Annotated in this window: 105 protein-coding genes, 1 tRNA gene, 2 pseudogenes and 1 riboswitch (2 of these 109 only partly in view); of the genes and pseudogenes, 48 read left to right on the top strand and 60 right to left on the bottom strand. The window is 62.2% G+C overall.

Translation table 11 applies throughout. The features are described 5' to 3' along the window. The 5 genes from JQ553_RS05025 to JQ553_RS05005 all read right to left on the bottom strand — a co-directional run. On the bottom strand, positions 1-942 hold the 5' portion of the coding sequence (locus tag JQ553_RS05025) for a hypothetical protein (RefSeq protein ID WP_212498739.1). The gene continues 153 nt to the left of window position 1, outside the view; only the first 942 of its 1,095 coding nucleotides appear in the window; the start codon lies at positions 940-942; its stop codon lies beyond the left edge, outside the window. After that, on the bottom strand, positions 939-3,056 hold the full coding sequence (locus tag JQ553_RS05020; protein WP_212498738.1) for an ABC transporter permease subunit: 2,118 nt from the start codon (positions 3,054-3,056) through the stop codon (positions 939-941). Before JQ553_RS05020 ends, JQ553_RS05025 begins: the two co-directional genes overlap by 4 nt. 87 nt (positions 3,057-3,143) lie before the next feature. Next, positions 3,144-4,160: a sugar ABC transporter substrate-binding protein gene (locus tag JQ553_RS05015; RefSeq protein ID WP_212498737.1), complete on the bottom strand. Its 1,017-nt coding sequence runs from the start codon at positions 4,158-4,160 to the stop codon at positions 3,144-3,146. Positions 4,161-4,199: 39 nt separating this feature from the next. Continuing rightward, complete coding sequence (locus tag JQ553_RS05010) at positions 4,200-5,171, bottom strand: ABC transporter permease (RefSeq protein WP_212498736.1); 972 nt, start codon at positions 5,169-5,171, stop codon at positions 4,200-4,202. Positions 5,172-5,190: 19 nt separating this feature from the next. After that, the gene (locus JQ553_RS05005) at positions 5,191-7,080 is read right to left on the bottom strand and encodes an AMP-binding protein (protein ID WP_249143919.1); all 1,890 of its coding nucleotides are present in this window, start codon (positions 7,078-7,080) and stop codon (positions 5,191-5,193) included. A 243-nt stretch (positions 7,081-7,323) separates the two neighbouring features. On the opposite strand from JQ553_RS05005, the gene JQ553_RS05000 reads away from it, so the two are divergent. Next, positions 7,324-7,677, top strand: coding sequence for a hypothetical protein (locus tag JQ553_RS05000; RefSeq protein WP_249143918.1), 354 nt, complete (start codon positions 7,324-7,326; stop codon positions 7,675-7,677). Between the two features lie 112 nt (positions 7,678-7,789). Here the strand turns inward: JQ553_RS05000 and JQ553_RS35050 are convergent, their stop codons facing one another. The 4 genes and pseudogenes from JQ553_RS35050 to JQ553_RS04985 all read right to left on the bottom strand — a co-directional run bounded on the left by JQ553_RS35050 (position 7,790) and on the right by JQ553_RS04985 (position 11,672). Then, a complete protein-coding gene (locus JQ553_RS35050; protein WP_312015087.1) occupies positions 7,790-8,317 on the bottom strand; it encodes a recombinase family protein in 528 nt (175 codons plus the stop codon). Next, positions 8,272-8,442, bottom strand: a pseudogene (locus tag JQ553_RS35045) (hypothetical protein); the annotation flags it as partial. The pseudogene JQ553_RS35045 and the gene JQ553_RS35050, both read right to left, overlap by 46 nt. A 458-nt stretch (positions 8,443-8,900) precedes the next feature. Beyond that, complete coding sequence (locus JQ553_RS04990; protein WP_212498735.1) at positions 8,901-9,833, bottom strand: LysR family transcriptional regulator; 933 nt, start codon at positions 9,831-9,833, stop codon at positions 8,901-8,903. A 288-nt stretch (positions 9,834-10,121) separates the two neighbouring features. Beyond that, complete coding sequence (locus JQ553_RS04985) at positions 10,122-11,672, bottom strand: GMC family oxidoreductase (RefSeq protein WP_212498734.1); 1,551 nt, start codon at positions 11,670-11,672, stop codon at positions 10,122-10,124. Positions 11,673-12,184: 512 nt separating this feature from the next. Here JQ553_RS04985 and JQ553_RS04980 point away from each other — a divergent pair. Beyond that, on the top strand, positions 12,185-13,243 hold the full coding sequence (locus tag JQ553_RS04980; protein ID WP_212498733.1) for an HAD family phosphatase: 1,059 nt from the start codon (positions 12,185-12,187) through the stop codon (positions 13,241-13,243). Positions 13,244-13,392: 149 nt separating this feature from the next. Here JQ553_RS04980 and JQ553_RS35205 read toward each other — a convergent pair whose 3' ends face one another. Then, positions 13,393-13,809: a MarR family transcriptional regulator gene (locus JQ553_RS35205; protein WP_212498732.1), complete on the bottom strand. Its 417-nt coding sequence runs from the start codon at positions 13,807-13,809 to the stop codon at positions 13,393-13,395. 236 nt (positions 13,810-14,045) lie between these two features. Between JQ553_RS35205 and JQ553_RS04970 the strand changes: the two genes are divergently transcribed. From JQ553_RS04970 to JQ553_RS04960, 3 genes are all read left to right on the top strand, one after another. Continuing rightward, positions 14,046-14,924, top strand: coding sequence for an NmrA family NAD(P)-binding protein (locus JQ553_RS04970; RefSeq protein WP_212498731.1), 879 nt, complete (start codon positions 14,046-14,048; stop codon positions 14,922-14,924). A gap of 428 nt (positions 14,925-15,352) precedes the next feature. Further along, a complete protein-coding gene (locus tag JQ553_RS04965) occupies positions 15,353-15,988 on the top strand; it encodes an adenylate/guanylate cyclase domain-containing protein (RefSeq protein ID WP_212498730.1) in 636 nt (211 codons plus the stop codon). A 958-nt stretch (positions 15,989-16,946) separates the two neighbouring features. Beyond that, positions 16,947-17,732, top strand: a complete 786-nt coding sequence (locus JQ553_RS04960) for a class I SAM-dependent methyltransferase (RefSeq protein ID WP_212498729.1) — start codon at positions 16,947-16,949, stop codon at positions 17,730-17,732. 12 nt (positions 17,733-17,744) lie between these two features. On the opposite strand, the gene JQ553_RS04955 is transcribed toward JQ553_RS04960, so the two are convergent. Together JQ553_RS04955 and JQ553_RS04950 are read right to left on the bottom strand one after the other, a co-directional pair. Then, entirely contained in the window at positions 17,745-18,464 is a 720-nt protein-coding gene (locus tag JQ553_RS04955) for a hypothetical protein (protein ID WP_212498728.1), read from the bottom strand. A 64-nt stretch (positions 18,465-18,528) separates the two neighbouring features. Further along, positions 18,529-19,869 (bottom strand): DUF927 domain-containing protein, encoded by a 1,341-nt coding sequence (locus JQ553_RS04950; RefSeq protein WP_409363027.1) that lies wholly within the window; start codon positions 19,867-19,869, stop codon positions 18,529-18,531. Between JQ553_RS04950 and JQ553_RS04945 the strand changes: the two are divergent. From JQ553_RS04945 to JQ553_RS04935, 3 genes and pseudogenes are all read left to right on the top strand, one after another. After that, positions 19,830-19,955, top strand: a pseudogene (locus tag JQ553_RS04945) (DUF1127 domain-containing protein); the annotation flags it as partial. The gene JQ553_RS04950 and the pseudogene JQ553_RS04945 sit on opposite strands and share 40 nt — an antisense overlap. A 1,951-nt stretch (positions 19,956-21,906) precedes the next feature. Next, positions 21,907-23,472: a GMC family oxidoreductase gene (locus JQ553_RS04940; RefSeq protein ID WP_212498726.1), complete on the top strand. Its 1,566-nt coding sequence runs from the start codon at positions 21,907-21,909 to the stop codon at positions 23,470-23,472. A gap of 655 nt (positions 23,473-24,127) precedes the next feature. After that, complete coding sequence (locus tag JQ553_RS04935) at positions 24,128-24,949, top strand: SDR family NAD(P)-dependent oxidoreductase (protein ID WP_212498725.1); 822 nt, start codon at positions 24,128-24,130, stop codon at positions 24,947-24,949. 225 nt (positions 24,950-25,174) lie between these two features. Here JQ553_RS04935 and JQ553_RS04930 read toward each other — a convergent pair whose 3' ends face one another. The 3 genes from JQ553_RS04930 to JQ553_RS04920 form a co-directional block, all read right to left on the bottom strand. After that, the gene (locus JQ553_RS04930) at positions 25,175-26,431 is read right to left on the bottom strand and encodes an RNA polymerase sigma factor (RefSeq protein WP_212498724.1); all 1,257 of its coding nucleotides are present in this window, start codon (positions 26,429-26,431) and stop codon (positions 25,175-25,177) included. Then, positions 26,428-26,832, bottom strand: coding sequence for a YciI family protein (locus tag JQ553_RS04925; RefSeq protein ID WP_212498723.1), 405 nt, complete (start codon positions 26,830-26,832; stop codon positions 26,428-26,430). The genes JQ553_RS04930 and JQ553_RS04925 overlap by 4 nt, the downstream gene beginning before the upstream one ends. Positions 26,833-27,421: 589 nt before the next feature. Next, positions 27,422-29,509, bottom strand: a complete 2,088-nt coding sequence (locus JQ553_RS04920; RefSeq protein ID WP_212498722.1) for an AAA family ATPase — start codon at positions 29,507-29,509, stop codon at positions 27,422-27,424. A gap of 272 nt (positions 29,510-29,781) precedes the next feature. Here JQ553_RS04920 and JQ553_RS04915 point away from each other — a divergent pair, with 272 nt between their 5' ends. From JQ553_RS04915 to JQ553_RS04905, 3 genes are all read left to right on the top strand, one after another. Continuing rightward, positions 29,782-30,045 carry a DUF262 domain-containing protein gene (locus JQ553_RS04915; RefSeq protein ID WP_212498721.1) on the top strand — a complete coding sequence of 88 codons (264 nt, stop codon included), beginning with the start codon at positions 29,782-29,784 and terminating at the stop codon, positions 30,043-30,045. Positions 30,046-30,054: 9 nt separating this feature from the next. Further along, positions 30,055-30,579, top strand: a complete 525-nt coding sequence (locus JQ553_RS04910; protein WP_212498720.1) for a restriction endonuclease — start codon at positions 30,055-30,057, stop codon at positions 30,577-30,579. A 189-nt stretch (positions 30,580-30,768) separates the two neighbouring features. Next, positions 30,769-31,299, top strand: a complete 531-nt coding sequence (locus tag JQ553_RS04905) for a hypothetical protein (protein ID WP_212498719.1) — start codon at positions 30,769-30,771, stop codon at positions 31,297-31,299. An 893-nt stretch (positions 31,300-32,192) separates the two neighbouring features. Here JQ553_RS04905 and JQ553_RS04900 read toward each other — a convergent pair. The 4 genes from JQ553_RS04900 to JQ553_RS04885 form a co-directional block, all read right to left on the bottom strand. Then, a tRNA-Thr gene (locus JQ553_RS04900) sits at positions 32,193-32,268 on the bottom strand. A gap of 203 nt (positions 32,269-32,471) precedes the next feature. After that, entirely contained in the window at positions 32,472-34,232 is a 1,761-nt protein-coding gene (locus JQ553_RS04895) for a heme biosynthesis HemY N-terminal domain-containing protein (protein ID WP_212498718.1), read from the bottom strand. A 7-nt stretch (positions 34,233-34,239) separates the two neighbouring features. Beyond that, on the bottom strand, positions 34,240-35,454 hold the full coding sequence (locus JQ553_RS04890; RefSeq protein ID WP_212498717.1) for a COG4223 family protein: 1,215 nt from the start codon (positions 35,452-35,454) through the stop codon (positions 34,240-34,242). Between the two features lie 128 nt (positions 35,455-35,582). Beyond that, entirely contained in the window at positions 35,583-36,314 is a 732-nt protein-coding gene (locus JQ553_RS04885) for a uroporphyrinogen-III synthase (RefSeq protein WP_212498716.1), read from the bottom strand. A 126-nt stretch (positions 36,315-36,440) separates the two neighbouring features. Between JQ553_RS04885 and tsaD the strand changes: the two genes are divergently transcribed. The 3 genes from tsaD to JQ553_RS04870 all read left to right on the top strand — a co-directional run bounded on the left by tsaD (position 36,441) and on the right by JQ553_RS04870 (position 38,994). Further along, positions 36,441-37,514: a tRNA (adenosine(37)-N6)-threonylcarbamoyltransferase complex transferase subunit TsaD gene (gene tsaD, locus JQ553_RS04880; protein WP_212498715.1), complete on the top strand. Its 1,074-nt coding sequence runs from the start codon at positions 36,441-36,443 to the stop codon at positions 37,512-37,514. 83 nt (positions 37,515-37,597) lie between these two features. Continuing rightward, positions 37,598-38,578: an NAD(P)H-dependent glycerol-3-phosphate dehydrogenase gene (locus tag JQ553_RS04875; RefSeq protein WP_212498714.1), complete on the top strand. Its 981-nt coding sequence runs from the start codon at positions 37,598-37,600 to the stop codon at positions 38,576-38,578. Positions 38,579-38,580: 2 nt separating this feature from the next. Next, positions 38,581-38,994, top strand: a complete 414-nt coding sequence (locus tag JQ553_RS04870; RefSeq protein WP_212498713.1) for an EVE domain-containing protein — start codon at positions 38,581-38,583, stop codon at positions 38,992-38,994. A gap of 115 nt (positions 38,995-39,109) precedes the next feature. On the opposite strand, the gene JQ553_RS04865 is transcribed toward JQ553_RS04870, so the two are convergent. Both JQ553_RS04865 and JQ553_RS04860 read right to left on the bottom strand, forming a co-directional pair. Next, positions 39,110-40,012, bottom strand: coding sequence for a transglutaminase family protein (locus tag JQ553_RS04865; RefSeq protein ID WP_212498712.1), 903 nt, complete (start codon positions 40,010-40,012; stop codon positions 39,110-39,112). 210 nt (positions 40,013-40,222) lie between these two features. Continuing rightward, a complete protein-coding gene (locus JQ553_RS04860; protein ID WP_212498711.1) occupies positions 40,223-40,408 on the bottom strand; it encodes a hypothetical protein in 186 nt (61 codons plus the stop codon). Between the two features lie 167 nt (positions 40,409-40,575). Here JQ553_RS04860 and JQ553_RS34840 point away from each other — a divergent pair, with 167 nt between their 5' ends. Beyond that, positions 40,576-40,710 carry a hypothetical protein gene (locus tag JQ553_RS34840; RefSeq protein ID WP_283817213.1) on the top strand — a complete coding sequence of 45 codons (135 nt, stop codon included), beginning with the start codon at positions 40,576-40,578 and terminating at the stop codon, positions 40,708-40,710. Positions 40,711-40,807: 97 nt separating this feature from the next. Here the strand turns inward: JQ553_RS34840 and JQ553_RS04855 are convergent, their stop codons facing one another. Together JQ553_RS04855 and JQ553_RS04850 are read right to left on the bottom strand one after the other, a co-directional pair. Continuing rightward, the gene (locus JQ553_RS04855; RefSeq protein WP_212498710.1) at positions 40,808-41,962 is read right to left on the bottom strand and encodes a DNA topoisomerase IB; all 1,155 of its coding nucleotides are present in this window, start codon (positions 41,960-41,962) and stop codon (positions 40,808-40,810) included. Between the two features lie 276 nt (positions 41,963-42,238). Beyond that, positions 42,239-42,745, bottom strand: coding sequence for a DUF2059 domain-containing protein (locus tag JQ553_RS04850; protein WP_212498709.1), 507 nt, complete (start codon positions 42,743-42,745; stop codon positions 42,239-42,241). Between the two features lie 187 nt (positions 42,746-42,932). Between JQ553_RS04850 and acs the strand changes: the two genes are divergently transcribed. Together acs and JQ553_RS04840 are read left to right on the top strand one after the other, a co-directional pair. Beyond that, positions 42,933-44,885, top strand: coding sequence for an acetate--CoA ligase (gene acs / locus JQ553_RS04845; RefSeq protein WP_212498708.1), 1,953 nt, complete (start codon positions 42,933-42,935; stop codon positions 44,883-44,885). 422 nt (positions 44,886-45,307) lie between these two features. Next, positions 45,308-45,823: a L,D-transpeptidase gene (locus tag JQ553_RS04840; protein WP_212498707.1), complete on the top strand. Its 516-nt coding sequence runs from the start codon at positions 45,308-45,310 to the stop codon at positions 45,821-45,823. 58 nt (positions 45,824-45,881) lie between these two features. On the opposite strand, the gene JQ553_RS04835 is transcribed toward JQ553_RS04840, so the two are convergent. Further along, on the bottom strand, positions 45,882-46,472 hold the full coding sequence (locus JQ553_RS04835; RefSeq protein WP_312015086.1) for a thermonuclease family protein: 591 nt from the start codon (positions 46,470-46,472) through the stop codon (positions 45,882-45,884). Between the two features lie 41 nt (positions 46,473-46,513). Continuing rightward, positions 46,514-46,723, bottom strand: coding sequence for a DUF1674 domain-containing protein (locus tag JQ553_RS04830; RefSeq protein WP_212498705.1), 210 nt, complete (start codon positions 46,721-46,723; stop codon positions 46,514-46,516). A gap of 174 nt (positions 46,724-46,897) precedes the next feature. Between JQ553_RS04830 and JQ553_RS04825 the strand changes: the two genes are divergently transcribed. The 3 genes from JQ553_RS04825 to purH all read left to right on the top strand — a co-directional run bounded on the left by JQ553_RS04825 (position 46,898) and on the right by purH (position 51,874). Then, entirely contained in the window at positions 46,898-48,244 is a 1,347-nt protein-coding gene (locus JQ553_RS04825; RefSeq protein WP_212498704.1) for an RsmB/NOP family class I SAM-dependent RNA methyltransferase, read from the top strand. Between the two features lie 175 nt (positions 48,245-48,419). After that, a complete protein-coding gene (locus tag JQ553_RS04820) occupies positions 48,420-50,114 on the top strand; it encodes a heparinase II/III family protein (protein WP_212498819.1) in 1,695 nt (564 codons plus the stop codon). A 60-nt stretch (positions 50,115-50,174) separates the two neighbouring features. Then, positions 50,175-50,256: riboswitch (ZMP/ZTP riboswitch) on the top strand. Positions 50,257-50,281: 25 nt separating this feature from the next. After that, positions 50,282-51,874 (top strand): bifunctional phosphoribosylaminoimidazolecarboxamide formyltransferase/IMP cyclohydrolase, encoded by a 1,593-nt coding sequence (gene purH / locus JQ553_RS04815; protein WP_212498703.1) that lies wholly within the window; start codon positions 50,282-50,284, stop codon positions 51,872-51,874. Between the two features lie 132 nt (positions 51,875-52,006). Here purH and JQ553_RS04810 read toward each other — a convergent pair whose 3' ends face one another. Continuing rightward, on the bottom strand, positions 52,007-54,199 hold the full coding sequence (locus JQ553_RS04810) for a TonB-dependent receptor domain-containing protein (protein ID WP_249143916.1): 2,193 nt from the start codon (positions 54,197-54,199) through the stop codon (positions 52,007-52,009). A gap of 138 nt (positions 54,200-54,337) precedes the next feature. On the opposite strand from JQ553_RS04810, the gene nikR reads away from it, so the two are divergent. After that, positions 54,338-54,775 (top strand): nickel-responsive transcriptional regulator NikR, encoded by a 438-nt coding sequence (nikR, locus tag JQ553_RS04805; RefSeq protein WP_212498702.1) that lies wholly within the window; start codon positions 54,338-54,340, stop codon positions 54,773-54,775. Positions 54,776-54,811: 36 nt separating this feature from the next. Here nikR and JQ553_RS04800 read toward each other — a convergent pair whose 3' ends face one another. After that, complete coding sequence (locus tag JQ553_RS04800) at positions 54,812-55,759, bottom strand: hydroxymethylglutaryl-CoA lyase (protein ID WP_212498701.1); 948 nt, start codon at positions 55,757-55,759, stop codon at positions 54,812-54,814. 7 nt (positions 55,760-55,766) lie between these two features. After that, positions 55,767-56,936 (bottom strand): CaiB/BaiF CoA-transferase family protein, encoded by a 1,170-nt coding sequence (locus JQ553_RS04795; protein WP_212498700.1) that lies wholly within the window; start codon positions 56,934-56,936, stop codon positions 55,767-55,769. Between the two features lie 193 nt (positions 56,937-57,129). Here JQ553_RS04795 and JQ553_RS04790 point away from each other — a divergent pair, with 193 nt between their 5' ends. Beyond that, entirely contained in the window at positions 57,130-57,882 is a 753-nt protein-coding gene (locus JQ553_RS04790) for a sulfate transporter family protein (protein WP_212498699.1), read from the top strand. A 121-nt stretch (positions 57,883-58,003) separates the two neighbouring features. On the opposite strand, the gene JQ553_RS04785 is transcribed toward JQ553_RS04790, so the two are convergent. The 6 genes from JQ553_RS04785 to nth all read right to left on the bottom strand — a co-directional run bounded on the left by JQ553_RS04785 (position 58,004) and on the right by nth (position 64,950). After that, entirely contained in the window at positions 58,004-59,569 is a 1,566-nt protein-coding gene (locus JQ553_RS04785) for a DHA2 family efflux MFS transporter permease subunit (RefSeq protein ID WP_409363026.1), read from the bottom strand. Next, the gene (locus tag JQ553_RS04780) at positions 59,566-60,072 is read right to left on the bottom strand and encodes an isoprenylcysteine carboxyl methyltransferase family protein (RefSeq protein WP_212498698.1); all 507 of its coding nucleotides are present in this window, start codon (positions 60,070-60,072) and stop codon (positions 59,566-59,568) included. The genes JQ553_RS04785 and JQ553_RS04780 overlap by 4 nt, the downstream gene beginning before the upstream one ends. Then, complete coding sequence (locus tag JQ553_RS04775) at positions 60,069-61,121, bottom strand: type III polyketide synthase (RefSeq protein ID WP_212498697.1); 1,053 nt, start codon at positions 61,119-61,121, stop codon at positions 60,069-60,071. Before JQ553_RS04775 ends, JQ553_RS04780 begins: the two co-directional genes overlap by 4 nt. Before the next feature lie 225 nt (positions 61,122-61,346). Next, positions 61,347-62,987 carry an MFS transporter gene (locus JQ553_RS04770; protein WP_212498696.1) on the bottom strand — a complete coding sequence of 547 codons (1,641 nt, stop codon included), beginning with the start codon at positions 62,985-62,987 and terminating at the stop codon, positions 61,347-61,349. Beyond that, a complete protein-coding gene (locus JQ553_RS04765) occupies positions 62,974-64,125 on the bottom strand; it encodes an HlyD family secretion protein (RefSeq protein WP_312015085.1) in 1,152 nt (383 codons plus the stop codon). Before JQ553_RS04765 ends, JQ553_RS04770 begins: the two co-directional genes overlap by 14 nt. Positions 64,126-64,188: 63 nt before the next feature. Further along, positions 64,189-64,950 (bottom strand): endonuclease III, encoded by a 762-nt coding sequence (gene nth / locus JQ553_RS04760; RefSeq protein WP_212498695.1) that lies wholly within the window; start codon positions 64,948-64,950, stop codon positions 64,189-64,191. A 22-nt stretch (positions 64,951-64,972) separates the two neighbouring features. Between nth and JQ553_RS04755 the strand changes: the two genes are divergently transcribed. Beyond that, positions 64,973-65,503, top strand: coding sequence for a DUF2244 domain-containing protein (locus JQ553_RS04755; RefSeq protein ID WP_212498694.1), 531 nt, complete (start codon positions 64,973-64,975; stop codon positions 65,501-65,503). A 55-nt stretch (positions 65,504-65,558) separates the two neighbouring features. Beyond that, the gene (locus JQ553_RS04750; RefSeq protein ID WP_212498815.1) at positions 65,559-66,455 is read left to right on the top strand and encodes a bifunctional helix-turn-helix domain-containing protein/methylated-DNA--[protein]-cysteine S-methyltransferase; all 897 of its coding nucleotides are present in this window, start codon (positions 65,559-65,561) and stop codon (positions 66,453-66,455) included. 109 nt (positions 66,456-66,564) lie between these two features. Here the strand turns inward: JQ553_RS04750 and JQ553_RS04745 are convergent, their stop codons facing one another. The 9 genes from JQ553_RS04745 to dnaK form a co-directional block, all read right to left on the bottom strand. Beyond that, a complete protein-coding gene (locus JQ553_RS04745) occupies positions 66,565-67,095 on the bottom strand; it encodes a GNAT family N-acetyltransferase (protein ID WP_212498693.1) in 531 nt (176 codons plus the stop codon). Then, positions 67,092-67,715 (bottom strand): 2,3-bisphosphoglycerate-dependent phosphoglycerate mutase, encoded by a 624-nt coding sequence (locus JQ553_RS04740; RefSeq protein ID WP_212498692.1) that lies wholly within the window; start codon positions 67,713-67,715, stop codon positions 67,092-67,094. The genes JQ553_RS04745 and JQ553_RS04740 overlap by 4 nt, the downstream gene beginning before the upstream one ends. Before the next feature lie 30 nt (positions 67,716-67,745). Continuing rightward, a complete protein-coding gene (gene dapB, locus JQ553_RS04735; RefSeq protein ID WP_212498691.1) occupies positions 67,746-68,558 on the bottom strand; it encodes a 4-hydroxy-tetrahydrodipicolinate reductase in 813 nt (270 codons plus the stop codon). Positions 68,559-68,674: 116 nt separating this feature from the next. Next, positions 68,675-68,977, bottom strand: coding sequence for a DUF1330 domain-containing protein (locus JQ553_RS04730; protein ID WP_212498690.1), 303 nt, complete (start codon positions 68,975-68,977; stop codon positions 68,675-68,677). Positions 68,978-69,000: 23 nt separating this feature from the next. After that, positions 69,001-69,711 carry an orotidine-5'-phosphate decarboxylase gene (pyrF, locus tag JQ553_RS04725; RefSeq protein WP_212498689.1) on the bottom strand — a complete coding sequence of 237 codons (711 nt, stop codon included), beginning with the start codon at positions 69,709-69,711 and terminating at the stop codon, positions 69,001-69,003. 6 nt (positions 69,712-69,717) lie between these two features. Then, a complete protein-coding gene (locus tag JQ553_RS04720; protein WP_212498688.1) occupies positions 69,718-70,296 on the bottom strand; it encodes an NADPH-dependent FMN reductase in 579 nt (192 codons plus the stop codon). 45 nt (positions 70,297-70,341) lie between these two features. After that, complete coding sequence (locus tag JQ553_RS04715) at positions 70,342-70,944, bottom strand: class I SAM-dependent methyltransferase (RefSeq protein WP_212498687.1); 603 nt, start codon at positions 70,942-70,944, stop codon at positions 70,342-70,344. Between the two features lie 92 nt (positions 70,945-71,036). Next, positions 71,037-72,170: a molecular chaperone DnaJ gene (dnaJ, locus tag JQ553_RS04710; RefSeq protein ID WP_212498686.1), complete on the bottom strand. Its 1,134-nt coding sequence runs from the start codon at positions 72,168-72,170 to the stop codon at positions 71,037-71,039. A gap of 149 nt (positions 72,171-72,319) precedes the next feature. Continuing rightward, positions 72,320-74,221 (bottom strand): molecular chaperone DnaK, encoded by a 1,902-nt coding sequence (gene dnaK / locus JQ553_RS04705; protein ID WP_212498685.1) that lies wholly within the window; start codon positions 74,219-74,221, stop codon positions 72,320-72,322. 485 nt (positions 74,222-74,706) lie between these two features. Here dnaK and JQ553_RS04700 point away from each other — a divergent pair, with 485 nt between their 5' ends. Together JQ553_RS04700 and pncA are read left to right on the top strand one after the other, a co-directional pair. Then, positions 74,707-75,645 (top strand): hypothetical protein, encoded by a 939-nt coding sequence (locus tag JQ553_RS04700; protein ID WP_212498684.1) that lies wholly within the window; start codon positions 74,707-74,709, stop codon positions 75,643-75,645. A 98-nt stretch (positions 75,646-75,743) separates the two neighbouring features. Then, a complete protein-coding gene (pncA, locus tag JQ553_RS04695; protein WP_212498683.1) occupies positions 75,744-76,460 on the top strand; it encodes a bifunctional nicotinamidase/pyrazinamidase in 717 nt (238 codons plus the stop codon). A gap of 64 nt (positions 76,461-76,524) precedes the next feature. Here pncA and grpE read toward each other — a convergent pair whose 3' ends face one another. Continuing rightward, positions 76,525-77,130 carry a nucleotide exchange factor GrpE gene (grpE, locus tag JQ553_RS04690; RefSeq protein WP_212498682.1) on the bottom strand — a complete coding sequence of 202 codons (606 nt, stop codon included), beginning with the start codon at positions 77,128-77,130 and terminating at the stop codon, positions 76,525-76,527. Here grpE and JQ553_RS04685 point away from each other — a divergent pair. After that, a complete protein-coding gene (locus JQ553_RS04685; RefSeq protein WP_212498681.1) occupies positions 77,129-77,272 on the top strand; it encodes a hypothetical protein in 144 nt (47 codons plus the stop codon). The genes grpE and JQ553_RS04685 overlap by 2 nt on opposite strands. Positions 77,273-77,293: 21 nt before the next feature. Here the strand turns inward: JQ553_RS04685 and hrcA are convergent, their stop codons facing one another. Further along, on the bottom strand, positions 77,294-78,394 hold the full coding sequence (gene hrcA, locus JQ553_RS04680; RefSeq protein ID WP_212498680.1) for a heat-inducible transcriptional repressor HrcA: 1,101 nt from the start codon (positions 78,392-78,394) through the stop codon (positions 77,294-77,296). A 162-nt stretch (positions 78,395-78,556) separates the two neighbouring features. Here hrcA and rph point away from each other — a divergent pair, with 162 nt between their 5' ends. From rph to hemW, 3 genes are all read left to right on the top strand, one after another. After that, positions 78,557-79,270 (top strand): ribonuclease PH, encoded by a 714-nt coding sequence (rph, locus tag JQ553_RS04675; RefSeq protein ID WP_212498679.1) that lies wholly within the window; start codon positions 78,557-78,559, stop codon positions 79,268-79,270. A gap of 11 nt (positions 79,271-79,281) precedes the next feature. Further along, complete coding sequence (gene rdgB, locus JQ553_RS04670) at positions 79,282-79,917, top strand: RdgB/HAM1 family non-canonical purine NTP pyrophosphatase (RefSeq protein ID WP_212498678.1); 636 nt, start codon at positions 79,282-79,284, stop codon at positions 79,915-79,917. Between the two features lie 85 nt (positions 79,918-80,002). Next, positions 80,003-81,124 carry a radical SAM family heme chaperone HemW gene (gene hemW / locus JQ553_RS04665; RefSeq protein ID WP_212498814.1) on the top strand — a complete coding sequence of 374 codons (1,122 nt, stop codon included), beginning with the start codon at positions 80,003-80,005 and terminating at the stop codon, positions 81,122-81,124. 121 nt (positions 81,125-81,245) lie between these two features. Here hemW and JQ553_RS04660 read toward each other — a convergent pair whose 3' ends face one another. Then, positions 81,246-82,448, bottom strand: a complete 1,203-nt coding sequence (locus tag JQ553_RS04660; protein WP_212498677.1) for a penicillin-binding protein activator — start codon at positions 82,446-82,448, stop codon at positions 81,246-81,248. A 221-nt stretch (positions 82,449-82,669) separates the two neighbouring features. On the opposite strand from JQ553_RS04660, the gene rsmI reads away from it, so the two are divergent. The 7 genes from rsmI to JQ553_RS04625 all read left to right on the top strand — a co-directional run bounded on the left by rsmI (position 82,670) and on the right by JQ553_RS04625 (position 90,805). Continuing rightward, entirely contained in the window at positions 82,670-83,623 is a 954-nt protein-coding gene (rsmI, locus tag JQ553_RS04655) for a 16S rRNA (cytidine(1402)-2'-O)-methyltransferase (protein ID WP_212498676.1), read from the top strand. Beyond that, positions 83,610-84,023 carry a YraN family protein gene (locus tag JQ553_RS04650; RefSeq protein WP_212498675.1) on the top strand — a complete coding sequence of 138 codons (414 nt, stop codon included), beginning with the start codon at positions 83,610-83,612 and terminating at the stop codon, positions 84,021-84,023. Before rsmI ends, JQ553_RS04650 begins: the two co-directional genes overlap by 14 nt. A 26-nt stretch (positions 84,024-84,049) precedes the next feature. Then, on the top strand, positions 84,050-84,997 hold the full coding sequence (gene gshB, locus JQ553_RS04645; protein WP_212498674.1) for a glutathione synthase: 948 nt from the start codon (positions 84,050-84,052) through the stop codon (positions 84,995-84,997). Positions 84,998-85,172: 175 nt separating this feature from the next. Next, positions 85,173-86,144 carry an MBL fold metallo-hydrolase gene (locus JQ553_RS04640; RefSeq protein WP_212498673.1) on the top strand — a complete coding sequence of 324 codons (972 nt, stop codon included), beginning with the start codon at positions 85,173-85,175 and terminating at the stop codon, positions 86,142-86,144. Positions 86,145-86,247: 103 nt separating this feature from the next. Next, entirely contained in the window at positions 86,248-87,786 is a 1,539-nt protein-coding gene (locus JQ553_RS04635) for a YifB family Mg chelatase-like AAA ATPase (RefSeq protein ID WP_212498672.1), read from the top strand. Between the two features lie 117 nt (positions 87,787-87,903). Further along, positions 87,904-88,407, top strand: a complete 504-nt coding sequence (locus tag JQ553_RS04630; protein WP_212498671.1) for a hypothetical protein — start codon at positions 87,904-87,906, stop codon at positions 88,405-88,407. A gap of 154 nt (positions 88,408-88,561) precedes the next feature. After that, on the top strand, positions 88,562-90,805 hold the full coding sequence (locus JQ553_RS04625; protein ID WP_212498670.1) for a PAS domain-containing hybrid sensor histidine kinase/response regulator: 2,244 nt from the start codon (positions 88,562-88,564) through the stop codon (positions 90,803-90,805). 53 nt (positions 90,806-90,858) lie between these two features. Here the strand turns inward: JQ553_RS04625 and coaA are convergent, their stop codons facing one another. The 7 genes from coaA to hisB form a co-directional block, all read right to left on the bottom strand. After that, the gene (gene coaA / locus JQ553_RS04620) at positions 90,859-91,815 is read right to left on the bottom strand and encodes a type I pantothenate kinase (RefSeq protein WP_212498669.1); all 957 of its coding nucleotides are present in this window, start codon (positions 91,813-91,815) and stop codon (positions 90,859-90,861) included. Between the two features lie 101 nt (positions 91,816-91,916). Further along, positions 91,917-92,240 carry a phosphoribosyl-ATP diphosphatase gene (locus tag JQ553_RS04615; RefSeq protein ID WP_212498668.1) on the bottom strand — a complete coding sequence of 108 codons (324 nt, stop codon included), beginning with the start codon at positions 92,238-92,240 and terminating at the stop codon, positions 91,917-91,919. Positions 92,241-92,386: 146 nt separating this feature from the next. Further along, positions 92,387-93,163 (bottom strand): imidazole glycerol phosphate synthase subunit HisF, encoded by a 777-nt coding sequence (gene hisF, locus JQ553_RS04610; RefSeq protein WP_212498667.1) that lies wholly within the window; start codon positions 93,161-93,163, stop codon positions 92,387-92,389. A gap of 109 nt (positions 93,164-93,272) precedes the next feature. Then, positions 93,273-94,004 carry a 1-(5-phosphoribosyl)-5-[(5-phosphoribosylamino)methylideneamino]imidazole-4-carboxamide isomerase gene (gene hisA / locus JQ553_RS04605; protein ID WP_212498666.1) on the bottom strand — a complete coding sequence of 244 codons (732 nt, stop codon included), beginning with the start codon at positions 94,002-94,004 and terminating at the stop codon, positions 93,273-93,275. After that, positions 94,001-94,651 (bottom strand): imidazole glycerol phosphate synthase subunit HisH, encoded by a 651-nt coding sequence (hisH, locus tag JQ553_RS04600; RefSeq protein ID WP_212498665.1) that lies wholly within the window; start codon positions 94,649-94,651, stop codon positions 94,001-94,003. The genes hisA and hisH overlap by 4 nt, the downstream gene beginning before the upstream one ends. Further along, complete coding sequence (locus JQ553_RS04595; RefSeq protein WP_212498664.1) at positions 94,648-95,181, bottom strand: DUF2628 domain-containing protein; 534 nt, start codon at positions 95,179-95,181, stop codon at positions 94,648-94,650. Before JQ553_RS04595 ends, hisH begins: the two co-directional genes overlap by 4 nt. Positions 95,182-95,265: 84 nt before the next feature. Continuing rightward, complete coding sequence (gene hisB, locus JQ553_RS04590; RefSeq protein ID WP_212498663.1) at positions 95,266-95,859, bottom strand: imidazoleglycerol-phosphate dehydratase HisB; 594 nt, start codon at positions 95,857-95,859, stop codon at positions 95,266-95,268. Between the two features lie 170 nt (positions 95,860-96,029). Between hisB and hslV the strand changes: the two genes are divergently transcribed. From hslV to JQ553_RS04570, 4 genes are all read left to right on the top strand, one after another. Further along, positions 96,030-96,587, top strand: a complete 558-nt coding sequence (hslV, locus tag JQ553_RS04585; protein ID WP_212498662.1) for an ATP-dependent protease subunit HslV — start codon at positions 96,030-96,032, stop codon at positions 96,585-96,587. 2 nt (positions 96,588-96,589) lie between these two features. Next, entirely contained in the window at positions 96,590-97,075 is a 486-nt protein-coding gene (locus JQ553_RS04580; RefSeq protein WP_212498661.1) for a GNAT family N-acetyltransferase, read from the top strand. Positions 97,076-97,138: 63 nt separating this feature from the next. After that, positions 97,139-98,440 carry an ATP-dependent protease ATPase subunit HslU gene (gene hslU, locus JQ553_RS04575; RefSeq protein WP_212498660.1) on the top strand — a complete coding sequence of 434 codons (1,302 nt, stop codon included), beginning with the start codon at positions 97,139-97,141 and terminating at the stop codon, positions 98,438-98,440. A gap of 149 nt (positions 98,441-98,589) precedes the next feature. Next, positions 98,590-99,720 carry a hypothetical protein gene (locus tag JQ553_RS04570; protein WP_409363025.1) on the top strand — a complete coding sequence of 377 codons (1,131 nt, stop codon included), beginning with the start codon at positions 98,590-98,592 and terminating at the stop codon, positions 99,718-99,720. Positions 99,721-99,722: 2 nt separating this feature from the next. Here JQ553_RS04570 and JQ553_RS04565 read toward each other — a convergent pair whose 3' ends face one another. The 3 genes from JQ553_RS04565 to JQ553_RS04555 are packed head-to-tail and all read right to left on the bottom strand — an operon-like array spanning position 99,723 to position 102,491. Continuing rightward, the gene (locus JQ553_RS04565) at positions 99,723-100,304 is read right to left on the bottom strand and encodes a Smr/MutS family protein (RefSeq protein WP_212498659.1); all 582 of its coding nucleotides are present in this window, start codon (positions 100,302-100,304) and stop codon (positions 99,723-99,725) included. Further along, positions 100,301-101,734 carry a murein transglycosylase A gene (locus JQ553_RS04560; RefSeq protein ID WP_249143981.1) on the bottom strand — a complete coding sequence of 478 codons (1,434 nt, stop codon included), beginning with the start codon at positions 101,732-101,734 and terminating at the stop codon, positions 100,301-100,303. The genes JQ553_RS04565 and JQ553_RS04560 overlap by 4 nt, the downstream gene beginning before the upstream one ends. Before the next feature lie 49 nt (positions 101,735-101,783). Further along, on the bottom strand, positions 101,784-102,491 hold the full coding sequence (locus JQ553_RS04555) for a Tim44/TimA family putative adaptor protein (RefSeq protein WP_212498657.1): 708 nt from the start codon (positions 102,489-102,491) through the stop codon (positions 101,784-101,786). Between the two features lie 418 nt (positions 102,492-102,909). Between JQ553_RS04555 and secB the strand changes: the two genes are divergently transcribed. Next, on the top strand, positions 102,910-103,398 hold the full coding sequence (gene secB / locus JQ553_RS04550; RefSeq protein ID WP_212498656.1) for a protein-export chaperone SecB: 489 nt from the start codon (positions 102,910-102,912) through the stop codon (positions 103,396-103,398). Positions 103,399-103,401: 3 nt separating this feature from the next. Here secB and dnaQ read toward each other — a convergent pair whose 3' ends face one another. From dnaQ to JQ553_RS04530, 4 genes are read right to left on the bottom strand one after another with little or no spacing between them, the layout of a single operon-like run. Next, positions 103,402-104,121 (bottom strand): DNA polymerase III subunit epsilon, encoded by a 720-nt coding sequence (gene dnaQ / locus JQ553_RS04545; RefSeq protein WP_212498655.1) that lies wholly within the window; start codon positions 104,119-104,121, stop codon positions 103,402-103,404. Positions 104,122-104,148: 27 nt separating this feature from the next. Continuing rightward, positions 104,149-104,748 (bottom strand): dephospho-CoA kinase, encoded by a 600-nt coding sequence (gene coaE / locus JQ553_RS04540; RefSeq protein ID WP_212498654.1) that lies wholly within the window; start codon positions 104,746-104,748, stop codon positions 104,149-104,151. A 29-nt stretch (positions 104,749-104,777) separates the two neighbouring features. Continuing rightward, on the bottom strand, positions 104,778-105,386 hold the full coding sequence (locus JQ553_RS04535; RefSeq protein WP_212498653.1) for a Maf family protein: 609 nt from the start codon (positions 105,384-105,386) through the stop codon (positions 104,778-104,780). A 10-nt stretch (positions 105,387-105,396) separates the two neighbouring features. After that, the gene (locus JQ553_RS04530; RefSeq protein WP_212498652.1) at positions 105,397-106,233 is read right to left on the bottom strand and encodes a pyruvate, water dikinase regulatory protein; all 837 of its coding nucleotides are present in this window, start codon (positions 106,231-106,233) and stop codon (positions 105,397-105,399) included. A 442-nt stretch (positions 106,234-106,675) separates the two neighbouring features. Between JQ553_RS04530 and hemJ the strand changes: the two genes are divergently transcribed. From hemJ to JQ553_RS04500, 6 genes are all read left to right on the top strand, one after another. Then, on the top strand, positions 106,676-107,098 hold the full coding sequence (gene hemJ, locus JQ553_RS04525) for a protoporphyrinogen oxidase HemJ (protein ID WP_212498651.1): 423 nt from the start codon (positions 106,676-106,678) through the stop codon (positions 107,096-107,098). 252 nt (positions 107,099-107,350) lie between these two features. Further along, positions 107,351-108,616: a transcription termination factor Rho gene (rho, locus tag JQ553_RS04520; RefSeq protein ID WP_212498650.1), complete on the top strand. Its 1,266-nt coding sequence runs from the start codon at positions 107,351-107,353 to the stop codon at positions 108,614-108,616. A gap of 304 nt (positions 108,617-108,920) precedes the next feature. After that, positions 108,921-110,255 carry a tRNA uridine-5-carboxymethylaminomethyl(34) synthesis GTPase MnmE gene (gene mnmE / locus JQ553_RS04515; RefSeq protein WP_212498649.1) on the top strand — a complete coding sequence of 445 codons (1,335 nt, stop codon included), beginning with the start codon at positions 108,921-108,923 and terminating at the stop codon, positions 110,253-110,255. A gap of 212 nt (positions 110,256-110,467) precedes the next feature. Continuing rightward, positions 110,468-112,351 (top strand): tRNA uridine-5-carboxymethylaminomethyl(34) synthesis enzyme MnmG, encoded by a 1,884-nt coding sequence (gene mnmG, locus JQ553_RS04510; RefSeq protein ID WP_212498648.1) that lies wholly within the window; start codon positions 110,468-110,470, stop codon positions 112,349-112,351. Positions 112,352-112,435: 84 nt separating this feature from the next. Next, complete coding sequence (rsmG, locus tag JQ553_RS04505) at positions 112,436-113,080, top strand: 16S rRNA (guanine(527)-N(7))-methyltransferase RsmG (RefSeq protein WP_212498647.1); 645 nt, start codon at positions 112,436-112,438, stop codon at positions 113,078-113,080. Positions 113,081-113,111: 31 nt separating this feature from the next. Beyond that, positions 113,112-113,600 carry the 5' portion of a ParA family protein gene (locus JQ553_RS04500; RefSeq protein WP_212498646.1) on the top strand. The gene runs 363 nt beyond the window's last position, so the window shows 489 of its 852 coding nt (coding positions 1-489); its start codon is at positions 113,112-113,114; the stop codon falls past the right edge of the window.

Below are 113,600 nucleotides of genomic sequence, written 5' to 3'. Positions count from 1 at the left end.
CAGTCCATCCGCTCCGAGCCGAATGATGAGACCGTAAGAACGGGGAGGAGCCCATGGCTTCATGACCCCCATGGTCTTGATGTGCGCCCCCTGGAGCGGCTCCTTGAAGGAGTTGCCGGACCTGAGCCGCGGAACAACCCAGTATTCTGGATCGATCTCGGCGATCATCCGGCGACGGTAGGCCGGTTCGCGAAGCACAAACTCCACCAACTGCGTGCGAGCGGTGAACGCGGTGAGCCAGAAGCCGCCGTCGGCAGCAGGTACGAGCCTCGAGGGATAGACAGGCAGATGCCGCAGAATGACGCTGCGCGAACCGTCGGGTGCGATCGAAATCAAACGATGCCGCCAACTCTCGCTGACGAGCACGTCGCCGCCACTTGCAACGGCGCCGAACGCGTAGCCTAACCCGCCCGCAACCTGCTTCGTCGTGCGTGTCTTCGGATCGAGCCGAAAGACTCGACCGGTCTCGCCGAGTTCCATCAGATCCCGGGCCCAATCGCCGACGTTACGTAGGGACGAACCGTCGGTGGCGATCAGCGTCCCGTCGGGCATCGGAGCGATAGCATTGACGGCATGCAGCTCGCCAGAGAACTCCCACCCCGGAGTCTTGGCTTTGATGTCATCGTAAATGTGGACCTCAGTCCCGCCCAACGCCACAGCAAGTGCGTCGGATGGCAAGACCGCGAGGGCGGAGATCGGTCGTTCGAAAGTTCGAACGACCGTCGGCGATGATCCAGTCAGACCCAGGAGCCGTGCTCCGTCGGCAACGAGGAGTGAATTGCCGTCTGTGGCGAGATCTTCCGGCGCCTCGCACTCAAACAGCGTTTGGGCCGACTCGAGCAGTTGGTTCGGCTTCAACGCCCCGTCGAACGACGGGACGGTGATGGTCGCGTCTCCGCGGCCGAGAACGCGGTTGGCGAAGTCACGAACGGCGGCAATCACGACGGCATCCTCCAACGCTTGTCATACTGCACGAAATCCGGATCGGCGTTCTCCAGCTTGAACCGGCCGATCCGGTTGTTAGCGATGCCTCCGAGATAGAGGTAGCCGCGGTGCTCTCGCATCGACGTGATCATCGGATGGTTAAGGCCCTTGAGGTCCCAGAAGGACTCGAGGATCTTGCCTTGTTCGTTGAACTTGACGACACAGCCTGTGTTTATGTTCGGGAACAGCCATTCGTCGACGGGAACCCGCTTGGCCATGCGCCGCCGGAAACCGGGCATTTTCCAGGCCAGATCGAGTGACGGACTGCGCATACCGACCAGCGCCAACCAGTAGCTGCCGTCCGAGGCAAGGTTGATGTTGTCCGGATACCCCGGCAGGTTGTCCATCACGACCTCGACGGCTCCCTTCTTCGGCCCGGCGAACCAGTACCGCTTGACCGAGCAGCCAAACGTCTCCGCAAACAATATCGATTGCCCATCGCTCGCTACGGCGACGCCATTCGGGAATTTGAGCCCGCGCAACGCAGTATGCGTTGCGCGGGTTTTGGTATCGTAGCAAATGATACGACCGTTGCCGCGGGCTTCCAGTCCATCGACCGGCCATTCGTCCATCTCGTAACGGACCGTGGCTTCGGAGAAGAAAATCAACCCATCATCCGTGATGTCGAGATCGTCAGCAAGCCGGAGGCGGCTGTCGTCGTTGATGGAGTGCATGCTGCGGTTGGTCTCGTCCGTGGCCTTTTCTACGGTCCCGTCGGGCTTGACGCGATAGAGTCCCATGCCGCCGATGCAGACATACAGGTTGTCCTGCCGGTCGAACGCCATGCCGAGCGGTTGACCGCCAATGTGCGCGAACACCTCCATGGTCTCGTAATCGGGCGGGAAGAACCGGATGATGTCGCCGTGGCGTGATCCGGCATAGAGCACGTCGTTTCGGTCGAGGATGACGTCCTCGGGCGCTTCGATCCGGCCGAGCCCGATCAGCGAGACGTCGCGCAGCTTGTCATTCTGCTCGAACGGTCCCCCTTGACCGATCTCGGTCGGGGGAGGGGGTGGCAAGGCATGGTAGGTCGGTGCGACGTAAACCTTGCTGATGATGCGGGTGCGATTCTTCTGCCAGCGGATGTCGATCATCGCGGCGGCCAGCAGAATTGTGGCGAGCGCCATGCGGTTGACGCCGCCGCGTGCGTTCATCGCCGTCAGTCCGTTGGTGATGAGAAGAACGACCAGTACGCCCACGAGCGATTTGACAACTGATCCCTTTCCACCGCCCAAGGTGATGCCGCCAAGAACGGTAGCCGTCAGCACGATGACCTCAAGGCCGACGCCTATGTCGCCACCAACTGTGCCGAGGCGGGCCGCAAAGAAAAGGGCACCGATGCTCGTCAGCACCCCGCTTGCGACGTAGCAACGCGCGATCGTTCGCCGCACCGGGATGCCAGAATTGTAAGCCGAGCGGCGCGATCCGCCGATCGCCGTGATGTGCCAGCCCGGCCGCAAGCGCGTCAGGAAGATGTGACCAAAGATGGCGATGGCGATATAGACGAGGGCGACGCTCGGAATGCCAAAGACGTCTCCGCCACCGATGAAATTCCAGGATGGAATGTCGGGAAATGCCGACGCGATGGCGTTCGAATAGCGCTGGATCAAAAGATCGAATGCCGAACGATAGATGATCAGCGTGATCAGCGTGGTGATGAAGGCACGAAGCCGCAGATATCCGATCAGGACTCCGTTCACAGCACCGAGCAATCCACCAAAGACCATGGTGGCAATGATCACGGCCGGAACCGGCCAGCCCATAACGTCCAGCAGATAGAGCGCGCAGAAGTCCGTCAGCGCGAACATCGATCCCACCGATAGATCGATGCCGCCGACGATGACGACGAGCCCCATTCCGAGACCGATGAAGCCGATCTCTCCGGCCTGGCGGGCGGTATCAGCGAGGCTTGATGGGGACAGGAAATGTTCGAGCGAACGACTGAGTGCGAAGCCGACAGTCAAAAGCAGAATCACCGGAATGGCAGTTTCGGTCCACCTCTTGGACAGGATCTCGCCGAGGAGATGGTCCGGCCAGTAGCGATATCGTAACCGAGTCAGTATCTCGTGCATCTGCCTTCCGTCGAATTCTTCTTCTTGCAGGGAACGATTCAAAGCGCGTCCCAGACCATCAGCCCGGAACGCGCGTCCATGTGGCGACTACTTCTTGAGATCGGAGAGATTCCAGCACGCCGTCTGGCTGTCGGCGTTTTCCTTGGTAATCGGAATGAGCGTCGTGTATTCCGAACCTTTGACCGAGCCCGGCTTGGCCCCGGAAGACAGCAGCCACTTGATCGTTCCAGCCATTTGCGCCGCCTGTGTCGGCACGTCATAACTCATATTGAGATCGAATGAGCCGTTCTTCACGAGCTCGCAGGCGCCCTTGCGCTCTCCACCACCCGAGGTCGCCAAAAATACCTTGCCGGTGAGCCCGGCTTCCTTGATGGCGGCCGCAGTGCCGATGTCCATGCCATCCCAGAAGCCCACGATGCCGCAAAGATCGGGATTCTGCTTCAGAACCGTCTGCGTGATCGCCTTGGCCTTTGCTGCGTCCCAGTCGGCCGCCTGGCTGGAGACGACCTTGATATCGGGATGTTTGGCGAGCACGTTTTCGACGCCCTTCAGCGTATAGGCGCTCGCCGCCGCTGAGAGCGCGCCCTGGATGATCGCGATCTTGTTCGACTTACCTTGGCAGGCCTTCACCACGCCCTCGGTTTGACGTTCGCCGATCTCGATCCAGTTTGCGCCGACGAAGGCCGAGCTGCGGTAGGCCGAGCCCATGTTGATCTGGATAACATAGATCCCCTCGTTTTCAGCGCGCTGCAGCAGCTTGGCGTAAGTCTGAACGTCGGGGTTATGTATCACCATCACCGCCGGCTTCTCGGAAATCAGCGAGGTGACGGCCTGGGCGCCGGCATTTGTGTTCCAGTTAGGATCGCGAATCTCGAACTTGACGCCGTAAGGCTCGAGCTCTTTCTTCAGGCCCGCGTACCAACCTTCCGTGAGATCGAAGTTCATCGCGACCGGCACATAGGCGACCGTCTTGCCGGCAAGCGCTTCCCGGAAGGGTTTTTGGAACGGTTCGTCCAACCCCTGTTGGGCGAACGCCGGGACCGCGGCAGTTGCCAACGTCAACGCAGCGATACTTCCGAGCGCAAATTTATGATCGCACACCATTGTTTCCTCCTTGGTTGATGTTTTTGATGTCTCGGCGAATCAGATGTCGCCTTGCTGGGCCGTTTCTTCATTGCGTGGATTCAAGAACGTGTCAGTGATGACAGCGATCAAGAGGACCACGCCCTTGATCAGGTTCTGCCCAGCATAGGGAATATCCAGGATGGTCATTCCGTTCAGCATGGTCCCGATCAGCAGCGTGCCAATGATGACGTTGACAACGCCACCGCGTCCTCCAGAGAGTCCGATGCCGCCGAGCACCACGACGAGTATAACGTCGTAGATCAGCGTCGAATTGAAGATCCGGGTCGGCATGGAGTTAACGGAAGCCGCCATCACCAGCCCGGCAAAGCAGCCGATCAGCGCCGCCAGGACATATTGGAGCACGACGATCGGCCTGGACGGAATGCCGGTGACGCGCGCGGCAAACGGATTATCGCCGACAGCATAGATGTAAGCTCCCCAACGGGTACGGCGCAGGACCACGAACACCACGATACAGGCAATTGCAAACATGACGATCGAAGTCGGGATGCCCAGGATGCTACCTTGTCCGAGCCGCTCAAACCCCGCCATGCCGTCACTCCACTGGACGACGTCGAGCTGGAAGAGCGCCGCTTGGCCAAGTCCGGCGACAAAGAGGCCGGTGGCGAGAGTAGCAAACAGCGGCGGAACTTCGGCATAGGCGATGAGCCATCCGTTGACGACGCCAATCGCGATCGATAGAAGGAATGCGGCCAACACGGATGCTGGCAGCGAGTGTCCGTTCTGCACCATTTGCAACACGAGGCCGCCAGGAACCGCGAGCGCGGCAATCAGCGAGAGATCGATGCCGCGACCGATCACGACGATCGCCATGGCCAGGCCGAGAATACCGAGCACGGCCACGTTCTGCAGCAGCGTCAGCATATTGTCGGCGGTGAGAAAGCCTTGGAGAAAGATCGAAAATACGAGAAACAGTACCGTGAAAACCGCGAACACGATTTCCTGCTGACTGAACCGAACGCGTTTCATTGCTTGCTCTCATCAAAGCTCAAGGCGAAATACTCTCTATTCGATACGCTTGGGGCAGCGCCGACAGGCTCACGGCGAGCTTGCTTAGCAACGCCTTATCGCTGGAGCCGACCGAGACACGGACGATCGTATTCAGCTTGTCGTCCTTCTCCACCTGGATATCCGCGCTAGTGGCTGAACCAAAGAGCTCGTCGATTTCCGCCCGCACCTTCTCCTTAACGGCGAGATCACGGAGCATCGGTTTGAAGATCTTGCCGACGGCAGTGACCGGAAGTGTATCCAGCAACACGACACGCTTCGGTCGCGCCGGGGGCTCATGGACGTTGAGTTCAAGATGGTCGCGCAATTGTGCCAGATCGATCGTCTGGTTCGGCGATGGCACCACGAAGAGGATAGGGACTTCGCCGGCATAAGCATCCGGCATGCCGACCGCGGAGCTCATCTGCACCCCGGGAAATGCGTTCGCGACGTCTTCGATCGCGGCAGGGTCGATGTTGTGGCCACTCCGGACGATCAAGTCCTTTTCGCGGCCCGTGAGAACTAACCGTTCGTCCTTGGTAAGATAGCCGACGTCGCCCGTGACGATCCAGTGATCATCCGTCAGGACGCCCCGGTTGTGCCTGGGATCGACATATCCCGGAAAGACCTGCGGGCCTCTGACCAGCACCAGGCCGCTCGAAAGCGGCGGACATTCTTTTTTCACGTCCGTGTCGCCGAGCGCGACGATCTTCGTTTTTGAGAACGGTGCTCTGAACCCGACGCTGCCTTGCAGCGGCTCTCCACGCCCCGGATTAAAGGCGATCGCTGCCGCCGTTTCGGTCATCCCGTAAGTTTCGAATAATTTGATTCCCGTCCGGACCTGGAAGCGGTCGCTGACCGCCTTCGGGAGCACCGCGCCTCCGGTCAGCGCCATCCTGACCGTCCTCACATCGCAAGTCCCGATAGGGACCTCGGCCAGTGCAGCGATCGACGTCGGTACACCGCTTACAATCGTGACACCAAAGCGCGCAACGGTATACCAGTAGTCGCGAATGACCTGCGGGCCTCGGAGGCTGTAGGGCGAGGGGATGATGACGTGTCCACCGGCGGCAAGAATCGACAAACCTACGGTTATGGTGCCACCGACGTGAAACAGCGGAAAGCCGTTCAAAGCGACATCCAGTTCGATCAGCCCATGAACCTGCGCGAATCCCCAAGCGGCATGAATCTGATTGCCATGTGTCAGCCGAACGAGTTTAGGGCGACCGGTCGTTCCACCGGTGTGAAAAAGTGCGCACACCGTCTGCCGATCATCCGAGGGCTTGAAATCAAGCGAACCCCCGTGATCTGAAGTCGCTTCGTCGAAACTTATGAAGCGACCCGAGGGACTTCGACTCTCTCCTACGACTAGAATCTTCTGCAGAGATTCCACGCGCGCAATTACGTTGATGGCCTTCTGCCAGATCACCGGATCGGCCGATTCTGATGGTATCACCAGAACTGTCGCGTTCTGGCCTTTAAGTAGGTGGACGATCGTATCTTCATTCAGCAGATAGTTGATCGAACTGGCGACGCCCGCGACCTGTGCACCGAGCAGGGCCGGAAATATCTGCGGCAGAATTGGGCACAGCACTGCAATGGTGGGACCACCCGGCGCAATTCCGCACGACCTGAATAAATTCGCCGCGCGGGATATCGCCACGAGCAATTGACGATGCGTGAGGCTGACTTGGCCGGATTGGTCGGGCATCAGAACTGTCAGCGCTTGCCTGTCGGGGTGTAATCGCGCTGTGGCCTCGAAGAGGTGATAGAGATTGCACGCAGGCACGAGAGAGTCATATGGCAATCGCTCCAACGCCTCGACGTCGGCAATGGACGTGACAAGTCTCGTAAACCTCGTTGTTATTGGCGAGGGCAAGGCAACATCCATTGCTGCATCCCTGGAAAAGCAGATCGCGCCCACCTACGTCGTGTCGGTGCGCGCGAGAATGCATCCTCCCGTTTTTGTTCTCAATAGCCCACCGGACCAAGCGGACGCTTGTCCCGGAGCGCACAGCTTTTGCGTTTGCGCGCAAAGTTGGCTTGCGCGCAGCCGCTGCACATCTAGGCTCCGGTCCTCCAACCTCTTGTGCGACGCACAAAGGCCCTGAGCTCTCGGCCGGATGGATCACTGATGGATCTCGTGTTCACGACGGAGGACCTGGAGCCGTCCAAGCGTTATGCGGCTTGGCAAGGAGCTATTTTCGACGTCTATGTCCATGTCGATGTCAGCGCCGATAAACTATCCGACTATCAGGGCTTTATCCGAGAAGCGCGGTTCGGCGCTGTTACGGTGACGGACGTCTTGCTATCGGAGCAGCGGATCGCGCGACGCGAGCGGCACATCGCGAAGCTCGACAAGGATTGCTACTACGTCGAATTCGTACAACAGGGAAAGATCAACGTCCTTCAAGCAGGCCAGACGCTGCTGTCCAATCCGCGCGTCGGCGCCATTTTCTCAGCGTCAGAGGCCTATGACCTCGAGTGAACGAGCCTCCCTGCTGTCGCCAGTCCCGCGTTTAGCCGCGATCTGGCATTCTCGCCCCGCGAACGCGTTAATTGAGAAGATGCGCAGCCTCACGGCCGCTAACGTCGTCCGACTATGCGCGATGCTGCACGCTGCGGCGGAGGGCCGAAAGGGGTAATGCCTGTCCGCCCCTTTCGGACGAAGCCGATGACTTTGCTAATAGTTCTGACAAGGCTTGCTCCGGACCGAGACGGGTTAAGCCTGCGAGCCTAGGATTGGGGCACTCGCATTTCTTCCCGTCTATAAAAGGCGACTGGGCTGACGCTAGCCTGGCGTCCGGCCAAGCACGTTCGCGACCGAGGACACGTGCCACTTGGCGCCCCGGGCTGACTTGACGCCGCGCGCGTTGAGAACGCTGGCGATTGATGCGAAGCTTGCGGTGCCTGCCGCCTGGATCGCCCGGATTACCGGCAGCACGGTTTGGGCGAATTCGTCCGCTGCCGCGACCTGGATTGCACGTCCGCGGGAGCCGGCCAGACCCCAGATTGTGGGGGTTGCCGAGCCTTATCCCGCTCGCCTTCTTCGCTGACAGAGCCGCCTTCGTCCGTTCCGAGATCAGCCGCCGTTCCTTCTCAGCCAAAGCAGCGTAAAGATGCAGCATGAAGGATCAGCATCCCGTCCCAGCTCAGCAACAATGAAGAGGACGCGTTGGGCCATCAGGCCAGCGACAAAGGCCACATCGCGGGAAAGCCGATCGAGTTTTGCGAGAACTACGCTGCACTTCGAAGCCTTGGCTGCAGCTAAGGCCGCTGCAAGCTGCGGCCGCCTGTCGAGCGCGTCGGCCCCCTTGCGCTTTCGAACTCGACGAACTCTGCACTGATCGCAAGTGACTCATTGGCCGCAAATTGCTGGATTGCGGCGCGCTGAGCTTCAATGCCGAGCCCGGAACGTTGCTGTCGCTGGGTAGAGACTCGTAAGGATTGCTGCGGAAATGACCGGGCGTTCCTGTCTCGCCATCGACATCGATCCACCGTAACTTCGTGGCTGGCAGCGAGATTCTGGTCGACGGCGGTATGTGCTCTGTCTGACGGCGTCCGGCGCAGCTGGTGATCCGTACCGGATCGACTCCTCTCCGAGTCCATCAACTTTGATTCGCGCTTTGCCAACGATGGCGGCATGACAGCACTCCGAAGATTTCGGCAGCATTGCCGAGGCCGGCCTGCGCAGCCGAGGCGCCGCATCCGTCAGGTGTTGCCGATGCCATTCGCTGCTCCCTCGTCTTCGGACCCTTTTGCTCTGCTTAAACGGCTTTCAATGAAATCGATAAAGCTCCGTGCCTTGGCACCTGCCTGCCGGCCTGTTGGGAAAACCGCCCATAGATCAATCGACGGAAGGCACCAGTCCTGGAGTACTGGCTTTACGCGCCCTGACGATAGCTCTGGCGCAAACATCCACTCCGACGCCACCGCCAAACCGAGATCGGCGAACACCGCCTCCCGGACGCCCTCCGCCGCCGTGACGTGGATCCGGCCTTTAAGATGCACCGCCGCTTGGGCCGCCCCCCGCACAAATGTCCAATCCGAGCCGCCGCCTCGCACATCGTAGATCACGGCCTCATGGCTATTCAACTCGGCTGGTAGCTTCGGTTCGCCCGCTCTTTCGAAGTAGGCCGGGGTACCGAGCAGCAGACGACGTGCCTGCCCGATCTTTCGCGCAGTCAGAGCAGAGTCGGTGAGCTCGGCCATTCGCAACGCAACGTCAATGCCGGCGTCGATCAGGTCGACATTGCGATCGTCCAATACGACGTCCATATCGAGTGCTGGATGCGCTGCAAGAAATTCGCCCAGAAACGGGATAACGTGGAGACGAGCGAATGTCACGGCCGCACTGACCCGCAGCCGCCCAGAAAGGGCGGCAGCGGCACCACGCGCCGCCAGGTCGGCCTCGTCTGCTTCTTCGATAGACCGCTTGGCATGTTCGTAGAAATTCTGCCCTGCCTCGGTCGCAGCAAGGCCATGCGTCGAGCGCGATAAGAGCCGCGCTCCCAAACGCGCTTCAAGTTGCGCAATTGCTCGGGAGACCGCTGGTTGCCCGATACGAAGCTGCCGCGCGGCGACCGAAAATGATCCGGTATCGACGACGCGGACAAAGGCTTCCATGGCGGCCAAACGGTCCATCAGTATCCTTTTGAAATAACCCACTCTTAAGGACGGTTTGTCCAAATCTCCGGCCAGGCCAGAACACGAGCTGCGCTGCGCAAATAGCGCGTACGAACAGGCTGCTTTGGACGCGAGAAATCTGCCACGACCAAAACGTCATTGCGAGATGCGATGTTACCCACCAACGCTGCCCACCGATCACACGCTCGTCAATCACGCTATCCTGAAGCTTCCAGACCGAATGCCGACTCCCGAGTAGCTGGGTCCGGTTCGCGTCAACCGCAAGTCCTGCGTGGGCGTCGCTTACTAGCCTGCAATCAGTTTGGCGGCTTTCTCGGCGATGGCAACCACAGTGGCGTTCGTATTGCCCCGAACAATCGTTGGCATGATGGAGGCATCAACAACACGTACGCCCTCAATGCCGTAAACGTGCAGCGTTGGATCAACCACCGCGCCGATACTGCAAGTACTAGTCGGGTGATAGATCGTGCCAGCGTACCTTTCGATAAATGACCAGATATCGGCACGGCTGCCCGACGCGGGGGTCCGATAGTCGGCGCGAATAACCTCGGCGAGGTTCGGTTGCCGAACAATGTCGCGGATCATCTCAACACCGATAACCATGGCGCTCCGATCTTCGGGCGTGTTCAGAAAGTTACAGAATATTCGTGGCTTCGCATCTGGCCGGCTCGATCGAAGTCTAACGGAGCCGCGACTAGTCGGCTTCAGCACACCAGAGGCGATCGTGACGGCGTGGTCGTGAGGCGGCGTCAATCCTTCGTCGGCGAACATAATAGGCGCCATGTGCAGCTGAATGTCGGGCGCCTCTAGATCAGGACGACTCACGGCGAACCCGCCGGCTTCGGCAATGTTCGAGGTTAAGGGTCCGCGCCGTTCATTGTGAAAAAGTGAGAGGTCAGCCTCCGACCCCGAGCCAAGCAAACTCGCTTCGCTGGTCAAATAACTGAGGTAAACGACTGGATGATCTTGCAGGTTCTCACCGACTGGGAGATCGATCAACGGAGATATCCCAAGAGACTTGAGGTGGTCGGCGGGACCGACTCCAGACAGCATAAGCATCTGCGGCGAACCATAGGCCCCAGCGCAAAGGATGACTTCACGCTCTGCTCGGAGCGCCACCTCCGTCCCATTAACGAGCATCGATATTCCTGTTGCGCGAGTACCTTCAAACAACAGACGCGTCACGAGAGCCTCCGTGATTACGCTGAGATTCCTTCTTCCCTGGACCGAGTCAAGGTACGCCGCCGCGACACTGCAGCGCTCGCCATCTCGTTGCGTAAGCTGAAAGCGACCAATGCCGAGCTGCGACTCTCCGTTAAAATCATCATTGTGGCGATGACCCGCCTCGATCCCAGCATCGACGAACCGGTCCACCAGTGGATGGAGCGATCTGCCATCACTCACAGTAAGCGGGCCCACCCTGCCGTGGGAGTCGCTACGAGCCCGCTCGTTGCCTTCCGCCTCGATGAAATGGGGCAGCATTTCCCGATAGGACCAACCGACAGCCCCCTGCTCCGCCCATTCATCGAAATCAGCGGGATTCCCGCGGATATAAATCATCGCGTTCATGGAAGAGCTGCCGCCCAGCACCTTTCCGCGCGGAATGTAAAGACGGCGCTCGTCAAGCGCAGGCTCCGGCTCGGAGGCGAAATCCCAGTCAAACTTCGTTTTGAACAGTTGCGGAAATAAGATCGGGATCTGAATCTCCGGGGCAGAGCCCGATCCCCCAGCCTCAACAAGTGCTACGCGCGCATCAGGCTTTTCACTCAGTCGTGCCGCCAGCACACAACCAGCCGAACCTGCACCAACGATCACGTAATCATAGCTCGAAGTCATGGATACCGCTCCTCACACACAGGAGGTGCTTGAAGCGCTTCGCTGCTCAAGAGCGAGAAGGCAGATCCATGCAGACCCTGTTGAAAATAACGCGCCTCTCTTACGCCCGCTCGAGAGCGACCAACGGAAGACGCGTCTTGGTTCAGCGTGCTTCCAACCTTTCCGCAGCCGAGGCAAATGCCCCGGTGTAATAACGATTATTCCCAAAGTTGATAAAACGAACCGCATTGCTGCGCTAAGGTGACAGGCAACAGAACTGCTCATCTAAGAAGTGTCGCCATGTCCAGCGTCTCGATCCTGAAGGGCTCAATCCGAACCGCGTGCCCGGCCCTAGTCCTCAGTCTGTCTTCGCGGGCTAATGCAACCCATCAACACGACGCCGTGAACGCGTTCCCCGATTTGCCAAACTTGGACCCTAAGTTGATTATCTGTCGGGGATGTTGACGCCGTGCGGAGCGATCATTCCCGCGCGGAATACTCTCAAGTCCAGCGAGCAACCCCACCCAGCAGGCTTGGACGGACGCATCAAGACCAAATCTCTAGAGACCCAAAAACAAAAGGAGCTCAAAACAATGTCGCATCTAACGCGCCGGCAGCTCTCCGCACTGCCGCTGTTCCTCATGTCCGCCGCGAATGCGACATCACAGCAAAATTCCGACCCCCTACCCTCGTGGCGCGAGGGGCCAAGCAAACGCGCGATATTGGATTTCGTCCGCGACACTACCACGACGGGAACGGCCAGCTACGTAGATCCAGCCGATCGACTGGCAGTATTCGACAACGATGGAACGCTCTGGCCGGAGCAGCCGATCTATGCAGAAGTCGCCTTTGCGATGGAACGCCTCCGTTCCTTAGCGCATGATCGTCCCGAGTGGGGCAACCACGAGTCCTTTCATGCGGCCTTTGCTGGCGATTTTTCGGCAGTCGCCCACAGTGGCCTTCGCGGCATGGGGGCGATCGTTATGGCTGCGGAAGGTAACACGACTCCCGAGATCCTCCATCAGAGCGTCGCCGAATGGCTAAAGACCGCGCGCCATCCACGCTTTGGGCGGCACTACACGGAATGCGTTTATCAACCGATGGAGGAGGTCCTTGCGTTGTTTCGTACCGCCGGTTTTGCTACCTGCATCGTGTCCGGCGGAACGCAGGAATTCCTGCGTTCATGGGCCAAAGCAGCCTACGGCATGATGGCCAATCAGGTAATTGGCAGCACATTCAAACTTCATTACCAAGAGAACAATGGCCGGAGCGAATTGATCCAACTCGCTCAATTCGATCGGTTGAACGAAGGTGCCGCAAAACCGGCCGCAGTACTTGAAAGGTTAGGTCGCCGGCCCGTCGCCGCATTCGGTAACTCAGATGGCGACTACGAACTACTTCAATACACGACTACAGGGCCAGGCCGACGTCTTGGTGTCCTGATCCACCATGACGATGGAAACCGCGAATACTCGTATGATCGGCAATCTGAACTGGGCCGGCTCGATCGTGCGCTTACCGATGCTCAGGCTAACGGCTGGGTAATCGCTTCCATGAAGAACGACTGGTCGCAGATTTTTCCCCAGGCCTAGCCCAAGCACCGATCCCGCGGCTGCATTGTAGTGGTGTTCTCGAACATGTCTTGACACCCACGGAGTCATGGTTGAGATACGTAACGCGTCACGCGCTCTAGCTTCCTACAAGGCCGGGACGCACGGCACGCTTGTGAGTACCCAAGCGATCATGACAGCTGCTCGAGCATGATGCGAAGCTTTCGCAAAAACTCGCTGCCGTGAGTTCTCTGCAAGGAATCTTGCGCACACTTCCATAACGGATATGCCTCATTCAATACAGCGCGCCCCTTCTTGGTCAAGCGTAACCTGCGGCCGCGCCGATCCGCCTCGCATACTGCAACAGACACAAGCCCGTCCCTTGTGAGCGGACGGATATTCTTCCCCATTGTCGTACGATCCATCATCATAATGTTCGCCAGTTCTTGTACCAAGAGGTCGGTTTGTTCGTCGATCGCCGCTAGGACCATAAATTGGGTCGCGCGGATACCAGCGGGAGCCAAAGCGGCATCGTAGGCTTGAGTGAGCGCCCTCGCCGCCTTCCGAACTGTAAAACAGTTACATCTACCAAATAGCGCTCGATCCACGTCAAGACTCCTCGAAATTCGCCGCCGCCCCCCACACACGGATAAGCGTTGGTTTTAAAGTGGCGAAAGACGGTACATCGGCGTGCTTCGCTCTGTGTATCCCAAATTACGCTGCGCGGGTCTCGAAATCGTGATGAGTTAGTTCAAGTCTCTCGATCATCATTTATGGTTCGCGGATTGATATGGGAGCATATGCTCCTATTTGCTAGATACATGCCCGTAACGCGGAGAGTAGAATGGCGGAGCGTCTTTTTCTCATTGCCGGCGCAGCAGGAACGACAGGCCGGGTCGCGGCCTCCGAATTGACCAAAAGGGGCCACCGCGTTCGCGCTTTGGTGCATCAGGAGGACGCTCGCGCCGATCGCCTTCGGTCCCTTGGCGCAGAAACGGTAGTCGGCGATCTTCTTGATCTCGATCAGGTTAGAGCTGCGATGGAGGGGGTCGAGGGCGGATACTTCGTCTATCCGTTCAGAGATGGCCTGATCGATGCGGCGGCCTTTTTCGCACAAGCCGCCAGGGAAGCTGGAGTAAAATCGATTGTTAACATGTCCCAGCGCTCGGCCCGGCGGGAAGCCAGAAGCCACGCCGCGCGGGATCACTTTATAACCGAACAGCTTTTCGACTGGTCCGAAATCTCGTCGACCCATATCCGCCCCACCTTCTTCGCTGAATGGCTTATCTACAACCTGCCGGGCTGGAACGTGAAGGAAGGCTCCATCAGGTTTCCCTTTGCAAACGGTAGGCATGCTCCGATCGCTGGTGAGGACCAAGGTCGTGTAATTGCCGGAATATTAGAGAACCCGCGCGGGCACGAAGGCAAGGTTTATCCCCTGTTCGGTCCGACCGAACTAAATCATTATCAGATAGCGGAGAAGCTCACAGGGATTCTCGGTAGACAGTTCATCTATCAGCCGATGACGATTCCGGAGTTTCGTTCGCAATTGCAAGCCGCGAAAATGAATCCCCGTTTCGTTCAGCACATTGAGGCAGTTGCGCAAGACTATCAGGATGGCGTCTTTGCGGGGACGAACGACATCGTTGAAAGAATCACCGGACGAAAGCCGCTTAGTGTTGAGCAATTTGTCGATATCAACCGCGCAAAGTTCATGTTGTAGACGGGACTTCCGGAGGAGCTTCCCGACTGGTTCGGTGCCTAATTTCAACACTGCTGCTCTATCGAAATTATATCCGACGATAACGGGCCCATCGCGCAGCCCAATCACACGCTCTTCATTCAATCGTGGCCACCTGGCCACTCAACTATGTTCAATTCGACGCGCCGCAGATCTCTTGGCATTGCTATCGTGTTGGCAGCCTGCATCTTCCTTGTAGACACGCTGTCGTCCCTTCACTTTGCTGTGGCTTCTTTGTACGTTATTGTTATTCTTATCAGCGCATACGATAGTCAACGCCGCGGAATCATTTTTACTTGGATTTTGTGCGTGGTGATGACTGTACTCAGCTATTTGCTTACGCATGGCTTCTCGATTGATGGCGCAGCGCCCCTGAGACCTTTAGTAAGCTTCTATCGATTACGATCACAGTGATCTTGGTGATTAGAAACCGTTCCGCAAACGAACGCCTGGCGGAAATCAAACGAGAGAGAAGGAACTTAGCGCGTCTCTTTTCTCCAGAAGTTGTTGAGCATCTCGTTGAGATTGACAAGCCCATTTCCGTGGCCCGCCGTCAGAGAGCAGCGGTGCTATTCGTCGACGTGATCGGATTTACCGCATATGCATCCGGCAAGGCGCCTGACGAAGTAATTGAGTTCTTGCGCGATTTACTGGGCCTGCTCAGCGAGGCTGTCTTCTTGCACGCGGCTCGATCGACAAGTTTCTTGGACGGTCTCATGGCGGTGTTCGGCACGCCATTTGCCGGCGCGCAAGATGCAACCAGCGCAGCGCTTTGTGCGCTACAGATCCGCAAGCGTCTCTGCCGTTGGAACGAACAACATGCTCACAGCCCTGATAAGACCATTCGCCTTGCTATCGGTATTCACTGCGGCGAGGTCGTCCGGGGCGATGTTGGCAGCGACAAACGGCTTGAATTCACGGTGGTCGGCGACGCTGTGAACATAGCGAGCCGTGTCGAAGCTTACCCGGGTACTCGACGCTACAGTGCTCGTCACAGGCGATTTTGTGCAGTCGCTTCTTGTAGAGGGCAGCTTCGACGTTGCTAAAGCGTTCACCAACGAAGGCAAGCATCTGCTTCGTGGCTACACTGAGCCCATTCAACTTTACAGCTTGAGAACGTGGACTTTCCTACGTCAGAGCATAGAGCTGGGGCGTTAGCCATCGCACCCGATTGAAGCCGGTCAAATTCCTTGCCCCGCGCCGCTCACGGAACAGGCGCAGCGTCAGCGGCTTCGCGATGACGTCGGGACTCTCGCCGACCTGAAGCTTGGGTAATCCTCTCGCCGCCGCACGACTTGGCCAATACCGGCGTCATGTGAGCAAGCCACCCTCGAGATACAGTAACCAATCGTAACCAAGCGATACTTCGGCATAGTCTCCTCTATTCGGAGTTACCCTTCAGAACGTTGCCTGACTCCGGTAGGCTCTCGCTAGCGATAACAGGTCTTCCGAAGCCTCAGCGTCTGACACCGCTCGCGCGGTGCGTTCGGCCTTGTCAGCTTGCTTGCGCAGCAACTTCGTTTCCTTGATCATCGTCGATCCTAATGCGGCACATATTCGTAGGCCACGAATGCTCCGAGTCCGATCATGGCGATCAGCACGGTGATTGCGAGAAGAGACTGCAGGCGCATCGCGTCCTCCAGCTCCCAAAGAACGTTCACCAGCCTACCTTGGTAGCCCTACTGAGAACACCGGCCAAGCCTTCGTTTCTGGTCGCTTAAGCGTTGGGACACGAGGGCTTAAATACGGACAGCAGCGCCGCGGCTATGGGAAGGTATCGTGATCTCGGACCAACGCCGGAACATTGGCAGCCGTTGGTCGAAGGTCCGCTCCGGGTCAATCTCTAGAAAACTCTAAGTGAGCATAGCGAGTCCGCTATGCCTCTGAAACTTGCCGTCAACGCCCACGTGATAGGCAAGCCGGACATTAGGATGCATCCGTGATTTGCCCATCCCTGTGCAAAATGGCATGAGCCCAGGATCGTCATTGGGACGGGATATCGAAATGGCAGAACTGCAAATTCGCTTCGACGACGGTGCCGACTACGAGCAGATGATGGGAATTTGGAGCCGGTTCGCTGGCGAGATGTTTCTTGATTGGTTGGCACTTCCCTCGGATTTGCGGTGGATCGACATCGGCTGCGGCAACGGGGCCTTCACCGAACTATTGGTCGAGCGATGCCGCCCCATGGAGGTCCAAGGCATTGATCCATCCGAAGGGCAGCTTGCCTTTGCACGTACACGACCTGCGTCGCGCCTAGCAAAGTTTCACCAAGGCAATGCCATGGCCCTTCCTTTCGCCGACAGCAGCTTCGATGCGGCTGTGATGGCATTGGTTCTTGTGTTCGTTCGGGACCCCGCGAAGGGCGTCAGCGAAATGGTTCGAGTGGTTGTCCCCGGCGGTGCAGTCATGACCTACATGTGGGACATGTTGGGCGGCGGTTTTCCGCTTGATGCAATTTATTCCGAGATACAGGCGATGGGCATTGTGCCAGCTCTCCCACCGATGGATGCGTCTCGAATGGAAGCGTTACGGGACTTGTGGATCGCGGCAGGCCTTGAGGAGGTGCAAACGGAAGAGATTACAGTGCACAGGACTTTTGCAAATTTCGACGATTTCTGGATGACAAATCTGAAGTTTCCTGGGCTTCGGCCCACAGTTGAAGCGATGAAAGCCGGAGACGTTGAGACGCTCATCTCACGGGTACGTGCGCGCCTGCCGGCGGATGCCGATGGTCGCATCACCTGTAGTGCGCGCGCGCATGCGGTAAGGGGGCGCCGGCCCAAGTAGCTTGAAGTCCGCTCAGGTCAATCGCGTCATTTTGCTCGTCGGCAGACTACTTCCGGTCTTCCCCCCGGAAGCGGAATTGTCACAGCCCACTAGACTAGCCGTTAAGGTCCAAATGGGTATTGCATCAGCGTGTCGGGGTTTCTGACAGGTTAGCTTGGATCGGCCAATTGTACTGATCCGGGCGAAGCCCTCCTCGAGCTCGACCACCTCGCCGCCCCTCACGAGCAGGACAAGGCCCATTGCGCCGAAGCAAGCGGCAGGTGCGCGCGGATGGACGCCGAAGAGCGCTTGGTCGTCCCAGTCCGGCAGCTCTGCTCTATGCTGCCGACGCTGCATGAAGCGATCCGCATCGATCAACAATTGATGCCACCTGGCGGCATCAAAAGCCTCCGGCGGTGTCATTGATCTCAAGTGATCGACGGCGAGTCCTCCAGGGAGGTCAACATCGGTGGTGACAGTGGTGACGCTGGTGACAGGACGCCTATGTGGTTGGAAGCCCGCAAGAATTGGATTTGGGCCTTTGTCACCACCCTCTTTGGAAGCAGTGGTGACAGCCGCAGGACGTGTCACCACTGTCACCACCTGCGAGTTTTCATTGGTGACAATCCCTGCTTGACGATTTGCTATCCCTTCCAGCGCCTTGGGGAACTTGTCACCGCTGTCACCACCGTCACCACCAGTTTCAAGCCGCTTGTCGAACGCGCGAGCCAGGATCGCGGACCAGTCGGTCATTGGGCATCCTCCACAAACCTAGATGATAAATGGTAGAGCCGCAGCCTTCCCTGCCCGGGCACTCTCACCAGACACGTGCGGTGGCGCCCACTTCCGGCGACACCAGCCACTGCCGTTCGCTGAGCGCTGCCACTATCGTGCAGCCAGCAAAACCCTTGCAGCCCTCATCCTTCCACGCCGAGGGCGTCACGTAACAGTCCCAAGCATCGCCCACACGTTTGCGGTAGCCGGCGACATCTCTCACGATCTGTTGTGGACCGCCCTCGTCCCACGCCGGCACGAACCGCGACATGCCGTGAGCAGCAATGAAAGACCGGACCTGTTCGATGCCGTCCTTAATTTCGGCAGGCTCACATCCTCCGCGTGCCTCCATCCAATCGCGGAAACAACGAGCTGCAGCCTGAACCGCCTCGCCAGGCTCCCAGGGTAGCACGCCGACACCGACCGCGATCTCCCCGGCGGTCCCGATGAGTGCAAAGCGCTGTGCCACCCGGACGACCTGGCCGTCGGCGGCTTCAGGCGCATGATCGGCTACGAATTGGCGACTGTATCCGTTCACCGCTCCCCGGACGTCCTCAAGCTCACCAGCGATCCGGCGCAGGAAGGCTCGCGCGGCGACACCGTAGCTCGACGCAGATGCCGTCTTGACGTGCCGCGAGAACGCATCAGCCGATTCAAACCCGTGCAATTCCTCGAACAATCCCTTTCCAACGCCTGCGTCCGCCGGCAGATCGATCAGACGGACGCCTTGGCCAGCGGCCGCGCGGCGTCCGCGTCCGTCTTCAACAATTTTGTCGGCGAGCAACAGCTCACCGGACGAAAGGAACAAGACGCGCCAGTGGGCTGCGGGCCTGATGCCCCCTTCACGCGTGCTCCTGGATTTGCCCGATCCGTTTCCCAGCATATAGGCGACCTCACCCGCCTCACGGGCTGGAACCTGGGATAGCTCGTCAAGACACAGCAGGGCGTCGCAATGAGCGAGTGCTACGCCTTCGAGGCCATTGGCCGTGGCGCGCCATGAACGCACATAGCCGCCGCGCGCTCCTCCTCCCCACACAGATCCAGCCATGATAAGCGCTGTGCTCTTTCCGGTCGAAGAAGCGCCCCGCAAGTGGATGCCCCCACTTTCGGCATTGGCCGGTTCTATGAGGGCGGCGGCAAAGGCCGCACTCAACGCCAGCACAAGTCGGCTATTGCCTACCGCAAGTCTGGCAACATTGTACCTCCACTCAGCGAGGCTTCCTCTCTGTCCGAACGCGTGCCAACACGCCTGATCTCCGCTGACATCAAGGCTCTCGTCAGCCTCTACGAGGTTTGGCCAGCCTGGCCGCGGGAGTCTGGGCCAACGTCGGCGAGACCCTACATCTCTGGCGGCAGCGTTATCGCGATCGCCGGGAGTTCGCACGTTGGACCGAGCGCGACCTGCACGATATCGGCGTCCCCCGGAGCGACATCGCGCACGAACTCGAAAAGCCGTTTTGGCGGGCCTAGCGGCGGCGGCTGGGCCGGATTGCAGCCCGCCGCTCAGATAGCTCCAGAAGGGTGGCAGAGCGGTGATGCAGCGGTAAGGTCATCGTCGCTCGGTGCCGTCTGCGCTTGAGTTTAGCCGCCGCCATACGGTGCGGCCCACACGTTACCGAACCCGTCGAAGTTGTTCTTCGGATCATACCCGGAGTCGCGCAGATTTTTGATGTACATGGTGCGGTCGTTGGAATTAGCCGGGCCCACAGCATATGCATTCGGCCTCCCCAACCCCTCGCTCGACAACAGCGCAGGCGACGCGTGGCGATGATGGGTCCTCTGTGCGGCCAAGGCGCCAGAAGTAGAGAGTGCGAGAATAGTAGCGATGGCAAGAATGCATTTGGCCATAGATCAGTTCTTCGATAATCCACCCCGTGACTGGCATGACCGGCACTCCTCGGCGATGGTCGAGGGATGATTGCTGGGCCGTACTAGGGTCTCGCCCCCGCGCGTTCGATCCGCGCCCCTTCCGCCAAAGGACGGTGACGCCCAAGGTGGAGAAACAGACTCGAAAACTGCGCCCCGGAAACGGTGAACGTTCGATGTCGGATAAGTTACCTATTGAGGACGCTTATCGGATACATTTTCGATGCCGTCATTGATGGTGCGTCTTTTGCGTCGTTGAAATTTGGTGCTTCTTTGCTTCGGCAGCGAATGAGGCGCAGGGGCGGCAATCGCCAGAAGTCTGGTCTTCATCGTGGTTGGTCCTTTCTCATCAGTATACGATGGGGACGACCACACCGTCTGGCAACACGAGGTCCTTTCAAACTAGCGCGAGTACCGAATCGCTGCATGACGCAGATGAATTAGCCGACTACTCAGAGGCAGAATGTGGCAGCCGCTTTTCGACTGTGAACACAAACACGTTTTTCGAAGCTCGCTCGATAAGGCTACCCGTCTATTATGCATTCGCCGGAGTCGGTGAGTGATTAGCGCTACGCGATACAAAGGCTACCCAACAGGCCGCTTTCCCGTTGGTTCCCCGGCAAAATCGATCTGCCCGTCTCGGCAGGGAAAGATTCCGATTCCCTCGTGCTGCAGGACGAGCGCGGACGAAGCCGGCTGCTTCCGTCATTCATCACGGGTCGCGCCGTGATACTTCGCCGCACGTCTTGATCCTGAAGCCCACACGCGTGGCTTCAGCTGTTCAGACAAGCAGTGCGCCGAGACTCTCAAGGTTCACGCCGCAGTGGAGCGCAGCCCCGATCTGCTTATTCCACCACGGAATAAGCATTATTTCCCTGCGGACACCTACTAACACCCACTACCGCCGCTTAACTGCATCGGACAATCGGCAGGAGCGGCGCTCCGTCCCACTGAGATCACAGAGTAAGCCCCATGTATGATTCCGACATCCGAGCCATCCCGACCGACGATGCTGTGAATGAACCCACTCTCCTGCCCCCTATTCATCAATTGGAGATCGATATTGCGCTTCGCGAGGCGGTCAGAAGGTCTGGCGGCAGCAATGGCCATGTCGAAACCAGAACTGTTGCTCGACTTTACCCGAACGCGCCCTCGTGGAGCGATATTGACGCCCTATCGACGAGCACGCCGTACGAGCAAGGTGCAACACCCCTGGCTGAGCGAACTTCACTTGCGCCGCAACACTCTTTGCTTCTTCGCTATGCGCCAAGCCTTCGGTCCGACCGCTTCAGAGAAAGTAAGATTGATCACCTGCACTTGAGGCTTGGTTTGCTGACGCTCGGATCAGATCTCCGCCCGACCGTTGAGCGTGCATTGTCGGTTAGGCGGACGAGGCCGGGTTAGTTCACAGACGCCAATCGCGACACGTATCCGACGCTTGCTGGCGTTGTTGGTCAGACCTTCCCGAACTCTAGCAACGCAGCGCAATCCATTCGAGCGCTCACCAGAGACCGCGCCCGAATATCACGAAACCTCAAATCCATAGGAAGGCATGATGTCCCTGGAAACAATCTACGACTACGTCGTCGTTGGGGCTGGCTCAGCAGGCTGTGTCCTTGCGGCCCGCCTTACGGAAGACCCTGGCGTGAGTGTGGCTCTCGTCGAAGTGGGCGGCCAGGATGACGCACCGGAAATCCATATACCGGCTGCTTTCCCTACGCTGTTCAAGACCCAATACGACTGGGACTACGCTAGTGAGCCGGAGCCTGCCCTCGGAACCAGATCTATCTATCTGCCCCGAGGGAAGGCGTTGGGGGGCAGTTCCTCTATCAATGCGATGGTATACACGCGGGGAAATCGTAAAGACTATGATGGATGGGCAGAGGGGGGAGCCGATGGTTGGTCTTATGATGAAATGCTCCCATACTTCTTGAAGGCCGAGAACAACGAGCGAGGTGCCAACCGCTTCCATGGCGCCAACGGGCCACTGGCGGTGCAAAATCTCAAGTTCAGGCATCCGTTGATGGAACGATTCGTTGAAGCCTCCTCGCAAGCCGGTCATTCACCGACAGACGACTTCAATGGAGAAAAGCAAGAGGGTGTCGGGTTCTTTCAAGTTACCCAGCGGGATGGCAAGAGATCAAGCACTGCTACCGCTTACCTACACCCGGCCATGCATCGTCCCAACTTGGACGTACTTACGGGTACGCTGACTACACGTGTCATAGTGAATGGACGTCGCGCCACAGGCATCGAGGTCTTCCGTGACGGTCAGCTAAGTACTCTCATCGTCGATCGTGAGGTGATACTGTGCGCTGGAGCCTACAATTCCCCGCAGCTTCTAATGTTATCAGGAATTGGTATCCCATCAGAACTGCGGCGGCACGCGATACAAGCCAAGCACGATCTACCGGTCGGTGATGGCTTGCAGGACCACCCCTGGGTTATTCTGACTTACTTTACCGATGTCGCAACACTCTTCGGTTCGGGGTCACCGGAGGACGTCGCTCTTCTGGAGAGTGGTCGTGGGCCCCTTACTTCCAATCTGAGTGAAGCCGGCGGTTTCTTCCGTACGGTTCCTAGTCTCGATGCTCCCGATATACAGCTGCATGCAGGCGCGATCATGTATCACAATCAAGGGCTATCGGCCCCGTTCGATCACGCCTACAGTTTCGGACCAAACGTTCTGAAGCCGACGAGCCGCGGCAAGCTCAGTCTGCGCAGCGCTCGACCTGATGCAAAGCCTCGCATTTTTAGCAATCTCCTGGCAACGCAAGAGGATCGAGATTGCATGGTCCGCGGCGTGCGGCTGGCGATGAAAATTGCCGAAATGCCGGCTCTGGCGACGGTACGTCGTGCACCACACATCGTACCGAGATCAACAAGCGAGAGCGATATCCTGAATTTCATCGAAAGGCACACGCAAGTCGCCTATCATCCCACCAGCACATGCCAGATTGGCAGAGTGGTGGACTCTCACCTGCGCGTGATCGGCCTCGATGGGTTGCGGGTTGCGGATGCGTCGGTCATGCCGAGCATCATCAGGGGGAATACCAACGCCCCTGTCATAGCGATCGCTGAAAAGGCGGCAGATCTAATAGTCGGGAAGACGCGGAGATGACCTTTCGCACACGAACTCCCCACCTCATGAATATTGTGATCCCAGCACCCCGCGGTTCCACTGCCGCCACAACCATCGACCAACCATGGTCCGCGATCCGCGCGCGATCTCGTTGATCTCCGGGCCAAGGCCGTCACAATGCCGAGATGACAAGCAGTACTCAATGCGATGAGATCGTTCCGCCGACGGTTCTCACTTCGCACCCCGTGCAGTGTGTCCGCGGAGTGCCGTTTCGCGTGCACTCGATGGCTCAAAAGAGCGCTGGAGCATTCCCAACCTACAGGAGACCCATATCCGTGCCACGCCTAACGCGCCGACAGTTCTCCGCGTTGCTGCTGTTCTTCATGCCGGCCCGGAATGTGTTCGCACAGCACACTTCCGACCCACTACCCTCGTGGCACGACGGAGCGACAAGCACGCTACCTTGGATTTCGTCCGCGACGCGACCACGGCGGGAACAAGCGACGATATCGATCCCGCAGATCTCAAAAGAGCCCTCGCCCTCGTCAAGGCGCTTCCGCCTTTGGCGCAGCGCGCGGTCGAGCTCCGAAATCGGATCATGCGGGACGCGTGGTGGTCCGCTTGACGGCGGCTACCGCACGACGGTGGAATCAATCGTCCCCGAGGTTGTGTACTAGCAAGGCGGGAAGAAGTTATGATCGGAAATCTCAATGGAAAAGTAGCCTTCGTGACGGGCGCCGCAAGTGGAATTGGTCTCGCCCTAGCGCGTGTCTTTGCGGAAGCAAAGCTAAAGGTAATGCTAGCTGACATCGATGAAAACGCGCTGAATACAGCCGTGGAAGACCTAAGGGCTTCCGGTTTTGAAGCACAGGGGGTCGTATGCGATGTGTCAGACCGCACGTCGGTGCAGTGCGCCGCAGACGAAACACTCGCAGTCTTCGGCAATGTTCATGTCGTATGTAACAATGCAGGCGTCGGCGGAGGGGGGCCAATCGAGTCGATTGTCCCAGCGGACTGGGATTGGATTATCGGCGTCAATCTTATGGGTGCACTCTACGGCATTCAGGCGTTCCTGCCACACATCAAGGCGCATGGGGAGGGTGGCCACATCGTCAATACCGCGTCCATGGCCGGTCTACTTGGTCCGCCCGGAATAGCGCCGTACAATGCCTCAAAGTCCGCAGTGATTAGCTTGACCGAGACGCTGGCTGCCGAGTTGGCCGGCACTGAAATCGGGGTGAGCGTGCTGTGTACCGCATTCGTGCGTACGCGAATTGCAACGAGCGCTCGAAACCGTCCGCCACGCTTCGGTATTCGCGTCGACGAACCAGCCAATCCGCAAATGGCCGCCTTAGTCGACGCTGGGATAGATCCAATAGTTGTGGCCCGCCGCGTTTTAGCGGCGATCCGAGAAAACGATCTCTACGTCATTACCCATCCGGAGCTGCGCAGCGTAATTGCGGGACGTTTTGACCAGATACTTGCTGCCTTCGACAAGTCTTCAATACAACAATGAAACCGATACGACGGCCGTAAAGATCGGCAGCCACTCCTCCAACCAGCGACGCATCTTTGTTCTTGGCATTACGATTTCACCATGGCCCCATTATGTGCCGCGTTCCTAGCCTTATTGCGAAGGCTTTTCTTGTTGGTGGTCGCTCTGAGCTGATCTAAGCGCGGCTTTTGCCGTGGCGTTACTTTCGACTTTTTCAACCGTATCGGCCGAGGGGACATTACGCGCCTACGCTGTGGCGGTGGGAGAATTGGCGCGGGCGAGCAACATAGCGCGCTCCCTGTCATTGCCCGTCAACCTGGCGGCGTGGCGGAATTCGGCGCGCGCTTCCGCGACTTGTCCCAACTTCTCCAGAAGACCACCACGCACCGTGGGCAGCAGATGTGAATTCTTCAAGAGCGGCTCGTCTCTCAGCGCGTCGGCGATGGCGAGGCCCTGGGCCGGTCCGAATGCCATGCCGACCGCCACCGCCCGGTTGATTTCGACGATGGGCGAAGGCGCGGCCAGGGTGAGTGCCTGGTAATAGGCAGCGATGGCGATCCAGTCGGTGTCGGCGGCGGCCACCGCGCGGGCGTGGCAGGCGGCGATCATTGCCTGTAGCAGATAGGGGCCGGGCGCCGGCGTAAGGACCATCGCGTGGTTCAAACCGTCGAGGCCGCGCCGAACCAGCGACCAGTCCCATCGGGTACGGTCCTGGTCGAGCAGCAAGATCGGGTCGCCGGCCGTGCTCGTGCGTGCGGCGAAGCGCGAGGCATGGAACTCCATCAGAACCACCAGCCCCTGCACCTCAGGCTCGTCCGGCATCAATGCCGCGAGCGAGCGGCCCAGGCGCAGGGCCTCGCCGCAAAGATCGGCGCGGATCCAGTCGAACCCCGCCGCCGGCACATAGCCCTCGTTGAAGATCAGATAGACCACCTCAAGCACTGCGGCGAGGCGTTCTCGCCGCTCTTCGAAGCGAGGGATCTCGAAAGGTATGGCGGCATCGCGCAGGGTTCGTTTGGCGCGCACGATGCGCTGGGCGACGGTGGCTTCTGGCACAAGGAAGGCACGGGCAACCTCGCGCGTCGACAGGCCCCCCAGGAGCCGTAAAGCGAGGGCGGCGCGTTGCTCGCCCGGCAGAACCGGATGGCAGGCGGCGAAGATCAGCCGCAGCAGGTCGTCGTCGATGTCCTCGTCGAGCAGCGCCTCGATGTCCGGCCTCTCGCGCTCCAACTCGGCGAGGTTAATGGCCAATTCGCGGTGCTTGCCGTCAATCAGGGTCGTACGACGCAGCCGGTCCAGCGCCCGGTTCTTGGCGACGTGAGTGAGCCAGGCGGCCGGATTGCCCGGGATGCCGTCCTGCGGCCAGCGCTCCAGCGCCAGCGTGAACGCATCCTGCACGATCTCCTCGGCCAGCCCGATGTCGCGCAAATAGCGAGCGAGCCTGGCGGCGAGCTTCGGCTGCTCGATCCGCCAGACCGCTTCGATGGCCGCGGCGGCCTTCAACCCTTCAACTCTTTGAAGCCCTCCGCCGCCTTCTGGACCTCCTCGGGGAACTCGCTCATCTCATGGACGCGCCGGACTTCGATCACATCATCGTTCGAGGCGGGACAGCGGCGAGCCCATTCGATGGCCTCCTCGCGCGAGCGCACGTCGATCAGCCAGTAGCCGCCCAGCACTTCCTTCACTTCCGCGAAGGGGCCGTCGGTCACCACAGGCTTTCCACCCTTGAAGCTGACCCGAGCGCCTGAGGACGGCGGATGAAGCCCTTCCAGGGACAGCAGCACGCCGGCCTTCTTCAGCTCCTCATTGTATTTCATCATCGCCTGCACCGCCTCAGCGCTGGGCATGACGTCGGGCTTCGCGGATTGGTAGCCGCCGGGGATCATCAGCATCATGAAACGCATGGGTATCTTTCGTTTGTTGGTTTGATCACACGACGACGAACGAGGGTTGGCAAAATCGACAGGAGCACAAAAAAATTCATGCCCAAAATGCCTCTTACATGAGGCCGTCGAGCGAGGCGAGGTTGAAGACGCATCGGCGCACGTCTGGTCAGCCAGAAGAACGCGCCGATCACCCTGTAGACTGATCCGTCGATTCCACCCGAAGGGCATTAGCCCAGTTAACCATTCCATTATGATCAATAGTTCGCATGCTGCACCCGAAGCGAATGTCAGAGATGAGTCAAAATACGACTTGCACGCCAGTCGAGGGTGGGCAGCCGGAGTGTCCTAGACTGAGCGGACTTGCTATTGGCTCAAATCAACTCGTTTGAACTTTTAGGGGTCCACTCGCCCTGATGCGTCTGCTATCGGTCCTGATTCGCCCAGCATTATGGAATTTGTTCGCTGATAAGCTTTGGTCAAAGCTTATCAGTGAGCGAACTGTTTCCATTTTCGGCGAAGACTCTTTTTGCGACAATCTTTCTCCAATCCGCACCTTGTTGCACGGACGCACTTCTCGTCCGAAAAAACGAGCTGGCACCGCTGTCGATCAGGTCAGGAGACGCGAGCACTCTTCGACGACATACTCCGGAATGCTCTCGAATTTATGCGGATTAAGCTGCATTACATACTCATTCTCGATGTGATAAGACTCGTTGATGAATTTTCGGATTACATTGTCCTCGTGATCACCGCCTAGAATCCGGAATATTTGAATTTTTTCGTAACCAACGTCGGTGGCGTGGAATTTAGCTTTGATAGCTTCCTCGTTTCTTGCTTCGGTCACGAGCACATCGTATTCAAATCCTGGAAAATCGACCTGTATTTTTGCTTCGGCCTGCATCTTCTCCTGTGGCGTCATATCTCGGCTACCGGTCGCGGACTTTACGGTCGGCATCTCTCTCCCCTTAAAGAGACTGGCTAACAGGTTGTACTCCAGCCCCATATCGTCTCGCAGCTCGAACTCACGCCGCAGATAGATGGACTTGATAAGGGGATCAGCCAGAGACGCGACGTTGTCTTTGCAGATCTTTGCGAAGGTCTGAATATCCTGCCGTTCGACCGGAACTTCTTTGACGATTCCAGCCCGGGACGACAGGAAAGTCGCCGAAGGTTGCGCCCCCTGAAAGATGGCGTTCGTGCTCTTGATCACATCAATCGCCGGCTCGATGTCATGAGTCAGCATAAGAGTGGTCTTGTCCCGGAGACTCGCCCTTCCGCGGAACAACTCGTGCAGGATAGCGAACTTCTTGTTCTTGTCGAAAGAGGAGATAGGGTCGTCGAGGATGATAAGATCCGGCTTTTCGCTAAGGACCTGATGCATAAACAGAACGAGCGCGAAGGCATTTTTCTCGCCATAACTCAGGTGTTGCGATGCCATTTCGATGTGGCCGCCCAGATCCTGATGAACCAGCTTCATTTTATAGGTATCCGGTTCGGCAACGATCTCCACTGCGTATCTATAACCTGCCGACCGAAGAAAGCCGTTTATGCTGCTCTGGTTCTCATCAATCGCTTTCTTTATCTTCGCCTTATGCCGATTAATCCTGCCTTTCAGGCTTCCGACCTTGGCTATAAGACCGTCGAGCTGCTCATTGATTGGATCTACCGTTACCCTTGTCTCTTGAGAATCCAGCTTGTCGATAAGGCTAAGGTCTATCTTCAAGGGAGTCAGTCGATCGCTGATTTCCGCAACGTCTCGGAGAGAAAAGAAGGATATGGTCCGCAGCGCTTCCAGCTTCTCAATCAGTCCATCAATATCCGCCTTCAGGCCGGTTAGAAAACTGTTCTCCTGGGCCGTCAGCTCAATTTTAGCCTTTGTCACCTTGTCGAGATTATCCCGGCATTTCTCGCTGAAGTACTTTCCCAGCCGGTCGATGACGGCCTTTAAGGCATTCAGGTGGCCTACAGCCGTTGCGTCATACTCCCTCTCGACGGCCAAGGCAGTTTCTTTTTGTCCTGTCTCCGTCAGCGTTGTCGAGCAATAAGGACAACGGTCCTCGAGTTGAAGAAATTCATTTCCTTTGATCTGCCAGGCGATCCACTTGGCAGGCTCTTGACTCTTGATGAAAGTCTCGAACGGTTTCAGCGCATCGGGAATGTTCGCGATCTTATTTCCGGAACCGAATGCCTTGTGTATCTTGCTGCTTTTTGGAATGCTGCCTGTCTTGGAAGATTTACCGAACGCTTCGCGCAGCTCTTTCAAATCGCTGATGACCTGTCCAATGTCGGCGTTAGCGGCGAAAGCTTTCTTTATCCCGGCCAGCAAAGCATCGATTTCAGCTATTTCCGTCAAATACTCCGGTGTCCGGATGAAGATTTCGAAGCTATTTTTGACGACCTCATCCTTTTGAAAGGCGAATTGCTGTACAAATTCCTCATCGAAAACCAGCGCGGACTTCAGACTGTCAACACCTTCAACGGTCGGCGCGCCCACACCCGCCTTTCCGCGATTCTTGAAAGGGACAAGATTCTGAAGCGTGCCATCGGCCCGTATTTGGCCTACAATTGCCTTCGCCAACGTGCTTTTGCCGAGCCCATTTGGACCGTACTTAATATTCAGCGCGCCTTCGGTGATCCTGATCGTTGCGTCGTCGATGCTGTTGCAATTCGATATCTTGATGCTCAATACAGCCACGATAGCCCCCCTATGAAACCTCGCGCATATTTAGCGGAGGCATCACTTGTGGCGCAATGAAATACAATCTACCCCGATAGTCATCCGGATAGAACAGGAAGAGCAAGCTGCTCCGCTGAGCAATGACCGCTGGAAATCCGCGTCGACGCGGGAATCGCGCCTCGGCAACCCCTAGTCCTAATGCAATCCTTCTTACACTTGGGGAGGAAACGATTTGGCATCGCCACTGCCAGCGCACGAGCAGCCGATCTCGAAAACCTTCGGCGGCGAATATGTATTCGAGATTTCTAGGATTTCAGCGGCCTTACACGTGGACCTCCGAGCAGGCCCGGGATCTTTTCTACAATCTGTGGGATGCTGCCAGGGCGCAAGAATCAGACGAGGACGTTTTCCCCTGTTTCCTCGGAGACATCGTTCTGATCAAACCGGAAGGCCAGGTCGTGGATGGCCAGCAAAGGCTGGCAACGATCGCGCTCCTTTTGGCAGGGATCCGGGCCAACCTCTCCGCCGGCAAGGGCGGCAATGGAATCCGTTAAGCATTGCGCATGCCCGCCTATGACTTCACCCGCTTATCGGCCTTCGACTTCGAAGAGCTTATCCTCGACCTCTTGCAAGCTGATTGGAAGGCGAGCTTCGAAATCTTCACGCCCGGGCGCGACGGCGGGGTCGATCTCCGTGCCTTTTCCGATTCCAAAGAGGAAACGATCGTCCAATGCAAGCACATGCCCAACACGATGTTCGCCAAGCTGCTTGCTCATCTCAAAAAGGAGGAGCTGCCGAAAGTCCGCGCGCTTGCGCCTAAGCGCTACGTTTTGGCCACATCGCTCGGCCTAAGCCCGGCGAATACCAAGGCGCTCGCTAAGCTTTTCAAGCCCTACCTCAAACGACAATCCGACGTATACGGCCGAGATAGAATAAATGCTCTTCTCTGTCGCCACAAAAAGGTTGAGACGGCCAACTTCAAGCTTTGGCTGACAAGCACCGCTGTCTTGCAACGCGTTCGGCAAACCGCTTCTCGCAGATCCGTAGCTTTCGCGATCTGCGGCAAGCCAGCAATAGAAGCGCTCTGACCGAGGCGTTGGCACCTACTCCACCTGTTATCCAAGCACTCAAACGGGTCATCGGAGCGCCGCACGTTCGCTGGCACCAGGACGCGAACGGCCGACTTACGGGGCACGTATCTCGACGATGCACCTGACAGTCGCTTACGAACCATCATCAAGTGGCCGGAAGAAACGAAGTCTCACGACTTGCTCTCGATGTTGACGCTCGACCACGAGCATCTGCAAAAAGGTTTAAGTGTCTTTGTCCCTAGCATCCTCGACGTGCTGCGCGCGCTCGAAACCTCCCCATGGGTCTATGAACACGGCGGTGCAAAGCTTCATCGCGCCTTGATGGATAGGATCCTCGATAAACTCTCGAATGCACGGAACTACGACTGGCGATCGCTCTTCGACTACCGTGCGGCTTCACCGCCCTGGCCAACCGATGACGAAGCGCGGTTCGATCTTGAATATCAAGCCTATCGCCGGCGAGGCGTCTATGACGAGGTCGCTGACTGCCAGGAGCTCGCCGACCTTGAGAGCATGCGAGACAGCCTCCGCGACATACAGAAGTCTCACCGTCAAGTTTTCAAGACAGTCATTAAAAAACTGAACGTCCCGATCGAGCGGACGCGAAAGTCAATGGATTCGGACAGCGACGACGATTACCAACCGATTTCCGAGAGCAAGCGCTCCACACCCGAAAGCATGGACGACGTGCGTCGACTGTTTGGGAGCCTCGTCTGAGAGCTGGAGTGCCCTAATCCAAACTGCGCCAGAACCAGACACAAGTCTGCTTGGCACGAAATTGCGGCCGAAAGCTTGGGGAGCGGCGACAATGGCGGCTTGCGACCCCAGCTTGGTTTCCATCATTCGCGGTCTCTGGAACGAGACCGTAGCAGAAGCCACGGGCTTCTCGGTTGAGCGAGAGAGATTCAAAACCGGCCCGCTAGGAGGGCTTTGTTTTTAGCGAAATGCCGTACCGTACCAATCTCCGGGACGAAAAAATGCACGAAAACGGCCGGGTTTTCGGGCCTGTCTCCCCTTCGAGGTACGAGCTTTCGGGACAAAGTGGCGGAGCCAGAAGGATTCGAACCCGCGGTACGACTCCAACCATCGACTGACAAGCCTAAGCGACGCCTCAACCTTCCTTGCAAATTCCGTAAAACGCCGTACCGTCTTGCACGGAAGATACCAGCTAAGTGCTGGCGCGCCAGGAACGATTCGAACGTCCGACCCTCAGATTCGTAGTCTGATGTGTTGATGCCAGAACAGCAGGTCAGTGGCTCCGCGTTACCGGGTTTTGGTTCTAGTGGCTTCCCGAAAGTCCCGGATAGTCGCTAAGATTCTGGGTTTCGACTACAGCGACGGCCGCGAGTCCAACGAGAAGCGCTGGGTCGAGCCGTGCGAAAGGAGTGCGCGCCGGGAATGGAAAGCTGATTGCTTCATCGTGTCCATACGGATAAAGCGGAACGCTTGGTGCATGCAAACGCGGGCACATCGCCACGGTGCCAAGGGGCTTCTGCGGCTCGAAACGATGAACCGGCGCCAGCGTGACCAGATCATCCGGGACTGTTACCCGCCGCGTTACCCCGAGCGAGGGAGAGGCGCGCGCAAATTTGCTAAGCTATTGAAAACGTTGGTGCCGCAAGAGGGATTCGAACCCCCGACCCCGTCATTACGAATGACGTGCTCTACCGACTGAGCTATTGCGGCGGACCGTCGGCAACGGCCTCGAAACGCGTGGCACCTGATATCGGGCACAGCCCCGATTGGCAAGGACAAGCCCGCCCATATTAGCGCAAGATCGCGCTCCCTCGAACCTGATCCCACGCTATCGTTCTGTTTACGCGTGATCTTTTCGAAAACCGGCCTCCGCGTTTCATTCACGCGGCCAAGCCGGTCCAGATCATGCGCACTCAGCTCCCCCAGCGGGACAAAAATCCGCGCCAGCCGCCGGCCTGGGCCTTGGGCGGGCCGATTTGTTCCGCGAACTCGTCGCGGGCGCCCTCCTCGTCGACCCCGGGGTCGTCGGGGGCGCGGACAATCGGAATGACCGCCGGAATCGGTGCCGCTGCCGCCTTGGCGAGGTCGGCGCGGTCGCGGAACAAGGGCGTGGGCGCTGGGGGCGCTGATTCGACGGGCGGCGGCGAGGGAATGGCGGATGTAGCCGGAACCGGCTCGGGCTCCGCGCCTGCCGGGGGGGTATTGTCCTGCACGGTGGGCGGGGTAGCCGCGTCGGGTTCAACCGCTTGCACCTCGAGGGCGTTCGTTTCGACCGAATTCGTCTCGGGGGGGTCGTTCACGGCAACCTCCTCCTTTGGCGGCTCGACCCGGCGGGGGGCGAGCATCGCTTCCTCGAAGGGCGAGGATTCGATTGCGCTGCCCCTGTCCGACGGGAGCGCTGCGACCGGCGTCTGCCACTGGAACGCATCGAGCCGGCCGGTAACGGGCGAGACCGGGCGCCAGCGGTCAGAGACGTAGCCGTCCGCGGTCCAGACCGGGTCGTGCAGCGCGCGCACGGCGCGCGTGGTCCAGGCCCGGGCGCGACCTGTGTCGCCATGCTCGGTGCGCTCGATGTCCGCCATCAGCATCGCGACGCGTTGCGTCGGCGCCGATATGAACGGCTCCAGCGCCGCGCGCGCCTTGGCGAACTCGGACGCGTCGATCGCGGCGCGGGCGATCGCCAGCGCGCCTTCGATGTGGCCCGGCGTCTTCGCCGCCAGCGTCTCGACGCGCACCAGGCGCTGGCGCGCGGAATCGCCGAGCCGTACATGCGCATAGGCATCGGCGAGATCGGGATGCGGCTGCGCCAGCCAGGCGGTCTCGACGATACGCAGTGCGCGGCGCACCTGGTGCGCTTCGCTTTCGAATCTGCCCGCGAGCACCGCCGCAGGGATCAGAGTCGGCGCCAGCTTGACCGCTTCCATCGCGCTTTCGCGCGAAAGATCGCGATCGACGTTCTCGAGCTCCAGCGCCCGCGCGGTCAGCAGCACGCCACGCTGACGCCGATAGGTCGCCTTGTCGATCAATCCGGCGCTCTGGTTGTTGTCGATGATCGACAGCGCGCCGGCCCAATCGCCCTTGGCGCAGCAGAAACCGAGCAGGGCATGGGACGCCCATGACGACGACGGCGACAGTTTCAGAGCCTCCTCCGCGACCATTACCGCAGCCACCGGATCGTCCGCTCGCTGCGCCTCGATGAACAGGCCGCGCAGGCCGAGTAGCCGCGTGTCCTCGCGCTCCGCCATCGCGCGGAAGGCGCGCTGCGCGCCGGCGTGATCGCCATCGAGCTGCGCCGACTGCGCGTGCAGGAGAAGCGCGAGCGGATCGTGCCCGGCATGGCGCCGCGCGACTTCGGCATGGGCGCGGGCGGCTGCCGCATCACCGTGGCCGATCGCGAGCAGGCCTTGCGTGATGGCGTTGCGGCCGCGGGCGTGGCGACGCTCGCGCCCGTTGCGGCGGACGCGCTCCGGCAGCCTCCACAGCGCGCGCAGGATCGACCACGCGATCAGCGCGGCGACCACGACGACGCCAAGCGCGAGCAGGAACACCGGCAGCGCGGTTTGGGCACGCCAGCCGCCCCACGACAGTACGACATCGCCGGGCTGGTCGGCGACCCAGGCCGCGCCCGCCGCAGCAAGCGCGATCACCGCCAGGAACAGAATGATCCGGATCATCAAGAACCTATTGATTGACCGAGACGAGCGCCGCCATGGCGTTGTCGGCGAATTTGCGCGAGGCCGCAAGTGCGGCCCCGCGCGCGTCTACCTTGTCGAGCCAGGCCTGCGCAGCCGTGCGATCGCCCGGCGGCAGTGATTTCAGCTCACGTTCGGCCAGCGCAAGGTCATTATGGAGGGCGGCCGAGGTGACGCGCGCAACGATGCTGCCGCGATCGGTGCCGGTGGCATCGGTTCGCTCGATACGGACGAGTTTGGACGCGCCGGCCTGCAGGCGATCGACCAACCCTGTACCCGTTGTCGCGGTGTCAGGCGCCCTCGGCGCAAGCTTCGGCACGATCTCTAGCAACTCACGGCAGAGCATGTTCGCGTTGGGTACGCCGGAGGCAGCGAAGGCATCGAGCGGCTTGAGCGCATCGGCATCCTCAGCGAGTGCTTTTGCCGCGGCGAGCGTGGAAACGAAGGGATCGCCATGGCGCACCGCGACGTCGAGCAGCGAGGCTGCCACGACACGACGCAGTAGCGCATCGTCGGCCGGCTTGGCGTCGGCCGCCTTGGTCTCCGCAATCCTGCTGTCCTGCCGGGCGATCTCGACGTTCTGCGCCTTCACGATGCCTTCGATCCCGTCGATGCGCGCGATGATCCCGGACAGATCCGGCGCTGTTGCGCCATCGCGTGGCGCGGCCTTCACGTCGTTGATCGCGGCGGCAAGCTTGTCCGACTGCGATCGCGTGGCGACGAGTTCACCGCGGAGCGTTGCAATCGATTTGTCCAGCGTTTCGATCCGCGCGGCCGCCGCGGGATCGTTCGGCGGCACCGCGGGCTTGCTGAGCTTCGACTCGAGACCGGCGATACGTGTGGTCAGATCATCGATCGCAGCGGCGTTGAGCCGGGGAGCGGGCGCGGAAGCCGGCTGTATCGCGGGCCAGCCGAGGAGCCAGCCGACGCCGATCACCAGCGCCGCGGCCACCGCGCCGGATATTGGTGCAATCACCCAAGGCGAGACCGGCCGCGGAGGCTCGGGTGGCGGAGCCGCCGCCGCGGTGCCCTCGGGTTGCGGCTCGGCCGGAGCTTCCTCTTCGGGCGCAGCATCCGTGGATGCGTTCGGCGTCTCGCTCGATACCTCCGTCGCTTCGAGATCGATGGTCGGCGGTGCGCGCTTGGGTCGGGCGGAGTCCGGATCCGGCGCCGGTCCTGCGTCCTCGGGCCTATCGTCAGCCATCGCGGGGTTCCTCAAACTACTTGGCGGGGAATTCTAGCAGAATCGGCCCGGCTCCTTAGAGCACGATCCGGAAAACGAGGCATCGATTTTCGGTTCGGATCACGTTCAAAACAAAGAATAGTGCGCAGTCAGACCATCAAAGTACGCCCAAGGGCATCGAACAAGGCATTTTCGTCGGGTGAAACAGCCACCACCACCCGGGTGGCGCCGGCGTCGCGGAGGACGGAAGCGACCGATGCTGAAATGCAGCATTGCGGCAGCGCCAAGGCGGAAATCTCTACGCCCTCGGCCCGTGCCGCATCGAGGAAGGCCTGGGCGCTGCGGCGGGAATAATGCAGCACCGCCGTAATTCTGTTGGCCATGAAGGCGTCGCAGACCTCGCGCGGGAAGCTCGAGACCGGCGCCATCCGATATGTGGTGTGCGTGACCACGGTAAATCCCTTCGCGCCCAGTTCGCCCGCGAGGTCGTGCGCAAGGTCGGCGCCGGCAAGATAGAGCAGCGTCGCCGCCTTCTGCAATTGCCTGACCTTGGCGCGCGCGATGACGAGATCGCGGAGCGCGCCGGCGCCGCCCTTGGCCGTGATCACCTCGGCGAAGCCGGCCGCCCGCGCGGCCTCGGCGGTATGGGTCCCGACCGCAAACAGCGGCAGGCGCAAGAGCCGGCTGCCGGCAAGGTCGATCGTGCGCAGCGCATTGGCACTGGTCGCGATCACGGCGTCGTATCCCGTATTGGTATCGTCGCTGAACGGCAGCGGCTCAAGGCGCAGCATCGGGGCCGGCAGCGCGGCAATGCCCCGGTCGCGCAGACTGGCGACGGTAGCCTCATCGTCCGGATGCGGGCGAGTGACGAGAACGGCCACGATCAGGGCTCCAACAGCACGAAATGCGGCTTCGCTACCGATTGCACCTTGAGACCTCGCAATGCTACCCGTCAGGACACGTTCCAAGCGATAACATAAGGGCCGAATTTGGGTAACGAACCACCGATGCTGGTACTGGGGATCGAGACGACCTGCGATGAAACCGCGGCCGCCGTGGTCAAGCGCCAGGCTGACGGCTCGGGGCGGATCCTCTCCAACATCGTACGCTCGCAGACCGACGAGCACGCCCGCTTCGGCGGCGTGGTGCCGGAGATCGCGGCGCGCGCCCATGTCGACCTGCTCGACGGCATCGTCGCGAACGCGATGAAGGAGGCCGGTGTCGGCTATGCGCAATTGTCGGCGGTCGCCGCGGCCGCAGGCCCCGGCCTGATCGGCGGCGTCATCGTCGGTCTCACCACCGCGAAAGCGATCGCGATGGTGCATAACACGCCGCTGGTTGCGGTGAACCACCTTGAGGCGCATGCACTGACGCCGCGGCTCACCTGCGCGTTGGCGTTTCCCTATTGCCTGTTCCTGGCCTCGGGAGGCCACACCCAGATCGTCGCCGTGGTCGGCGTCGGGCAATATGTGCGCCTCGGCACAACAGTCGACGATGCGATGGGCGAAGCGTTCGACAAGGTCGCAAAGATGCTGTCGCTGCCCTATCCCGGCGGGCCTCAGGTCGAGCGAGCGGCCGCGGGTGGCGACGCCACTCGTTTCACATTTCCGCGTCCGATGCTTGGCCGCCCTGACGCGAACTTCTCACTGTCGGGATTGAAGACGGCGGTACGCAACGAGGCGTCTCGGCTGGCGCCGTTGGAGCCGCAGGACATCAGCGATCTCTGCGCGAGCTTTCAGGCGGCGGTGCTGGAATCGACCACGGATCGCCTGAGCGTCGGATTGAAATTGTTTCAGGAGCAGTTCGGCCCGCCGCGGGCGCTGGTCGCAGCCGGCGGAGTCGCGGCCAATCATGCCATCCGCGGCGCGCTGCAGGATGTCGCGGCGAGGGCGGAGACCACACTGATCATCCCGCCGCCGGCGCTCTGCACCGACAATGGCGCAATGATCGCCTGGGCCGGCGCTGAACGGATGGCGATCGGCCTGACCGACACGATGGACGCGCCGCCGCGCGCGCGCTGGCTGCTCGACGCCAACGCGAAGGCGCCGGCCGGCTTTGCGAATAGCCGCGCCGGATTTTGATAGATGCGCACCAGATCGCGCCGGTGTCCTTCCTTACCTCTCCCCGCGAGTGCGGGGCGAGGGAGTTCAGATGAGCTTGCCTGATGTCCGCCTATCCGTCAGTCAGCGTGATCGGAGCGGGTGCCTGGGGCACAGCGCTGGCGTGCGTCGCGGCTCGCGCGGGACGCAGCGTCACGTTGTACGCGCGCAATCCCGCCCACGCGGCGCAGATTCAGGCGGCGCGCATCAATCCGAGGCTGGCCGACATACGGCTTGATTCCGCGATCGACGTGACCTCGGACATCGCGGCCGCCGCGCGCGCCGACATCGTCCTGGCCGCAACGCCCGCACAGCATGTGCGCGCGGCCGTCAGCCATCTTGCGCCGCATGTCAGGCACGGGACGCCGGTGATCGCCTGCGCCAAGGGCATCGAGCACGGCACGCACAGATTCATGACCGAGGTCATCGCTGAGGCTGCGCCGCGGGCAACACCCGCCATCCTGTCCGGACCGAGCTTTGCCGACGACGTCGCGCGCGGACTTCCGACCGCGGTGACGCTCGCCGCCGGGAATGAATCGCTGGCGGCGAGCCTGGTGCAGGCGCTGGGCTCGTCGACATTCCGGCCCTACCACACAACCGACGTGCGCGGCGTCGAGATCGGCGGCGCAGCGAAGAATGTGCTGGCGATCGCGGCCGGAATCGTGGTCGGCCGCAACCTTGGCGCCTCCGCGCTCGCCGCACTGACGACGCGCGGTTTCAGCGAACTCGCAAGATTCGGCCGCGCCTGCGGCGCGCGCGCAGAGACTCTCTCCGGCCTGTCGGGCCTCGGCGATCTTCTGCTGAGCTGTTCGACCGCGCAATCGCGCAATTTTGCGCTCGGCATCGCGCTGGGCCGCGGCGAGGCCGCGCCGGCCGGCAAGCTCGCCGAGGGCGCGTTCACTGCGCCGGTTCTGGTCGAGCTCGCGGCTTCGCAAAAGGTCGATATGCCGGTATCACAGGCGGTGGCCGCGATTCTCGGCAACAGATTGACTATCGATGCCGCGATCGAGGGCCTCCTGACACGGCCGTTCAAGGCGGAGGAATGACAATGGCGTACTGGCTGGTAAAATCTGAACCGTCGAGCTGGTCGTGGGATCAGCAGGTCGCCAAGGGTGCGAAGGGCGAAGCCTGGACCGGCGTGCGCAATTTCACGGCGCGTCAGAACCTCGTGAACATGAAGAAGGGCGACAAGGCGTTCTTCTATCATTCCAACGAGGGAAAGGAGATCGTCGGCATCGCCGAAATTATCAAGGAGGCCTATCCCGACCCGACCGACAAAACCGGGAAGTTCGTCTGCGTCGACATCAAGGCCGACAAGCCGCTGAAGACCCCGGTGACGATGGCCGCCATCAAGGCGGACAAGAAGCTCGCCGACATGGCGCTCGTGAAATATTCGCGCCTGTCGGTGCAGCCGGTCACGGCGGAAGAGTGGAAACTCGTCTGCAAGATGGGTGGGCTCTAGCCTTCTCCCCTCGTCGGACACATATCGATCCGAACAGCGTTCGATGCGGATCAGCTTGCGGCTAGATCAAACTTGATGGGGTCGCTTTTTGGTCGCACATGTTTCCGGCTGCACTCTATCCCTCCGATGGATCGGCGACCTCTCCGACCTTATTTACCGTGACGTTGACTGACATGCCCAGATAATCTTTCGCGTCACCGAACCACGAGCCTTCCAGCGGGATTGCCTGCCCGGGATGTCGGGCAACCGCGACCGGGATCAAATCGAACCCGGCGTTGATTTGATTGGTTGGGTCGTAATCCATCCAGCCGGCGCCGGGGAGAAACACCTGCAACCATGCGTGAGTTGCACCGGAGCCGGTCATGCCCACCTCGCCGCCATCCAGCGCTGCGTCATACAGGTAGCCGCTGACGAAGCGGGACGCGAACCCGAGACGGCGCAACGCTTCGATCATGAGCCAGGCATAATCGCGGCAGGTGCCGGAATTCATCCGAAGCGTTTCGCCGGGCGTCCGGGTTCCTTCCGTTTCTCTCGCACGGTAATTGAATTTACGAAATGCGGCCAACATCCGCTGCAATACATCGACCGTCTGATCCTGATCGCCGGCAACGAAGCTCTTGGTCCATGCCGCCAGGCTACCGTCAAGATCCTCCGCATGGGGACGCAGATAGCCGACGAGATCACTCCACTCATCAGGCGTATACTGCACCGGGACTTCCTCGGCCCGCGCTTCCAATGGAAAGGCCTCGATGCCCTTTATGCCGAAGAAAACTCCCCGGACCTGAAAAGTAAATGTCAGCTCGCTGCCTGGCTCGCTGAAATCGATGACCGTTACGGTGTTGGAACGGGAATCACTGACCCAATGTACCTTCGACCCGATGCTGGTTCTAGCCGACCAGCCAAGCAGGCGCGCGGACGAACCACGCCTAGGCAAGAACATCGCACGGTGTGCGCCGAAGGTGACGGGCTTCGCATACTTATATGTAGTGGTGTGCGTTATCACGCCAAGCATCGCCATGCGTCCCTCCCGCTCCTTTGTTGACGATCATACTGGCTATTTTGATCCAGTCAGTTTGAGCGGGTGGCGGCAGCGCCTTCATGGTGCCGGTGACGTCGATGGGAGATCGCTGACTGCCTGCCGGGCGCGCGACGTCCACGACGTCGAAAACAGCCTCTTCAGGTTCGCTTCCGTCGCAGACTTCGTGAGCCCCACGACGCGCGGATGATCTCAACCGCCTTTGGTCGGACCTCGCCGATTGCGTTCAAGCCGCAACCTTTGCTCTCTCATGCGCCTTATTTCTTCGTCGAGTTCGTCCATCTTCTCGCCGCGCTGCTCGCTCTTTGTTTTTCGCGGCTCGCTGGCACGCATCTTGTCAAGCGCTTTCTCAACCGAGAGCTTGGGAGTATCGCTCATGCTAGATCATCCTCGTAATGACTGGTCGTCGATTTTTGCGACAAAGACCATTGGATGATCGAACCGTCGGCGGTCCAACCATTGATCTAGCTCAATGCCCCAAGCGAAAGCCATCAAGACGGTCGACAGCGATCCGCCGACTGCCATTCGTGGCAAAATCCGCATAAGTGGCTGATCCACTTGGCTTCCCACTGGTCGCGAGATTTCACAGGCAGGAGGCCGTCAATGGCCGCATCGAAGCGACGATGTCGAAGCCGACATCGCGCGATGTAGCTGGCGGTGACGAGAACGAACGCTACTGAATGGCAGCCATGATTACGGCACCGGCCGCGTACGACATCGGAGCCTCCAGTAACGGCTCGCTTGATACTGCGGACAGCCAATGAAGAAGCGAAGAAACTATGCCCCTGCCGCCGTCACCACCTGCGCCAGCAATTGCTCGCGCTTGCTCTGGGTGCGGTATCCCTTCATCGTCGCGGCGAAGCGCTCGAGGATGCCGTCCTCGAAGGCGGTAACGATGGTGTCGTGAACATAGCTCCTGCGGCAGATCGCGGGCGTATTGGAGAGCTGATCGGCCGCGGCGCGGATCGCTTCCAGAACCTGGCGCTTGCGGCCGCGCTGGCTCGTGGCCGGCGTTATCCGGGACAACGACTCCACGACGACAGCCGAAGCCATCAGCGTGCGGAAATCCTTCAGCGAGATCTTGATGCCGGCGATTTCGCGCAGGAAAGCATTCACCGCCGTGGTCGAGGCCGCGCGAACGATGCCCGACCGGTCGTAGTACTGGAACATGCGCTTGCCGGGGACGCTACGCAGGATGCCGATGGCGCGGACCAGCTTGGCTGCGTCGCACTCCTTGCGCACGGCCTTGCCGCCCTTGGCCTTGAAGGTCAACACGACGCAATCGTCTTCCAGCGTAACGTTCGACTTCAACAGGGTCGTCGCGCCGCGCGTACCGTTGAGGCGCGCATAGGATTCATTGCCGGGACGAATCGCGGTACGCGCGATCAGCTCGATCACGGCCGATAGCGCGAATTCGCGTGTCGGCTCGTCGCCCGACAAAAACGCCGAGACCTTGCGCCGGATTTTCGGCAGCGCCGCAACCAGCTTGGCGAGGCGATGCGCCTTGCGATGCTCGCGGACCTTTTCCCAGTCGGCATGGTACCGATATTGCAGCCGGCCGGCCGCATCGAGGCCGACCGCCTGCAAATGCGAATTGGGATCGCTCGAATAGCGGACCTGACGATAGGCCGGCGGCATCGCCATCGCATGCAGCCGGCGGATGGTGCTGGCATCACGAACGCGCGAGCCGTTGGCGCGAATGAATGAATAATTCTTGCCGCGCTTGATACGGCGGATGGTCAGCTCGTTCTGATCGCCGAGCCGCAGGCCGAGGCCGCGCGCGAGTTCCTCAACCGAAATCCTGGCTGCTGGCGCCACGATCCTGGGGCTTGCGGCTGGCTGCTGGGGCCACTGGCCCAGCGCCTTTGCCAGGGCGACAGCAGGATCGGCGGAATCGGGCCGCACAGCCGCGCTATTCTGCTGATCCATCATCCTGCCAGACGCCTTGCTCTTCCTGCTCTCCGGTAATGCCGCTTGTTTTGGCTTGGTTCCGGTTGGGCCCTGGCCCTCGGGATGGCGATTTAGGGGGTCCCGAGCAACTTTGCGAGTCGCGAATCGGCCTCTAGAGGTTGCTAATTACCTTTCATGGGTGCCATTCGCCCGATAACGTTGACGTTGGCCTGCCCGGCAACGCGAAAGTGAACGCTTAGCCAGCCGCGAGAGTGGCCAAATCGCCGCGTCAGTTCCAGTCCCGGCGGCACCGTCGGGTCAGAGATCGTGCCCCTTCTTGCGCAATTCCTCGATGACCCGCTGCCGCAGGTCGGCCGCCACCGACTGACCAAACTTCTGGCCGGCCATCATGGATTGCTCCATCACAGTGGGAGTCTTCTCCAGCAATTTCTGGCCGAGCGGTGTCTTGTAGAAGGTAGTCAGGCCGCGCAGGTCGTCCGGGGTGAAATTGTTGGCATAGACGATGGCCGTTGCTTCCGACAATTCGTTGAAGCGGGCCTGAAAACCATTGAGCAGGATCGGCGTCAGGGCGTCGTAGTCGCGGTCGACATTGCTGCGGCCCTGAACGATCGCGGGCTTCAGGCTCTTCATCATCGCCGGCATCACCGCCTTGAACTGATCCACGAGGCGAATGGCGCTGACGCTCGCTGCTGCGAGCGCCTCCTGCGCTGGCGCGGGTGCTGCGATCTGGGCCCGGGCGACCGGCATCGCAAGCTGCAACACGAGGACCAGCAGACCGATGCCCCAGAGCAGGCGATAAGGCATGTTTTCTCTCGTCGACGCGTTGCGGTACGCCGTCTTGTCACATGCAACAGCCTGCAGGCCGAGCCTGCGCGCGACAAAAGTGGCAATCCTTTTTCCTTGCCCGGTTCGAACGCCACAACGCATAATCGGCGCAATGACGACGGCTTGCCGCCGCATGGTATGCGATCGGCAATGAGTGGAGGAAATGATGTCCGAGAAGATCTATGACGTATCCGCCGACTGGGCCAAGCGCGCTTTTGTCGATGACGCCAAGTATCGCGAGATGTATGCGCGCTCGGTCAAGGACCCCAACGGCTTCTGGGGCGAGCACGGCAAACGGATCGACTGGATCAAGCCTTTTACCAAGGTCGAGAACGTCTCCTTTGCGCCGGGCAACATCTCGATCAAATGGTTCGAGGACGGCGTGCTCAACGTCTCCTGGAACTGCATCGACCGTCATCTGGAGAAGCGCGGCAACCAGACGGCGATCATCTGGGAGGGCGACGATCCCTCCGAATCCAGGCACATCACCTACAAGCAGCTTCACGACGAAGTCTGCAAGATGGCCAACATCCTGCGGACGCGCAACGTCAAGAAGGGCGACCGCGTCACGATCTATCTGCCGATGATCCCCGAGGCCGCCTACGCGATGCTGGCCTGCGCGCGGATCGGCGCCATCCATTCGGTGGTGTTCGCCGGCTTCTCGCCCGACAGCCTCGCCCAGCGCATCAACGACTGCAAATCCAAGTTGATCATCACGGCAGATGAAGGTCTGCGCGGCGGCAAGAAGGTGCCGCTGAAAGCCAATGTCGACGCGGCGCTCGAGAAGGCCGAAGGAGTCGACTGGGTGGTCGTGGTCAAGCGCACCGGCGCGCCCGTGAACATGAGCCCGTCGCGCGACCTCTGGTATCACGAGGCGGCCGCGATGGTGACCACGGAATGCCCGTGCGAGCACATGCATGCCGAGGATCCCCTGTTCATCCTCTACACCTCGGGTTCGACCGGCACGCCGAAAGGCGTGCTGCACACGTCGGGCGGCTATCTCGTGTTCGCCGCGATGACGCATCACTACGTGTTCGACTATCACGATGGCGACATCTATTGGTGCACTGCCGACGTCGGCTGGGTCACCGGCCACAGCTACATCCTCTACGGACCGCTCGCCAACGGCGCGACCACGCTGATGTTTGAGGGCGTGCCGAACTATCCCGACAATTCCAGGTTCTGGAGCGTCGTCGACAAGCACAAGGTCAACATCTTCTACACTGCACCAACCGCGATCCGCGCGCTGATGCAGGCCGGCGACGAACCGGTGAAGAAGACCTCGCGCGCCTCGCTCCGCCTGCTCGGAAGCGTCGGCGAGCCGATCAATCCGGAAGCGTGGGAGTGGTATCATCGCGTGGTCGGCGACGACCGCTGTCCGATCGTCGACACCTGGTGGCAGACCGAGACCGGCGGCATCCTGATCACGCCGCTGCCAGGCGCGACCAAGCTAAAGCCGGGATCGGCGACACGGCCGTTCTTCGGCGTGGTGCCCGAGATCGTCGATGCCGACGGCAAGACGATGGTAGGCGAGACCTCGGGCAATCTCTGTATCGCCAAATCCTGGCCGGGCCAGATGCGCACGGTCTATGGCGATCACGCCCGCTTCGAGCAGACTTATTTCTCGACCTACAGGGGCAAGTACTTCACCGGCGACGGCTGCCGCCGCGACGCCGACGGCTATTACTGGATCACCGGGCGCGTCGACGACGTCATCAACGTCTCCGGCCACCGCATGGGCACCGCCGAGGTCGAGAGCTCGCTGGTCGCACATGAGGCGGTCTCGGAAGCCGCCGTGGTCGGCTATCCGCACGACATCAAGGGCCAGGGCATCTATGCCTATGTCACGTTGATGAAGGGCACCGAACCTAGCGAGGCGCTGCGCAAGGAGCTCGTCGCCTGGGTGCGCAAGGACATCGGCCCGATCGCCTCCCCCGATTTGATCCAGTTTGCCCCCGGCCTGCCGAAGACGCGCTCCGGCAAGATCATGCGCCGCATCCTGCGCAAGATCGCCGAGGATGATCCCTCGAGCCTTGGCGACACCTCGACGCTTGCCGATCCCGCGGTGGTCGGCGATCTCGTCCAGAATCGACAGAACAAGAAAGGCACGCCAGCGTAGCAAGCCACCCGACGTAAGAGCATGACCCGGAAAAGTGTGCATCGGTTTTCCGAAAGAGATCACGCTCGAAAAGAGTTCGAGCGCGATGATGATTCATTTTCACTCTCATCGCGCTCCAGGTCAGAATCCCGAAATCCCGCCGAGCCGCGAACCTTGGCAGCTCGCGGCTGGCAAGTTGCGGGATTGCCGGAGATGATGCCAAGCCGGTCCGCGTTTGCGGGCGAATGTTGTTTCCAAGTCATTTACTTTGAGTCCAACATTTTCTTCCTTCCCGCCCTCACAAGGCGTCTCGGGGCCGGCCCGGAAAGCATCCAGTTAAGACAAGCGGTCAAGGATGCGCGCGTGAGACCGGCGGGCTCGGGTTGAGTCCGCGCTTTCGTCTGAGGGCCCCGAGCGGGGCCATTGGGGAAGTGGAGAAGTTGATGTCAGTGAGGATTGCGGTGGCGCTGGCCGCCACCATCGGGGTTGCTGTTTTGATATCGGCGGCGGCCGAGGCACGGCCGGAAATGGTCGGCATGCACGGCGACAATTACTCGCCAGGCACCATCCTGGTGAAGACCGGCGAACGGCGCCTTTATCTCATTCTCGATTCCGGCCACGCGATGCGTTACCCGGTCGGCGTCGGCAGGTCCGGCAAGCAGTGGGCCGGCACCACCCAGATCGACGGCAAGTATCGCTATCCCGCCTGGTCGCCGCCTGCAGAAGTGAGGCGCGACAAACCGAAATTGCCGGACGTGATCCCCGGTGGTTCACCGCGCAATCCGATGGGCGTCGCCGCGATGACCCTCGCCGGCGGGGAATATGCGATCCATGGCACCAACGTGCCGGGCTCGGTCGGCGGCTTCGTGTCCTATGGCTGCATCCGCATGCTGAACGACGACATCAAGGACCTCTATTCACGTGTACCCGTCGGCACGACGGTTGTCGTGACCCGCTGATCCCTGCAGAGCTCCGTGAGAAGACCGCGTATGCCACGCGGCTCTCTTGTTTGCAGCGTCAGTGCGCCGCGTCCGCGCACCAACCCCCGCGATGGCCGCCGCCATAGGCGCGCGCATAACCGGCCGCGAGCATCGCCGCCGAAACGTTCGCGGTCCTCGTCGTCACGACATCGGCGACGACCCGTCCCTGATATTTGTCCGGGCCGATATTGAAGATCGCAACGTCGCCCTGACCGAGCAGCTCGCGCAACGCGATGGTCGCAGCTTCCGCCATCTGCAGTTCCCGCCGACAGGAGGCCTTCAGCTCCGGCGCGTCGATGCCGCGCAGGCGGACGCGCGTGGTCAGGGCGAGGCCGGGCGACACATGCACCCGCGCCTCGAACGTGTCGCCGTCGATGGTCCTGATGACGTCGACGGGGTGGCGGACGTCGGGGGCGCCGGCGCGTTGCCAGATCACATCGGTATCTTGCAACCTGCCGTGCGGGAGCGGCCAATGCACCCAATGCCTGATCGGCAGCATGGTGCCGGCCGCGACCCCGAGAACAAAAACCCACGGCAGCGCCGACGAAAATCGTCGCCCCCAACGCGACCGGCCGAATGGCAACCGTTCCGGCGCGCGATATCTGTTTATTCTCTCGTACGGCGACACGTTGTCGAGCTAAGGCTGAGTCGGGTTCCCTTGCAAGAGTCTTAAAAGTCCGACGCGATGCCCCTGGTCTCCCAGTCGCCATAGCGTGTCGGCTCCGGGCCTTTCGGCCCCTGGAATTCCTTCGGCCGCACAATGGCGTTCTGCTCGGCGGCCTTCCGGCGCGCCTCGGCTTCGGCGAGCGCGCGCTGCGCGGCCGGCGTGAGCGGCTTGCGCGGCCCGGGTTCCGGAGGCGGCGAAGAATTTTCAGTCATCGTAAAGCTTTCCGAAGACGTCACGCGTATCTAGATTTGGCGCGCTCATTGCATCACGTTCGCGAAATCGCGCAGCGTGATTCTTACATTTGGCATATTCGCGTGCCAGAGGTGATTTTCGTTCACAGGCATGAGCCGAATGTAACTCAGCACCTTTCGAGATATCTCCGCTCCATGCCACCCTCAAGGTTTGCAGTTCCCGCAGAAGTGCCCGGCCTTGCGGCGCGTCGTATCGCGGCCGACATTCTCGACGGCGTCCTGCACAAGCACCGCACGCTCGACGACCAGCTCGACGGCGCGGGCGCGCATCCGGGCCTGAAGTCGCTCGCCGACCGCGACCGTGCGTTGATGCGGCGGCTGGTGTCGACCATTCTGCGGCGCCTCGGCACGCTTGGTCATCTGCTTTCGCGCCTGCTCGACCGCGGCATTCCGACCGATGCTCCGCGCGCGCAAAGCGCGCTCCTGATCGGAGCGGCACAAATCCTCTGGATGGACGTGCCCGATCACGCTGCCGTCGATCTGTCGGTGCGGCTCGTGCAATCGGACCGGCGCGCGGCGAAATACGCCGGGCTCGTCAATGCCGTGCTGCGCCGTTGCGCGCGCGAGGGCCAAGGGCTGCTCGAGGAGGTCAAGACGCAGAGCCTGGATCTGCCGCAATGGATGCTGACGCGCTGGAGCGCGCAGTATGGCGAATCAACCACGCGCGAAATGGCGCTTGCCCTTGGGCATGAGCCGTCGCTCGATCTCTCCGTAAGGTCGGACGCCCCGCAATGGGCAAGCCGCCTGCATGGCGAGATGCTGCCAACGGGAACCGTGCGGACGCTGTTGCAGGGTTCCGTAACGGTGCTGCCGGGTTTTGCAGAAGGCCAATGGTGGGTGCAGGACGCCGCTGCGGCGCTGCCAGCGCGCCTTTTCGGCGACCTCAAGGACAAGGCGATCGCCGATCTCTGCGCGGCGCCCGGCGGCAAGACCGCGCAGCTTGCGCTCGCCGGCGCGCGTGTCACCGCGGTTGACCGCTCTCCTGCGCGCATGGCGCGGCTGCGTGACAATCTTGCACGCCTAGGGATGGAAACCGAAAACATCGTAATCGATTCGGTCGAGTGGACCGGCAACGGCCAAAGCTTTGACGGCATCCTGGTCGATGCGCCCTGCACTTCGACCGGCACGATGCGCCGCCACCCCGACGTCGCCTGGCTCCGGCAGGAGGCCGACATCGCGCCGCTGTGCGTGCTGCAGAAACGCCTGCTGCAAAAGGCGGTCGGGCTGCTGAAACCCGGCGGCACGCTGGTCTACTGCACCTGCTCGCTGGAGCCCGAGGAGGGGGAGCATGCGATCGCGGCGCTGCTCGCCGACGAATCGGGCCTACGGCGGGTGCCGGTCAGGAAGGACGAGGTCGCTGGCCTGGAGGAAATCATTACCGCCGACGGCGATTTGCGCACCTTGCCCTGCCATTTGCCCCACGCCGACCCGCGGCTGGGCGGGTTGGACGGATTTTATGCGGCACGGCTGGTCAAATCCTGATTTTGCACCAGAGTCGTCTAAGGTTCGGCTGATTCGCGGGCGTTCAAGGTGGTGTGTTGCGGCCGTTTCCGCATTAAAAGGGATTCGCTGAAATTCTCCTCCCCCAAGGTAAGACGTGTCGGTCGCTCAAAGCAGACGCATCTCGACGCTGATCGCCGGCCGCTTCGCGCGCAGCATGGCCGCGCGCGCCACCGCCGGTACGGTGGCTTTGTCGCGGCTGTGGCCCGGCCGCACCGACCGGCTGATCATAGCCCCGCACGACTTGCGAACCGCTGACGCTACCCGCGCCGCCGAGATTTATGCCGGCCGCTTCGTGTTCGCCGGCAAGATCGTCACCTGCCATGGGCGCTCGATCTTCGATCTCGAGCCGCCGTCGGAGGACTGGGAAGCTGCGCTGCTCGGTTTCGGCTGGCTGCGCCATCTGCGCGCTGCCGACACCGCGCTGACCCGCGCCAATGCGCGCGCACTGGTCGATGACTGGATCTCCAATCAGGCGCGCAAGCGGCCGCTGGAACGCCGCGCCGACGTGCGCGCACGCCGCGTGGTCTCGCTATTGTCGCAAGCGCCGCTCGTACTCGGCGATACCGACGGCAAATTCTACCGAAAATACCTGCGGGGGCTGGCGCGCGAGATCCGCTATCTGCGGTACTCCACGCTCGACAATGCCGACGGCGTGCCGCGGCTGCAGGTGTTGATCGCGCTGTGCTACGCCGCGCTATGCCTCGCCAACCAGGCGCGCAACATCCGCACGGCGACGCGAAAGCTCTCCGACGAGTTGCAGCGCCAGATCCTGCCCGACGGCGGGCACATCTCGCGCAATCCGGGCGCGCTGGTCGAACTGCTCAGCGACCTCCTGCCGCTGCGGCAGACTTTCGCCGCGCGCAACATCGCGCCGCCGCCGGCACTGTTGAACGCCATCGACCGCATGATGCCGATGCTGCGCTTCTTCCGTCACGGCGACGGCAGTTTCGCCCTGTTCAACGGCATGAGCAGCGCGCCGTCCGATCTCGTCGCGACGCTGCTCGCCTATGACGATACGCACGGCGTGCCGATGGCAGGCATGCCGCATACCGGCTTCCAGCGCCTCGACGCGGGCGCCGCGACCCTGATCGTCGACACCGGCCCGCCGCCGCCGCCGAGCGTCAGCCAGGACGCGCATGCCGGTTGCCTGTCTTTCGAGTTTTCCGCCGGGACAAGCCGTATCGTCGTCAATTGCGGCATGCCGACCACTGGACGGGACAATTGGCGGCCGTTCGCGCGCTCCACCGCGGCGCATTCGACGCTGACCTATCACGACACCTCGTCGTGCCAGTTCGTCGAACTGTCGGCGATGAAGCGGTTGCTGCGCGGCGCACCGATCACCAGCGGCCCTCGCAAGGTCGAGAGCTATCGGGAGGCTGTCACCGACGGCGATGTGCTCACCGCCTCGCATGACGGCTACCTCTCGCGCTTCGGCGTGATCCATCGTCGCGTGCTGACGGTGTCGCAAGACGGCACGCGCCTCGATGGTGAGGACTCGCTGTCGCCTGCGCCCGGCCGCCGGATCAAGGGTGACGACGCTGATTTTGCGCTCCGCTTTCATCTGCACCCGTCGGTGAAAGCGAGCCGCCTGTCGGATGCGCGCGGTGTGATGCTGGTGCTGCCGAACCGCGACGTCTGGACCTTCGAGGCGCTCGACGACAAGGTCGATCTCGAGGACAGCGTATTCCTCGCCGGCAATGACGGTCCGCGCCGCACCTCCCAGATCGTGATCCGCCAGGACGCGCGGCAGGCCTCGTCGCTGCGCTGGAGCTTCACGCGCTCCTCGTCCTCGGCCACCGCCACCACGGCTCGGCGCAACGCCCGCCGCGAGCCGGAACTGCCGCTGTAGACGTACGCGGCTCGCGTCATATCCCGTCGTTGTGAAGCGCGCCGAAAGCTGCTAACGAGCACTCGCTCGCGCGACTGGCGACCTTGGATGGAGCACCATCGGGAAGCGCGGGAAAGATCTGCCGCGCGCCTGGGCATAGGTACTCCCCCGGACAGAGGATCTTGCCCATGACTGACCATCCCCGCCGCGTCACACGAGCCCTCCTTTCCGTTTCCGACAAGACCGGACTGATCGAATTCGCTAGCGCCCTCGCCGGGCATGGCGTCGAACTGGTTTCTACCGGCGGCACGGCCAAGGCGATCACCGCTGCCGGTCTCAAGGTCAGGGACGTCTCCGAACTCACCGGCTTTCCCGAGATGATGGACGGCCGGGTCAAGACGCTGCATCCGAAGGTGCATGGCGGTCTGCTCGCGATCCGCGACAACAGGGAGCATGCCGCGGCGATGCAATCGCACGGCATCGCGCCGATCGATCTCCTGGTCGTCAATCTCTATCCGTTTGAGGCAACCGTCGATAAAGGCGCCGGCTTCGAGGAATGCATCGAGAATATCGACATCGGTGGCCCCGCGATGATCCGCGCCGCGGCGAAGAATCATGACGACGTCGCCGTCGTGGTCGATGCGAACGACTATCAGTCGGTGCTCGACGAGCTCGCCGCGCACAAGGGCGCGACCTCGCTCGGTCTGCGCCGGCGGCTCGCCGCCAAGGCCTATGCGCGCACCGCGGCCTATGATGCCGCGATCTCGAACTGGTTTTCGGTGCAGCTCGAGACCAAGGCCCCGGACTACCGCGCCTTCGGTGGAAAGTTGATCCAGTCGCTGCGCTACGGCGAGAACCCGCACCAGACCGCGTCATTTTACGCCACGCCGGAGAAGCGCACCGGCGTCGCCACCGCGAAGCAATTGCAGGGCAAGGAATTGTCCTACAACAACATCAACGACACCGATGCGGCCTATGAATGCGTAGGCGAATTCGATCCGAAACGCACCGCGGCCTGCGTCATCGTCAAGCACGCGAACCCGTGCGGGGTTGCCGAGGGCCCCGATCTCGCCACCGCCTACCGCCGCGCGCTCGCCTGCGACTCGACCTCGGCCTATGGCGGCATCATCGCTGTTAATCGCACGCTCGACGCGGAGGCTGCACGTGCCATCATCGGCATCTTCACCGAGGTCATCATCGCGCCCGACGCGACCGAAGAGGCGATCGCGATTATCGCCGGGCGGCGCAATCTGCGCCTGCTGCTCGCCGGCGGCCTGCCCAATCCTCGCGCTACTGGCCTGACCGCCAAGACGGTTGCCGGCGGTCTGTTGGTGCAGAGCCGCGACAATGCAGTTGTCGAGGATATGGACATCAAGGTCGCGACCGCGCGCGCGCCGACCGAGGCCGAACTGCGCGATCTCAAATTCGCCTTCCGCGTCGCCAAGCACGTGAAGTCGAACACCATCGTCTACGCCAAGGATCTCGCCACCGTCGGCATCGGCGCCGGCCAGATGAGCCGCGTCGATTCCGCCCGCATTGCGGCGCGCAAGGCACAGGATGCGGCGGCCGAGTTGAAGCTCGCCGAGCCCCTGACCAAGGGCTCGGTAGTTGCATCCGACGCGTTCTTCCCGTTTGCCGACGGCATGCTCGCCTGTATCGAGGCTGGCGCTACCGCGGTGATCCAGCCCGGTGGCTCGATGCGCGACGATGAGGTGATCAAAGCCGCCGACGAGCACGGCATCGCCATGGTGTTCACCGGCGTGAGGCACTTCCGGCACTAAAGCGCGATGAGGTAGGCTCAATCGTCATCACGTTTAGGTGCTTGTTTGAGCATGATCTCCGCGCAAACGCTTCGCGTTTGTCGCGAGGGAAAACCGCTAAACACTTTTCCGGATCATGCTCTCATTAGAGAATCAGAATGTCGCGGCCAGCGTCAGCCGGACGGCGAGCGGCTCGGCCGGATGGACATGGCGATCGGCGACGCCGTCGATCGGCTCGCCCGGCAGCCGCGACAAATAGTAATATTCGATCTGGTTGGTCTGCGCGTTGAACAGATTGAGCACGTCAAGTTGCAGCCGCATACCGTTGTCGAATTTGTAGCCGGCGCGGGCATTGACGATCAGCGACGACAGCGAATTTACACTGCCATCCTCGATCAGGGGGCGCGGGCCGAAATAGCGGGCGCGCAGCGCGCCGAACCAGCCGGTCTCGCGGCCAAAGGTGATACTGCCGCTGGCGACCCAGGCCGGCGCTCCCGGAATGAAATTGCCGACCGGATCGAAATCGGTGAAACGGGCGTGGGTATAGGCCAGATCGAAATCGAGACTCATCCACGGCAGCAGCTTGTACTGGTTTGTCCACTCGACGCCGACGCGGCGGCTCGGCCGGCTCGGTTCCGTGGTACCGGCGTCGCCGACGAACAGCAGCTCGGAATCGAAATCCAGCACGAACACCGCGAGCGATGAGGTGAGGCCGTCGATCACGCGCGTGCGGATGCCGAGTTCGGCGCCCTTCGAACGCACGAGCAGCGGCACGCGATCGAGCGGCGTCACCTTGTCGTTGGGATCGACCGTGATGGTGGCACCCCTGATATCGTTGGAATGCAGACCAAAGCCGGCATTGCCGTAGAACTCGGTCTTTGACCAGGGCCCGAGCACGATGCCGACCTTGGGGCTCGTCATCGCGGCCTGCGCGTCGCCGGAATTCTGCGGCGTGTCGCTCAGCACCTGGCCGGCAAAATAGTCTTCGCGGATGCCGACCGTGGTACGCAGCCAGTCGGTCCAGCGGGCGGTGGTGTCGGCCCAGAGCGAGACGCTACCCTCCTGCACATGGTCGTTGCGCACCGTGGACAGGATCTGCCGCTGCAGCGTCTTGAACAACCCGACATTGATATCGTCGTAGCGGGCCTGCACGCCGACACGCGTCTCGGTCTCGATACCGGCAAGGCGGACAGCGAAGGCGTGGCTCGCGTCGAAGCCGTAAACGGTGCGCCGGTCGATCTGGCTGAACTGGTCGCCGTTGACGGGATCGTCGAGGAAATAGGTAAAGTCGTTGTAGAGTTGGAGTGCCGAACGAATCACAAAGGCATTGGCCTTGGTCTGCCCGTATTGGCTTGACTGCGCCCAGTTGCCGGAGAGGCTGAAGCGGCTGGAGGTGCCGCCATCGGTCGGATCAAGCGAGCCGAAGCGATCGATGAGGCCCTGATCGATCGCGCGCTGCGGCACCTGATCGGTCGAATTCCAGCCGTTGGAATAGGCCATTGCAGTCAGCGAAAGGCCGTCGGTCGCGGTGCCCTGGCTGTAGCGCAGCACGCCGTTCAACTTGCGGACATCGTCGGGTACCTCCCACGGGCCGTTATATTTGTTGGCCTCGAAGGCCGTGAGCAGCGTGCCCTCCCCGACCTTCGTGGAGCCGGCAGCCAGCACACGCGCGTAACCGAAACTGCCGAAGGTGAGTTCGGCGATGTTCTTCGGCAGCGCGTTGAGATAGTCGATGCTGACGGTACCCACGGAGGCGAAATCGCCCTTGTCGGCGTAATAGGGACCCTTGCGGACATCGACCGAACGGATCAGTTCCGGGATCATGAAATTGATGTCGGCATAGCCCTGGCCGTGGCCGTGGGTCGGCATGTTGATCGGCATGCCGTCGACCGTGATAGCGAGGTCGGTGCCGTGGTCGAGATTGAAGCCGCGCAGGAAGTACTGGTTGGCTTTGCCCTCGCCGGAGTGCTGGGTGACGATCAGCCCCGGCACCACCTCCAGCGCCTCGCCGGGCCGGGAGAACGGGAGCGCATTCACCTCGGCGCCGCTGATCTGCGTCGCGCTGGCCGCGGTCGGCTGCAGGTTCGGTGCGTGCAGGGACGCCGAGCCGCTGGTGATGCCATTGGCGGCCGGCGCCGACTGGATCGACGGGGACGTCCCCGGCTTGCGCCCGGCGGGGGCGTGGCGTGGATGGGATGCCCTGGTGCGTTTTGGCGGGACCCGATCGGACGACGTCACCGTCAACGGCGGAAGTTCGCCTGCGGCTGTAGCCTGGGCTTCCGCCTCCGGCACATACGCGGCAATAGTTGCGCCTGCGAGAAATATCCGCAGAACTTCCCTACGCAACGCACATGCCTCCGCATGGTACCTGCTACAGTCACGCGGCAACCGCACCAGCTCGACCAACCCGGCAAGCGACGCTAGCAAGCGCAGTATGACGTTACAATAAAAATATCATACTGGCCCAGCCAACACGGACAGTCCATGCAACGGATCACCATCACCATCGAGGACGATTTGCTCGCGGAGATCGACGACGCCGCCGAGGCGCGGGGCTACCAGAACCGCTCCGAGATCATTCGCGACCTCGCGCGCGCCGGACTGCAGCAGAGCGCGGAGGAGGCGCCATCGGGACAATGCGTGGCCGCACTGGTCTATGTCTACGATCACGCCGCGCGCGACCTGTCGAAGCGACTGGTGCAGAATTTCCACGGCCATCACGATCTGTCGCTCGCAACGCTGCACGTCCATCTCGACGACGACAGTTGCATGGAGGTAACGGCACTCAAGGGCGCCAGTGGCGAGGTCCGGCATTTCGCCGACCACATTATCGCTGAGCGCGGCGTGCGTTACGGCCGCGTGGTGATGATCCCGACGGCCTCAGACAAGAAGCCGCGCAAGCGGGTGCACAAGCACGATTGAGACGTCCCGTCGCCGAGCTTGCGGAGCAAAGGGACCTTACGCCGCCTTGGCCTTGGTGCCGCAGGGGAGTCCGGCGCGCGCCAGGCCGCCATGGAGCGGCTCGTTCGGCATCTCCGCCTCGAGGATCGAGCGCACCGCAATCAGCCGGTCGAGATCGATACCGGTCGGGAATCCCTTGCTTTCGCAGAGAAACACGAGGTCCTCGAACACGACGTTGCCGGTCGCGCCGGGCGCGAACGGACAGCCACCGAGGCCGCCGAGCGAGCCATCGAGCACGCGCGCACCTTCGTCAAGCGCGGCGGCGGCATTCGCAATGCCCATGCCGCGCGTATCGTGCAGGTGAACGCAAACCGGCTTCGATCCGGCGATCTTCACCGCACCCCTGGTCAGCTCACCGACCTGCCTGGGGCCTGCATAACCGACAGTATCGGCGATCGCGACCATGTCGACGCCGGCCTCATAGAGCTTCTCGGTGAGGCGCAGCACTTCCTTCGGATCGACCGGGCCGGCGATTGAGCAGCCCAGCGCCATCGAGATCGCGGCATTCACCACCGGCTTGTGGGCGCTGGCGTCGCGCAGCTCGCAGAGCCGCCTGACGTTCTCGATCGCGGATTCGCGCGAGCGGTTGGCGTTGGCCTGGCTGTGCTCCTCGGTCGCCGATACCACCGAGGCGATCTCGGCGACGCCCGAGGCCAGCGCCTCATTGACGCCGCGCTCGTTGAGCGCGAGCGCAATGCCGTGCGCGCCGGGAAGCGAAGCGATGGTCGCGACGACGTCGCGAACGTCGACGAATTGGGGGAATGTCTTTGCCGGCAGGAATGACCCGACCTCGAAATGCCGGACGCCGGCGGCATATTCGTCGCGTACCCAGCGCTGCTTGGCCGTGGTCGACGGAAACGCCTTTACGAGCTGCAGGCCGTCGCGAAGGCCGACTTCGCGCAAGGTCACCTTGTCGTTGGGATAGATATCGCGAACACGAATCATGGCCGCCTCACGCAGCATTTCCGGTTGAAGAGAATTGCTGACGCTCGAGCTCGGCTCGCACCGGTTCCGTGTCGGCGCCAAGCGGAGGGACTTTCAAGCCTTCCCCGATGTTGTGTCCGTTCCATTCGACCGGCAATGCCGGCACGTGGAACGTCTTGCCGTCAGCATTGACGTTATTCACAAGACCGCCGGGACGCAACACATGCGGGTCCCGAAGCAAGTCCTCGGGACGGTTGATCGGTGAGAAGCAAATATTCAGCGAATCGAGTTTCGCCGACAGGTCAGCCGCCTTCCAGCGTTTGATCTCCTCGGCGACGCGCGGAATAATCCTGTCCCGGGCCATGATGCGATCGGTGGTCGTGCGCAGCGTGGGATCCTCGGCAAATTCCTTCAGGCCGAACTCGCGGCAAAAGCTTTGCCAATGGCCTTCGGTGACGACCCCGATGAAGATGCGATCGCCGCCAGCGGTATCGAAAATATCATAGATCGGCCAGGCGTGCTCGCGCTCCGGCATCGAGCGCGGCTTGCGGCCGGTCATCTCGTACTCGACCATGTGCTGGGCGACCAGAAACAGGCAATTCTCGAACAGGCCGATACGGATGTCGGCGCCGTTCCTGTTGCCGCCGCGCTTCTGGTAAAGCGCGGCCAGGATCGCGATCGCACCGAACATGCCACCCATGATGTCGTTGGCGGAAGAACCGACCCGCTGCGGCTTTTCGCGCGTGCCGGTCATCGCCGCGAGCCCCGACATCATCTGCACGACTTCATCGAGCGCGGGACGATGGTCGTAGGGACCGGACAGAAAACCCTTGTGGCCGGCGATGATCAGGTGCGGATGCCGCTTGCGCAGGTCTTCGGCGCCGAGGCCTTGCTTGTCGAGCTGACCATCGCGAAAGTTCTCCAGGAACACGTCGGCGCCCGCGAGCAACCGGTGGATCGTCTCGCGATCTTCATCTCTGGTGAAGTCGAGCACGACGCTGCGTTTGCCGCGGTTGAACAGCGGGAAGAACGAGGTGCCCATGCCGCCGAGCGAGCGGGTCTTGTCGCCTCCGGGCGGCTCGACCTTGATCACCTCGGCGCCGAGTTGCGCCAAAATCATCCCGCAGCTTGGGCCCATCACCATGTGGGTCATCTCGACGACCCTCACGCCTTCCAGCGGCAGTCCGCTTCCGGTCATCGGTTTCTCCGTATTCGCTTTGCGGCGTCGGTTCAGACCGCGCCGCACGCTATCTGAAAAATAAAGTCTGTCGAATAGCGTTTTTGTGGTTCTGGGACACGCCCGGTCCACCGGCCGCGACACAACGGCTCTTGCCGAAGCCATATTGCGTGTCTACCTCTCGCCGGAACTTTGCTGGAGAGGTCGACCCGCCATGTTGGACGCCGCCGTCAAGGCGCTTTCGCAGATTCTGTCGCCGCCGATGCGCTCGATCCTGTGGCGCTCGATCGGGCTCGCGCTGGTGCTGATCACGGCACTCGCGGTCGGATTGCAGCGGCTGCTTAGCTGGTTTGCCGACTATGGCGAAGTCTGGGCCGAGGGCATTCTGGGCCCCAGCTTCCATTCCACGCTCAATATTCTGTCCTGGATCGTCTCGATTGCTGCGGGTCTCGGAGTCGTGCTCGGCGGCATTTTCCTGATGCCCGCGATCACCTCGCTGGTGGCAAGCCTGTTTGTCGACGACGTCGCCGATCATGTCGAGCGCGAGCATTATCCGGCCGAACCGCCCGGCGTGGCGCTGCCGTTCAGGCTCGCGATCGCCGAGGGCGTGAAGACCGCTCTGCTGACGATCCTGGTCTACCTGATCGCGCTGCCCTTTGTGCTTGTCGCCGGCGCCGGCTTCATCGTGTTCTTCATCGCGACCGCCTGGCTGTTAGGACGTGAATATTTCGAGCTCGCGGCGATGCGGTTCCGTTCGCCGGACGAGGCCAAGGCGATGCGCCGCGACAACGCGGCGACCGTGTTCACCGCAGGTCTGTTCATCGCGGCCTTCGTCTCGATCCCGATCGTCAATCTGGCTACGCCGCTGTTCGGCATGGCCTTCATGGTCCACATGCACAAGCGGCTCTCCGGCTCCCGACCCGAGCTGATCGAACCGGCGCGGCGAAGCAACGTGCCCATGGCCTAAAGCATGATCCGGAAAGGTGTGTAGCGGTTTTCCCCCGCGACAAACGCGTAGCGTTTGCGCGGAGATCATGCGCAAGCAACAGCTAAAGCGCGATGATGATCCATCCGGATCTCATCGCGCTTTAGGTCCGATCCGAAGGTGCCGGCTGCGGTGAAGCCCGGTCGCGGGCGAGCGGGACCAGCAGCAATCCAATGATCGCCACGCATGCAAGCATTGCCCATGCCTCGTTGATGCCAAGCGCGAGCGACGCTCGCTCGACCAGCGGACGGACGAACGACACGGCAGCTTCGTCGGGCGGCCCCGGCGGGCGATCGATGAGGAGCTTCGGATCGAGCCCGATCGCCTGTGCGGCGGTGACATCACCGCGCAGTAAGCGGGTGCGGAAATCCTCGGCGTAGATCCAGCTTCGACCGTAGAGAATCGTATCGATCATGGCGATACCGATCGCACCGCCCAGATTGCGCATCAGGTTGAACAGCCCGCTGGCGTCAGCCACTTCCGCGTCCGGTAACGCGCCCAGCGCAATACGTGTCGGCGGCAGCAAACAGAACATGATCGCAACGCCGCGTACGATCTGCGGCCAAAACATCTCGCCGAAATCGGCGGTGCGCGGTTGGAACGCGCTCAGGCCGAGACCGAGCGCGAACAGGGCAAAGCCCACGCCAGTCAACAAACGGGCGCCAATGCGGCTCTCGAGAAACGCCGCGAGCGGCGCGGCGACGAGTTGCGCGACCCCCGTCACCAGCATGACGGTGCCGATCTCAAGGGCATCATGGCGCCGGACGAAACCGAGAAAGACCGGCATCAGATAGACCGAGCCATACAGGCCGATCCCAAAGCAAAAGCTCAGCGCGCAGCCGACTGCGAACGAGCGTCGCCTGAACGTCGAGAGCCTTGCGATCGGATGCGCCGCGCCCGACGTGCGCAGGATCAAGACCGCCATTGCGGCGATGCTTCCGACCAGCAAGGTCGCGCAGAGCACTGAGGTCCAGCCACGTTGCGGCGCCTCCTTCAGCCCGATCTCGAGGCTTGCGAGCGCGGCCGCGAGCAGAACCAGCGAACCCCTGTCCAGCTTGAACAATTCGCGCAGATGCACGGCGTCCCGCGGCAGCAGGAATGGCGTGACAGAGGCCGCAATCATGCCGGGGATGACATTGATCAGGAACAGCCACGGCCACGACCAGGTCTGCGTGATCCAGCCGCCGACGACGGGCCCGACGGTGGGTGCGAGCACCGCTACAATGCCGGCGATCGTGGTGGCAACCGCGTGAAGACGCGGCGGGAACAGCGTAAACACCGCAGAGAACACGGCTGGGATCAACATGCCGCCGGAAAACCCCTGAACCACACGAAATACCAGCAGCACGGCAAAGCCACCGCTGAAAGCGCAGCCTATGGACGCGACCGTGAACAGGCTCACAGCCGTCGCGAACAGCCATCGCAGCGACAGCACGCGCGTGAACAGTCCGGTCAACGGGATCGCGATGACCTCCGCGATCAGATAGGCGGTCTGGATCCAGCTCATAGCGGACGGCGAGATCGTAAGCGCGCGCTGGATCGTCGGTAGCGAGGCCGCGACGATCTGGATGTCGAGGATCGCCATGAACATGCCAAGGCACATCAGCAGAAATCCTGTCCAGATCGCGACGGATGGACTGCCAGCACGACACTCCGTCCGGTCGTTCATGGGGTGCTGATGTGGCCGAGCGAGGAAAGAGTGCGCGCCTCGACGCGAATTCGAACTGCGAGCGCCGCGATGTTGAAGACAGTGAAGATCAACGCGATCAGCGGCAGATGCAGCGCAAGCGGAAGCAGCGCGATCTCGCAGACGACGACGGCATAGTTCGGGTGCGAGAGGTACCGGTAAGGGCCGGATACAACCAGCGGCTCACCCGGCAGCACGATAATCCGCGTGGTCCATCGCGGGCCGAGCGCGGAAAGGATCCACATCCGCAAGACCTGCAGCCCCAGATAGGCCGCAAGCGCAGCCGGATTGACATCCTGATCATGCCCCCACACCCACAGTGCGATCAGCCAGCCAGTGTGAACCGATACAACGAGCGGATAGTGATCGGCGCCAGCTTCGATGGCGCCGCGCGCCAGAAGCCGCCTCGTGTTATGGTGCGACAGCCCGAGCTCGCCCAAACGCTGCAACGTAACCAGCGCAAGGATGATCGACGCCAGACTCACGCGGCGTGCCTTAGCGCAACGCAGCTTACGGTGAAGCCGGGCCCGAGCGCGGTCAGGAGCGAGCGCGGCGGCAGGCCTCTGGCGCAGGCGCGCTCGAGAACGAAGAGAATCGTCGGAGCCGACATGTTGCCGCAATCGGCGATGATGTCGCGTTCATGATCGAGCGTGCCCCGATCGAGCGCAAGCGCCCGCTCCAGCGCCGCGATGACCTTGGTGCCGCCGGGATGGCACAGGAAGCGGTCGATGTCGTCGACTGTCAGGTTCATCCGAGCGAGGATTTCGGCAACGGCCGACCCCATATTGTCGCGGACGAAATCAGGAATGGTGCGCTGGAAGATCACGCCGAATCCTTCCGGATCGACCGACCATCCCATGATGTCGAGTGTATCCGGCCATAGCTTTTCGCCGGTCGCCTCGATCCGCGTTGCCCCGCCGTCGCCTGCGCGCAGTACGATCGCCGCGGCTCCGTCACCGAACAGGCTGGCGGCGACGATGTTCGCTTTGGTGAGCTCATCATGCCGGACCGCGAGCGTACATAGCTCAAGCACGACCAGCAGGACGTTCGCTCCCGGCCGCGCTTCCGCAAGGCGCGATGCGATCGACAGGCCCGACACGCCACCGGCGCAGCCGAGACCAAACAGCGGCACACGCGACACGTCCCCCCGCAGACCGAGCTTACCCGCCACACGCGCTTCCAGCGTCGGCGTTGCGATCCCCGTCGAGCACACCGTGACTATGGTGTCGATGTCGCTGCCGGACAGGTCGGCCCGGGCGATCGCCTTGCGCGCGACTTCGACGAAAAGCAATTCCGCGCCTTCGAGGAAGGCCTGCGTTCGCTCCGGCCAGCCACGCCGCTCGAGATACCATTCGATCGGTTTCACGCCGTAACGATGCCGGATACCGGTGTTGGCAAAGAGGCTCGAAAGCGTGTCAAATTCCGGATAGCGCTTGGCCAGCAGGTCGCGCGCCGCCTGCAGAATCTGTCCCTGATGAAACAGATGGGGTGGGACCGAGGTCGCCACCGAGACAAGCGCGGCCATTTGCTTCATCTGACTCATCCTGCCTCTGATCCCGCTACGTGGAACCGCACGATGAGCAAAATATTTCAAGCCGCAGGAAGGCGCCGCGTTCAATATAAGTTGAATGCTCCAAAGCGCGATGAGATCAGGATGAATCATCATCGTGCTTTGGCTTGTTGTTTGCGCATGATCTCCGCGCAAACGCTGCGCGTTTGTCGCGAGCGAAAGCCGCTACACACTTTTCCGGATCATGCTCTAGCCGCGAGCCGCCGCAACGGTCGCGCCGCATTTGCGGAGCACGGTCCTGGCGAAACCGAAGGGCTCCGGGGTTAGTGGCCCCGGCGGTGCGCGCGCGATCAGTGAGATCACAAGGAGGGCTGCGATTGCCAGCCAGAAGCAGAGCCAGAAGCCGTCGATATAGGCCAGCACATTCGCTTCGCGCTGCACCAACGCTGCGAGGGTGCCGACAGCCCGCGCGATGGCGGTTGAGGCACCATGAACCGCGAAGCCCTCCGCCAGCTCCTGCAGCCTGCGCACCACGTCTGCATCACCGTTTGCGACATGCTGTCCGAGATAATTGGAATGGATCTGCTCGCGCACCCTGAGCCATGTGCCCATCAGCGCCACGCCGATCTCGGCGCCACCGAGCCGCATGATCTGGATATAGGCCGCGAACGCCGTGGCGCGCGTCGGATCGGAATTGGACACTGCGAGAATGATGACTGGCAGCAGCGTGAACGCCTGTCCGACCGACAGCAGCAGCATGATTCCGACAAAATCCTCCCGCGCCCAGGCGTGGGTCAACTGCGTGCCCCAAAGATTGGCGGCGGCGAACGCGGAGAATCCGAGCACGGCGACGGCGCGCGCATCAAAGTTGCGGAGCAGGACAATCGAGACCGGCACCAGCACGAACATCGGCAGTGCGCCATAGGTCAGGAGCAGCACACCGGACTGCTCCGGCCGCATGGACGCGACTACGCTGAGGAAATTCGGCACCAGCGACGAGTTGGACAGGCTGGTCAGCGTGTACAAGAGGATGGCGAGTAGCGAGAGCCCGACGTTGCGCGAGAACAGCACGTTCACATGCGCCCAGGGCTGATGCACCAGGCTCTCGTTGATCAGGAACAGGATCAACAGCACGCCGCCGGCGATCAACAGCGCCATCACCTCGCCTGACTCCAGCCAGTCCAGCCGGTTGCCCTGGTCGAGGCCTGCATAGATCATCGACACGCCGGCGCCGAGCAGCAGCATGCCGCCCCAGTCGGCATGACGCAGCAGGTCGCGGTTGACCGGTTCGTTTGGGGTGCCGAGATAGACCATCAGGCCCATCAGCGGCGCGATCGTGACGCCCTGCCAATAGATCCACTGCCAGCCGAGATGATCGACATAGAAGCCGACCACCGAGGTCGAGGTGTCGAGCGCGAAGCCGACGCGGATGGAATAGATCGATATCGCGGGCAGCCACCATTGTATCGGCAGATTGCGGAAGATGATCATCAACGTCGCCGGCACGAAGGTGCCGAGCAGCATGCCGTGGATGATGCTGAGCGCAATCAGTGTCGTGAAATCATGCACGAAAGGGATGAGCAGCGAGACGACGGCGTAGACGAGGCTCGGGATGCCAAGCACGCGCCGCAGACCAAATACGGTGGCAAGCCAGGCGACGGACGGCGCGATGAAGATTTGCGAGCCGATGGCGGCGGTCGAGAGCCAGGCGCCTTCGTCGAAGCCAAGCGAGAATGCGCCGCGCAGGTCGGGCAGGCCGACCGTCGTCAGGCGGCTGTCGAAATTGGCTAGAAACGCCCCAAGCAGCACTGCGACGACCGCGAACAGCGGGTAGCGCGCGACCTCGCCGCGCGAAATGGGACCGCAATCGCCCTCTTTACTTTCCGCCATTGACGCCGGCCTCGGCGGTATTGATCCTGGTGACGACGGACATACCCGGCAGCAAGCGCTCGATCAGCGGCTGGTCCTTGTCGAACCGGATTCGCACCGGGATGCGCTGCACCACCTTGGTGAAATTGCCGGTAGCGTTGTCGGGCGGCAGCAGCGCGAATTGCGAGCCGCTTGCCGGCGCGATCCGCTCGACACGGCCGCGCAGCCTTTCGTTTGGAAAGGTGTCAACAGTGATCTCGACCGGCTGGCCCGGCCTCACGCGAGTGAGTTGCGTCTCCTTGTAATTGGCGATCACATAGACGTCGGGCAGCGGCACCACATTGACGAGATTGGTGCCGATGTTGACGTAATCGCCCGGCTGCACCTGCCGCTCGCCAGTGACGCCATCGAACGGCGCGACGATTCTCGTGTAGCCAAGCTTGAGCTTCGCCGCCGCAAGCGTCGCCTTAGCGGCGTCGAGATCAGCGGCGCGCTGCTTCTTGTTTCCCTGCAGGACCTCGAGCTGATGGCGCTGGGCGGCGATGACGGCACGGCTGGCGCGGACGTCGGCCTGCGCCTTGGCGTACGCCGCTGTTGCCTGCTCGAACCGCTGCCGCGTGCCGGCCTCGGTTTGCGTCAGCGAATGCTGGCGTTCCTCCTCCTGCCGCGCCTCGACCTCCAGCGCTTCCGCGGAGACGCGCGCAGCTTCGGCCTGCGCTATCGTCGCATATTGCAGCTCGATCTGGTTGCTCAGATTGTCGAGCGCGGCCTGTGCGGCCGCGACCCCAGCCTCGGCCTGCGCGACCTGCGCCTCGTAGTCGGCGGGATCGATCTGCACCAGGAGATCGCCGGCCTTGACGCGCTGGAAATCCTTGACGGCCACAGTCAAGACTTCGCCGGCGACCCGGCTGCTGAGCTTGGTCAATTCCGCGCGTACATAGGCGTCGTTGGTGGTCTGGATCGTGGCCCCGCCAACCCAGGCATTCCAGCGCGTCGTCGCCACGACCATGAATGCGATTGCCGCCAGCACCGCAAACAGCGGGATCGCTAAGCGGCCCCACAACCCGCTCGCCGTAGCCTGTGGCCGGGCTGGCGCCGTAGCCGGGGCAGGAGCAGCCTGGCTGGCGACTGGCGGGCTGGCCTGAACCTGCTCTGTCACGACAACTCCCTCGATCCCCCGGAACGCCGAACGAGGCTATCAACAGATGATGTTGATCATGCCTCAGACCGTCTTCTCCGGCCATCTGCAAAGATCATTGATCAGGCATACCTCGCAGCGCGGCGAGCGCGCGAGACAAGTGTAGCGGCCATGCAGGATCAGCCAATGATGAGCGTGCAGCATGAATTCGGGCGGGATCACCTTCTCCAGCCCAAGCTCGACCTCGAGCGGCGTCTTGCCCGGCGCCAGTCCAGTTCGGTTGCCGACGCGAAACACATGGGTATCCACGGCCATGGTGTGCTCGCCAAATGCCATGTTGAGCACCACATTCGCGGTCTTGCGCCCAGCGCCGGGCAGCGACTCGATCTCAGTGCGGGTCCGCGGCACTTCGCCGCCGAATTCCGCGATCAGCTTCTCCGAAAGCGCGATGACGTTCCTGGCCTTGTTGCGATACAGCCCGATGGTCCTGATGTAGTCGCGCACCTTCTCCTCGCCGAGCGCGAGCATCTTCTCCGGCGTATCGGCAACGGCAAACAGCGCGCGCGTCGCCCTGTTGACGCCGGCGTCGGTGGCCTGTGCCGACAGCACCACCGCTACCAGCAGGGTGTAGGGGTTGAGGTGTTCCAGCTCGCCCTTGGGCTCGGGATTGGCTTTGCGGAACCGGCTGAAGGCTTCGTGGACCTCGGCCGCCGTCCAGGGTTTCTGTCTTGCCGCCCTCTTTGCAGCGCGTTTAGGCGGCGACTTTGCGGGCTTCGCGGATTTCTTCTTCGGGACGGACCGAACGCTGGACGTCTTTGCGCGTTGAGCGCGAGTGATTTTGGCCATGATCGGGATATACTGACACGCCATGACCGCAGGCAACGACTTTGATCCCGGGAACGACGCTGAGGCCGAGCCGAAGCTGTTCTCGGCATTGCTGACGCCGCACCGTTCGCTCAACCGCACCGGCTTTGTGGTGTTGATGACGGTCGTCACCGTGATCAGCTTCATCGCCGGCACCGTGTTCTGGTGGTTGGGCGCCTGGCCGATCTTCGGCTTCTTCGGCCTCGACGTGCTGGTGGTCTATTGGGCGTTCAAGGTCAATTTCCGCAGCGCCAAAGCGAGCGAGGAGATCACGGTGACACCATCGGAGTTGCGGGTACGCCGGGTCAGCCATCGTGGTCATGTGGTGGAATGGGTGCTCAATCCGCTTTGGGTGCAGTTCGAGCAGAAAGCGCATGAGGAGTTCGGCATCGAGCGGCTCTATCTGGTCTCCCGCGGCCGCCGGGTCAGCATCGGCAGCTTTCTGAGCCCGGACGAAAAGGCCAGCCTTTCCAAGGCGTTGATGGTTGCGCTGAACACCGCCAAGCGGGGCCCGACCTACAATCCCATCCACTAGCGGCTTGTCAGAAATCGGGTGGTTTGGACGCGCCATGTCCCTTAAATCAGATCCCATGATGACACTCGCCATACATGACCAGCGCCTGGCCAAGCCGGGCCCGCAGAACGCCGCACTGCGCGACTATGACTCGGTGCGGCGCGCGATCGCGTTCATCTCGGAGCACTGGCGCACGCAGCCGACCATCGAAGCGATGGCCGACGCCGCCGGCGTCACACCGGATGAACTTCATCATTTGTTCCGCCGTTGGGCCAGCCTGACGCCAAAGGCCTTCATGCAGGCGCTGACGCTTGACCATGCCAAGGGTCTGTTGCGCGAGTCGGCCAGCGTGCTCGATGCCGCGCTCGACTCCGGGCTCTCGGGGCCCGGCCGGCTGCACGACCTGTTCGTGACGCACGAGGCGATGTCGCCGGGCGAGTGGAAAAACGGCGGCACCGGCATGACGCTGCGTTACGGCTTCCACCCCTCGCCGTTCGGCACAGCGATCGTGATCGCGACCAGCCGCGGGCTTGCAGGCCTCGCCTTCGCCGATCCCGGCGAGGAGAGGACGGCGCTGGCCGACATGACACGGCGCTGGCCGAATGCGACCTACGTCGAGGACACCGACGGGACCGCCGCGCTGGCGCAGCGCATCTTCGATACGCGGCTGTGGCGGCCGGACCAGCCGTTGCGCGTGGTGCTGATCGGAACCGATTTCGAGGTGCGGGTGTGGGAGACGCTGCTGAAGATTCCGATGGGCCGCGCCGTCAGCTATTCCGACATCGCCAACAAGATCAGCAACCCAAAGGCCTCGCGCGCGGTCGGCGCCGCGGTCGGCCGCAACCCGGTGTCATTCGTTGTGCCGTGCCATCGGGCGCTGGGCAAGAGCGGCGCACTGACTGGTTACCACTGGGGCATCACGCGGAAGCAGGCGATGCTCGGCTGGGAAGCCGGTCAGCTTGGGTCGCATTGACAGGCAGGATTTCTATGGCGTTTTCGAGCGAAGTCGCCACCGGTTCCCGCGAAGAAAACGAGTCAAAACAAGAGTCTGGAGAGAAGCGAAACCCATTCCGCAATTTCCACTACTGATCCAGCCGTTTCCAGAACAGCGCGGTGTCGCAGAGCCGGCCGTCGGGAAACAGCGCGTAATTCGGGATCAGACCGCATTCCGTCCAGCCGGCGCGCTTGTAGAGGCGATAGCCATTTTCACCAGGCACGGTATCCAGCACAAGCAGCCAGCGGCCATGGCGCTTCGCCTCGTCCTCGATGCGCGCCATCAGTGCAGCGCCGATACCACGGCCGCGGGCGGCGCGATGCACCAGCATCTTCTTGATATCGGCGCGATGCGGTTGATTGGGCGGCGTGTCGAGGCCGAGCTGTACCGTGCCCACGATTCGACCGCCGAGCTTCGCTGCAAGCAGCACGGTGTCGCCGGCCGCAACGGAGCTCGCGATCTTGCGGAAGAAAGCAAGTGCGTCGGCTTGCGAAAACGGCGACATGAAGCTGACACTCGCGCCACCTTCGACGCAATCGACAAGCACCGCAGCGAGCTGATCGAGTGCCGCATCCGGGATTGGCGCGACGAGAACGTCGATGTCGACGTGTTCCCTCACGCCGCCAGATCGACCTTGGACGCCACAGTGGAATCGAGATTAAGCCGATAGATCACCGGCACGCCAGTCGCGAGTTCACGCTTGAGGATCTGCTCCGGCGTCAGCTTCTCCAGCACCATGATCAGCGCACGCAGCGAATTGCCGTGGGCCGACACCAGGGTGCGCTCGCCGCGCAGCACGCCGGGCAAAATTTCCTGCACGTAATAGGGCAGCGCCCGCGCCAGCGTGTCCTTTAGGCTCTCGCCGCCGGGCGGCGACACGTCATAGGAGCGCCGCCAGATCAGCACCTGGTCCTCGCCCCACTTCTTGCGAGCGTCGTCCTTGTTAAGACCCGAGAGATCGCCGTAGTCGCGTTCGTTGAGCGCAAGATTCTCCTTCGTCGGCAAGCCGGTCTGACCGATCTCGGCGAGCATCAGCTTCAGCGTGTGCTGCGCGCGCGTGAGGTCGGACGTAAAGGCGACGTCGAACGACAGGCCCTGCGCCTTCAGCTTGCGGCCGGCTTCCTTGGCCTCGGCAATTCCCTGTTCGGTGAGATCGGGGTCCTTCCACCCGGTGAAGAGATTTTTCAGATTCCATTCGCTCTGGCCGTGCCGCACGAGCACTAGAAGACGATCGCTCATTCCACCGTTTCCGTTTCGCTTCAGCTTGATTTATTCGCTCAATCCCAGCACGTCGGCCATGGAATAGAGCCCGGGGGTCTTGCCATGCGCCCAGAGCGCCGCCTTCAGCGCACCCTGGGCGAACAGCGTGCGATCCTCCGCGTGGTGCGACAGCGTGATGCGCTCGGAGGGCCCGGCGAAGATCACGCTATGATCGCCTGCCGCGGTGCCGCCGCGCAACGAGGCAAAGCCGATATCGCCCGCGCGCCGCGCCCCGGTCAGTCCATCGCGGCCACGTGCCGAATGTTGCGCCAGTTGGACGTTGCGTCCAGCCGCGGCAGCCTCGCCGAGCATCAAGGCGGTGCCCGACGGCGCGTCGATCTTGGCCTTGTGGTGCATTTCAAGGATCTCGATGTCGAAGCTCTCATCGAGCGACCGCGCAACGCGCTTGACCAGCGCAGCGAGCAGATTGACGCCAAGGCTCATATTGCCCGATTTCACCACGACGGCGCGATTGGTGACGCTCCTGATCACGGCATCGTCGGACGGAGACAGGCCGGTGGTGCCGATGACATGAACGAGGCCGCGCTCCGCCGCGATCGCGACATTGGCGATGGTCGCCGCCGGCACGGTGAAATCGAGAATACCGTCGGCCTTGGCCGTCATCGACCACAGGTCCGCCGAGACCTCGACGCCATTGGCCGGGAGACCAGCGAGGACACCGGCGTCTTTGCCAAGAAGCTCCGAGCCCGGCGCTTCCAGCGCTCCCGCCAGCACAGCGCCCGGAGTTTCGGAAATTACCCGCGTCAGCGCACGGCCCATCCGGCCGCCGGCCCCCGCAACAATCAGACGCATGTCACCCATGGCTCACCTCTTCAGGCCGTATAAAGCATGAACCGGAAAAGTGGAAACCGGTTTTCCGGCCGGGATCATGCCCTAGCGGTGTGATTCGGGAGGCCGGTTCCGGCGGCCTGCGTGTCTCAGGGCTGCGGGCCGTCATAGCCCTCGATGATGATGAGATCGGCGATCGAATGCGGCTGCCGCACCTCGATATTGGCCTGGTATTCCGGCGAGCGGTAGCAGGCCATCGCCGTCTCAAAATCGGGAAATTCGATCACGACATTGCGTGAGCGGCTTTGACCTTCGACGCCGGTGAACTGGCCACCGCGCACGACATAACGGCCGCCGAACTTCTTGAAAATCGGAAGGTTGGCGGTCGCATAGGGTTTGTAACCGTCTTCGTTATGAACGTCGACGCGTCCGATCCAGTATCCCTTCGGCATCTGTTTATTCTCCTTGTTGCTGCTCAGGACAGCGCCCGCGCGATCTCGCCCTGGATGGCCTCGGCGGCGGCCTTGGGATCGCCGGCTTCCATCACCGGCCGACCAACCACCAGATAGTCAGCGCCGGCAGAAATAGCGCGCGCCGGTGTCATGATGCGCTTCTGGTCATCGGTCGCAGATCCCGCGGGGCGAATCCCCGGAGTCACCAGGTTCATCTGATGGCCGACGATCTTACGCAGCGCGGCCGCTTCTTCAGGCGAGCTCACAATGCCATCGACGCCGAACTCCTGCGCCTGCCGGGCGCGCGCCTCGACGAGGTCGGCGACGTTGAGGCGATAGCCCGCCGCATGAAGGTCGCCATCGTCATAAGAGGTCAGCACCGTGACGGCCAGGATCTTCAGGCCCGAACCGGCGCGTGCCTCGACTGCGGCCTTCATCGTCTGCGGATAGGCATGCACGGTGAGGAAGGTTGCACCGAGATTTGCCACGCTTTCCACGCCGCGCGCGACGGTGTTGCCGATGTCGTGCATCTTGAGATCCAGGAACACCTTCTTGCCACGGCTTGCGAGTTGCTTCGCAAGCGGCAAGCCGCCAGCATACGCGAGCTGATAGCCGATCTTGTAGAAGTTCACGCTGTCACCAAGCGTTTCGATCATCGCCTCGGCTGCGGCAATGGCCGGCAGATCGAGCGCCACGATCAACCGGTCTCTCGGCGCGACACTGGCTCTCTGCATGTCACCTCACATCATGTGTTGGGAGAAGTCGATCAACTGCCGCGTCATTGCCTGCATCGCGTCGACGTCGGCGTGATGCTTCAGCTGGTCCATATCGTCGTAGGCATGCTCCGCAAATGACAGTGCGAGCTGATTGGGGATCACGGTTGCGTGGCAGGCCGTAAGAATCAGCCGCAGCGCGGCGAGTGCGCGCGTGCCGCCGAGCCGGTTGCCGGACGCGGCGGCGATCGCGAAGGCGCGGTCGCGGAACACCTCGCCGCGGGCTTCGTGCTGGTCCTGCACCCGGCTCATCCAGTCAATGGTGTTCTTCACCAGTGCCGGCACCGATGAATTATACTCCGGCGTCACGATCAGTACGCCGTGATGGGCGCTGACCATGCGCTTGAGATTGACGGCGTTCTTGGGCACGCCCGACTTGGCCTGCAGGTCGCCGTCATAGATCGGAAGCGGGAAGTCGGCGAGCGAGATGCGGGTGACGTCGGCACCTTGCCGCACCAGTTCCTGTGCCGCGACGGCCGCGAGCTTCGCATTGAGCGAGCCAGTGCGAAGCGATCCAGGGATCACGAGGATTTTCAGCGCGGACATTTTGAAATCGCGTTCAGGACGAGCCCGCGCGACGGCGCAGAGCGATCAACCCTTGCGATACACCCAGACCCGGGCGGGTGGAAGGTTCATCCAGATCCGCTCGGAAGCTTCCGTGGACACGCCCGGCAACGATTTGGGAATCGGGGGCACGACCGAATAGGTGAATTGAACGAAGGGCGCGTGCGGGGCGAGCATCAGGAATGCGTCGCGGACGAGCCTCAAGCGCGTCAGCATCGGCTTGGTGACCAGCGGCAGGCCGGAGACCACAGCCGATGCCGGAGCTTTCAGGACGTCCCACAGCGAATCGCGGAGCGCATAGGCATCGCCCTGGACGACCTTGGCTTGTGGGTAGCGTTCGCCCAGGAGCGCGCAGAAGCCAGGATTGTATTCGACCAGTACGAGCCGCTTCTGATCGACGCCATGCTCGATCAGCGCATTGGTGATCGCACCGGTGCCCGGCCCAAGTTCGACGACCGGTCCTTCCGCGTGCGCATCGACATATTGCGCCATGGTGCGGGCAAGCAGCCGCCCAGACGGCATCACCGCGCCCATATGCAGCGGCTTCTCGATCCATGAGCGAAGGAAACGGACCTCGTCGTCCAGACGGGGGGGCTTCTTCAACGCGCGCGCGGACGATTGCAGGGACATGTCGCTACCAGGCGGGACCGCACGATCGCGCGGTTGTCAGAAAACGGTCATAAAGACGTATAGGTCGGAGCAGCCATGGTCAAGCATGCCGGCTACTGCTGGACGGAACGACTTCCGAAGAAGTCCTTGACCTTAGAGAAGAAACCCGCCGCCTCCGGCTGCGTCGCACCCGACGACAGTTTTTCAAACTCCATCAGCAATTCCTGCTGCTTCCTGGTCAGATTCTGCGGCGTTTCGACCACAACCTGGACGTACATGTCGCCGGTCTGACGCGAGCGCAGCACCGGCATGCCCTTTGCTGCGATGCGGAAGCGCCGCCCAGATTGTGTGCCGGACGGCACCTTTACCTTGGTCTTGCCCTTGTCGATAGTTGGCACCTCGAATTCGCCACCGAGCGCCGCCGTCACCATCGAGATCGGCACACGGCAATGCAGGTCGGCGCCATCGCGCTGGAAGAACTGGTGCGCTGTCAGCGACAGGAAGATGTAGAGATCGCCTGGCGGGCCGCCGCGGATGCCGGCCTCGCCTTCGCCCGCAAGGCGAATGCGCGTGCCGTCCTCCACGCCCGGGGGAATGTTGACCGACAAGGTGCGGTCGCGCGTCACTCGACCCGACCCGACACAGGAGGTGCAGGCGTCCTCGATCATCTGGCCGCGGCCCTGGCAGCCGGGGCAGGTGCGCTCCAGCGTGAAGAAGCCCTGGGCCTGCCTGACACGACCGGCACCGCCACAATGCGAGCACGTCTTCGGCTTGGTGCCGGCCTTGGCGCCGGTGCCCGAGCAGGTTTCACAGGTAACGGAAACTGGAATCTCGATTTGCGCGGTCTTGCCCTGGAAGGCGTCCTCGAGAGTGATCTCCATGTTGTAGCGCAGGTCGGCGCCGCGCTCGCGGCCGCCGCTGCGGCGCTGCCCGGCCATGCCGAACAGGTCCTCGAAAATATCGGAGAATGACGAGGCGAAGCCCGCGCCGAAGCCGGGACCGCCACCGCCCATGCCCTGTTCGAACGCGGCATGGCCAAAGCGATCATAGGCGGCGCGCTTGTCGCCGTCCTTCAGCACCTCGTAGGCCTCGTTGATTTCCTTGAACCGGATCTCGCTCTGCGCATCGCCGGGATTGCGATCCGGATGCCACTTCATCGCGAGCTTGCGGAAAGCTGCCTTGAGCTTGGTCTCGTCCGCGTTCCGCTCGACCTCGAGGGTTTCGTAATAGCAGCGCTTGGTGGACATCCTTCAATTCCGTCCGAAGTTCGTCGCCATCGCAGAGAATCGCGCTGGTCTGGAAGATGCGGCGATCGGCTTAACGAAAAATGACCCCCACCCCGTCGAGACGCGCTGCGTGCTCTTTGGCGTGAGGGCCATCATTTCCAGCTCGCGGCTTAAGCAGACTTCTTGTTGTTCTTGTCGTCGTCGACCTCGGTGAATTCCGCGTCGACAACGTCGTCCTTCGCAGCGTCCTTGGCCGCATCGGACTCCGCCTGCTGCTTGTACATCGCTTCACCGAGCTTCATCGAAGCTTGTGCCAGCGTATTGGTCTTGGCCTTGATCGCCTCGGCATCGTCGCCCTTCAACGCTTCCTTGAGGTCGCTGACAGCGTCTTCGATCGAGCGGCGCTCGGTCTCCGAAATCTTCGAACCGTGCTCGGCCAACGCCTTCTCGGTCGAATGCACCAGACCATCGGCGTGGTTCTTGGCATCGACCGCCTCGCGGCGCTTCTTGTCCTCGGCCGCATTGGCCTCGGCGTCCTTGACCATCTTCTCGATGTCGGACTCGGACAGACCGCCGGACGCCTGAATCCGGATCTGCTGTTCCTTGCCGGTCGCCTTGTCCTTCGCCGACACGTTGACGATGCCGTTGGCGTCGATATCGAAGGTCACCTCGATCTGCGGCATGCCGCGCGGAGCCGGCGGAATACCCATCAGGTCGAACTGACCGAGCATCTTGTTGTCGGCCGCCATTTCGCGCTCGCCCTGGAAGACGCGGATGGTGACGGCGTTCTGATTGTCCTCGGCCGTCGAAAACACCTGGCTCTTCTTGGTCGGGATCGTGGTGTTGCGGTCGATGATGCGGGTGAACACGCCGCCCAGCGTCTCGATGCCCAGCGAGAGCGGGGTCACGTCGAGCAGCAGCACGTCCTTGACGTCGCCCTGCAGCACGCCGGCCTGAATCGCGGCGCCGATCGCCACGACCTCGTCGGGATTGACGCCCTTGTGCGGCTCCTTGCCGAAGAACTGCTTCACCATTTCCTGGATCTTGGGCATGCGGGTCATGCCGCCGACCAGCACCACCTCGCCGATTTCGCCGGCGGTAAGACCGGCATCCTTCAGCGCCTTGCGGCACGGCTCGATGGTCTTCTCCACGAGATCGGCCACCAGCGCCTCGAACTTGGCGCGGGTCAGCTTCATCGTCAGATGCTTCGGACCGGTCTGGTCAGCCGTGATGAACGGCAGGTTGATTTCAGTCTGCGTGGTCGACGACAGCTCGATCTTGGCCTTTTCGGCCGCTTCTTTCAGACGCTGCAGCGCGAGCTTGTCGTTGCGCAGGTTAATGCCCTGCTCCTTCTGAAATTCATCGGCGAGATAGCCAACCAGGCGCATGTCGAAGTCTTCACCGCCGAGAAAGGTGTCGCCGTTGGTGGACTTCACCTCGAACACGCCGTCACCGATCTCGAGGATCGAGACGTCGAAGGTGCCGCCGCCGAGGTCGTACACCGCGATGGTGCCGGCCTTCGACTTGTCGAGACCGTAGGCAAGCGCAGCCGCTGTCGGTTCATTGATGATGCGCAGTACCTCAAGGCCGGCGATCTTGCCGGCGTCCTTGGTCGCCTGACGTTGCGCGTCGTTAAAATAGGCCGGAACCGTGATGACGGCCTGATCGACCTTCTGGCCGAGATGCGCCTCTGCGGTTTCCTTCATCTTCTGTAGGATGAAAGCCGAGACCTGTGAGGGCGAATAGGTTTTGCCGTCGGCTTCGACCCAGGCGTCGCCGTTCGATGCCTTGACGATCTTGTAGGGAACGAGCTTCTTGTCCTTCTCGACCATCGGGTCGTCGTAGCGGCGGCCGATGAGGCGCTTCACCGCAAAGAAGGTGCGCTCGGGATTGGTCACCGCCTGGCGCTTCGCCGGCTGGCCGACGAGGCGCTCGCCATCGTCAGTGAAGGCAACGATCGACGGCGTCGTCCGCATGCCCTCGGCATTCTCGATCACCTTCGCGTTTTTGCCATCCATCACGGCAACGCACGAATTCGTGGTGCCGAGGTCGATCCCAATGACCTTACCCATGGTTTTCATATCCCTCTTGCTGCGGCAGATTGGTTGGGCCCTGACGGCGCTCCGAACCGAACCCCCAGACGTTCACATACTCGCGATATTGCGACGGTGAGCCTGATATAGGAGGGAGGGTCGCCCCCGCAAGGACTGGACGCCACGTTGATGCCTGAAAAGACTGACGTTTGAAAGATTGTGTCACTCCCGGGGCCGCCCGGCTCGGCCCCTCAACATGTTAACAGATGGGCAATCATTCAACGGCGACCCGTCGCGGCGGTATTGGAACGCTCTGTTGAGTGAACGCTCACAAAGGCCAAGAGCAACCGCGCAAGTCGGGGCCCGCCGAAGGGGTGGGCGCCGACAACGCGACCAACGAGGAAGTGGCCGACCCTGTTGCAGGGTCATCAAAAGCGCTAAAAGCGGCCCGACTGACCGAGGTCCGCCAGGCCCTGCACCGGCCCGTTGAGCAGCCTCCAAGCAAGCAAACCGGTAGATCCTCCATGATGCCCTTTCGAGTCCTCGTTGCGGTTGCCTTGCTGATCGCCACCATCTGGCCGGCCTCCGCGGACGACGTCGTATTTCCGCCGGGCGCACATGTCGGGATGAAGCCGCTGGTCGGCCTGATCCGTGCGAAATCCTTCATCGGTTTCGAAACCGAGGACCAAGGCGTCAAGGTCCTGATCGTCGATCTTCCCGCGGACGCCTACGGCGAGGTCGCGAACGCCTTCAAGGCCAATCCCGCAGGCACCGGAGGGATCAAGCCCGAAAGCCTCGAGACCGCGGCGGGACTCGCCTATTACACGGCGGAAAGCACGCGGGACGGCGCGACCAACGTGCGGCGCTATTCCATGATCCTCCCCGGCCCGACTTTCTCCGGCTACATCGCGGTGCAGGTGCCTGAGAACGCCATGAAGATCTACACCGACGACGCCGTGCGGCAGATGTTTGCCAGCGCCGTCATCCGCAACGAGGTGCCGGTCGCCGAACAACTCGGCCTGATGCCGTTCAAGCTTACCCAATTCAGCGATTTCAAGAACATCCGCATGCTGGCGCCGGGCGCGGCCCTGATCCTCGCCGACAGCGACGAGAAGTCCGGCCTCGAAACCAGGCCCTTCATGATCCTCACCGTCATCGGCTCGACCGCAGCCTCGCCGGACGATCGCGGCCGCTTCGCCCGGCAGGTCGCCACCACGATCCCCGGCGTGCGCGACGGACGCATCACGATGTCCGAGCCGATCCGCATCGACGGCCAGCCCGGCTACGAGACTCGGATCGACGCGACCAGCGGCAAGGACAACACGCCGGTGACCATCGTGCAGTGGCTGCGGTTCGGCTCGCAATCCTCGATGCGCATCATCGCCAGTTCGCCACGCGACGATTGGGAAAAGGCGTTCCCGCGGTTCCGCGCCGTGCGCGACGGCATCCAGCCGCGTGGCTGATCGAAGCTTCCGCAGGCGGTGCCGAAAAATCCGACTTTCGCTGGTATGTGAACGGAACTAGCCTCCTGATGCGGTTTCACCGAGCAAGGAGAGGCACGATGTTGGATCGACGACGGGTTGTTGCAGGTCTCGGCGCGACGGCTCTTGCAACCCTGGTTTCAAACGAGCTCCGGGCGGCGGCGATCAAGCCCGACGAGGTCTCGGCGCTGCTTGTGATCGACGTGCAGAACTGCTTCCTGCCCGGCGGGAGCCTCGCGGTGAAGGACGGCGAGCAAGTGGTGCCGGTCATCAACAAGATCGCCAAGACCTTCGCCAATGTGGTGATCACGCAGGACTGGCACACGCCCGGACACGTGTCGTTCGCCTCCGCCCATTCAGGCAAGAAGCCGTTCGAGGCGATCGACCTTGCCTATGGCAAGCAGGTGCTGTGGCCCGACCATTGCGTTCAGGGCACCGAGGGCTCCGCGCTCTCCAAGGATCTTGCGATCCCGCAGGCGGCCCTGATCATCCGCAAAGGCTTCCATAGGGATGTCGACAGCTACTCCGCCTTCACCGAGGCCGACGGCAAGACCACCACCGGGCTTGCCGCCTATCTGAAGGCGCGCAAGGTCGAGCGGGTGTTCGTCGCAGGGCTCGCCACCGATTTTTGCGTGGCATGGACTGCGCTCGATGCGCGAAAGGCCGGCTTCGAGACCTATGTGGTGGAAGATGCATGCCGCGGCATCGACACGCAGGGGTCACTCGCCAAGGCCTGGGCCGACATGGCCGAGGCCGGCGTCAAACGCATCCAATCGTCGGACATCGGCTCTGATTGAATCAGAACCGAGTCTCTCGATGTCTGGGGCTCCCGATGTTCAATTCGCGGCCGAGGCCGGCGGATCAAGCGATGATATCGGCGGCGGGCGCGGCCTTCGCGCCACCCTTGGCGACGCCGACCAGGGCTGGCCGCAGCACGCGCTCGCCAATCATGTAACCAGCCTGCACCACCTGCACCACGGTGCCTGACGGCACCGACGGATCGGGTACCTCGAACATCGCCTGCTGGAAGTTCGGATCGAACTTCTCACCCATCGGATCGAATTTCCTGACACCGTTCTTTTCCAGCGCGTTGAGCAGCGACCGTTCGGTCAGCTCAACGCCTTCAATCAAGGCCTTCAGGCCGGGATCTGCGGCCTCCTTGGTTTCGGCGGGAACCGCATCGAGCGCACGCTGCAGATTGTCGGCAATCTCAAGCACATCGCGGGCGAATCCGGTGATCCCGTAGGTCTTGGCGTCGGTGACCTCGCGGCGGGTGCGCTGCCGGAGATTTTCCATCTCGGCCAGTGTGCGCAGCGTCTTGTCGCGCGCTTCGGCCAGTTCCTTGGTCAGCGCCTCGACCGATCCGACCTCGGGATCGTCGGGCATGACGTAGGGCCTGGAGACCACGGGCTCGCCGGTTTGCGCCGGATTCTCGGCATTGTCGTTCGGCCGGTTCGGATCGGTCATGGCTTGCCTTCTCGAAAAACTCGCATCGATTCAAATCTTGGGGATTGCTAGGCCGGATATCGTGCTTTGGGCGACGAAAATCAAGCGCAGCATGGCATTGCCGGGTGAAGTGACCTCCGGTTCAGAAAAGCGCGTCAAATGAAACTGAATTACCGGCGCTACATCAGCCGCCCAGGTCACCCCCCAAGACCTTGCTGACGATGCGCGCGGCGTAATCCACCGCCGGAATCACCCGCGCATAGTTCAGCCGCGTCGGGCCGATCACACCTAGCACACCGACAATCCGCCCCGCAGCATCGCTGTAGGGCGCGATGATGGTCGATGACCCGGACAGCGAGAACAGTTTGTTCTCCGAGCCGATGAAAATCCGCACCCCCTCGCCACGCTCGGCGCGGCCGAGCAGATCGATCACGCCGCGCTTGGTCTCGAGATCGTCGAACAGCGACTTGATGCGCTCCAGATCGTCGAGCGCATGCAAATCCTCCAGCAGGTTGGCGTGGCCGCGCACGATCAATTGCCGGTCCTCGCTTTCGCCGCCGGACCAGCTCGCGATTCCCGCGGCGATCACCTTTTGCGTAAGCTGGTCGAGTTCGGCGCGGCTCTGCGTCAACGCGGTCTCGAGTTCGAGGCGCACTTCGGCGAGCGTCCGTCCGCGGATCCGGGCGTTGAGGAAGTTGGTCGCCTCCATCAGTGCAGACGAGGGAACGCCTGGCGGCAAGGCCAGCACGCGGTTTTCGACCTGGCCGTCCTCGCCGACCAGCACGACCAACGCCTTCTCCGGCTCGAGCCGCACGAACTCAATGTGCTTCAGCCGCGCATTCGACTTCGGCGTCAGCACGACCGCCGCGGCGCGAGTCAGGCCCGACAGCCGCGTCAGCGCTTCGCCGAGCGCGGCCTCGACCGTTTGGGCGCGTCCCACGGAGGCAAGCTGAGTCTGGATCGATTGCCGCTCCGCCTCGGTGAGGTCGCCGATCTGCATCAGGGCATCGACGAAGAAGCGCAAGCCGAGTTCGGTCGGCAGCCGGCCGGCCGAGGTGTGCGGCGCGTAGATCAGGCCGAGTTGCTCGAGATCCGACATCACGTTGCGGACCGATGCCGGCGACAGCGGTAACGCGATCAAGCGCGAAACATTGCGCGAACCGACGGGCTCGCCGGTCGCAAGGTAGCTCTCGACAATTTGACGAAAAATATCGCGGGACCGCTCGTTGAGCTGCGCCAGCCCCGCCTGTGGTGCAATCAGACCAATCGGATCGTGGTGAGCCACACTCCACTCCCTCGCAATTACCCCTAATTTGTCGATCCGGGGGGCCGGTGACAAGCGTGCACTCGTCCGCTGAAAAAACCAGGGGCCGAAAACCCTTGCCGCTGCCTCGTCCCCCTCCTACAAGCACGGCCAGCCAACTAGTTCGGATTTTCGGAGGATTCCATGCGGCCAAGCCGCCGTGCACCCGATGAACTGCGTCCCGTGTCGCTGGAACGCGGCGTCGTCAAATATGCCGAGGGTTCCTGCATGGTGAAATTCGGCGACACCCATGTCCTGGTAACCGCTACGCTGGAGGAACGGCTGCCGCCGTGGCTCAAGGGCCAGGGCCGCGGCTGGGTCACGGCCGAATACGGCATGCTGCCGCGCGCCACGCTGGAACGCACCCGCCGCGAGGCGTCCGCGGGCAAGCAGGGTGGGCGCACCGTCGAGATCCAGCGGCTGATCGGCCGCTCCTTGCGCGCCGCGATCGATCTTGAAGCGCTCGGCGAGCGTCAGATCACCGTCGACTGTGACGTCATCCAGGCCGATGGCGGCACTCGCACGGCGTCGATTACCGGTGCCTGGGTGGCGCTTGCGGACTGCATCAACTGGATGAAGACCCGCAGCATGCTGAAAACGAACGTGCTGCGCGACAACGTCGCGGCGATTTCCTGCGGCATCTATCAAGGCACGCCGGTGCTCGATCTGGACTATGCCGAGGATTCCGAGGCCGAGACCGATGCCAATTTCGTCATGACCGGCGACGGCCGCATCATCGAGGTGCAGGGTACCGCCGAGAAGACGCCGTTCTCGGAAAGCGAATTGCTGGCGTTGATGGCGCTGGCGCGCAAGGGCGTCGCGCGTCTGGTCGACTTGCAAAAGATCGCGGTGGCGTAGTCTGATTGGCCATGCACCGCCGAATCACCGGAAAGCTCGTTATTGCGACCCACAATCCCGGCAAGCTCGCCGAGATGAGGGAACTGCTCGCGCCGCATGGCGTCGAAGCGGTGTCGGCTGGCGAGCTCGATCTCGCCGAGCCCGAGGAGACCGGCGACAGCTTTCGCGCCAACGCCGCGATCAAGGCGACCGCATCCGCGAACGCGACGGGATTGCCGGCCTTTGCCGATGATTCGGGCCTCGTGGTTGACGCGCTCGACGGCGCGCCCGGCATCTATTCTGCGCGCTGGGCCGGCGAAGCCAAGGACTTCATGGCGGCGATGACGCGGATCGAGCGGCTGCTGCAGGAGCGCGGCGCCACGATGCCCAACCAGAGAAAGGCGCAATTCGTCTCCGCCCTATGCGTCGCCTGGCCGGACGGCCATCTCGAGGAGGTCGAGGCTCACGTCGACGGCACTCTGGTGTGGCCGCCGCGCGGCACGGCCGGTTTCGGGTATGATCCAGCCTTTTTGCCCGACGGATACGCGCGTACGTTCGGCGAAATGACGAGCGTCGAAAAGCACGGCCTGCCGCCGTTGGGGCTCGGCCTGTCGCATCGCGCCCGCGCCTTCGTCAAGCTCGCGGAGATCTGCCTTGAGCCGCGCTGAACGCCATCACGCTACCCCCCTCGGCGCGAGCCGGGCCCGGCGCGGCCCACAAGCGAAGGATGGAAAGGCAGCGTTTGGCGTCTACGTGCACTGGCCATTTTGCCTGTCGAAATGTCCCTATTGCGATTTCAACAGCCACGTCCGGCATGCGCCTGTCGACGAAAGCCGCTTCGTGCGCGCCTTCGCCCGCGAGATCGAAACAACAGCGGCGCGCGCCCCCGGACGCGAGGTCAGATCGATTTTCCTCGGCGGCGGCACGCCCTCCCTGATGCAGCCGCAAACCGTCGGCGCCGTGCTCGATGCGATCGGCAAGCATTGGCAAGTCGCGCGCGAGGTCGAGGTCACGCTCGAGGCCAACCCGACCAGCGTCGAGGCGACGCGGTTTCATGGCTATCGCATCGCTGGCGTCAATCGCGTTTCGCTCGGCGTGCAGGCGCTGGATGATGCGTCGCTGAAGGCACTTGGACGGCTGCACACCGCGCGCGAGGCGCTCGAGGCGGTCGCGATCGCGCGCACGGCGTTCGAGCGCTATTCGTTCGATTTGATCTATGCGCGCCCGGAGCAGACACCGCAAATGTGGGCGAGCGAATTGAAGCAGGCGATCTCGGAAGCGGCCGAGCACCTGTCGCTCTACCAGCTCACGATCGAAGAGGGTACGCCCTTCTTCGGCCTGCATGCCGCCGGCAAGTTGCGGCCCCCTGATGAGGCGACCGCGCGGGCGCTCTATGACGTGACGCAGGAGATCTGCGCGCACGAGGGACTGCCGGCCTACGAGATTTCCAACCACGCGCGCGCCGGCGCGGAGTGCAGGCACAATCTCGTCTACTGGCGCGGCGAGGAATACGCCGGTATCGGCCCAGGCGCGCATGGTCGCCTTGATATCGATGGTGTCAGGCACGCAACCGCGACCGAGAAGCGTCCTGAAGCTTGGCTGATGCGCGTCGAATCAAGCGGTCACGGCGTCGTCACCGACGATTGCCTCAACAGCGAGGAGCGCGCCGACGAGTTCCTGCTGATGGGATTGCGGCTTGCCGAAGGCATCGATCCCAGGCGCTACGCCTGGCTCGCTGGCCGCGAGCTTGATCCGCACAGGATCGCCATGCTGCGCGAGGAAGGCGCGATTGCCGTCGACGCTGATGGACGGCTGCGCGTGACCAAGTCGGGCTTCCCGGTGCTCGACGCTGTCGTTGCGGACTTGGCTGCCTAAAGCGCGATGAGATCAGGATGAATCATCATCGCGCCTTGGCTTGTTGCTTGCGCATGATCTCCGCGCAAACGCTGCGCGGTTGTCGCGAGGGAAAACCGTTACACACTTTTCCGGATCAGCTTTAAGCACCAAAACTCTTCGGTGAGCCGGCAACTGCCGTGCCGCCGGCCGAGGCGACCTTCATGACAGCGAGGCCGCGCTCGTTGGTGCCGTCGGAGCGGAAGCGGAACAGACCGTCGATGCCGGCGAAGCCCGACGGATTGGTCAGTGTCTCCGCCGCGAAGCGCTGCGTGCCTTGCGTGCGTGCGAGCGCCGCGACCAGGGCGACAGCATCATAGGCGAGCGTGGCGGTGCGGACTGGCTCACCGCCAAACCGGGTGCGGTAGCGGCCGGCGAAGCTACGGAACCCGGCCGGATCGGGCGCGGCATACAGTCCGCCCTGCAAAACGGGGCTCGCGAACACCCGCGGATTGTCCCACAGGCCGGTACCCAGCAACTGGATGTTTCGCAGATTGGAGCCGGCCGCCGTCAGCGCGTCGGCGGTCGCCACGACCGAATCGCCGTCGTCGGCAAGCAGCAGCGCGTCGGCCTGGCCAAGCGCCTGCGCCACCGTCCGCGCCGGCGTGGCGCGGTCAGCGCCGTATTTCTCGAACGCGACGATGCGGGCGTTCTTGCGGCCGACCGCCTGCTTGAACGCGGCCTCGACCACGTTGCCATAGGCGTTGTCGGGCACGAGCGCCGCGAAGGACCGCTTTCCCGTGCCGGCGGCATAGTCGATGATGCGATTGACGTCGGATTCGGGCAGGAAGCTCAAGAGATATACGCCGCGCCCGGCGATGCTGGCGTCGGTCGAGAATGCGATCACGGACGTTCCGCGCGCGCGCGTCAATTGCGCGGTGGAGGGCACCGAACCTGCAAACAGCGGCCCCAGGATAATCTCTGCGCCTTCGGATAACGCCTGTTGGGTTCCCTGCGCCGCACCCTGCGGGCTGCCGCCATCGTCCTTGATCAGGAGTTGGATGTTCGGGTTCTGAAACTCGGCCAGCGCCATTTCGGCGGCATTCTTCATCGATTGTGCGGCAACGCCGGCATTGCCGGCTGCCGACAGCGGCAACACAAGCCCGACCTTGACCTGCCCGGTTCCGATCGCCTGAGGCTGCTGGGGCTGGCCTCCAGGCGCGGCATCCTGCCCACTCGTGAACTGACTCAAGCTCTGCTGGACGCCGGAGCAGGCCGACAGCAGAGGCGTGCCAACGATGAGACCAAGCGCCGCTCGCCGGGTCGGGCCCGACGATCGTGATTTCCGGTTATACGAGCCCACCATCGTATCTCTTCTCTTGACCGACCGTGATCGGCCAGGACTCCATCCTGGCCCTGATGAAGGGGATGGAATCAGGCATATTGTCGGCGAATAGTTAATCGAAACAAAAGGATTAGGACCTCACGGCAACAGCCGGCGCTCGCGTTTTTCGGCCCGGCAGCGTGCTTTTCCACCAGCATCCCTCCGATGTGGCGCAAAAGCGGCCAGCCCTCTAGATTGGTATTATGCGCCCAAAACCCAGTTCCCACCACGGTTCGGATGCCGTCATGGCTCCTGCGGAGAGAACTTTTTCCGTAGGTGGCCAGATACTGCCCGCGCCCAGGGCCGCGCCCGGACTGTATCTGGTAGCGACCCCGATCGGGAACCTCGGTGATATCACCCTGCGCGCGCTGGAAACGCTCGCCGGCGTCGACACCATCGCCTGCGAGGACACGCGAATCACGCGCCGCCTGACCGAGCGCTACGCGATCGCGGCCGAGCTGAAGCCGTATCACGAGCACAATGCGGCGCTGGCGCGGCCAAAAATCCTCGAACGGCTGGCGCGGGGCGGCGCGATCGCGCTGATCTCCGATGCCGGCACGCCGCTGATATCCGACCCCGGCTTCAAGCTGGTGCGCGAGGTCTGCGCCGCCGGGCATCCCGTGATCGCCGTACCGGGACCGTCATCGGTGTTGACCGCGTTGTCGGTTGCGGCCTTGCCGACCGACCGGTTCTTCTTCGAGGGGTTCTTGCCGGCGAAGGAGCACGCCAGGCAGGCGCGGCTTGCCGAGCTCGCCAGGATCGATGCCACGCTTGTGATGTTCGAATCCGGCAATCGCCTGCACGACAGCTTGCGCGATCTCGCCGCGATCATGGGCGGGCGCGACGCCGCGATCTGCCGGGAGCTGACGAAAATGCACGAAGAAATCCAGCGAGCGCCGATCGCCGAGCTTGCCGCTCGCGCCGACACGCTGGAAACGCGCGGCGAATTCGTGCTCGTCGTCGGGCCGCCGCCGGACGATGCCGGGGTGATGGACGAGGGCGCGCTCGACGACCTGTTGCGCGCCCAGCTCGCGCTCAACAGCGTCAAGGACGCGGTGGCCCATGCGGTTGCGTTGTCGGGCAGGCCACGCCGCGAGGTCTATGCCCGAGCCCTTGAGCTCGTCCGCGACATCAGAGCCGACGATGCCCAAGGCTAACGGCAGCACGACAAGCGGCGGCAAGCGTGACGGCGGTTCACCCGAACGCATCGCGGCGTTCCGCGCTGGCCTCTCCGCCGAGAGCCGCGCCGCCGCCTGGCTGATGGCCAAGGGTTATCGGATCCTGGCCAAACGCTTCCGCACGCCTTATGGCGAGATCGACCTCGTGGCGCGCCGGCGCAATCTGATAGCCTTCATCGAGGTCAAGGCTCGTGCGAGACTCGATGACGCCGCCTATGCGGTGACGCCGCGCCAGCAGCAGCGCATCATCGATGCTGCGCAGGTCTGGCTGATGGCGCATCCCGAACATGCGGAATTTGATCTGAGATTCGACGCCGTCCTGATTGCGCCGAGGAGCCTGCCGCGCCATTTGTTGGCGGCATTCGACGCCAGTCAATAAGAGCCACCAGACCTGGGATACACCTCATGAAATTGAACGTCGCTGTCCAGATGGACCCCATCGCGCGCATCAACATCGGGGGCGATTCCACCTTTGCGCTTTTGCTCGAGGCGCAGAAGCGCGGCCACGGGATTTCATATTACACGCCCGACAAGCTGTCGCTGCGCGGCGAGGAGCTGGTGGCGCCGGTGCACCTCTTGACCGTGCGAGACGAGCTCGGCAATCACTTCACGCTCGGCGAGCCCAAGCGCGAGCCGCTCAATGCTTTCGATGTCGTACTGCTGCGGCAGGACCCGCCGTTCGATCTCGCCTACATCACCTCGACGCATTTCCTCGAGCGCATCCATCCCAAGACACTGGTCGTCAACAATCCCGCCAGCGTGCGCAACGCGCCGGAGAAACTGTTCGTAATGAATTTTCCGCAGTTGATGCCGCCGACGCTGATCTCGCGCGATCTCGACGAGATCAATTCGTTTCGCGATCGGCACGGCGCCGTCGTCATGAAGCCGTTGCACGGCCATGGCGGCGCCGCGGTGTTCCGCATCATGCCGCAGGACATGAATTTCGGCTCGCTGTTCGACATGTTCTCGGTCACGTTCAAGGAGCCGTGGGTGATCCAGCGCTTCCTGCCCGAGGTCAAGCACGGCGACAAGCGGATCATCCTGGTCGACGGCGAATTTGCAGGCGCCGTCAACCGCGTGCCGGCCGCGGATGACCTTCGCTCCAACATGGTGCGCGGCGGCGCGGCAAAGGCGACTGATCTCTCCGAGCGCGAGCGCGAAATCTGTGCGACGCTCGGACCGGCACTGCGTGAACGCGGCCTCCTCTTTGTCGGCATCGACGTGATCGACGGCAACCTCACTGAGATCAACGTCACCTCGCCTACCGGCATCCGCGCGATCCAGCGACTTAACGGCCCGGATGTCGCCGCCAAGATCTGGGATGCCATCGAGGCGAAGCGCGCCGCGAAATAGACTTCTCTTCTGCGTTGCACGGCCGAGCAAGCTCACCTGCGCGCACTCTGCAAATCTGATTCTACTTGCCAGCTTACGAGCGCAAGCGCAGCATGCCTATGCCTGCGTCAGATCAAGCGACCGGTCGGCGCGGGCGACAATGTAAAAATATCAAAAGAACGGTGGAGGAAGACGTATGACGCTCAATGTCTCACGACGATCCTTGCTCGCATTCGGTGCCGGTCTCGGCGCCAGCACAGTGCTCGGTGGCAGTGCATTCGCCAAAGCGCCGAAGCTCGGCACCCAAACCCCCTACTGGCACCGCTTCATTCTCGGCGACGCCGAAGTCACCATCGTATCCGACGGCCCGCTGCCGCTCGGTCCCCCCAAGGGCACGTTCGTCGGCGTACCCGATGACGAAGTGAAGAAGATGCTCTCCGACAATTTCCTGTCGCCGGACAATGTTGTGCTCGAGCAGAACTCCCCGATCGTCAACATGGGCGACAAGCTGATCCTGTTCGATACCGGCATGGGCACCTCGAAAGCCTTCGGCCCAACCACCGGCCGCCAGCAGAAGAGCATGGCGGAAGCGGGCATCAGGCCGGACCAGATCGACGCGGTGGTCTTCTCGCACGCGCATATCGATCATATCGGTGGCGTCGTCGGCGAAGACGGCAAGCCTCTGTTCCCGAACGCGCAATACTACATCGCCCAGAGCGATTTCGATTTCTGGACCGATGAAGGCAAGATGGATAGCCCGCTGAAGGACTTCGTGGTCCACGCGCGAAAGAATTTGCTCCCGGTGCGGGATCGCCTGGTGTTCTTCAAGGACGGCCAGGAATTCCTCCCCGGCGTGCAGGCGATCGCTGCACCCGGCCACACCGTTGGCCACACCATCTTCATGGTGACGTCGGCCGGCAAATCCTTCTGCTTCCTCGGCGACCTCTCGCACCATCCGGTGCTGTTGCTCGAGAAGCCCCGGATGGAATTCTCCTACGACAGCGACCCGAAGCAGGCCGCCGCGACACGCGTCAAGCTGCTGGACATGCTCGCGGCCAACAAGACTCCCGTGATGTCCTATCACTTTGCGTGGCCCGGCTACGGCCACGTCGCAAAGACCGGCGAGGGATTCCATTACTATCCCGAGCCGATGCAGATGTTGCTGTAAGGGTAGAATCCGGGGGCGGTCATCACCGCCCCCGGATGTTCTCTCATTGTTCTTGCGCGGCGCGCCCGGTTCCGCTACCCTGGATTGCGGAATAAGAGGCAGCATGGTTCAACGCGTTTCCACCGTCGCTTTCGAAGGGATCGAGGCCCGCGCAGTCGACGTACAGGTCCAGGTGGCGCCGGGGCTTCCGGCCTTCGCCATCGTCGGGCTCCCCGACAAGGCAGTATCGGAAGCACGGGAACGGGTGCGCTCGGCGTTGATCGCCTCGGGCCTTGCCCTGCCCGCTCGCCGAATCACCGTCAATCTCGCTCCGGCCGACTTGCCCAAGGAAGGCAGCCATTACGATCTGCCGATCGCGCTCGGGCTGATGGCGGCGATCGGGGCGATCCCGCCCGATGCCCTCAACGGCTTCACCGTGCTCGGCGAACTCGGGCTCGACGGCTCGATCGCCCCCGTCGCTGGCGTGCTGCCGGCTGCGATCGGCGCCAATTCCCGCGACGAGGGGCTGATCTGTCCGGCGGCCTGTGGCTCGGAGGCCGCATGGGCGAGCCCGGACATCCAGATCATCGCGGCAAATTCGCTGATCCAGATCGCCAATCACTTCAAGGGCTCGCAGGTGTTGTCGCGCCCCTCACCGAAAGTGCATGAGCGCGAGGGAACACTGCTAGACCTGCGCGACATCAAGGGCCAGGAGAGCGCCAAGCGAGCACTTGAGATCGCGGCCGCCGGCGGTCATCACTTGTTGATGATCGGCTCACCCGGCGCCGGCAAATCGATGCTGGCAGCGCGGCTGCCGTCGATCCTGCCGCCGCTGTCGCCATCGGAGCTGCTCGAAGTCTCGATGATCGCCTCCGTCGCCGGCGAAATCCGTGACGGCGCGCTGACCGCGCGGCGCCCATTCCGGAGTCCCCATCATTCCGCCAGCATGGCGGCGCTGACCGGCGGCGGCTCGCGCGCAAGACCCGGGGAGATCTCGCTCGCGCATCAGGGCGTGCTGTTCCTCGACGAACTGCCGGAGTTCGACCCGCGTGTGCTGGACTCGCTCCGCCAGCCGCTGGAGAACGGTGAGGTCGCGGTGTCCCGCGCCAACCACCGCGTCAGCTATCCGGCGCGCTTCATGCTCATCGCAGCAATGAACCCGTGCCGCTGCGGCCATGCCTATGAGCCCGGCCATTCCTGCAAGCGCGGCCCCCTCGACCGCTGCACCGCCGACTACCAGATGCGTATCTCGGGCCCGCTCATGGATCGCATCGACTTGCGAATCGAGGTGCCGGCCGTGACCGCGGCCGACCTCATCCTGCCGCCGCCGTCGGAAGGATCGGCCGAGGTTGCGGCCCGCGTCGCGGCCGCGCGCGTCGTCCAGCTTGCGCGCTTCGCGGCGGCGGGCCTGCCGCATATCCGCACCAATGCGGAAGCGCCCGCCTCCCTGCTCGAGACCATCGCGCAGCCAGACGCCCAGGGCCAGAAGTTGTTGCGCGAGGCCGCCGAGACCATGCGCCTCACCGCGCGCGGCTATCACCGCGTCCTGCGGGTGGCGCGCACGCTCGCCGATCTCGACGGCGCGGGGACGATCGGCCGGCTGCATCTGGCGGAAGCGCTATCCTACCGCGCGCTGGCGGACGATCTTCGCCGCGCTGCCTGACCCGTCCCGTTCGCGCCGAAACTCACCGCACGTCAACGCGGTGGTAACGAGTTTTGTTTACGCTCCACAAACCATAAGCGCCGTGGTGCACGGAGCTTGGGTCGAGCGAGTGGTGTCATGTTGCGTTTCAAGATCCTGGCTTCGGTGGTCCCGTTGGCCATCGCTGCGGTGTTCGCCCGCGCTGAGTTCCTGCCAGGCCCGCGGGCCTGCATCGAGGTCGGCGGCGCTGCGGTGCAGATCGCGTCGGTGCCATGGCAGGCCCAGTTTCACGTCAGCTTCACCGACGATCCCAGCCTCGCCACCGTCCGGGTCCAGATTGCCGACAGCGCGGAAGCGGCCGACTTCACCGTGATCGACGACATCGACGATGCCGAGGCTGGCAGTTGCGAGAACAACGCCGTGCCGCAACTCGTCGCGATCTCCCGCAATCCGTCGGCGTCCGATCCGGTCATCTACCTGTCGCATAGCAGCCCATCCGATTACCGTGTCTTCGTGCAGTCGAAGACGTTTTCAGCACGCGATGCCGCGGCCCTGATCGTCGGCGCCCGCGGCGGACATCGCCGCCTAGAAGCAGCATCACTTTCTGATCGGTTCGAAAAGCCGGTTCTCGTCTTGCGCTAACGCCACATTGCGGCTCCGGAGCGCACCGCAATTAATCCTTCGCTAACCCTGTTCTCAGGGCCGCGCGAAACCCTCACCAAGGTCAAGCACTTTGCAAGACGACAGACGCATTGTCGTGGGCAAATCAAATCAAACAATCCCAGGGTCTTCGTCGATGGGGCGTTTCTTGCGGATCAAATTGCGCCTTCGTCGTTTCCTGCGCCGCCACCGTTGGATCACGTTCATCATCCGCTCCTTCATGATCTTTTCCGCGGCGTTCGGCGGCGCCTTCGGATTCATCTCGGGCGCGCTTTCGGAGAAGAGCGACTACGACCCGCAAGCGTTCGCAATCGGCGTCAGCTTCCTGTTCGCGCTCGCCTGCCTCTGGATCGTGACGCTCGGCATCCGCTTGCGGCTGCTTCGCAAAAAGCTGCGTATGATCGCCGCCCACAATGAAGTGATGGCCGATCGCAACTGGGAATTGCAGGAGGCGGAGCAGCGCGTCCGCAACCTGTTCGAGGCCCAGGGCGACCTGATCGTGCTGCGCGACGCCGAGGGCCGCATCACCTATGCCAACGACGCCTATTGCGAACTGGCGCGGCTGCCGGGCAGCGAACTGATCGGCAGCGCCGCCGCGCTGACGATTCTGGAACAGGGCGGCACCACGCTTGAAGCCAACGGCACGCGCGTCCACGACCAGAAGGTCGAAGGGCCGGTCGGTCCGCGCTGGATCGCCTGGCGAGAGGGCCTCGTCCGCAACGACGCCGGCGGGCCGGCGGAGATGCAGAGCGTCGGCCGCGACGTCACCGACCGCACCGAGAGCGAACACGCGCTCGCCGAGGCCCGCGACCAGGCCGACGCCGCCAACCGCGCCAAGTCGCGCTTCCTCGCGATGGCGAGCCACGAGATCCGCACTCCGTTGAACGGCATCATCGGCATGAGCGGGCTGTTGATGGATACGACACTGACGCCGGAACAGACGACCTACGTCAAGGCGGTGAAGACATCCGGCGACGCGCTGCTGTCGCTGATCGAAGAACTGCTCGATTATTCCAAGATCGAGGCCGGCAAGATCGATCTCGAACACCGCACCTTCGCGCTGTCGACCCTGATCGAAGACATCACGGAACTGCTGGCGCCCCGCGCGCAGGCCAAGGGCATCGAAATTGCCGCCTATGTCGACGAGCGGCTGCCGATGCAGGTGATCGGCGACGCCGCGCGACTGCGGCAGGTGCTGCTCAATCTCGCCGGCAATGCCATCAAATTCACGGCGACCGGCGGAGTGGCGCTGATCGTGGAGCCCGGCATCGGGCCGAACGAGATCAGCTTCCTGGTCCGCGACACCGGCATCGGCATCGAGCCGGAGGCGCAGCAGCGTATCTTCCGCGAATTCGAGCAGGCGGATGAGCGCATCGCGCGCAGCTATGGCGGCACCGGCCTCGGCCTCGCCATCAGTGATCGCATCGTCAAGCGGATGGGCGGCCGGATCGCGCTGGCCAGCACGCCAGGCTCAGGATCGACGTTCGAAGTATCAATTCCGCTTGCCGCCGCCGGCGAAGCAAGGACTTTCGCGGCGCCGGATCTGTCTGACAAGTCGATCATGCTGGTCGCGACGCAGAGTATCGAGACCTCGCTGATCTCACGGCGGCTACAGCGCTGGGGCGCACAGACCTGCATGGTGGCGGAGGCCGAGGCCGCCAGTGCGTTGCTGCCGGAGCGGAGTTGGCATGCGATCCTGATCGACCATGCAATCGGCACCGCCGCGATGGAAGCGCTGACCAAAGCTGCGCGCTCGCATGCGATCCATCGGATCGTGATGTTCACGCCGGCAACACGGCACGAGCTGTCGGCCGAGTCGGCCTCAACCTTCACTGGCTATCTGGTCAAGCCGCTCCGCGCGGCCTCGCTTGCCGCGCGACTGACCGCCTCGGCCCCGATCACCGCGCCAAGCCTCGCGACCGAAGCTCTTGCCGGGACCGCGACCGAAGCGGCTCCTGTCACGCCCCCGAACAAGGGCCTTTCGATCCTGGTCGCCGAAGACAACGAGATCAACGCACTCTTGATGCGTTCGCTGCTGAGCCGCCTTGGGCACGATGTCGTCATCACGACCAACGGCGAACAGGCGATGGACTCCTGGTTGTCGGCAAAGTCCGCCGGCACACCCTACGATCTCGTCCTGATGGACATCCAGATGCCGCGGTTGAACGGCATCGAAACGACCAGGCGGATCCGCGCCATCGAGGCCGGCCAGCCGGGCCGCCGGACGCCGATCCTGGCGCTGACCGCCAACACGCTGGTCGAGGATCGCTACGCCTGCTTCGAAGCCGGCATGGATGGCTTCCTGATCAAGCCGCTCGATCGCGAAAAGCTGGAAGAAGCGCTGGCCGCGCTGGCGGCGTCGCGACACCTCGCGGCGTGATCTGAATTGTAGGCACGGTCATGCCTTTTCTCCTCCTGCGAAGTTTGACGGCGCTACAACCGCCGCAAAGCGACTGTCTCCACCACGTGGTCGGCGCCCTTTTTTAGGATCAGCGTCGCCCGCGGACGGGTCGGCAGGATGTTGTCCTCGAGATTGGCGAGGTTGGTGCGCTCCCAGATCGCGGTCGCGGTCGCGATCGCTTCCTCGTCCGACAAGAGCGCGTAGCGATGGAAGTAGGATTTGGGATCGGTGAATGCGGTGTCGCGCAGCGCCAGGAAGCGCTTGACATACCATTGCCGCAGCACCGGCTCGTCGGCATCGATATAGACCGAGAAGTCAAAGAAGTCCGAGACGAACGGCACGGCCTTGGCGTCGCGCGGCAATCGCCCCGTCTGCAGCACGTTGACGCCCTCCACGATCAGGATGTCGGGCTGGTCGATCTCGGCCCATTGCTTTGGCACGATGTCGTAGGTCAAATGCGAATAGACCGGTGCGCGCACGTGGCGTCGGCCCGCCTTGATGTCGCTGAGAAACCCCAACAACGTCGGCAGATCGTAGCTTTCGGGAAAGCCCTTCTTCTGCATCAGACCCTGCCGTTCCAGCACGGCGTTCGGATACAGAAAGCCGTCCGTCGTAATCAGGTCGACCTTCGGCCGCGGCGACCAGCGGGCAAGCAGCGCCTGAAGCACGCGGGCCGTGGTGGACTTGCCGACGGCGACCGAGCCGGCCACGCCGATAATGTAGGGCATCTTGCGGTCGCGGATGGCTAAAAACTGGCGCTGCGCGTAATAGAGCCGTTGCATCGCGTCGATATAAATCGACAGCAGTCGCGACAGCGGCAAATAGATGTCCTCGACCTCCTGCAAGTCGAGGCGATCGTGCATCGAGCGCAGGCGGTCGAATTCACCGGGCTCCAGCGTCATCGGCGTGTCGTCGCGCAGATGTGACCACTGCTGGCGTGTGAAGACGCGATATGGGTTATATTGCTGATCCGGTGCGCGGGAATCCATGAGCCTGCCCTTGTCAATGCGCTCAATCACATGCGCTGAAGTGCGATAGGCGCTTCAGCCCTTTGTTTGAGCATGATGCTTTCGAACAAATCGATCATGCTCTAGTCGCACTTCCGCGACGCCTTCTCTTCCAGTCCGGACATCGACGTGCGCTTCTCCAGCGCGGCCTCGACGTCTTCCAGCTTCACGCCACGTGACTTCAGCAGAACCAGCAGGTGAAACACGAGATCGGCAGTCTCGGCGATGAGGTGGTCACGATCGTTCTCGATCGCGGCGATCACCGTTTCGATGGCCTCCTCGCCCAGCTTCTTCGCGCAATGCTCTGCGCCCTTGTCAAGCAGCTTGCGGGTATAGGACGCCTCGCCGCCCGTCGCAGCGCGGGCATCGATGGTAGCGGCCAGATCATGGACCGTGAAACGCGACATCAACTCAACTCAGACACATGCTCCGGCACCCGCTGGGCGCCATCCCCAAGGTGGGGGCTTAGCATTTTTGTGACAAGGAGTCCTCACTCACTCCGTTTCAGTGTGGTCTTCTCGGAAAACGAGTTTCCACTTTTCCGGACCGCGCGCTAGGGATCGAGGCGCATCGGCAGGCCGGCCCGCGCCATATGCTCCTTGGCTTGGCGGATGGTAAATTCGCCAAAATGGAAGATCGAGGCGGCCAGCACGGCGGTGGCGTGACCCTCCCGGATGCCGTCGACCAGATGGTCGAGATGGCCGACGCCGCCCGAGGCGATGACCGGTACGGAGACACTGTCGGCAATCGCCCGGGTCAGCGGCAGGTCGAAGCCCTGGCGCGTTCCGTCGCGGTCCATCGAGGTCAGCAGGATTTCTCCGGCACCGAGGGCGACCACTTCCTGGGCATATTCCATGGCGTCGATCCCGGTCGAATTGCGCCCGCCATGGGTGAAGATTTCCCAGCGGTCCGACCCGGCGGCGCGCTTGACCCGCTTGGCGTCGATGGCGACTACGATGCACTGCTCACCAAACTTCTCGGCCGCTTCCTTCACGAACTCGCGACGGCTGACTGCCGCAGAATTGATCGAGACCTTGTCGGCCCCTGAACGCAGCAGGGTCTTGATGTCGTCGACCGTGCGGACCCCGCCGCCCACGGTCAGCGGCATGAAGCAGGCTTCCGCCGTCCGCCGCACCACGTCCAGCATGATGCCGCGGTTCTCGTGGCTGGCGGTGATGTCGAGAAAGGTGAGTTCGTCGGCGCCGGCGGCGTCATAGGCAACCGCCGCCTCCACGGGATCGCCGGCGTCGCGCAGGTCGACGAAATTGACCCCCTTGACCACGCGCCCGTCCTTGACGTCGAGACAGGGGATCACGCGAACCTTGAACATGACTTTCTCCTATAGCGTTTTCGAGCGAAGTGCTTACCGGTTCGCGTGACGAAAACGCGTCCAAACAGGAATCCAGAGCTTCGGTTTCGATTCAATCAGGACCGAAGCTCTAGGCTGCGTTGCGCATCAATTGAAGCGCCGCTGCGGGATCAAGCCGTCCGTCATAGAGGGCGCGTCCAACGATTGCGCCGGCGAGTTTCCGGGCGCGCGGCTCAAGCAGCGCCTTGACGTCTTCAATCGAGGCGAAGCCGCCGGAGGCAATCACTGGAATCGAAACGCGCTCTGCCAGAGCAATCGTCGCATCGAGGTTGAGGCCCTTGAGCAGGCCGTCACGCGCAATGTCGGTGAAGACGATCGCGGCGACGCCGGCATCCTCGAATCGCTGCGCAATGTCGAGCGCGGTCACTTGTGAGGTCTCGGCCCAGCCCTCGACCGCGACCTTGCCATCGCGCGCATCGAGGCCAACCGCGACGCGGCCGGGGAATTTCCTCGCCGCGCCCTTCACGAGTTCGGGATCGCGCACCGCCGCGGTGCCGATGATCACGCGCGTGATGCCCTTATCGAGCCAGGCCTCGATGGTCTTGAGATCGCGGATGCCGCCGCCAAGCTGCACCGGCACGCTGACGGCCTCGAGCATTGCTTCGACCGCATGCGCGTTCATCGGCTTGCCGGCAAATGCGCCATCGAGATCGACGACGTGCAGATATTCAAAACCCTGCGCAGTGAAGGCGCGGGCCTGCGCGGCGGGATCGAGATTGAACACGGTGGCGCGCGCCATGTCGCCCTGCTCCAGGCGCACGCACTGGCCGTTCTTCAGGTCGACCGCGGGAAACAGGATCACGGCTTCCACTTCAGAAAGTTTGAGATCAACGCCAGCCCGAAGCGCTGACTCTTCTCGGGGTGAAACTGTGTGCCGATCGCGGTGTCCTTGCTGACGATCGCGGTGACCGGCCCGCCATAGTCGGCGCGCGCCAGCACGTCGGCCTCGTTGGTGGCGTTGAGGTGATAGGAGTGGACGAAGTAGGCATGGCGGCCCTTCGGCCCGAGAGGCAGCCGTTCCAGCACCGGATGCTCGCGGACAAGATCGAGCGTGTTCCAGCCCATATGCGGAATCTTCAACTCTTCGTCACGCGGCGTGATCTTCTCGACGTCACCTGCAATCCAGTTGAAGCCGTCGGTGACGACATGCTCCTTGCCGCGCGTCGCCATCAACTGCATGCCGACGCAGATACCGAAGAACGGCCGCGCCTTGACGCGCACCGCTTCGGTCAGCGCTTCCAGCATCCCGTTGACCGCATCGACGCCGCGGCGGCAATCGGCGAAGGCGCCGACCCCGGGGAGCACGATCCGGTCGGCGCGATACACCGCGTCGGGATCACGCGTTACCATGATCCTCTGCGGATCCTCCATGCCGCGCGCGGCGCGCTCGAAGGCCTTGGCCGCCGAATGCAGATTGCCGGAGCCGTAATCGATGATGGCAACGCTCATCGCGACCCTCCTCCTGGTTCGGGAAACAATCCGATAATGCCGCCCTGCGGCAGCGGCGGTGGCTTCGAGAACGGCTGGCCCGGAACGCTCCGCGTCGGCGGCGGCGCGCCGCGATCGACCGACCATTGGTCATTGACGATGCCGCGATGTCGCGCGGCCCACCGATCGAAGAAGCGCCGTTCGGCAGTTTCTTCGTCGTCGGCAACGACGATATCGAGTTCGCGCCATCTGCCGCGCGATAGCGTCCAACGCTGCAGGCTCGCCGCCTCAAGCCCAATCAGTATTGCCAACACCAAATCGACGAAGAAGATCGTGGCGGCGCCGACGCCGAGCTTGGCGAGGCCGACATCGATGAGAACGGTCAGCAGGATCCAGCCGATCAGCGCCAGCCACAGGCGATGCCAGGCGAACCATATCACGCTCGCGACCGCAGCCCAGAAATGAAAGCCGTCGCGCACGAAGGTGAACTGGTCGGTCGCCGCGAGATTGGCGCCGTTCGCCACGGGGGCATGCACTGTGTAGACCGGCATCGGGAACTCCGCCGCAATAATCTCTCATGTTTGAGCATGGTCTCTCCGGAAAACCGCTATCCTTTTCCGGATCATGCTTCAGAATCAGCCGCCGAGCTGACCCTTCGTCGAGGGCACTTCGCCCTGGGCGCGTGGATCGATCGCGACCGCCGTACGAAGCGCCCTCGCCAAACCCTTGAAGCAGGATTCGGCGATATGATGGCTGTTCTCGCCATATAGGGTCTCGACGTGGAGAGTCACGCCTGCATTCATCGCGAACGCGTTGAACCATTCACGCACCAGTTCGCTGTCGAACTGACCGATCTTGTCGCGCGGAAAATCGACCCTGAACACAAGTACCGGACGGCCGGAAATGTCGATCACGACGCGCGACAGGGTCTCGTCCATCGGCATGTGGATCGAGGCATAGCGGGTGATGCCGGCCATGTTGCCGAGGGCCTGCTTGACGGCCTGCCCGAGCGCGATGCCGACGTCTTCGGTGGTGTGATGGTGATCGACATGCAGATCGCCATCCGCCTTGACGAAGATGTCGATGCGCGAGTGCCGGGCGAGAAGGTCAAGCATATGGTCGAAGAAGCCGATCCCGGTCGAAACCGTGGATACGCCTGCCCCGTCGAGGTTGACCGTCACCTCGATGTCGGTCTCCTTGGTCTTGCGCTTGATGGTTGCCGTGCGCATGAAAACGAACTTTCCCGTGCCGAAAAACGCCGGTCTTTTAACAGGCTGATGTCACCTTCGCTACGCCGAAAAGCCCGACTTCCGGGCATGGTGACCGGAAATCGGCGCCAAATCCGGCGATTGTAACCCTGCCCGCCAACCCTTAAATCTGGCCGAGCGAGAGGTACGCCATGCAAGCATCCCCAAATGAGCTGCCGGTCTGGCACGGCACCACGATCTGTACGGTCCGCAAGGGCGGCAAAGTCGTGATCGGCGGCGACGGCCAGGTCTCGGTCGGCCAGACCGTTATCAAGGCCAATGCCAAGAAGGTCCGCCGGATCGGCAAAGGCGACGTGATCGGCGGCTTTGCCGGCGCCACCGCCGATGCCTTCACCCTGTTCGAGCGGCTCGAGAGCAAGCTCGAGCAATATCCGGGGCAATTGACCCGGGCGGCGGTCGAACTTGCCAAGGACTGGCGCACGGACCGCTATCTGCGCCGGCTGGAAGCGATGATGATCGTGGCCGACAAGGACGTCTCGTTGGTCCTGACCGGCACCGGCGATGTGCTGGAGCCCGAGACCGGCGTGATGGCGATCGGCTCCGGCGGTAATTATGCGCTTGCGGCGGCCCGCGCCCTTATCGACACCGACAAGGACGCCGAAACCATCGTGCGCCGCGCGCTCGATATCGCCGCCGACATCTGCGTCTACACCAATCGTAACGTGACGATTGAGTCATTGGGCGGCTGAGCATGGCCGAACCGCACCGCTTCCGCCCGATGACAACGACCGACCTGCCGCAGATCAAGCGCTGGCTAGCTTTGTCGCATGTCCGAGAGTGGTGGGGCGATCCGGCTGAGCAATATGCCCTGGTCAGCGGTGACCTTGACGAGCCGGCGATGGATCAGTTCATCGTCGCAACCAGCGACGGCGATATCGGCTACATCCAGTGCTACGAGCTGACGGCGTGGAATACAGGCTTCGGTGCGCATCCAGTGGGCACCCGGGGCATCGATCTCTTCATCGGCGAACCGGACATGATCGGGCACGGCCGCGGCTCGGCGCTGATCCGCGCATTCGTCGACGAGCGGTTGGCGCAAAGGGTGCCGCGCGTGGTGACCGATCCCGATCCGGTCAATGCGCGGGCGGTCCGCGCCTATGAGAAGGCGGGTTTTCATAAGGTGGGGATGGTCGATACACCGGACGGACCGTCGCTATTGATGATCCGCGACAGATGATCTTGACGCCGCAGGCGCGGAACAGCGCTTGCCGACAGAGTTTTTTCAACCTAGCTAGAGCACATGACCGACTTCTCCCCCCGCGAAATCGTCTCCGAACTTGACCGCTTCATCGTCGGCCAAGCCGACGCCAAGCGCGCCGTGTCGATCGCCCTGCGCAATCGCTGGCGGCGGCTCCAGCTTGCTGGTTCCCTCCGTGAGGAGGTTCTGCCCAAGAACATCCTGATGATCGGGCCAACCGGCGTCGGCAAGACCGAGATCGCGCGGCGGCTGGCCAAGCTCGCGAGTGCGCCATTCCTCAAGGTCGAGGCCACCAAGTTCACCGAGGTCGGCTATGTCGGCCGCGACGTCGAGCAGATCATCCGCGACCTTGTCGAGGTCGCGATCGTGCAAGTGCGCGAACGCAAGCGCAAGGACGTGCAGGCCCGCGCCCAGCTCGCCGCCGAAGAGCGCGTGCTGGACGCGCTGGTCGGCCCGGCATCGAGCGCGGCGACACGCGAGTCGTTCCGCAGGAAATTGCGCGCCGGAGAACTCAACGACAAGGAAATCGAGATCGAGACGCAGTCGTCCGCCGGCTTGCCGATGTTCGAGATTCCCGGCATGCCGGGCGCCCAGATGGGCGCGGTTTCGCTCGGCGACATCTTCGGCAAGTTGGGCGGCCGCACCAAGACGCGGCGGCTGACGGTCGAAGGCTCGCACGAGATCCTCGTCAACGAGGAATCCGACAAGCTGCTCGACACCGACCAGGTGGTGATGGACGCAATCAGCGCGGTCGAGAACAACGGCATCGTTTTCCTCGACGAGATCGACAAGATCTGCGTGCGCGAGAACCGTGTCGGCGGCGACGTCTCGCGCGAGGGTGTGCAGCGCGACCTGCTGCCATTGATCGAGGGCACCACGGTCTCGACCAAGCATGGCGCCGTGAAGACCGATCACATCCTGTTCATCGCCTCGGGCGCATTCCATATCGCAAAGCCCTCCGACCTGCTGCCGGAGCTGCAGGGCCGGCTGCCGATCCGCGTCGAGCTGCAGGCGCTGAGCCGCGACGACATGCGCCGGATCCTGACCGAACCCGAGGCGTCGCTGATCAAGCAGTACGTCGCCTTGATGAAGACCGAGGGCGTGACACTCGAGGTCACCGATAGCGCCATCGACGCACTGGCGGATATCGCGGTCGCCGTCAATTCGACTGTCGAGAACATCGGAGCGCGGCGGCTCCAGACCGTGATGGAGCGGGTGCTGGACGACATCTCTTTCACTGCCGCCGACCGCAGCGGCGAGACCATCAACATCGACGCCGACTACGTGACCAAGCACGTCGGCGATCTCGCCAAGAACACCGATCTCAGCCGGTTCATTTTGTAAGCTTTGCAGCTAAGATCGTCGTCCCTGCGAAGATCTGGGACCCATAACCGCCGGCGACCATCGTTGAACCAGGTAGCAGCCCCAGACTTCGCAAAGCGCAAGCCGGTGGTTATGGGTCCCGGCCCGCGCTCCGCTTGGCCGGGGCGACGATGAATTTGAATTGGCGGGTCTGGGAAAACCCCTGGCGATTGATGCTGGTCGTCAATGCGGCCGTCATGCTCGGGGTATTGCTGCACAAGATAGCGCTGCCGCCCTACGTCCCCTACATCCACCTGCTGGTCGACTATCATTACGGCTTCACCAAGCGCGCGCTGATCGGCGCCATCGTCGCGCTGTTCACCGACAAGGTACCGGTGTGGCTCGTGTTTGCGCTCGCCGGCGCGATCTGGCTCATCACGCTCGGCCTGTTCTTGAAATTGTTCCGCCGTACATTTGGCCTCGGCGACGCCCAATTGCCGCTATTCGTGTTCACCGCGGGATCGCCGTTCTTCCTGAAGAATTTCATGCACACGCTCGGCCATTTCGACATCTATGGCTGCGCACTGGCGATCATCCTGCTGCTGATCCCGGCGCGCTCGATCGCCTATGTGATCGTCGCGACGTTGTTCTCGATCGTGCTGATCCTGATCCACCACATCAATCTTCTGATGTACGTGCCGACCATCGCGGCGATCGTGCTGCTGCGCTTCTACCTGGTGCACGGCGTGACGCAGCGTAACGTTGCTGTCGGGATCGGTGCGCTTGCAGCCGTCGGCATCCTGTTCCTGGTGGCGCAATTCGCGGGCACGGTCGACGTGCCCTATGACGAATTCCTCCGTCACCTGCGGAGCAGGATGGCCGATGCATCGCGGACTGACCTGCTGGCATTCGGTTACATCTGGTACCAGCCGCTGTCGAAGGAAATTGCGGACACCTGGACGCGCATGCCTTCGAACATCCTGGGCGTTCCGGTGTTCGGGCTGTTGATCTGGCTGCACACGCCGCTCTGGCGCTATTTCGCCCGGCTGATCGGCGCGCTTGCAATCGAGCTGCACCGCCGGATCGTGCTCTCCGCGATTATTATGATCAGCGCCGGCTATCTCGTGATGTTCGTGATCGTGTTCGACTATTCGCGCTGGATTTCGAACTGGGCGGTCTGCATGTTCTTGATACTGCACGTGGTGAAGATGCTGCCGTCGTCAAAGGACGTGCCGCTGATTCCGTCAGACGATCGCGGCACGACGATGTTTGGCTGGGTCGTCACCCTGATTCCGCGCGTCGGGGTCGTGCGGCCGTTCTAACCTTATGCGCGAGCGCGGCGGACACGCACGTACAGCGCACCCTCGCCGCCATGGCCGATATGCGCTTCCTCGAAGCCGACCACCAGCGAACGGAACTCCGGCAGGCTCAGCCATTCCGGCACCTGGCGCCGCAGTACGCCGCGCTCGGAACCGCCGACCTTGCCCTTGCCGGTGATCACGAGCACGAAGGTGAACCCGTCAATGTGGGCACGCTGCAGGAAGGCGAACAGCGCGCGATGCGCGCGTGTTTGCGTCATGCCGTGAAGATCGAGCCGGGCGTCGATCTCCTGCCGGCCGCGCGAAAGTTTTGCGCGATCGCGGCGGCCGATCGGCGCGAGCGGTGGCATCTGCGGCGCCGACGCGGCCTTGGCGAACGCTTCGGATTTGACCGGTACGGGCTTTGCCGCGACGTGATGCGTCGCGGGCTCATGGGATGTCGCATGCGGCTTGGCGGCGGCCGATCTCTTGCGCAACGGTTTTACGTGTTTCGCCACGCTGTCCCACAGCGCGCGTTCCTCATCGCTCAGGGCGCGCTTGCGCCTCAAGGGCATGGACACATCGGGAATCGACGTGGGACGTTTCATCGGTAGCGGTAATACTGGTAACGCCGATGGCGGCGCGTCTCGCGTGGCGGAGTGATGCTGGGCCGGGCCTCCGGCAGTGGCACCGGCTTTGCCACAGTCCCCGCCTGCGCGACAGGGGTCGTTGTCGGCGCAGGCTTGTCCTTATGCGGGTCGCTCTGCGGATACAGTTTTGCGATCTTTTCCGACGGCCGCTCGTCAGGCACCGGCAGCTTGCGGGCCCGCTCCATGGGATCGAGGCTCTTCGGCACCAGCATGACGAACCGCATGGTGTGCCGCAGCCGGCCCGATACTTTTCCGGCATCGGCGCCGGCGCCGAAATAGAGATCGGCGCGCGCCGGGCCTGTTATCGCCGAACCAGTGTCCTGCGCGATCATCAGGCGGTGGAACGGCGTCTTCGACAATTCGGAGTCGATCGGCAGCTCGCCCTCGATGAAGAACGGCGTGCCATAGACATGAAGTGCCTTGTCGACCGCGATCGAGCGGCCCGGTGTCAGTGGCACGCCCTGGGCACCGACCGCCTCGTCCTTGTCGGAGAGCTGCACCTCGCGGAAGAAGATGTAGGAACGGTTCTGCCGCCGCAGTTCCTGCGCGCCGTCCGGATTCTGCTCCATCCACTCCCTGATCTTCTGCATCGACATCTGCTCCTTCGGGATGATGCCGCGGTCGATCAGGATGCGGCCGACCGGTGTGTAGGAATAGCCATTGTGGGCATCGTAGTTGAGACGCAGCGTGGTTCCGTCATCGAGCCTGATTCGCGCCGAGCCCTGGATTTGTGCGAACAACAGGTCGGTCTGGTTCTTCAACCAGCAGATTTCCAGCCCGCGGCCGGCGATCGCGCCGTCCTCGATCTCGGCACGGTCGTAATAGGGCACGAGCTTGCGGCGGCCGATCTTGCGGAAAACCTGGCCCTTGTTGGGCAGGCCGGTCGAACTCTGCCTGGCGCCCCGCACGAACAGGTTGGACGGACGGCGGTAGACCGGAACATTGTAGACGTCGGTTTGGATCCGCGAGCCCTCCAGCACCGGCTCGTAGTAGCCGGTGACAAACCCCTCGCCTTCGCCAAGCCGCGAGATGCGCAAGGGCACGAAGTTCCGCTCGAAGAAATCCCTCGCCTTGGCATTGTCGGTGATATCGAGTCCCCTGGCGATCCGGCATGGGTCTCGCAGCGAGCTTCCGAGCGCTTTTGCGTCCGCGGACACGCCCTGCTCGGCTACGATCGGCCTGCAGCTGGTGCGGAATGTTCTGTAGGCGGCGAGATGATCGTCGTCGCTCCAGCCTGCAACCCTCGCCCAGGTGAGCGGTTCATACTGGCCGCCGGTGACCTGCAACGGCAGTTCCAGCTGCGGATAAGGAAGCTGCCGCGTGTGAGGCGCGGGCAAGGCGTGCCGCCTCAATTTGTAGCGGGCGGCTAGCGCTTCGGTCGAGCACAGTAGCGCGAGCGCAAGACACGCAACGGCGAGGCGCCCGTAGCGAGGATCTTTAGTGGGCGCTTCCGGTACCAACCAGCTTCCAGTTCGGATCGCGGGAAGTCGAGTCGCGTGCGAATGTCCAGATATCGGTAATGTCGGCAACCTTGTCCGGATTGCCGTCGACGATCGTGCCCGCCTTGTCGCGCGTGACAGAGATCATTTGCGACACGAACCGCACCGTGAGCTGGATCTGGCGGTCGCGTGCTTCCGCGCTGACGATCTCGGCCTTGTCGATCGACACGAACCGCGTCTCAGTCTTCTGCTCGTGCTTTTCGCGATCCTTGATCGCGGCCTCGAAGCTGTCATAGACCTCGCTCGACAGCAGATCCTTCAGTGCGCGGCGGTCGCCATTGGCAAAGGCGAGCACGATCATCTCGTAGGCGCTGCGGGCGCCTGAAAGGAAATGCCGCGGATCGAACGAGGAGTCCTGCGCGAAAACTGCATCGAGGCCCTGCGCCAGCGGCGTGCCCGGCTCGGCAACGCCCTTCCAGCGATCAGACGCGGGGGCGGGCTCCGCGGTCGGCGCCATGGGTGGCTGATCAATGACAGAGCCCGGCATGGGGGCGACGTTATTATTATCCTGACTGCGCTGCACGACGGTGGGCGCGGCGCGATCATAGGGAGGCCGCTCGCTTCCGGTGCGCTGTCCGAGGACGCTGCGCAGGCGCAAGAAGATGAACACGGCCAGCGCCAGGAAGATGATGGTGTAGATATCCACGTCGTATTCGCTTTCTGGTCTCTGCCGGCAACCGGCCGGCCGTCGAAACGTTCCCGGTCGGGAACGGCAGAGATTAGATCACCGATTCAGTGAGCAGCATGTAAGTATGAAACTATGCCCGGCCAATGGCGCTTTTTGGCACGGGCAATTGTAGCGCGTTTTACAGACCAGAGGAAACCCGTTCCTGCCCGGAAATGGCGCATGTTCAATAATTTAGGAAGCTGTTAAGGGATTGGTGGGCCCTTTGCTGCGTCCTGCGCGGAATCGCCTGTGGTCCCGGCCGGCGTTCCCTCGTCGTCCTTGTGGACCAAGCCGGGCCTATGATAGCCACTCGCCCGGCATCGGTTTTCCAACACCCTTACGCGCGCCTTCGGACATCAGCCTGTCCCCTGAGCGCCCGCGCTCCAGGAGACATTTCATGACCAACGGTAATGGCGGCCCCGTCGAACAAGCCCCTCCCCAGCTCAACGTGCTGGCGCAATACACCAAGGATCTGTCGTTCGAGAACCCGAACGCACCGGCTTCCCTCGGCCCGCAACAACAGCAACCGGCGATCAATATTCAGATCAATGTCTCGGCCAACAATCTCGCGGAAAACGAGTTCGAGGTCATTCTGTCGGTCGAGGGCAAGGCTGAAGGCGCCGGCAAGGTGATGTTCAGCTTCGATCTCGCCTACGCGGGCGTGTTCCGGATCGTGAACGTGCCGAAGGAGAACCTGCACCCGCTCGTCATGATCGAGTGCCCTCGGCTGCTGTTCCCGTTCGCGCGCGAGATCATCGCGACCGCGGTCCGCGACGGCGGTTTCCCGCCCTTGATGCTGGATCCGGTCGATTTCGTCGGCCTCTACCGGCAGAATATTGAGCGGCAGGCTGCCGCCCAGGCCGCCTCTGGCGTCAAGCCGAGCTAAAACTCAGGCCGCAGGTAGGGCAACCGGCGCCGGCGGCAGATATTCGTTCCAGATCGGCTTGTCGCCCAGGGTCGCGACAAAGGCTCGGTGCGCCTCACGGTCGGCATCGCTGACCCGCGACGCCAACGGAACCTCGCGCTGGCGCCGCGGCATATCGCCATGGCTGCCAACGCGTGCGTCTGATGTCTCCGACGCCAGAATGAGCTGCGACTGCCGCGCTCCAATCAGATCGATATAGACTTCGGCCAGCAGTTCGGCATCGAGCAGCGCGCCGTGCCTGGTGCGTCGGGAATTGTCGATCGAATAGCGTGAGCAGAGATCGTCGAGCCGGTTCGACACGCCCGGATGCTTGCGGCGCGCCAAGAGCAGCGTGTCGATCAGCCGGTCCTTCACAATCACCGGTCGCTTGATGCGGTCGAGCTCGGCATTGATGAAACTGACGTCGAACGACGCATTGTGGATCACCAGCGGCGTATCGGCGATGAAGGCCAGGAATTCGTCGACCACCTCGCTGAACAGCGGCTTGCTGGCGAGGAATTCGGTCGAGAGGCCATGCACGGCGAACGCTTCGGCCGGCATGTCGCGCTCGGGATTGATGTAGACGTGGTAGGTCTGGCCGGTCGGCATGCGGTTGAAGATCTCGATGCAGCCGATCTCGACCAGCCGGTCGCCGCGCAGCGGATCGAGGCCTGTGGTTTCGGTATCGAGAACAATTTCACGCATGTGTTGAAGCGACCAGGAAGCGGCGAATCAGGCGCGCCGTTTCGGCATCTTAGCAACCTCATAGAGGATGTCGCGGATGCGCGCCCGCACCGGATCAAGTCCGTGCGAGGTATCCACTATGAAATCCGCGCGTTTTCGTTTCTCGGCATCCGGCATCTGTCGCGCAATGATGGCTTCAAGCTTGTCCGCGTCCATGGTGCCGCGCGCCAGCACACGCTCGCGCTGCAGCTCCGGCGCGGTCGTGACGACAACGACGGCATCGACGCGCTTCTCACCGCCGGTCTCGAACAGCAGCGGCACGTCGACAACGACGACGGGCGCGCCGGCTGATTCCGCATCGGCAAAGAATTTCTGGCGTGACGCGCTGAGCATCGGGTGAACGATCTCTTCCAGTTGCTTCATTGCCGCGGGATCGTGCACCACGCGCGCGGAAAGTTTGGCGCGGTCGACCTTGCCGGCGGCGGTGGTGCCGGGAAAGGCAGCCTCGATCGCGGGCGCCGCCTCGCCCCCATATAATTGATGCACGGCCGCGTCGGCGTCATACACGGGCACGCCGGCCTCCGCGAACAGCTTTGCGGTGGTGGATTTTCCCATACCGATCGAGCCGGTCAGTCCAACGATCAGCATCGGATCAGCATCTTTCCGTCGAGAGCATCTCACACCGCCAGCAGATTCGCGCCGCGCAGGAACGCAAGCAACGACAACAGCGGCAGGCCAAGAATGGTGAAATGGTCGCCCTCGATCCGCTCGAACAAGTGTACGCCGAGGCCTTCGAGCTGATAGGCGCCGACGCTGGTCATCACCGCCGCTCCGGCCTGGTCAAGATAGGCCTCGATCTCGCCATCATCGAGCCGCCGCATCGACATGCGCGCGATGCTGATATCCAGGAACAGTATCCTGCCGTCGCGCGCAACTGCAACAGACGAGTGCAGCTCGTGCACTTCACCGGCAAGCAATCGCAGTTGCTCGGCGGCCTGCGCGCGGTGGGCCGGCTTGGTGAACAGCCGTCGCCCCAGAGAGAGCGTCTGATCGGCGCCCACGACATACTGCCCGGGCTTTTGCGTCGAGATAAACAGCGCCTTTTCACTCGCCAGCAGCGAGGCAATTTCGCCCGGCGCCGAGAGACCGGAATTCGCCTGCACCGCGCGCTCGTCGATGTCGGCCGGCAGCGCTTCGAAATCGAGGCCGGCATTCTCCAGCAACATTTTCCGCGCGCGGCTTTGCGACGCAAGAATCAGCTTCTGTTGTCCGCGCCAGATGCTCATCGCTAGGTGATCATTCCGGCGGCCGCGCCCGCTGCCGGTCGGCATAGAGCTTCATCACAGCCGCCGCCGTTTCCTCGATCGAGCGCCGCGTCACGTCGAGCAGCGCCCAATTGAATCTTGCGCTCAACCGCCGTGCGAACGCGACCTCATCGGCTACCGCCTGCCTGTCGATATAGGTGTCGTTATCGCGGTCGCCCATGCTCAGCAGACGATTCTGCCGGACCTGGATCAGGCGTTCCGGCGTCGCGTGCAGGCTGACGACCAACGGTTTCTTCAGATTCTCGAGCTGGTGCGGCAACGGAATGCCCGGCACCAATGGAACATTGGCCGTGCGGATGCCGCGGTTGGCGAGATAGATCGAGGTCGGCGTCTTCGACGTGCGTGACACGCCGACCAGAACGACGTCGGCCTCCTCGAGGCCTTCGACATGCTGACCGTCGTCATGCATCATCGTGTAGTTCAGCGCGTCGATGCGGCGGAAGTATTCCGCGTTGAGCACATGCTGTGCGCCAACGCGACCCGTGGTCGCGGCACCCAGATAGGCCTCGAACAACTGCATCACCGGCCCGATGATCGACAGGCTCGGAACGTTGATCTCCTTGCACTTGGCTTCGAGCCGGCCGACCAGATCTTTCTCAAGCAGCGTGAACAGCACGATGCCGGGCGATTCCTCGATCTCGTCGAGCACGCGGTCGAGCTGCTTCTGGCTGCGCACCAGGGGATAGACATGCTCGACCGCCGTCACGTTGGCGTATTGCGCGGCGACCGCGCGCGCCACCGTGATCAGCGTCTCGCCGGTCGAGTCAGACACCAGATGCAGATGAAAATAGTTCGAGCTCGTTGGCACCAAAACCCCTGTCTATCCTGTGAATCCTTGTGGAGGTCGGGGAGGAGAATCCGAGGCCGCCGCCCGGCTTCGGGATATCTCATCCCTTTCTTCACAGCACCCCGCAAAAGGACAAGTCGACATCATGGAGGCGATGATAGTGAGTAGGTGTGGATTTGTCTCTTCATAAGCTACTCACAGCGCCACGCAAACAATTGAGTCAAACTGCGTATTCCGGAAGACCGTACCTGCGCGCGAAAATGTTGAGGGATGTGAACAAACCTTCGGGAACGGCTGGATCGCGTTGCGTGAGTCCAATCCACCGTCATTCAAACTCAAACCCTAGATTCTAAAATTAATAGGTTTAGGAAAGGCGAGCTTGCGGATATGTATCCGTCCCTCGCTTGGCGAGTCTTGCTCGCAACGCCGAGATCGTCTGAACCGTTCCCCAAAAGGCTTCGCGATGTATGAGTGGATCAAGGCGCTGCACATCATTGCCGTCATCTCCTGGATGGCCGGCATGCTCTATCTGCCGCGACTGTTCGTCTATCATTGCGAGGCCGAGGTCGGCTCGAAGCAGTCCGAGACCTTCAAGGTGATGGAACGCCGGCTCTTGAAGGGGATCATCAACCCCGCGATGATCGTGACCTGGCTGGCGGGGCTGTACCTTGTCTGGGCCGGACACTGGTATTTGTCCGGCTGGTTTCACGCCAAGTTTACGCTGGTGCTCATTCTGTCTGCTTTCCACGGCTTTTTTTCCCGCTACGTCAAGGATTTTGCTGCCGACCGGAATCAGCGAAGTCAGAAATTCTATCGTATTATCAACGAGGTGCCGGCGGTTCTCATGATCGTCATCGTCATCCTGGTAGTCATCAAACCCTTCTAGGCGGCGCGATGCTCAAGAACCAGGCTTCAGTCCTTCTTGCGCAGTAGCGAGCGATTTTCTATATAAGGGTTATCCCACCCCACGCAGGCGGATGTGGTTGCGTTCCGGTCCCTTTTGGGCCGGCCGCCGCATCAGGTTTGAAGCCCCAACGGCACTTTCCTGGCTGAGACCTGCGGACCTTCCTTTGGCGTCCGCTTTTTCCGAAGCCACCTCGCATCCCTTCCTTACTTACTGCCTCACAGGACTACCCCAATGCGGGAAATCAAACTCCAGGACCTCAAATCGAAAACGCCGGCCGAGCTCGTCTCGTTTGCGGAAGAGAACGGGGTCGAAAATGCCAGCACCATGCGCAAGCAGGAGCTGATGTTCGCTATCCTCAAGCAGCTTGCGGCGGCCGAAACCGACATCGTCGGCGAGGGCGTTGTCGAGGTGTTGTCGGACGGTTTCGGTTTCCTTCGGTCGCCCGACGCGAATTACCTGCCCGGCCCCGACGACATCTATGTCTCGCCCTCGCAAATCCGGCGATTTGGCTTGCGCACCGGCGATACGATCGAGGGTCACATCCGCAGTCCGAAAGAAGGCGAACGCTATTTCGCGCTGCTCAAGGTGAACACGCTCAATTTCGAAGATCCGGAAAAGTCCAAGCACAAGGTCAATTTCGACAACCTCACGCCGCTATTCCCAAATCAGCGATTCCGGATGGAACTTGAGGACTCCACCAAGAAAGACCTTTCTGCAAGGGTGATCGACATTGTCGCACCGATAGGCAAGGGCCAGCGCGCCCTGATCGTGGCCCCGCCGCGCACCGGCAAGACGGTGCTGATGCAGAACATCGCGCACTCGATTACCGCCAATCATCCCGAATGCTATCTGATCGTGCTCTTGATCGACGAGCGTCCGGAGGAAGTCACCGACATGCAGCGATCGGTGAAGGGCGAGGTGGTGTCATCGACCTTTGACGAGCCTGCCGTCCGTCACGTCCAGGTGGCCGAGATGGTAATCGAGAAGGCCAAGCGGCTCGTCGAGCACGGCCGCGACGTCGTGATCCTGCTCGATTCGATCACGCGCCTTGGCCGCGCCTACAACACCGTAGTGCCGTCATCGGGCAAGGTCCTGACCGGCGGTGTCGACGCTAATGCGCTGCAGCGGCCGAAACGGTTCTTCGGTGCCGCACGTAACATCGAGGAGGGCGGTTCGCTGACCATCATCGCGACCGCACTGGTCGATACCGGCAGCCGCATGGACGAAGTCATCTTCGAAGAGTTCAAGGGCACCGGCAATTCCGAGCTGATCCTCGACCGCAAGGTGTCTGACAAGCGGACCTTCCCGGCGATCGACATTTCGCGATCCGGCACCCGCAAGGAGGAGCTGATCACGGACCCACAGGTCTTGAAGAAGATGTATGTGCTCCGACGCATCCTCAATCCGATGGGCACGATGGACGCCATCGACTTCCTGCTCGACAAGCTGCGGAACACGAAGAGCAACTCCGAGTTCTTCGATTCCATGAATACGTAAGGCCTCGGGGCTGTAGAGGAGGGGCGCCTCGCGGAAACGAGGCGCCCTTGTATGTTGCGGTCTTTGCTGCAGCAAAGTGCAGCATAAAGGAGATCCTACGCCATCTTGGCGTCTATTTATGTTATTGAAATTTATAACTATTTCCTCTTTTCGACATTGCTCTGGCCGAACTTGCGCAACAGACTACCGCGCGCCCAAGGCTGGTTAAGCCTGGCTAAGCTTCAGCTATATTGCATTGCGATATGGGGAACCTCTGCCAAATAGAACTGCATTGCCTTTGCTACGGCAGCGGAACAAATAGGCCATGCATCCGCGCGACCAAACCATCTTTGCCTTGTCCTCTGGCCGACCACCCAGCGCAATTGCCATCGTCAGAGTCTCTGGGCCAATGGCCGAGCAGGTCGTCGCAACGCTTGCAGGCCGGGTGCCGGTCCCGCGAATGGCGACCCGCGCTCTGCTGCACGATTTGGGTGAACAGCCGATCGACGATGCCGTCGCCTTGTGGTTTCCGGGTCCGGCCAGCGCAACCGGTGAGGACGTCGCCGAGTTTCATGTCCATGGCGGACGCGCGGTGCTTGCGGCGATGTTCGGGGCGCTCGCCGCGTTCGACAATGTGCGTCCGGCCGAGCCCGGCGAATTCACGCGTCGCGCATTCGAGAATGGCAAGCTCGACTTGACCGAGGCCGAAGGTCTCGACGATCTCATCCATGCGGACACCGACCGCCAGCGTCGCCAGGCGTTGCGCCAGTTGAAAGGTCTGCTCGGCGATCGGGCGCGCGATTGGCGTGAGCAGATCATCGCCGCGTCGGCGCTGATTGAAGCCGGCATCGATTTTTCCGACGAAGGGGACGTTCCCGCCGAATTGATTGCGCCGGCCCTGGCAAAGATCAGGGCACTGCTTGGCGAGATTCAGGAAGTCCTTGCAGGGCAGGGTCAAGGTGAACGCCTGCGCGACGGTCTCGTGGTCGCGATCGCCGGCCCGCCTAATGTCGGCAAGTCGACGTTGATCAATCAACTCGCCCGGCGCGAGGTCGCGATCGTTTCCCCGCATGCCGGCACCACGCGCGACGTGATCGAGGTGCAGCTTGATCTCGACGGCTATCCCGTTACCGTGATCGACACCGCCGGCATTCGCGAGACCGACGATCCCGTCGAGCAGGAGGGCGTGCGGCGTGCCTGCGCCCGCGCGGCCGAGGCGGATCTCGTGCTGTGGTTGGCGGACAGCGCAGGAGAGGGCGGCGCGAGGGAAGGGGGCGCGCCGGTCTGGCTGGTGCGGAATAAGATCGATCTCGTTGGCGCACGATCAATCGGACCAGCCGAGAAGAGTGCGCGGCCAGAGTTCTGGATATCGGCTGCCCGCGGCGATGGCATACCCGAGCTGATCACCGGTTTAGTCGGCTTCGCACATGATTTTTTCGGAAGCGGCGAGGGCGGCTTGATCAGCCGGACGCGGCAACGCAAATTGCTGCAGGACACAGCCGATTCGCTCCGCCGCGGCATCGAAGTGGTCGGGCAGGGCGAGGAGCTCACGGCCGAGGAGCTTCGCAGGGCAGTCATGTCCCTTGGACGGCTGCTTGGCCGGGTTGATGTCGAAGACATCCTCGACGCTATCTTCCACCAGTTTTGCGTAGGAAAGTAATATTACTTCGTTCTGAGCATGGTTCCGAACCGCTCATTAGTTGCGCGACGCCAACTTGTTTCACGTGAAACACAACGTAGCTGCTTCGTTCCAAGCTGAGGCAAGCAATCCATATCTGCACGTGACCGCTTGATCGGATCACCCGTGCTCCGGACAATGAGGTTTGCAACTTATTTCTTCCGGCTTTCATCACTCCGCGATAGAAGTCCGCCATGAATTCTCGGGCAGATTTGTTTGACGTCATCGTCATCGGCGGCGGCCATGCGGGCTGCGAGGCAGCGAGCGCGGCTGCCCGGATGGGCGCGCAAACGGCACTCGTGACCCATCGCTTTTCGACCGTTGGCGTGATGTCCTGCAATCCCGCGATCGGCGGGCTTGGCAAGGGTCATCTGGTCCGCGAGGTCGACGCCCTGGACGGTCTTATGGGCCGCGTTGCCGATGCCGGCGGCATTCAGTTCCGAATGCTCAATCGGCGAAAGGGCCCTGCGGTGCGCGGACCGCGTGCCCAGGCCGACCGGAAGCTCTATGCCGCCGCGATGCAGGCCGCGATCTCAGAGGCCAACAATTTGGCCGTGATTGAAGGCGAGGCCGACGAACTCGCGGTAACCGACGGCCGCGTCACAGGCATTCGTTTGGCCGGTGGCCGCCAACTCTCAGCAGGCGCTGTCGTGATTACGACCGGCACGTTTCTGCGGGGTTTGATCCATCTCGGCGAGAAGAATTGGCCTGCGGGTCGGGTCGGGGAGGCGCCTGTCATGGGCCTTTCAGCCTCCTTCGAGCGGGCTGGGTTTACGTTGGGCCGGCTCAAGACCGGCACGCCGCCGCGCCTGGACGGCAGCACGATCGACTGGTCCGGGGTGGAAATGCAGCCCGGGGATGAGCCGCCGGAGCCGTTTTCGGTGATGACCGAACGCATCACGACCCCGCAGATTGAGTGTGGCATCACCCGGACCACGCCGGCGACCCATGAGGTGATCAGGGCCAACGTCCATCGCTCGCCGATGTATTCGGGCCAGATCAAGAGCACCGGACCGCGCTATTGTCCCTCGATAGAGGATAAGATCGTTCGTTTCGGTGACCGGGATGGCCACCAGATCTTCCTTGAACCGGAAGGGCTCGACGACACGACGGTCTATCCGAACGGCATCTCGACCTCGCTCCCGGAGGAGGTCCAGCTTGCGATCCTGGCTTCGATTCCCGGTCTTGAGCGCGTGAAGATGGTGCGGCCGGGATACGCGATCGAATACGACCATGTTGATCCGCGTGAACTCGATCCGACCCTGCAGACCAAACGTCTCCAGGGACTTTTCCTGGCCGGCCAGATCAATGGGACCACGGGATATGAGGAGGCGGCAGGGCAGGGCATTGTCGCAGGTCTCAACGCAGCATTGGCCGCCAGTGGTGCCGATCCGATCGTGCTCGACCGGGCTGATGGTTATCTCGGTGTGATGATCGACGACCTGGTGACCCGTGGGATCACCGAGCCCTATCGCATGTTCACCTCACGCGCCGAATATCGGCTGACGCTGCGGGCCGACAACGCCGACCAGAGGCTCACTGACCGGGGCATTGAGCTCGGATGTGTCAGCGCGGCCCGTTCGGGTCGCCACCGTGCCAAGATGGCGGCGCTAGATGCGGCGAGGACGCTGGCGAAGTCGCTGTCGATCACGCCCAACGAAGCCGCGAAGTACGGCCTTGCGCTCAACCGCGACGGCCATCGCAGGACAGCCTTCGAGCTTTTGGCCTATCCCGAAGTCGAGTGGGCCGCGGTTCAGGCGATCTGGCCGGAGCTGTCATCGATCGCCCCGGCGATATCAGTGCATCTCGAGATCGACGCCAAGTACGATGTCTATCTGAAGCGCCAGACCGCTGACGTTGATGCTTTCAGGCGTGACGAAGGTCTCATCCTAGCCGACATCGACTATGCCGACGTGCCTGGTCTTTCAAACGAGGCGCGCGCCAAGCTGCAGAAGGCGCGGCCACGGACAGTCGGGCAAGCGAGCCGGATCGACGGCATGACTCCGGCCGCGCTTGGTATCCTCGCAGCCTATCTGCGGCGCGAGGCTCGGCGGAAGGGAGCAAAGGCGTCTGCGTGATGTTTCACGTGAAACGGCGCCGGTGTCCCGGCGTCGTTGGACAGATCGACGCCGATCGGTGATATCGGATTGACGGCTACACGCATGGGCTCACCCATCCCCCCCGCTGACAAGGCTGCGGCCCTCGCCCTGACCCCTGTTAGAAATGAAACGGAGGCGCGGCTGGAGCGCTATGTCGCACTTCTGTTGGAGTGGCAGGCCAAGACCAATCTCGTTGCGCCCTCCACGCTGCCTAATCTCTGGACCCGTCATATCTCGGACTCGCTGCAGCTTTTGAACCACGCGCCGTCGGCGAAGTCCTGGGTTGATCTCGGCAGCGGCGGCGGCTTTCCCGGGATTGTGCTGGCCTGCGCTTTGGCCGAGACACCGGGCGCATCGGTCCATCTGGTGGAGCGAATCGCCAAGAAGGCGGCCTTCCTCCGCGAGGCGATTCGTGTGACGAGGTCGCCGGGGACGGTGCATTTGGCTGATATCGGGGATATTGTGGACAGAATCACCGACCCCATCGATTGCGTCACCGCGCGGGCTCTCGCGCCGTTACATCAACTGATCGGCTTCGCTGAGCCATGGGTGAGAAAGGGTGCAAAAGCTCTGTTTCTCAAGGGTCAAGATGTAGAGGCGGAATTGACCGAGGCCACTAAATATTGGAAAATTGAACCAGAACTTCATGCCAGCCGCAGCGGCGGACACGGTTGGATCGTCGAACTCGGGTCAATCGAGCGGCGCTAGGGGATTCCGCAACAGCAAACGGTATTTTGGCATGACTGTGATGGACGAGGTTTATCAGGAGGACAGGACGCCGCAGCCGACCGGCCATCCGCGCATTCTGTCGCTCGCCAACCAGAAGGGTGGGGTCGGCAAGACAACCACAGCGATCAATCTCGGCACGGCACTCGCGGCAATTGGCGAGCGTGTGTTGGTCGTCGACCTCGACCCGCAGGGCAACGCCTCGACCGGCCTCGGCATCGATCGCCGCAATCGTAGTTGCTCGACCTATGACGTATTGATCGGCGAAGCGCCGCTGCGCGATGCGGTGGTCGCGACCGCGGTACCGCGGCTGCACATCGCGGCCTCCACCATGGATCTGTCCGGCCTCGAGCTCGAGCTCGGCGCCACGCCAGGCCGCGCGTTCCGCCTGCGCGACGCGATCTCCGCGTTGAACACCAATGTCTCGCCGGACTCCGACTACACCTACGTGCTGATCGACTGCCCGCCGTCGCTCAATCTTCTCACCGTCAATGCGATGGCG

This window comes from Bradyrhizobium lablabi, assembly GCF_018131005.1.
Lineage (GTDB): Bacteria > Pseudomonadota > Alphaproteobacteria > Rhizobiales > Xanthobacteraceae > Bradyrhizobium > Bradyrhizobium lablabi_D.
Note: the sequence above shows the minus strand (reverse complement) of the source record. Positions and strands in the feature narration are given on the sequence as shown.

What these genes read in the sequence shown, in the direction of transcription:
- JQ553_RS05020 (WP_212498738.1), bottom strand. Translation starts at nt 3,056, where the DNA reads ATGCACGAGATACTGACTCGGTTACGATATCGCTACTGGCCGGACCAT.
- JQ553_RS05015 (WP_212498737.1), bottom strand. Translation starts at nt 4,160, where the DNA reads ATGGTGTGCGATCATAAATTTGCGCTCGGAAGTATCGCTGCGTTGACG.
- JQ553_RS05010 (WP_212498736.1), bottom strand. Translation starts at nt 5,171, where the DNA reads ATGAAACGCGTTCGGTTCAGTCAGCAGGAAATCGTGTTCGCGGTTTTC.
- JQ553_RS05005 (WP_249143919.1), bottom strand. Translation starts at nt 7,080, where the DNA reads ATGGATGTTGCCTTGCCCTCGCCAATAACAACGAGGTTTACGAGACTT.
- JQ553_RS05000 (WP_249143918.1), top strand. Translation starts at nt 7,324, where the DNA reads ATGGATCTCGTGTTCACGACGGAGGACCTGGAGCCGTCCAAGCGTTAT.
- JQ553_RS35050 (WP_312015087.1), bottom strand. Translation starts at nt 8,317, where the DNA reads ATGCTGCATCTTTACGCTGCTTTGGCTGAGAAGGAACGGCGGCTGATC.
- JQ553_RS04990 (WP_212498735.1), bottom strand. Translation starts at nt 9,833, where the DNA reads ATGGACCGTTTGGCCGCCATGGAAGCCTTTGTCCGCGTCGTCGATACC.
- JQ553_RS04985 (WP_212498734.1), bottom strand. Translation starts at nt 11,672, where the DNA reads ATGACTTCGAGCTATGATTACGTGATCGTTGGTGCAGGTTCGGCTGGT.
- JQ553_RS04970 (WP_212498731.1), top strand. Translation starts at nt 14,046, where the DNA reads ATGGCGGAGCGTCTTTTTCTCATTGCCGGCGCAGCAGGAACGACAGGC.
- JQ553_RS04960 (WP_212498729.1), top strand. Translation starts at nt 16,947, where the DNA reads ATGGCAGAACTGCAAATTCGCTTCGACGACGGTGCCGACTACGAGCAG.
- JQ553_RS04955 (WP_212498728.1), bottom strand. Translation starts at nt 18,464, where the DNA reads ATGACCGACTGGTCCGCGATCCTGGCTCGCGCGTTCGACAAGCGGCTT.
- JQ553_RS04940 (WP_212498726.1), top strand. Translation starts at nt 21,907, where the DNA reads ATGTCCCTGGAAACAATCTACGACTACGTCGTCGTTGGGGCTGGCTCA.
- JQ553_RS04935 (WP_212498725.1), top strand. Translation starts at nt 24,128, where the DNA reads ATGATCGGAAATCTCAATGGAAAAGTAGCCTTCGTGACGGGCGCCGCA.
- JQ553_RS04925 (WP_212498723.1), bottom strand. Translation starts at nt 26,832, where the DNA reads ATGCGTTTCATGATGCTGATGATCCCCGGCGGCTACCAATCCGCGAAG.
- JQ553_RS04915 (WP_212498721.1), top strand. Translation starts at nt 29,782, where the DNA reads ATGTATTCGAGATTTCTAGGATTTCAGCGGCCTTACACGTGGACCTCC.
- JQ553_RS04910 (WP_212498720.1), top strand. Translation starts at nt 30,055, where the DNA reads ATGCCCGCCTATGACTTCACCCGCTTATCGGCCTTCGACTTCGAAGAG.
- JQ553_RS04905 (WP_212498719.1), top strand. Translation starts at nt 30,769, where the DNA reads ATGTTGACGCTCGACCACGAGCATCTGCAAAAAGGTTTAAGTGTCTTT.
- JQ553_RS04895 (WP_212498718.1), bottom strand. Translation starts at nt 34,232, where the DNA reads ATGATCCGGATCATTCTGTTCCTGGCGGTGATCGCGCTTGCTGCGGCG.
- JQ553_RS04890 (WP_212498717.1), bottom strand. Translation starts at nt 35,454, where the DNA reads ATGGCTGACGATAGGCCCGAGGACGCAGGACCGGCGCCGGATCCGGAC.
- tsaD (WP_212498715.1), top strand. Translation starts at nt 36,441, where the DNA reads ATGCTGGTACTGGGGATCGAGACGACCTGCGATGAAACCGCGGCCGCC.
- JQ553_RS04875 (WP_212498714.1), top strand. Translation starts at nt 37,598, where the DNA reads ATGTCCGCCTATCCGTCAGTCAGCGTGATCGGAGCGGGTGCCTGGGGC.
- JQ553_RS04870 (WP_212498713.1), top strand. Translation starts at nt 38,581, where the DNA reads ATGGCGTACTGGCTGGTAAAATCTGAACCGTCGAGCTGGTCGTGGGAT.
- JQ553_RS04865 (WP_212498712.1), bottom strand. Translation starts at nt 40,012, where the DNA reads ATGGCGATGCTTGGCGTGATAACGCACACCACTACATATAAGTATGCG.
- JQ553_RS04860 (WP_212498711.1), bottom strand. Translation starts at nt 40,408, where the DNA reads ATGAGCGATACTCCCAAGCTCTCGGTTGAGAAAGCGCTTGACAAGATG.
- JQ553_RS04855 (WP_212498710.1), bottom strand. Translation starts at nt 41,962, where the DNA reads ATGATGGATCAGCAGAATAGCGCGGCTGTGCGGCCCGATTCCGCCGAT.
- JQ553_RS04850 (WP_212498709.1), bottom strand. Translation starts at nt 42,745, where the DNA reads ATGCCTTATCGCCTGCTCTGGGGCATCGGTCTGCTGGTCCTCGTGTTG.
- acs (WP_212498708.1), top strand. Translation starts at nt 42,933, where the DNA reads ATGTCCGAGAAGATCTATGACGTATCCGCCGACTGGGCCAAGCGCGCT.
- JQ553_RS04840 (WP_212498707.1), top strand. Translation starts at nt 45,308, where the DNA reads ATGTCAGTGAGGATTGCGGTGGCGCTGGCCGCCACCATCGGGGTTGCT.
- JQ553_RS04830 (WP_212498705.1), bottom strand. Translation starts at nt 46,723, where the DNA reads ATGACTGAAAATTCTTCGCCGCCTCCGGAACCCGGGCCGCGCAAGCCG.
- JQ553_RS04825 (WP_212498704.1), top strand. Translation starts at nt 46,898, where the DNA reads ATGCCACCCTCAAGGTTTGCAGTTCCCGCAGAAGTGCCCGGCCTTGCG.
- JQ553_RS04820 (WP_212498819.1), top strand. Translation starts at nt 48,420, where the DNA reads ATGGCCGCGCGCGCCACCGCCGGTACGGTGGCTTTGTCGCGGCTGTGG.
- purH (WP_212498703.1), top strand. Translation starts at nt 50,282, where the DNA reads ATGACTGACCATCCCCGCCGCGTCACACGAGCCCTCCTTTCCGTTTCC.
- nikR (WP_212498702.1), top strand. Translation starts at nt 54,338, where the DNA reads ATGCAACGGATCACCATCACCATCGAGGACGATTTGCTCGCGGAGATC.
- JQ553_RS04800 (WP_212498701.1), bottom strand. Translation starts at nt 55,759, where the DNA reads ATGATTCGTGTTCGCGATATCTATCCCAACGACAAGGTGACCTTGCGC.
- JQ553_RS04795 (WP_212498700.1), bottom strand. Translation starts at nt 56,936, where the DNA reads ATGACCGGAAGCGGACTGCCGCTGGAAGGCGTGAGGGTCGTCGAGATG.
- JQ553_RS04790 (WP_212498699.1), top strand. Translation starts at nt 57,130, where the DNA reads ATGTTGGACGCCGCCGTCAAGGCGCTTTCGCAGATTCTGTCGCCGCCG.
- JQ553_RS04785 (WP_409363026.1), bottom strand. Translation starts at nt 59,569, where the DNA reads ATGAACGACCGGACGGAGTGTCGTGCTGGCAGTCCATCCGTCGCGATC.
- JQ553_RS04775 (WP_212498697.1), bottom strand. Translation starts at nt 61,121, where the DNA reads ATGAAGCAAATGGCCGCGCTTGTCTCGGTGGCGACCTCGGTCCCACCC.
- JQ553_RS04770 (WP_212498696.1), bottom strand. Translation starts at nt 62,987, where the DNA reads ATGGCGGAAAGTAAAGAGGGCGATTGCGGTCCCATTTCGCGCGGCGAG.
- nth (WP_212498695.1), bottom strand. Translation starts at nt 64,950, where the DNA reads ATGGCCAAAATCACTCGCGCTCAACGCGCAAAGACGTCCAGCGTTCGG.
- JQ553_RS04755 (WP_212498694.1), top strand. Translation starts at nt 64,973, where the DNA reads ATGACCGCAGGCAACGACTTTGATCCCGGGAACGACGCTGAGGCCGAG.
- JQ553_RS04750 (WP_212498815.1), top strand. Translation starts at nt 65,559, where the DNA reads ATGATGACACTCGCCATACATGACCAGCGCCTGGCCAAGCCGGGCCCG.
- JQ553_RS04740 (WP_212498692.1), bottom strand. Translation starts at nt 67,715, where the DNA reads ATGAGCGATCGTCTTCTAGTGCTCGTGCGGCACGGCCAGAGCGAATGG.
- dapB (WP_212498691.1), bottom strand. Translation starts at nt 68,558, where the DNA reads ATGGGTGACATGCGTCTGATTGTTGCGGGGGCCGGCGGCCGGATGGGC.
- JQ553_RS04730 (WP_212498690.1), bottom strand. Translation starts at nt 68,977, where the DNA reads ATGCCGAAGGGATACTGGATCGGACGCGTCGACGTTCATAACGAAGAC.
- pyrF (WP_212498689.1), bottom strand. Translation starts at nt 69,711, where the DNA reads ATGCAGAGAGCCAGTGTCGCGCCGAGAGACCGGTTGATCGTGGCGCTC.
- JQ553_RS04720 (WP_212498688.1), bottom strand. Translation starts at nt 70,296, where the DNA reads ATGTCCGCGCTGAAAATCCTCGTGATCCCTGGATCGCTTCGCACTGGC.
- JQ553_RS04715 (WP_212498687.1), bottom strand. Translation starts at nt 70,944, where the DNA reads ATGTCCCTGCAATCGTCCGCGCGCGCGTTGAAGAAGCCCCCCCGTCTG.
- dnaJ (WP_212498686.1), bottom strand. Translation starts at nt 72,170, where the DNA reads ATGTCCACCAAGCGCTGCTATTACGAAACCCTCGAGGTCGAGCGGAAC.
- dnaK (WP_212498685.1), bottom strand. Translation starts at nt 74,221, where the DNA reads ATGGGTAAGGTCATTGGGATCGACCTCGGCACCACGAATTCGTGCGTT.
- JQ553_RS04700 (WP_212498684.1), top strand. Translation starts at nt 74,707, where the DNA reads ATGATGCCCTTTCGAGTCCTCGTTGCGGTTGCCTTGCTGATCGCCACC.
- pncA (WP_212498683.1), top strand. Translation starts at nt 75,744, where the DNA reads ATGTTGGATCGACGACGGGTTGTTGCAGGTCTCGGCGCGACGGCTCTT.
- JQ553_RS04685 (WP_212498681.1), top strand. Translation starts at nt 77,129, where the DNA reads ATGGCTTGCCTTCTCGAAAAACTCGCATCGATTCAAATCTTGGGGATT.
- grpE (WP_212498682.1), bottom strand. Translation starts at nt 77,130, where the DNA reads ATGACCGATCCGAACCGGCCGAACGACAATGCCGAGAATCCGGCGCAA.
- rph (WP_212498679.1), top strand. Translation starts at nt 78,557, where the DNA reads ATGCGGCCAAGCCGCCGTGCACCCGATGAACTGCGTCCCGTGTCGCTG.
- rdgB (WP_212498678.1), top strand. Translation starts at nt 79,282, where the DNA reads ATGCACCGCCGAATCACCGGAAAGCTCGTTATTGCGACCCACAATCCC.
- JQ553_RS04660 (WP_212498677.1), bottom strand. Translation starts at nt 82,448, where the DNA reads ATGGTGGGCTCGTATAACCGGAAATCACGATCGTCGGGCCCGACCCGG.
- rsmI (WP_212498676.1), top strand. Translation starts at nt 82,670, where the DNA reads ATGCGCCCAAAACCCAGTTCCCACCACGGTTCGGATGCCGTCATGGCT.
- JQ553_RS04650 (WP_212498675.1), top strand. Translation starts at nt 83,610, where the DNA reads ATGCCCAAGGCTAACGGCAGCACGACAAGCGGCGGCAAGCGTGACGGC.
- gshB (WP_212498674.1), top strand. Translation starts at nt 84,050, where the DNA reads ATGAAATTGAACGTCGCTGTCCAGATGGACCCCATCGCGCGCATCAAC.
- JQ553_RS04640 (WP_212498673.1), top strand. Translation starts at nt 85,173, where the DNA reads ATGACGCTCAATGTCTCACGACGATCCTTGCTCGCATTCGGTGCCGGT.
- JQ553_RS04635 (WP_212498672.1), top strand. Translation starts at nt 86,248, where the DNA reads ATGGTTCAACGCGTTTCCACCGTCGCTTTCGAAGGGATCGAGGCCCGC.
- JQ553_RS04630 (WP_212498671.1), top strand. Translation starts at nt 87,904, where the DNA reads ATGTTGCGTTTCAAGATCCTGGCTTCGGTGGTCCCGTTGGCCATCGCT.
- JQ553_RS04625 (WP_212498670.1), top strand. Translation starts at nt 88,562, where the DNA reads ATGGGGCGTTTCTTGCGGATCAAATTGCGCCTTCGTCGTTTCCTGCGC.
- coaA (WP_212498669.1), bottom strand. Translation starts at nt 91,815, where the DNA reads ATGGATTCCCGCGCACCGGATCAGCAATATAACCCATATCGCGTCTTC.
- JQ553_RS04615 (WP_212498668.1), bottom strand. Translation starts at nt 92,240, where the DNA reads ATGTCGCGTTTCACGGTCCATGATCTGGCCGCTACCATCGATGCCCGC.
- hisF (WP_212498667.1), bottom strand. Translation starts at nt 93,163, where the DNA reads ATGTTCAAGGTTCGCGTGATCCCCTGTCTCGACGTCAAGGACGGGCGC.
- hisH (WP_212498665.1), bottom strand. Translation starts at nt 94,651, where the DNA reads ATGAGCGTTGCCATCATCGATTACGGCTCCGGCAATCTGCATTCGGCG.
- JQ553_RS04595 (WP_212498664.1), bottom strand. Translation starts at nt 95,181, where the DNA reads ATGCCGGTCTACACAGTGCATGCCCCCGTGGCGAACGGCGCCAATCTC.
- hisB (WP_212498663.1), bottom strand. Translation starts at nt 95,859, where the DNA reads ATGCGCACGGCAACCATCAAGCGCAAGACCAAGGAGACCGACATCGAG.
- hslV (WP_212498662.1), top strand. Translation starts at nt 96,030, where the DNA reads ATGCAAGCATCCCCAAATGAGCTGCCGGTCTGGCACGGCACCACGATC.
- JQ553_RS04580 (WP_212498661.1), top strand. Translation starts at nt 96,590, where the DNA reads ATGGCCGAACCGCACCGCTTCCGCCCGATGACAACGACCGACCTGCCG.
- hslU (WP_212498660.1), top strand. Translation starts at nt 97,139, where the DNA reads ATGACCGACTTCTCCCCCCGCGAAATCGTCTCCGAACTTGACCGCTTC.
- JQ553_RS04570 (WP_409363025.1), top strand. Translation starts at nt 98,590, where the DNA reads ATGAATTTGAATTGGCGGGTCTGGGAAAACCCCTGGCGATTGATGCTG.
- JQ553_RS04565 (WP_212498659.1), bottom strand. Translation starts at nt 100,304, where the DNA reads ATGAAACGTCCCACGTCGATTCCCGATGTGTCCATGCCCTTGAGGCGC.
- secB (WP_212498656.1), top strand. Translation starts at nt 102,910, where the DNA reads ATGACCAACGGTAATGGCGGCCCCGTCGAACAAGCCCCTCCCCAGCTC.
- dnaQ (WP_212498655.1), bottom strand. Translation starts at nt 104,121, where the DNA reads ATGCGTGAAATTGTTCTCGATACCGAAACCACAGGCCTCGATCCGCTG.
- coaE (WP_212498654.1), bottom strand. Translation starts at nt 104,748, where the DNA reads ATGCTGATCGTTGGACTGACCGGCTCGATCGGTATGGGAAAATCCACC.
- JQ553_RS04535 (WP_212498653.1), bottom strand. Translation starts at nt 105,386, where the DNA reads ATGAGCATCTGGCGCGGACAACAGAAGCTGATTCTTGCGTCGCAAAGC.
- hemJ (WP_212498651.1), top strand. Translation starts at nt 106,676, where the DNA reads ATGTATGAGTGGATCAAGGCGCTGCACATCATTGCCGTCATCTCCTGG.
- rho (WP_212498650.1), top strand. Translation starts at nt 107,351, where the DNA reads ATGCGGGAAATCAAACTCCAGGACCTCAAATCGAAAACGCCGGCCGAG.
- mnmE (WP_212498649.1), top strand. Translation starts at nt 108,921, where the DNA reads ATGCATCCGCGCGACCAAACCATCTTTGCCTTGTCCTCTGGCCGACCA.
- mnmG (WP_212498648.1), top strand. Translation starts at nt 110,468, where the DNA reads ATGAATTCTCGGGCAGATTTGTTTGACGTCATCGTCATCGGCGGCGGC.
- rsmG (WP_212498647.1), top strand. Translation starts at nt 112,436, where the DNA reads ATGGGCTCACCCATCCCCCCCGCTGACAAGGCTGCGGCCCTCGCCCTG.